At 70.1% G+C, this 115,343-nt stretch carries 90 protein-coding genes and 2 pseudogenes (2 of these 92 only partly in view); 39 read left to right on the top strand and 53 right to left on the bottom strand.

The annotated features are described in order from the left end of the window. The 4 genes from M2165_RS02050 to M2165_RS02035 all read left to right on the top strand — a co-directional run. Positions 1-6,915 carry the 3' portion of a filamentous hemagglutinin N-terminal domain-containing protein gene (locus M2165_RS02050; protein WP_280813000.1) on the top strand. 1,752 nt of this gene lie to the left of the window's left edge, so 6,915 of the gene's 8,667 nt are visible here — the last part of the coding sequence; its start codon lies beyond the left edge, outside the window; its stop codon occupies positions 6,913-6,915. 17 nt (positions 6,916-6,932) lie between these two features. Continuing rightward, complete coding sequence (locus M2165_RS02045) at positions 6,933-7,400, top strand: hypothetical protein (RefSeq protein WP_280812999.1); 468 nt, start codon at positions 6,933-6,935, stop codon at positions 7,398-7,400. 177 nt (positions 7,401-7,577) lie between these two features. Beyond that, the gene (locus M2165_RS02040) at positions 7,578-9,293 is read left to right on the top strand and encodes a ShlB/FhaC/HecB family hemolysin secretion/activation protein (RefSeq protein WP_280812997.1); all 1,716 of its coding nucleotides are present in this window, start codon (positions 7,578-7,580) and stop codon (positions 9,291-9,293) included. A gap of 46 nt (positions 9,294-9,339) precedes the next feature. After that, complete coding sequence (locus M2165_RS02035; RefSeq protein ID WP_280812996.1) at positions 9,340-10,077, top strand: hypothetical protein; 738 nt, start codon at positions 9,340-9,342, stop codon at positions 10,075-10,077. A gap of 28 nt (positions 10,078-10,105) precedes the next feature. On the opposite strand, the gene M2165_RS02030 is transcribed toward M2165_RS02035, so the two are convergent. The 7 genes from M2165_RS02030 to M2165_RS02000 all read right to left on the bottom strand — a co-directional run bounded on the left by M2165_RS02030 (position 10,106) and on the right by M2165_RS02000 (position 15,928). Further along, on the bottom strand, positions 10,106-10,354 hold the full coding sequence (locus M2165_RS02030) for a hypothetical protein (protein WP_280812995.1): 249 nt from the start codon (positions 10,352-10,354) through the stop codon (positions 10,106-10,108). A 250-nt stretch (positions 10,355-10,604) separates the two neighbouring features. Next, entirely contained in the window at positions 10,605-12,656 is a 2,052-nt protein-coding gene (locus tag M2165_RS02025; RefSeq protein ID WP_280812994.1) for a hypothetical protein, read from the bottom strand. Beyond that, positions 12,653-13,462, bottom strand: a complete 810-nt coding sequence (locus tag M2165_RS02020) for a hypothetical protein (RefSeq protein WP_280812993.1) — start codon at positions 13,460-13,462, stop codon at positions 12,653-12,655. Before M2165_RS02020 ends, M2165_RS02025 begins: the two co-directional genes overlap by 4 nt. Beyond that, positions 13,459-13,941: a hypothetical protein gene (locus M2165_RS02015; protein ID WP_280812992.1), complete on the bottom strand. Its 483-nt coding sequence runs from the start codon at positions 13,939-13,941 to the stop codon at positions 13,459-13,461. The genes M2165_RS02020 and M2165_RS02015 overlap by 4 nt, the downstream gene beginning before the upstream one ends. Beyond that, complete coding sequence (locus tag M2165_RS02010) at positions 13,938-14,585, bottom strand: hypothetical protein (protein WP_280812991.1); 648 nt, start codon at positions 14,583-14,585, stop codon at positions 13,938-13,940. Before M2165_RS02010 ends, M2165_RS02015 begins: the two co-directional genes overlap by 4 nt. 108 nt (positions 14,586-14,693) lie before the next feature. After that, the gene (locus M2165_RS02005; RefSeq protein WP_280812990.1) at positions 14,694-15,338 is read right to left on the bottom strand and encodes a hypothetical protein; all 645 of its coding nucleotides are present in this window, start codon (positions 15,336-15,338) and stop codon (positions 14,694-14,696) included. Between the two features lie 260 nt (positions 15,339-15,598). Continuing rightward, positions 15,599-15,928 (bottom strand): hypothetical protein, encoded by a 330-nt coding sequence (locus M2165_RS02000; protein ID WP_280812989.1) that lies wholly within the window; start codon positions 15,926-15,928, stop codon positions 15,599-15,601. Positions 15,929-16,044: 116 nt separating this feature from the next. On the opposite strand from M2165_RS02000, the gene M2165_RS01995 reads away from it, so the two are divergent. Continuing rightward, on the top strand, positions 16,045-16,422 hold the full coding sequence (locus M2165_RS01995) for a YbaN family protein (RefSeq protein WP_280812988.1): 378 nt from the start codon (positions 16,045-16,047) through the stop codon (positions 16,420-16,422). Here M2165_RS01995 and M2165_RS01990 read toward each other — a convergent pair whose 3' ends face one another. The 4 genes from M2165_RS01990 to M2165_RS01975 all read right to left on the bottom strand — a co-directional run bounded on the left by M2165_RS01990 (position 16,423) and on the right by M2165_RS01975 (position 20,108). Further along, on the bottom strand, positions 16,423-17,442 hold the full coding sequence (locus M2165_RS01990) for a site-specific integrase (RefSeq protein ID WP_280812987.1): 1,020 nt from the start codon (positions 17,440-17,442) through the stop codon (positions 16,423-16,425). It lies immediately after the preceding gene. A 241-nt stretch (positions 17,443-17,683) separates the two neighbouring features. Next, positions 17,684-18,058, bottom strand: a complete 375-nt coding sequence (locus tag M2165_RS01985) for a TraR/DksA family transcriptional regulator (RefSeq protein ID WP_280812986.1) — start codon at positions 18,056-18,058, stop codon at positions 17,684-17,686. Beyond that, on the bottom strand, positions 18,055-19,584 hold the full coding sequence (locus M2165_RS01980; RefSeq protein ID WP_280812985.1) for a trypsin-like peptidase domain-containing protein: 1,530 nt from the start codon (positions 19,582-19,584) through the stop codon (positions 18,055-18,057). Before M2165_RS01980 ends, M2165_RS01985 begins: the two co-directional genes overlap by 4 nt. Next, positions 19,581-20,108, bottom strand: a complete 528-nt coding sequence (locus M2165_RS01975; RefSeq protein ID WP_280812984.1) for a flavodoxin — start codon at positions 20,106-20,108, stop codon at positions 19,581-19,583. Before M2165_RS01975 ends, M2165_RS01980 begins: the two co-directional genes overlap by 4 nt. A 191-nt stretch (positions 20,109-20,299) precedes the next feature. Between M2165_RS01975 and M2165_RS01970 the strand changes: the two genes are divergently transcribed. From M2165_RS01970 to M2165_RS01960, 3 genes are all read left to right on the top strand, one after another. Then, entirely contained in the window at positions 20,300-20,722 is a 423-nt protein-coding gene (locus tag M2165_RS01970; RefSeq protein WP_280812983.1) for a universal stress protein, read from the top strand. A 28-nt stretch (positions 20,723-20,750) separates the two neighbouring features. Beyond that, the gene (locus M2165_RS01965; protein ID WP_280812982.1) at positions 20,751-21,575 is read left to right on the top strand and encodes a universal stress protein; all 825 of its coding nucleotides are present in this window, start codon (positions 20,751-20,753) and stop codon (positions 21,573-21,575) included. 138 nt (positions 21,576-21,713) lie between these two features. Continuing rightward, positions 21,714-22,697: an AraC family transcriptional regulator gene (locus tag M2165_RS01960; RefSeq protein ID WP_280812981.1), complete on the top strand. Its 984-nt coding sequence runs from the start codon at positions 21,714-21,716 to the stop codon at positions 22,695-22,697. Between the two features lie 23 nt (positions 22,698-22,720). Here M2165_RS01960 and M2165_RS01955 read toward each other — a convergent pair whose 3' ends face one another. Beyond that, the gene (locus tag M2165_RS01955; RefSeq protein WP_280812980.1) at positions 22,721-23,587 is read right to left on the bottom strand and encodes an NmrA/HSCARG family protein; all 867 of its coding nucleotides are present in this window, start codon (positions 23,585-23,587) and stop codon (positions 22,721-22,723) included. Between the two features lie 99 nt (positions 23,588-23,686). On the opposite strand from M2165_RS01955, the gene M2165_RS01950 reads away from it, so the two are divergent. Continuing rightward, on the top strand, positions 23,687-24,586 hold the full coding sequence (locus M2165_RS01950) for a LysR family transcriptional regulator (RefSeq protein WP_280813161.1): 900 nt from the start codon (positions 23,687-23,689) through the stop codon (positions 24,584-24,586). Positions 24,587-24,701: 115 nt separating this feature from the next. Beyond that, positions 24,702-25,250 (top strand): ATP-binding protein, encoded by a 549-nt coding sequence (locus tag M2165_RS01945; RefSeq protein ID WP_280812979.1) that lies wholly within the window; start codon positions 24,702-24,704, stop codon positions 25,248-25,250. A gap of 125 nt (positions 25,251-25,375) precedes the next feature. On the opposite strand, the gene M2165_RS01940 is transcribed toward M2165_RS01945, so the two are convergent. Next, positions 25,376-25,915 (bottom strand): GNAT family N-acetyltransferase, encoded by a 540-nt coding sequence (locus tag M2165_RS01940; RefSeq protein ID WP_280812978.1) that lies wholly within the window; start codon positions 25,913-25,915, stop codon positions 25,376-25,378. Continuing rightward, positions 25,912-26,535 (bottom strand): XRE family transcriptional regulator, encoded by a 624-nt coding sequence (locus tag M2165_RS01935; RefSeq protein WP_280812977.1) that lies wholly within the window; start codon positions 26,533-26,535, stop codon positions 25,912-25,914. Before M2165_RS01935 ends, M2165_RS01940 begins: the two co-directional genes overlap by 4 nt. A 109-nt stretch (positions 26,536-26,644) precedes the next feature. On the opposite strand from M2165_RS01935, the gene M2165_RS01930 reads away from it, so the two are divergent. The 4 genes from M2165_RS01930 to M2165_RS01915 all read left to right on the top strand — a co-directional run bounded on the left by M2165_RS01930 (position 26,645) and on the right by M2165_RS01915 (position 35,246). Next, positions 26,645-30,547 carry an autotransporter outer membrane beta-barrel domain-containing protein gene (locus M2165_RS01930; RefSeq protein ID WP_280812976.1) on the top strand — a complete coding sequence of 1,301 codons (3,903 nt, stop codon included), beginning with the start codon at positions 26,645-26,647 and terminating at the stop codon, positions 30,545-30,547. Positions 30,548-30,638: 91 nt separating this feature from the next. Next, positions 30,639-33,314, top strand: coding sequence for a cation-translocating P-type ATPase (locus tag M2165_RS01925; protein ID WP_280812975.1), 2,676 nt, complete (start codon positions 30,639-30,641; stop codon positions 33,312-33,314). Further along, the gene (locus M2165_RS01920) at positions 33,311-34,204 is read left to right on the top strand and encodes a universal stress protein (RefSeq protein ID WP_280812974.1); all 894 of its coding nucleotides are present in this window, start codon (positions 33,311-33,313) and stop codon (positions 34,202-34,204) included. Before M2165_RS01925 ends, M2165_RS01920 begins: the two co-directional genes overlap by 4 nt. 16 nt (positions 34,205-34,220) lie before the next feature. Beyond that, complete coding sequence (locus M2165_RS01915; RefSeq protein WP_280812973.1) at positions 34,221-35,246, top strand: sodium:calcium antiporter; 1,026 nt, start codon at positions 34,221-34,223, stop codon at positions 35,244-35,246. 47 nt (positions 35,247-35,293) lie between these two features. On the opposite strand, the gene M2165_RS01910 is transcribed toward M2165_RS01915, so the two are convergent. Then, positions 35,294-36,238, bottom strand: a complete 945-nt coding sequence (locus M2165_RS01910; RefSeq protein ID WP_280812972.1) for an alpha/beta hydrolase — start codon at positions 36,236-36,238, stop codon at positions 35,294-35,296. A 107-nt stretch (positions 36,239-36,345) separates the two neighbouring features. Between M2165_RS01910 and M2165_RS01905 the strand changes: the two genes are divergently transcribed. After that, positions 36,346-37,179 (top strand): AraC family transcriptional regulator, encoded by an 834-nt coding sequence (locus M2165_RS01905; RefSeq protein ID WP_280812971.1) that lies wholly within the window; start codon positions 36,346-36,348, stop codon positions 37,177-37,179. Between the two features lie 95 nt (positions 37,180-37,274). Then, the gene (locus M2165_RS01900; protein WP_280812970.1) at positions 37,275-38,519 is read left to right on the top strand and encodes an MFS transporter; all 1,245 of its coding nucleotides are present in this window, start codon (positions 37,275-37,277) and stop codon (positions 38,517-38,519) included. Here M2165_RS01900 and M2165_RS01895 read toward each other — a convergent pair. From M2165_RS01895 to M2165_RS01880, 4 genes are all read right to left on the bottom strand, one after another. Next, positions 38,464-39,078 carry a hypothetical protein gene (locus M2165_RS01895; RefSeq protein ID WP_280812969.1) on the bottom strand — a complete coding sequence of 205 codons (615 nt, stop codon included), beginning with the start codon at positions 39,076-39,078 and terminating at the stop codon, positions 38,464-38,466. The two genes, M2165_RS01900 and M2165_RS01895, sit on opposite strands and share 56 nt — an antisense overlap. Positions 39,079-39,092: 14 nt before the next feature. Beyond that, positions 39,093-39,884: a DUF899 domain-containing protein gene (locus M2165_RS01890; RefSeq protein ID WP_280812968.1), complete on the bottom strand. Its 792-nt coding sequence runs from the start codon at positions 39,882-39,884 to the stop codon at positions 39,093-39,095. 144 nt (positions 39,885-40,028) lie between these two features. Next, entirely contained in the window at positions 40,029-40,721 is a 693-nt protein-coding gene (locus M2165_RS01885; protein WP_280812967.1) for a hypothetical protein, read from the bottom strand. Between the two features lie 45 nt (positions 40,722-40,766). Continuing rightward, positions 40,767-41,990: a helix-turn-helix domain-containing protein gene (locus tag M2165_RS01880; protein ID WP_280812966.1), complete on the bottom strand. Its 1,224-nt coding sequence runs from the start codon at positions 41,988-41,990 to the stop codon at positions 40,767-40,769. Between the two features lie 146 nt (positions 41,991-42,136). Here M2165_RS01880 and M2165_RS01875 point away from each other — a divergent pair, with 146 nt between their 5' ends. Continuing rightward, entirely contained in the window at positions 42,137-43,018 is an 882-nt protein-coding gene (locus M2165_RS01875) for a LysR family transcriptional regulator (protein WP_280812965.1), read from the top strand. A gap of 9 nt (positions 43,019-43,027) precedes the next feature. Here M2165_RS01875 and M2165_RS01870 read toward each other — a convergent pair whose 3' ends face one another. Further along, positions 43,028-44,038, bottom strand: coding sequence for a tripartite tricarboxylate transporter substrate binding protein (locus M2165_RS01870; RefSeq protein WP_280812964.1), 1,011 nt, complete (start codon positions 44,036-44,038; stop codon positions 43,028-43,030). A gap of 4 nt (positions 44,039-44,042) precedes the next feature. Next, positions 44,043-44,813: an amidohydrolase family protein gene (locus tag M2165_RS01865; protein ID WP_280813160.1), complete on the bottom strand. Its 771-nt coding sequence runs from the start codon at positions 44,811-44,813 to the stop codon at positions 44,043-44,045. On the opposite strand from M2165_RS01865, the gene M2165_RS01860 reads away from it, so the two are divergent. Further along, the gene (locus M2165_RS01860; RefSeq protein WP_280812963.1) at positions 44,733-44,921 is read left to right on the top strand and encodes a hypothetical protein; all 189 of its coding nucleotides are present in this window, start codon (positions 44,733-44,735) and stop codon (positions 44,919-44,921) included. The two genes, M2165_RS01865 and M2165_RS01860, sit on opposite strands and share 81 nt — an antisense overlap. A gap of 72 nt (positions 44,922-44,993) precedes the next feature. Here the strand turns inward: M2165_RS01860 and M2165_RS01855 are convergent, their stop codons facing one another. After that, the gene (locus M2165_RS01855) at positions 44,994-45,902 is read right to left on the bottom strand and encodes a sigma 54-interacting transcriptional regulator (protein WP_280812962.1); all 909 of its coding nucleotides are present in this window, start codon (positions 45,900-45,902) and stop codon (positions 44,994-44,996) included. Between the two features lie 283 nt (positions 45,903-46,185). Beyond that, positions 46,186-46,554, bottom strand: a pseudogene (locus M2165_RS26095) (GAF domain-containing protein); the annotation flags it as partial. 137 nt (positions 46,555-46,691) lie between these two features. On the opposite strand from M2165_RS26095, the gene hmpA reads away from it, so the two are divergent. Beyond that, positions 46,692-47,873: an NO-inducible flavohemoprotein gene (gene hmpA, locus M2165_RS01845; RefSeq protein ID WP_280812960.1), complete on the top strand. Its 1,182-nt coding sequence runs from the start codon at positions 46,692-46,694 to the stop codon at positions 47,871-47,873. 149 nt (positions 47,874-48,022) lie between these two features. On the opposite strand, the gene M2165_RS01840 is transcribed toward hmpA, so the two are convergent. From M2165_RS01840 to M2165_RS01820, 5 genes are all read right to left on the bottom strand, one after another. After that, entirely contained in the window at positions 48,023-48,985 is a 963-nt protein-coding gene (locus M2165_RS01840; RefSeq protein WP_280812959.1) for a hypothetical protein, read from the bottom strand. Beyond that, positions 48,982-50,121 carry a hypothetical protein gene (locus tag M2165_RS01835; RefSeq protein WP_280812958.1) on the bottom strand — a complete coding sequence of 380 codons (1,140 nt, stop codon included), beginning with the start codon at positions 50,119-50,121 and terminating at the stop codon, positions 48,982-48,984. The genes M2165_RS01840 and M2165_RS01835 overlap by 4 nt, the downstream gene beginning before the upstream one ends. Continuing rightward, positions 50,118-51,032 (bottom strand): hypothetical protein, encoded by a 915-nt coding sequence (locus tag M2165_RS01830; RefSeq protein WP_280812957.1) that lies wholly within the window; start codon positions 51,030-51,032, stop codon positions 50,118-50,120. The genes M2165_RS01835 and M2165_RS01830 overlap by 4 nt, the downstream gene beginning before the upstream one ends. Continuing rightward, positions 51,022-54,873 carry a type VI secretion system tip protein TssI/VgrG gene (gene tssI / locus M2165_RS01825; protein WP_280812956.1) on the bottom strand — a complete coding sequence of 1,284 codons (3,852 nt, stop codon included), beginning with the start codon at positions 54,871-54,873 and terminating at the stop codon, positions 51,022-51,024. Before tssI ends, M2165_RS01830 begins: the two co-directional genes overlap by 11 nt. A 411-nt stretch (positions 54,874-55,284) precedes the next feature. Further along, positions 55,285-55,830 carry a peroxiredoxin-like family protein gene (locus M2165_RS01820; protein ID WP_280812955.1) on the bottom strand — a complete coding sequence of 182 codons (546 nt, stop codon included), beginning with the start codon at positions 55,828-55,830 and terminating at the stop codon, positions 55,285-55,287. Between the two features lie 86 nt (positions 55,831-55,916). On the opposite strand from M2165_RS01820, the gene M2165_RS01815 reads away from it, so the two are divergent. The 3 genes from M2165_RS01815 to M2165_RS01805 all read left to right on the top strand — a co-directional run bounded on the left by M2165_RS01815 (position 55,917) and on the right by M2165_RS01805 (position 57,673). Further along, positions 55,917-56,705, top strand: coding sequence for an AraC family transcriptional regulator (locus M2165_RS01815; protein ID WP_280812954.1), 789 nt, complete (start codon positions 55,917-55,919; stop codon positions 56,703-56,705). Positions 56,706-56,745: 40 nt separating this feature from the next. After that, a complete protein-coding gene (locus M2165_RS01810; protein WP_280812953.1) occupies positions 56,746-57,093 on the top strand; it encodes a DUF2200 domain-containing protein in 348 nt (115 codons plus the stop codon). 130 nt (positions 57,094-57,223) lie between these two features. After that, positions 57,224-57,673, top strand: a complete 450-nt coding sequence (locus M2165_RS01805; RefSeq protein WP_280812952.1) for an SRPBCC family protein — start codon at positions 57,224-57,226, stop codon at positions 57,671-57,673. On the opposite strand, the gene M2165_RS01800 is transcribed toward M2165_RS01805, so the two are convergent. The 3 genes from M2165_RS01800 to M2165_RS01790 are packed head-to-tail and all read right to left on the bottom strand — an operon-like array spanning position 57,607 to position 61,894. Beyond that, positions 57,607-58,680 carry an alpha/beta hydrolase gene (locus M2165_RS01800; protein ID WP_280812951.1) on the bottom strand — a complete coding sequence of 358 codons (1,074 nt, stop codon included), beginning with the start codon at positions 58,678-58,680 and terminating at the stop codon, positions 57,607-57,609. The two genes, M2165_RS01805 and M2165_RS01800, sit on opposite strands and share 67 nt — an antisense overlap. Positions 58,681-58,716: 36 nt before the next feature. Then, positions 58,717-61,053, bottom strand: coding sequence for an ATP-binding protein (locus M2165_RS01795; RefSeq protein WP_280812950.1), 2,337 nt, complete (start codon positions 61,051-61,053; stop codon positions 58,717-58,719). Positions 61,054-61,060: 7 nt separating this feature from the next. Further along, entirely contained in the window at positions 61,061-61,894 is an 834-nt protein-coding gene (locus M2165_RS01790; RefSeq protein ID WP_280812949.1) for a helix-turn-helix domain-containing protein, read from the bottom strand. Between the two features lie 323 nt (positions 61,895-62,217). Between M2165_RS01790 and M2165_RS01785 the strand changes: the two genes are divergently transcribed. The 3 genes from M2165_RS01785 (at position 62,218) to M2165_RS01775 (ending at position 74,752) form a co-directional block, all read left to right on the top strand. Further along, positions 62,218-70,164, top strand: a complete 7,947-nt coding sequence (locus M2165_RS01785) for an SdrD B-like domain-containing protein (RefSeq protein WP_280812948.1) — start codon at positions 62,218-62,220, stop codon at positions 70,162-70,164. Positions 70,165-70,232: 68 nt separating this feature from the next. Further along, positions 70,233-74,477 carry an OmpA family protein gene (locus M2165_RS01780; RefSeq protein WP_280812947.1) on the top strand — a complete coding sequence of 1,415 codons (4,245 nt, stop codon included), beginning with the start codon at positions 70,233-70,235 and terminating at the stop codon, positions 74,475-74,477. 17 nt (positions 74,478-74,494) lie between these two features. Next, positions 74,495-74,752 carry a hypothetical protein gene (locus M2165_RS01775; RefSeq protein WP_280812946.1) on the top strand — a complete coding sequence of 86 codons (258 nt, stop codon included), beginning with the start codon at positions 74,495-74,497 and terminating at the stop codon, positions 74,750-74,752. Positions 74,753-74,763: 11 nt separating this feature from the next. Here the strand turns inward: M2165_RS01775 and M2165_RS01770 are convergent, their stop codons facing one another. The 3 genes and pseudogenes from M2165_RS01770 to M2165_RS26090 form a co-directional block, all read right to left on the bottom strand. Then, positions 74,764-75,666: an OmpA family protein gene (locus M2165_RS01770; RefSeq protein WP_280812945.1), complete on the bottom strand. Its 903-nt coding sequence runs from the start codon at positions 75,664-75,666 to the stop codon at positions 74,764-74,766. 20 nt (positions 75,667-75,686) lie between these two features. Beyond that, positions 75,687-78,308 carry a YadA-like family protein gene (locus tag M2165_RS01765; protein ID WP_280812944.1) on the bottom strand — a complete coding sequence of 874 codons (2,622 nt, stop codon included), beginning with the start codon at positions 78,306-78,308 and terminating at the stop codon, positions 75,687-75,689. A 183-nt stretch (positions 78,309-78,491) separates the two neighbouring features. Further along, positions 78,492-78,959: pseudogene (locus M2165_RS26090) on the bottom strand (adhesin); the annotation flags it as partial. An 856-nt stretch (positions 78,960-79,815) separates the two neighbouring features. Here M2165_RS26090 and M2165_RS01760 point away from each other — a divergent pair. Then, the gene (locus M2165_RS01760; RefSeq protein ID WP_280812943.1) at positions 79,816-80,184 is read left to right on the top strand and encodes a GFA family protein; all 369 of its coding nucleotides are present in this window, start codon (positions 79,816-79,818) and stop codon (positions 80,182-80,184) included. A 195-nt stretch (positions 80,185-80,379) separates the two neighbouring features. Here M2165_RS01760 and M2165_RS01755 read toward each other — a convergent pair whose 3' ends face one another. The 4 genes from M2165_RS01755 to M2165_RS01740 all read right to left on the bottom strand — a co-directional run bounded on the left by M2165_RS01755 (position 80,380) and on the right by M2165_RS01740 (position 86,395). Beyond that, positions 80,380-81,324 carry an RNA polymerase sigma factor gene (locus M2165_RS01755; protein ID WP_280812942.1) on the bottom strand — a complete coding sequence of 315 codons (945 nt, stop codon included), beginning with the start codon at positions 81,322-81,324 and terminating at the stop codon, positions 80,380-80,382. Further along, positions 81,305-81,619: a hypothetical protein gene (locus M2165_RS01750; protein WP_280812941.1), complete on the bottom strand. Its 315-nt coding sequence runs from the start codon at positions 81,617-81,619 to the stop codon at positions 81,305-81,307. Before M2165_RS01750 ends, M2165_RS01755 begins: the two co-directional genes overlap by 20 nt. Positions 81,620-81,621: 2 nt before the next feature. Next, positions 81,622-83,046, bottom strand: a complete 1,425-nt coding sequence (locus M2165_RS01745) for an MFS transporter (RefSeq protein WP_280812940.1) — start codon at positions 83,044-83,046, stop codon at positions 81,622-81,624. 91 nt (positions 83,047-83,137) lie between these two features. Next, on the bottom strand, positions 83,138-86,395 hold the full coding sequence (locus tag M2165_RS01740; protein ID WP_280812938.1) for a PAS domain S-box protein: 3,258 nt from the start codon (positions 86,393-86,395) through the stop codon (positions 83,138-83,140). A 346-nt stretch (positions 86,396-86,741) separates the two neighbouring features. Between M2165_RS01740 and M2165_RS01735 the strand changes: the two genes are divergently transcribed. The 3 genes from M2165_RS01735 (at position 86,742) to treF (ending at position 91,498) form a co-directional block, all read left to right on the top strand. Then, a complete protein-coding gene (locus M2165_RS01735) occupies positions 86,742-88,913 on the top strand; it encodes a TonB-dependent siderophore receptor (RefSeq protein ID WP_280812937.1) in 2,172 nt (723 codons plus the stop codon). 210 nt (positions 88,914-89,123) lie between these two features. Next, positions 89,124-89,891 (top strand): glucose 1-dehydrogenase, encoded by a 768-nt coding sequence (locus M2165_RS01730; protein ID WP_280812936.1) that lies wholly within the window; start codon positions 89,124-89,126, stop codon positions 89,889-89,891. Then, positions 89,888-91,498, top strand: a complete 1,611-nt coding sequence (treF, locus tag M2165_RS01725) for an alpha,alpha-trehalase TreF (protein WP_280812935.1) — start codon at positions 89,888-89,890, stop codon at positions 91,496-91,498. Before M2165_RS01730 ends, treF begins: the two co-directional genes overlap by 4 nt. Positions 91,499-91,505: 7 nt before the next feature. Here treF and arsH read toward each other — a convergent pair whose 3' ends face one another. The 5 genes from arsH to M2165_RS01700 form a co-directional block, all read right to left on the bottom strand. Next, positions 91,506-92,261, bottom strand: a complete 756-nt coding sequence (arsH, locus tag M2165_RS01720; RefSeq protein WP_280812934.1) for an arsenical resistance protein ArsH — start codon at positions 92,259-92,261, stop codon at positions 91,506-91,508. Next, the gene (arsC, locus tag M2165_RS01715) at positions 92,221-92,643 is read right to left on the bottom strand and encodes an arsenate reductase (glutaredoxin) (protein WP_280812933.1); all 423 of its coding nucleotides are present in this window, start codon (positions 92,641-92,643) and stop codon (positions 92,221-92,223) included. The genes arsH and arsC overlap by 41 nt, the downstream gene beginning before the upstream one ends. Next, positions 92,636-93,334, bottom strand: coding sequence for an MIP/aquaporin family protein (locus M2165_RS01710; protein ID WP_280812932.1), 699 nt, complete (start codon positions 93,332-93,334; stop codon positions 92,636-92,638). Before M2165_RS01710 ends, arsC begins: the two co-directional genes overlap by 8 nt. Positions 93,335-93,370: 36 nt before the next feature. Further along, on the bottom strand, positions 93,371-93,694 hold the full coding sequence (locus M2165_RS01705; protein WP_280812931.1) for a metalloregulator ArsR/SmtB family transcription factor: 324 nt from the start codon (positions 93,692-93,694) through the stop codon (positions 93,371-93,373). 121 nt (positions 93,695-93,815) lie between these two features. Beyond that, positions 93,816-94,334, bottom strand: coding sequence for a hypothetical protein (locus tag M2165_RS01700; RefSeq protein WP_280812930.1), 519 nt, complete (start codon positions 94,332-94,334; stop codon positions 93,816-93,818). Between the two features lie 287 nt (positions 94,335-94,621). Here M2165_RS01700 and M2165_RS01695 point away from each other — a divergent pair, with 287 nt between their 5' ends. Both M2165_RS01695 and M2165_RS01690 read left to right on the top strand, forming a co-directional pair. Then, positions 94,622-95,620, top strand: a complete 999-nt coding sequence (locus M2165_RS01695; protein ID WP_280812929.1) for a MerR family transcriptional regulator — start codon at positions 94,622-94,624, stop codon at positions 95,618-95,620. A gap of 51 nt (positions 95,621-95,671) precedes the next feature. Next, entirely contained in the window at positions 95,672-96,979 is a 1,308-nt protein-coding gene (locus M2165_RS01690; protein WP_280812928.1) for an MFS transporter, read from the top strand. A 26-nt stretch (positions 96,980-97,005) separates the two neighbouring features. On the opposite strand, the gene M2165_RS01685 is transcribed toward M2165_RS01690, so the two are convergent. Both M2165_RS01685 and M2165_RS01680 read right to left on the bottom strand, forming a co-directional pair. After that, the gene (locus M2165_RS01685) at positions 97,006-97,593 is read right to left on the bottom strand and encodes a YdeI/OmpD-associated family protein (RefSeq protein ID WP_280812927.1); all 588 of its coding nucleotides are present in this window, start codon (positions 97,591-97,593) and stop codon (positions 97,006-97,008) included. Positions 97,594-97,693: 100 nt separating this feature from the next. After that, positions 97,694-98,647 carry an ornithine cyclodeaminase family protein gene (locus M2165_RS01680; protein ID WP_280812926.1) on the bottom strand — a complete coding sequence of 318 codons (954 nt, stop codon included), beginning with the start codon at positions 98,645-98,647 and terminating at the stop codon, positions 97,694-97,696. Between the two features lie 118 nt (positions 98,648-98,765). Here M2165_RS01680 and M2165_RS01675 point away from each other — a divergent pair, with 118 nt between their 5' ends. Then, positions 98,766-100,061 (top strand): flavin-dependent oxidoreductase, encoded by a 1,296-nt coding sequence (locus M2165_RS01675; RefSeq protein WP_280812925.1) that lies wholly within the window; start codon positions 98,766-98,768, stop codon positions 100,059-100,061. Between the two features lie 13 nt (positions 100,062-100,074). On the opposite strand, the gene M2165_RS01670 is transcribed toward M2165_RS01675, so the two are convergent. Beyond that, the gene (locus tag M2165_RS01670) at positions 100,075-100,848 is read right to left on the bottom strand and encodes a helix-turn-helix transcriptional regulator (RefSeq protein ID WP_280812924.1); all 774 of its coding nucleotides are present in this window, start codon (positions 100,846-100,848) and stop codon (positions 100,075-100,077) included. A 70-nt stretch (positions 100,849-100,918) separates the two neighbouring features. On the opposite strand from M2165_RS01670, the gene M2165_RS01665 reads away from it, so the two are divergent. Both M2165_RS01665 and M2165_RS01660 read left to right on the top strand, forming a co-directional pair. Continuing rightward, positions 100,919-101,407 carry a DUF3237 domain-containing protein gene (locus tag M2165_RS01665; protein WP_280812923.1) on the top strand — a complete coding sequence of 163 codons (489 nt, stop codon included), beginning with the start codon at positions 100,919-100,921 and terminating at the stop codon, positions 101,405-101,407. Between the two features lie 56 nt (positions 101,408-101,463). Next, positions 101,464-102,474: a tripartite tricarboxylate transporter substrate binding protein gene (locus tag M2165_RS01660; RefSeq protein WP_280812922.1), complete on the top strand. Its 1,011-nt coding sequence runs from the start codon at positions 101,464-101,466 to the stop codon at positions 102,472-102,474. Between the two features lie 44 nt (positions 102,475-102,518). Here the strand turns inward: M2165_RS01660 and M2165_RS01655 are convergent, their stop codons facing one another. The 3 genes from M2165_RS01655 to M2165_RS01645 form a co-directional block, all read right to left on the bottom strand. Further along, positions 102,519-103,244 (bottom strand): VOC family protein, encoded by a 726-nt coding sequence (locus tag M2165_RS01655; protein WP_280812921.1) that lies wholly within the window; start codon positions 103,242-103,244, stop codon positions 102,519-102,521. Next, positions 103,241-104,209 carry a tripartite tricarboxylate transporter substrate binding protein gene (locus M2165_RS01650; protein ID WP_280813159.1) on the bottom strand — a complete coding sequence of 323 codons (969 nt, stop codon included), beginning with the start codon at positions 104,207-104,209 and terminating at the stop codon, positions 103,241-103,243. The genes M2165_RS01655 and M2165_RS01650 overlap by 4 nt, the downstream gene beginning before the upstream one ends. A gap of 66 nt (positions 104,210-104,275) precedes the next feature. Continuing rightward, a complete protein-coding gene (locus M2165_RS01645; protein WP_280812920.1) occupies positions 104,276-105,970 on the bottom strand; it encodes a thiamine pyrophosphate-binding protein in 1,695 nt (564 codons plus the stop codon). A gap of 59 nt (positions 105,971-106,029) precedes the next feature. On the opposite strand from M2165_RS01645, the gene M2165_RS01640 reads away from it, so the two are divergent. Beyond that, the gene (locus tag M2165_RS01640) at positions 106,030-106,758 is read left to right on the top strand and encodes a GntR family transcriptional regulator (protein ID WP_280812919.1); all 729 of its coding nucleotides are present in this window, start codon (positions 106,030-106,032) and stop codon (positions 106,756-106,758) included. A 133-nt stretch (positions 106,759-106,891) separates the two neighbouring features. Here the strand turns inward: M2165_RS01640 and M2165_RS01635 are convergent, their stop codons facing one another. Then, positions 106,892-107,554 carry a TetR/AcrR family transcriptional regulator gene (locus M2165_RS01635; RefSeq protein WP_280812918.1) on the bottom strand — a complete coding sequence of 221 codons (663 nt, stop codon included), beginning with the start codon at positions 107,552-107,554 and terminating at the stop codon, positions 106,892-106,894. A 125-nt stretch (positions 107,555-107,679) separates the two neighbouring features. Between M2165_RS01635 and M2165_RS01630 the strand changes: the two genes are divergently transcribed. Next, positions 107,680-108,183, top strand: coding sequence for a DinB family protein (locus M2165_RS01630; protein WP_280812917.1), 504 nt, complete (start codon positions 107,680-107,682; stop codon positions 108,181-108,183). Between the two features lie 53 nt (positions 108,184-108,236). On the opposite strand, the gene sulP is transcribed toward M2165_RS01630, so the two are convergent. Both sulP and M2165_RS01620 read right to left on the bottom strand, forming a co-directional pair. Beyond that, on the bottom strand, positions 108,237-109,922 hold the full coding sequence (gene sulP / locus M2165_RS01625) for a sulfate permease (RefSeq protein WP_280813158.1): 1,686 nt from the start codon (positions 109,920-109,922) through the stop codon (positions 108,237-108,239). A 282-nt stretch (positions 109,923-110,204) separates the two neighbouring features. Next, positions 110,205-110,477 carry a hypothetical protein gene (locus tag M2165_RS01620; RefSeq protein WP_280812916.1) on the bottom strand — a complete coding sequence of 91 codons (273 nt, stop codon included), beginning with the start codon at positions 110,475-110,477 and terminating at the stop codon, positions 110,205-110,207. Positions 110,478-110,785: 308 nt separating this feature from the next. On the opposite strand from M2165_RS01620, the gene glgX reads away from it, so the two are divergent. From glgX to M2165_RS01605, 3 genes are read left to right on the top strand one after another with little or no spacing between them, the layout of a single operon-like run. Beyond that, positions 110,786-112,915, top strand: coding sequence for a glycogen debranching protein GlgX (gene glgX, locus M2165_RS01615; protein WP_280812915.1), 2,130 nt, complete (start codon positions 110,786-110,788; stop codon positions 112,913-112,915). A 4-nt stretch (positions 112,916-112,919) separates the two neighbouring features. Continuing rightward, the gene (locus M2165_RS01610; protein ID WP_280812914.1) at positions 112,920-113,549 is read left to right on the top strand and encodes a DNA-3-methyladenine glycosylase; all 630 of its coding nucleotides are present in this window, start codon (positions 112,920-112,922) and stop codon (positions 113,547-113,549) included. A 29-nt stretch (positions 113,550-113,578) separates the two neighbouring features. After that, positions 113,579-114,157 carry a hypothetical protein gene (locus tag M2165_RS01605; RefSeq protein WP_280812913.1) on the top strand — a complete coding sequence of 193 codons (579 nt, stop codon included), beginning with the start codon at positions 113,579-113,581 and terminating at the stop codon, positions 114,155-114,157. 9 nt (positions 114,158-114,166) lie between these two features. Here M2165_RS01605 and M2165_RS01600 read toward each other — a convergent pair whose 3' ends face one another. Beyond that, positions 114,167-115,343, bottom strand: the 3' end of a protein-coding gene (locus M2165_RS01600; RefSeq protein WP_280812912.1) for an autotransporter outer membrane beta-barrel domain-containing protein. 4,499 nt of this gene lie beyond the right edge of the window; only the last 1,177 of its 5,676 coding nucleotides appear in the window; the start codon falls outside the window, past its right edge; the stop codon is at positions 114,167-114,169.

Genomic DNA, 115,343 nt, shown 5'->3' with positions numbered 1-115,343 from the left:
GGCAAGCTCGCGAGCGGCGGCGATGCGAATCTCAGCATCGGCGGGAACGCGGACAACACGCGCGGCACGATCTCGGCCACCGGGGCGCTGAACGCCAGCGTGGCAGGGGCCGCCAACAACGCCGGCGGCACGCTGATCGCGAACCAGGCGCTGACGTTTGGTGCGGGCGCGCTCGACAACACGCAGGGCAGCATCCAGTCGTCACAGGCCGGCGTGCAAGTGACGGTCAGCAACCAGTTGCTCAACGGCACCGGCGGCACCATCGGCGCTGCGACGGACCTGAGCCTGCAGGCGGGGTCGATGCGCAACAGCGGGTCGCTGCGCGCCACCAACGATGCGACGCTCAGTGTCACCGGCGACTTCGCGCACGACGGCAGCCTCACGGCCGGACGCCACGTCACCGTAACTGCCGGCAGCCTGCAAGGCGGCAGCGACAGCGTGCTCGGCGCCGGCGTGCAGAACGACGGCAGCCTCGGAGCGGCCGGTGATCTGCGCGTGACCACCTCCGGCGCGCTCGCGGCGGGCGGCAAGAACCTCGCGGCCGGCGACGCGGTGCTGCAGGGCGCGAGGGTCGATCTCTCAGGCAGCCAGACCAGCGCGGTGAACATCGGAATCACGGCCACGCAGGGCGATGTGGTCACCAGCAAGGCCGCGGTCACCACGCCGGGCACCCTGCACATCACAGCTGCGGGAACAATCTCGAACGTCGGCGGCACGCTGGCCGCCAACGCCGCTTCGGTCATCAATGCCGACCGTGTAGACAATTCCATGGGTACGCTGGCTTCCGTGACCGGTGACTTGCACGTCACCACAACCGGTGCCACAAACAACGCCTCAGGCAGCATGCTGGCCGCTGGCGCCGTCGTGCTTGCGAACAACGGCTTCACCAACACCGACGGTCAAGTCAGCGGCCGCAGCCTCTTCATCGATACGCACAGCGGTGCCATCGGCAATACGCGCGGAACACTGACCGCGGGCAGCACCGTTGATGTGAACTCGGGCGTGCTCACCAACGATGCGGGCCTGATTCAGTCGGGCGGTGCAATGGCCATCGACACCCACGGCCAAGCGCTTGTCAACACTAACGCAGCAGGGTATGCCACTGGGCAGGGCGGTATCGTGAGCGCCGCCACCCTGCGCATCGCCACGGGCGCCACGGGCGGCGCCTGGGGTCGCTTGGAAAACCACGCGGGCTTCATCGGTTCGCGCGAGGCGCTCGTCGTCGAGGCAGGGGGGCTTGTCAACGGCAATGCCGGATTGATCCTTGGCCAGTCGACCGTGGCCATCGACACACACGGTGGCAGCTATGACAACCGAGGGGGTCAGACCCTGGCGATCAATGACCTCACCATCGATGCCGGCAGCATCTTCAACGCGGGCGGGCTGATCCGTTCGACGAGAACGACAACACTGCGTGCAACCACTGTCGACAACACCGCGACATCCGGAGTCGATCAAGGTGTCGAAGGCCAAAATGTTGGGATCACTGCCGTCAATATCAACAACACATCGGGTGCCATTCGTTCCGATGTGAACACCACCTTGACCGGCACCGGTCCAATCGAGAATGGCGCGGGCGGCTTAATCTCCGCAGGCAATTTGCTGACCATCGCCGATTCCAATGCGAATACGGCGGCAGCGAAGACAGCGAGCGTGACCAACGCGGGCACCTTGCTGGCTGGTGAAACGCTTGTCGTCGACACGGCCTCGCTCAACAACACCGGCAGGCTTCTCTCTCAAGGCGACATGCACCTTGCCTTGACGCAGGACGTCGCCATGGCCTCGGGCAGCGAGACCATTGCCAACCGTGATCTGAGCATCACGACCAGCGCCAACATCACCAACAGCGGCCGGATCGCTGCCGGAAGGGACCTGGCACTCTCGGCCGCCAATATCGACAACACCGCGACAGGTGACATACAGGGCACCACCACGCGGCTCAACGTCCTCGGCACGTTGACCAACCGCGGGGTGATCGACGGCATCGTCACGCGTATCGATGCTGGCACCGTCGACAACCTCGGAACGGGCCGGATCTATGGCGACCACGTTTCGATCGGCGCCGGGACATTGAACAATCTCGCTGAAACCGTCAATGGCACTACCAGCGCGGCCACTATCGCCGCACGTCAGCGCCTCGACATCGGCGCGAGCACCGTGAACAACCGGGAGGGGGCTCTGATCTTCAGCGACGGAGATCTCGCCATCGGGGGCGGAATCGATGCCGCTGGCCGTGCCACCGGCTCGGCCGCGGCGGTGAACAACCATGCCGCAACCATCGAGGCGAGTCGCGACGTCGATATCAGAACGGGTGTGCTCAGCAACACCAACGGCGGCGTGACCTGGACTCTGCAGCCTGGTTCGAGTCAGCGCGTCGTCGAATATGCGCTTCCCGGCAGCAGCGTGCGCTATCCGGCGAGCGAAGTGCTCTTCAGCATCGGTGGCTTCCAGCAGTTCCCCGATACCGGCTGGAACGGCTGGGCCGCCGTACCCGCCACCAACCCGCAAGGGCCCGGTAGCAACGCCAACATGCGTCTGCTGATCCCAGCGCCAGAGTATCCGCTGGAGAAGTTCCGCGCTTACTACATGCAAAGCCCGGCCAGCAGCCACGATCGGACCATCCAGGAGTGCACGGTGGGAGAGGACAGCACCTGCACTGCCGTGACTGTTCCAGGGGCTTGGTACCCGCGCACCGATCCGATCTGGTCCACCTTCGGCGTCGCGCCGCCGGCGGAGGATGTGCCCGCGGACTTCATCGGCTGGCGCTACCCCGATGTCACGGTGGGACAGACGGGTATCACCAGTTGGGACGGCAGCGAGCCGCCCCATGAGGTGTTCACACCCTTCGATCACCCGGTCACGCAGGCCGAGTACGACCGGTGGCAGGCCTATCGCGCGGCCCACAAGAAGCTGGATGAGGCCACCCTGGCCTTCATCTACACGATGACCGGGCATATATCGCTCACAGGTTCCGACTACAAGCCCACGCGCATGGCGTCCATCTACGACGCTTACGACTACACCGTGAGCTCGTCCACTCCGGTGCTCCAAAGCTCCAAGCCGGCCAGGATTCTTTCCGGCGGCGCCATGAAGATCGACGTGGGCAGCGGCACCAACGATATGAGCCAGATCCTCGCCGGGGGCGCATTGAGCGTCACCGGCGGCACGATCCAGAACGTCGGCCTGACGGTCGATGCGCCCACAGTACAGACCGGCATCGCCATTCACAGCTACATCAACGAGCACGACTCCGGGAGCGACGAGCGGGTCTATCAGCTCGCCCCGTACAACCTCACCACCAACACCAGCGTCACGCTCGCGGCGGCACGCCAGGAGGGTAATGTGGGGTTCACGGGCAGTGGAGCTGGCACCGGCACCTTAACGCGAGGGCAGACCGGTACCGGTGCGCAGGGCGCCGGCGATGTTTCTGCCGGCGCGCGCGTCAATCCGATCATTCAGGTTCCCGCGGCTGCAGGGCCGAGCGGAACTGCCGGCGCCGCCGGTAACGCGCCCACGGTCGTGCGCACCAGCATGCCCAACCCCGCGGTGCCGACCGCCAGCCTGTTTGCCACGCGTCCTGAATCGTCCAGCCGCCACCTGATCGAGACGGATCCGCGGTTCGCCAACTACCGCGACTGGCTGTCCAGCGACTACCTGCTGAAAAACCTGGGGCTGGATGCCGACAGCACGCTCAAGCGCCTGGGCGACGGCTTCTACGAGCAGCGCCTGATTCGTGAGCAGGTGGCGCAGCTGACCGGTTTTCGCTTGCTGAACGGCTACGGCAGCGACGAGGCTCAGTACGCGGCGTTGATGGATGCGGGAGTGACTTTCGCCAAGGAGTACGGCCTGCGCCCAGGGATCGCACTGACGGACGCACAGATGGCGCAGCTCACCAGCGACATCGTGTGGCTCGTCGAGCAGACCGTCACCCTGGCGGACGGCAGCACCCAGCGCGTGCTGGTGCCGCAGGTCTATGTGCGTGTGAGGGAAGGCGACATCGACGGATCGGGCGCACTCCTTTCGGGCCGCAGTGTGAACCTGCAGTTCGCTGGCGATATCACCAATGATGCGGGCACCATTGCCGGTCGCAACGCGGTGGTGCTCACGGGGCAAAACATCCGCAACTTGGGCGGCCGCATCACCGGCGACGATGTCAGCCTCACCGCGCGCAACGATCTGGACGTCATTGGCGGCATCGTCGATGCCCGCAGCCGTCTGGCAGCGGTGGCCGGACGTGACATCAATGTGGTGACCACCACACGTGACTCGAACAGCACGGTCGGCGCGCTTGCGCGCTCGGACGCCTCGAGCGGCGTCGACCTCTCTGCTGTCACGTTGGATCGGGTCGCTGGCTTGTACGTGACCAATCCGGGCGGCAGCTTGGTGGCCGTGGCCGGGCGTGACATGAACCTCGTCGGTGCTGAAGTGAAGAGCGCCGGCGACACCACGCTGGCCGCCGGGCGAGACGTGAACCTCGACTCCGTTACGACCAGCCGGACCGAAGACATCCGCTGGAGCGGCAGGAACACGCGCAACGAGGAGCGCAGCCAGGAAACCGGCACCACCGTCAGTGGCGCAGGCAATGTGAGCATCAGTGCCGGTCGCGATCTCACGGGCCGGGCCGCTACCTTGAGCGCGGGCCAGACCCTCAGCCTTGACGCGGGCGACAAGCTCACCCTGTACGCGGGCGAGAACCAGGCGTCGGCCGAGACAACCCATTCCACCCGAAAAGGCATGAGCCACTACAGCCTGGATGCAGATAGCCAGCAAACCACGCTGGCACGCACCACGCTGGCTGGCAAGGACATCCAGCTGCGAAGCGGCGGCGACATGACGCTCAGCGCTGTCCAAGCCGATGCCGAGAACCTCGACATCCAGTCCGGCGGCAAGCTCAGTCTGCTCACGCAGAGCACTACCAGTGCCGCCAGCCGCAAGGAGAACGACGGCGATGCGGCCTGGGTCTCGGCCAAGGGCAGCGGGCGTAAGGACGAGACCAGCCAGTACAACCTGTTCAACGTCCAGAACCTGCACATTCAGGCCGCGGGCGGCGTGTTGGCGCAGGTGGGGCAGAACGACATCAATAACCTGACCGCACTGGGCCAGCAACCTGGCATGGCCTGGGTGAACCAGCTCACGTCTGATCCCGCTCTCGCCAACAGTGTCGAATGGCAGCGCGTCCAGGAGGCGCACGAGAAGTGGGCCTACAGCCAGACCAGCCTCGGGCCGGTGAGCTCGCTCGTTGTGAGCCTGGTGGTGGGTGTGGCGACCGCAGGGGCCGGCACGGGGGTGATGGGGGCCAGCGCAGCGACCTACCCCGCCACGACGGTGGCCCTCCAAGCGGGCATCACCGCGATGACCAGCCAGGCGACGATCTCGCTGGTCAACAACAATGGGGATCTCGGCAAGGTATTCGACGAACTGGGCAGCAGCGAGAGCATCAAGAATATCGCGACTGCCATGCTCACGGCGGGGGTTGTCCAGGGCATCAGCAATGTGCTGCCGGCCAATCTGGCCAATGCGACGAATGGCTCGGCATTGTTGACCGATCAGCTGCAACGCCAACTGATCGACGGGGCGGCCAGTGCAGTGGTGCGCAGTGCCATCAATGGCACCAGCCTGGAAGACGAACTGCGCTCGGGGCTGACGAATGCGTTGTTGAATACTGCCGCGGCGCAGGGGGCGAACTGGATCGGACAGAACGGACCGCAGGGCAATGGCAGCCTCAATGCATTCACCGCGGAAGTCGCCCATGCGGTCGCGGGGTGTGCGGTGGGGGCCGCAAGGGCCGGCAACGGTGACGGTTGTGCACCGGGCGCCATCGGTGCCGTGATCGGACACCTGACGGCACAGTTCATCAATCCTACAAGCGATCCAAGCCGCACGTCAGAGACCATCGCGTTCTCGCAGATCATCGGCAGCATTGCCGCGACGATGGCGGGTGGGGACGCACAGGCGGTGTACATCGCCGCAGGCGCGGCGGGAAATGCGGTGGAGAACAACTGGCTGAGCCAGAAGCGGCCCAATTTGTTGAATCCATCGGAACAGGAGAGATATGACGCGGCTGTCGCTGCATGCGGCGGCGGCGACAGGGCGGCGTGCAACACGCGGGACCAACTGGCCCAGATCTCAGCGGCGCGCGATGCTCCGTTGCGTGATGCCTGCATTAATGGTGGGGGGGCGCCAGGCTGTCAGACGGAGGTCCAGCGTGCCCAAGCGGCGGGAAACAGAGTCTTCGTCGACGGCCAGGGGAACATTACGGTCAACGGCGTTGCGTTCGCTTCCGCGGGGCCGGTTGTGTCGCCTTTCACGACCTCTACCGCCGGCCAGATCGCTCAAAGCACCGCGGATGGGCTCATCCTCGAAGCTGGAAATCAGTTGATTGGAGCCGGTCTTGGCTTGCTCGTTCGTGGCACTCGAACTGTCTCTCAGGTAGGGCGCGCAGGCAACGGGGAAGGCCTGTTCACAGATGTGGCGCGAGTTCCCTACACGCCGGCAAATTCAACGTTTGGACAGGCATTTGACTTTTCATGCGTCGCAGCGAGTTGCAGGATGGCAGCGAACCTTACCGATACTCCTGAAGCATACGTTCGGCAAGCGATATTGACCGATTCGTCAGGGACGGCACTGTCAAATGTTCCGAATGGACTTCAGCGGTTAGGATTTACCGGAACCGCCCGATACTCGACAACGATGACAGCCGAATCGATAACCACAGCTACCAATAATGGTGCCTCAGTCATCGTCAATGTAACTACTGAAGCGGGCGGCACTCACGCGATTGTTGTTGATTCTATAAAAGGGGGGATGGCGTATATTCGAGACCCTTGGCCGTTAGGAATTGGTTCGAGTTACGCGGTCCCTGTAAACTCTCTTGGCTCTGTTCTTACAGGCAGGGGCGTAATTGTGCGTCCGTAATGATATTAGGAGTCGCCATGCAAAAACAAGCCGATCTATATATCTGCGAGCCAGTGCGGTCAGAGCGGCTAAAATTTATAGCTCTCTTTGACGGGAGTTTTTCCTATGACGCTGAGAAATGCTATTCTGGATATCTGGGGCTTAACGCGGGGAGAGTTAAGCTGATATCGATAGTCTCTGATTTGAGGGCGCACAATGTTGACTGCTTTGGTGTTCCGATTGAATATCGAGATCTGGAAAATATTCCCATGTCCCAGGCGCTCGAGTTTGCGAAAGAACATGCCGCTGGAGTTGGTGCCTCAGTTTTTGAGATCTCGAAATTTCAGTCAAGAGATCCCCCTGTCTATTGGAAATTTGGTTTGAACCAGATTAATGGATTCGAGGAAAAAGCTGGCGGCATAGTGATGATTGATCGACTCGACGGGCATGTTTGGACGAATGACGAAAACGAGGAATATATGTATGACTATAACAACATCTTCTAATTTAATATTCGTTACGAGTATGGATTTCTTCAACTCTGCGGCGGTGGCCATGGGAGAGTCAAAAAACGCTTTGGCGTGCTTGGGGAAGCACTGAGGTAATTGTGAATTTGCAGATCTTACGCGTAACGATGCAAATTGAGAATTTCAGGGAGAGAAGTGAGAAATAATTCGCGCGCCATGTTGGCCGGCGTGCTCTTGGGCGGTCCCATGCTGGCCACAGCCCAGGTGCCCAGCACGCCTCCATTCATCGTCGAACAACAACGCCAACAAGAGCGCGAACGCGCGCTGCGCGAGCAGAACGAACGCACCGTCGACGAACGCCTGCAGACGGCGCCACCCGCCCCAGCCGCACGCATCCCCGAATCCGAGGCCCCCTGCTTCCGCATCGACCGCGTGCTGCTGTCCGGCGAGCAGTCGGACGCTTTCCAGTGGGCCATTGCCGACCTGTCCGGTCCTGATGGCAACGACTCCCCTCTAGGCAAATGCCTCGGCACGGCCGGTGTCAACGTCGTCCTCGCCCGCGCCCAGCAAGCGGTGATTGCCCGCGGCTTCGTCACCACCCGCGTGCTGGCCGCCCCACAGGACCTCGCCACCGGCACCCTGACCCTCTCGCTCGTGCCCGGCCGCATCGCCGCGATCCGCACGACGGCTGACTCGACCTCGACCTTGTTCGGCAGCGGCGCCTTGCTGAGCACCGCCATCCCCGCCCGCGTCGGCGACCTGCTCAACCTGCGCGACATCGAACAAGGCCTCGAGAACCTCAAGCGCGCGCCCACCGCCGAAGCCGACATCCAGATCGAGCCTTCTTCCGCCCCCAACGCCAAGCCCGGCGACAGCGACCTCGTCGTCAAGTACGTGCAGCCCCGCAAGCTGCGCTTCACGCTGAGCCTGGACGACAGCGGCACCAAGGCGACCGGGCGCAACCAGCTCGGCGCCACGGTGTCGGTGGACAACCCCTTCGGCCTGAACGACCTCTTCTACCTGAGCGCGAACCACAGCCTCAACAGCCATTTCCTCTCGGAGCCGAGCTATGGCACCGAGGGGCAGACGGTGCATTACTCGCTGCCCTACGGCTATTGGCTGCTGGGCTTCACGGCCTCGAACAGCCAGTACCACCAGAGCGTGGCGGGTCTGAGCCAGGACTATGTCTATGCGGGCAAGAGCAACAACGCGGAGGTCAAGCTCTCCCGCCTGGTCTATCGCGACCAGCACCGCAAGACCACGCTGGCACTCAAGGGCTGGCGGCGCGAGTCGCGCAACTTCGTGGACGACACGGAGGTCGACGTGCAGCACCGGGTGGTGGGCGGCTGGGAATTGAGCCTGAGCCACAAGGAGTTCATCGGTGAGGCCACGCTCGAGGGCACGCTGGCCCACAAGCGCGGCACGGGGGCCTTCGGTTCACGGGCCGCACCGGAAGAGCAGTTCGGCGAAGGCACATCGCGGCTGCGGCTCTACACGGCCGAGGTCAGCCTGAATGCGCCCTTCAAACTCGGCGAGCAGAAGCTGCGCTATTCGGGCCTGATCCGCGCGCAGTGGAACCGCACGCCGCTGGTGCCGCAGGACCGCTTCTCGATCGGCGGCCGCTACACGGTGCGCGGCTTCGATGGCGAGACGAGCCTGATGGGTGAGCGGGGCTGGCTGATGCGCAACGACATCGGTTGGCCGATGGGTCAGAGCGGGGCTGAGCTGTACGTCGGGGCGGACTACGGCCGCGTGGGCGGGCGTTCGACGGCGGGCTTGCTTGGAAACGAGCTGGCCGGTGCGGTGATCGGCGTGCGCGGCCAATGGACCAAGCTGAGCTACGACTTCTTCGTCGGCGCGCCGATCCGCAAGCCGGAAGGCTACCGCACGGCCGATGTCACGCTGGGGTTCAACCTCAACGCGAGCTTCTGAAGCCGAGCCACATTTCTTTTCTCATCTTCGTGCCAACAGCTTCGTCATGATCAAGCGAGTCTTTTCCGTTCTCACCGCCACTGCCCTGCTCGCCGCCTGCGCCAGCCAGCCCCGACAAACGGCCGCCGAAGCCGCAGAACCCGAGCGGCTCTCGCATCCGCGCGTCGAGATCGTCTACAACGCCAAGCCGGAGCTGGTGGTGCTGGACACGGGCGCGACGCCGACGGCCGGCTTCGGCGGCCTGCTGGGGCCGGTCGGTGCATTGGTGGCGATCGGTGTCGATGCGGCGAGCCGCAACAACTCGATCAACCAGGTCTCGAGCCGAAGCAAGCGCTTCCAGGATGCGGTGGAAGAGAGCAGCGGCGGCGACCTGGCGCTGCACCGCGAGTACGCCGAGCGCCTGGCGGCGGCGATGCGTGCCACGGGTCGCGAGGTCAAGCTCACGCCCGGCGGGCGCGCCGTCGGCCCGGCCCGGAAGATGGACCTCGGGGGCCTGAATCCCGCGCCGGGCTACGAGGTGATGCTGCTTCGCATCAGCACGAGCTATGTGGCGCCCGGCCTGGCCTCGGATTTCCGGCCGACGGTGGTGGTCGACTACGCACTGCGCGACGACCAGCTGAAGCCCATCACGTGGAACTCCGTGGTCTCGAACGGCGGCAGCCCGAGCTACTTCACCTACGACGATCTGCTGAAGGAGCACAAGACCGCTTACGCGGGCCTGCGCGAGAAGCTGTTCGCCACGGTGGGGCGTGTGATGAGCAACGATTTTCCGAAGCAGGAATAGGTCCGCAGCACGGGCTGGCGCGGCTTTCTCAAAGCCCATGCACCAGAACCACCCCCTGCGCCGCCCCCGGCACCTGCAGCGTGTGCTCGCCCACGCGATCGAACCGGTACTCGCGCCCGTTGATCGATGCCGACTTGGTGTTGGTCCAGATCCTGTACTCGTACCCGTCCTTCACCGGCGTGATCTGCAGCACCTGCAGCACGGGCGGCACGACGACGCGGATGCTCAGCTGGCTCGAGGCCCTGGTCGCGCCGATGGTGGATTCTGCAAGGCCCATCGGCGGGACAACAACAAGAAGCAACGCAAGCGGGGCGTGCTTGATGCAGCGCCCCCGGGGCAGTCTGCTTCGGGACATAAGGCGTTCCCCCAAGATAAACCGGGTTGGAGGCGTCTCCCTGACGCCTGACTCCCTTATATCGGCAGGCCGCTGAAATTGTGTAGGCCTGCGGGGTCGGCAATGACTTTTGTCTGTCTAACGGTCCTTTTGGACAGAAAAGTTCACGATCGTGGCATCTCGCACAAAAACGTTAACTCGCTGCGACGCGGCGCCGGTGCGGCTGCTCCATGGCAGGGGCAGGTTGTCCTGGACGAGTTCGATCTCGTGGCTGCCGGTGGCGACGGCCGGGAAGCTGTAGAAGCCCTGCGCGTCGGTGCGTGCCACGTAGGCGCGGTCGAGCATCACGGTCACGCCGCCGACGCCGCCTTCGCTCGCTTCGCGCAGGCCGTTGTCGTTCTGGTCGAAGAAGACATAGCCCTCGAGGCGCCCGGCACCGGCGCCGGGTGTGCCGCCGATGGGTGCGCTGGCGCGGCCCGCGTGGCCTTCGTAGCGGATCGCGATCATGAAGGAGCGGGTTCGAGGGCAGCACGCGCACGGGCTGCTGCATGGCCGTGGTCAGCGCCGACACCACGGCGGGGTTCAGCGACTCCTGGCCGCGCGACGCGGCGTACTGCGCAATCAGCGACCAGCCGAGGCCGAGCGGCCAGCTCAGGCGCGCGTTGGCGCTCAGAAAGCGCGCGTCGCCATCGCCGCCGATGCCGCTGCTGCCGCGCACGCTGAGGTCGAGCCGCGCACCGGCCGCGAGCGGCGTGGTGCCGAGCACGCCCCAGTGCAGCGTGCGCGCCTCGACACCGGCCTGGCGCGAATGCTCGAAAGCCAAGGAGGTCGAGAGCGTCTGCGTCTCGCCGACGCGCCAGGCGTGGTCGATGCCGGTGCGCAGCACGCGCAGGTCGAGGCCGTGGGCGAGGTCGGTGCGCCACTGCGTGTAGCCCCATTCGGACTGGTGCTCCCAGGTGATCTGCGCCGATTGGGCGGCGAAGCTGCCGCTGCGTGCCGCGACATTGCCCGAGATCGCGTCGCGCGAGTCGAATCGGTAGCGGCCGAACAGGCTGGCGTAGAGCGATCGGCGCTGCAGGCCGCTCACGCTGTCGCTCGCCTCCACGTTCGCGCCGAGCTGCCACTGGCGCGTGCCGATGTCGCCGCGCCATGCGGCGCCGCGCAGGTCGCTCGGCAGCGCATCGCCGCCCCAGCGCAGCGAAGGCTGGAAGTAGAAGACCGAGGCGCTCTGCTGCATCAGCGCGGTGCGCCAGCTCGCGTCGATCCAGCCGCCGGTGGCCGAATCGGTCGGCGCCCTCGACGATGAATCCGTCGGCCGTCCGCTGCTGTGCGCGAGGTTGGCCTGCACGCGCAGGCCGCCCACGCGTTCGCCCACGCCGCCGTAGCCGCCGCCCGCGACCGCGTCGGCCCACGGCGCCTGGCCCTGCCAGGAAACGGCGGTCCACAGCGCGCGCGTGTCCTGCGCGTAGCCGGGCACGCCGTTGGCGTTGAAGTTGCGCGTCTCGACCATCTGCACGGCCGCATCGGTGCGGCCGAGCGCGGTCGCCTCGGGGCCGCCGCTCCACTGCGTCTGGCCGCCGACGCTTACCGCGGTACCGCGCCCCGCGGAGAAGCCCTGGAACGAGATGCCGTCGAAGTAGCCGAGCCGGCCCGCCGAGGCATTGAGCGTGGTGCGCCCGGGCTGCTCCACGCTCAGCGCCACGCCTTCGATCGGCAGGCTCGGCAGGTAGACGCGGCCGACGCCGCGCGCGAGCGGCGTGCTCGCCATGTTGATGTTGCCGATGCTGTTGTTGCCGAACCAGCCGCCGTCGAAGGGCATGGCGCGCTGGTCGATGCGCCAGGTGCTGCCGCTGCGATAGCTGTAGGGCACCTGCGTGATCGGCATGCCGGTGGTGCCGTAGAGGCCGATGCCGCTCAGCGGCACCGTGTCGCGGTTGAGGTTCAGGTTGGCCGAGAAGGTGCCGTGGTCGGGCGTGTCGAGATGGCCCGAGAAGAGCAGCGAATGGCTGCGCGCGCGCACGACGCCGCTTTGCTGCGTGCTCTGGCCTTCGATGCGCCAGCCGCGCGACCAGCCGCTGGTCGGCTCGGCCGCGGGCTCATCGGCCGGTGCGGGCTGCGGGCTGTCGTCGAGCACCCGGTCGACGTACTCGGCCTGGTCGGCCTGCGCCCAGGCCGTGGTGCCGCCCAACAGCGGGCCCGCGCCGCACAGGGCGAGGGCGCCGCATCGAAGAAGCCGTCGCCTCATGGCGCGAAGCGCTGGTCGATCGGCATCGAGCCGCTGCGGCCCCACTCGAGCTTGCCCTTGATGGTGATCGGAAAGCGCACCGCGACGCTGGTCTCGGTGTCGCCGGGCTTGTTGGCGAGCAGGGCGATCTCGCGCGTCTCGCCGGGCAGGATCGGCGTGGTGCCCGGCTGCAGCTCGAGCGCGGTGCCGCTCGCATCGGTGCCCGAGAGGAAGCCCGCCAGCCGCCCGTGCGCATTGCCGGTGTTGCGCACGCGGATCACCGGCGTGGGCCGGCCGTCGACGGTCTGGATCGCGCTGCCCGCGAGTTCGAGCACCGGCGCCACGTCGCCCACGGCCACGTAGACGATCACGCCGATGCGCGCGCCGAGCGCCACCGGCACGCCCGGTGCGGTCGCGGCTTCCTTGCCTTCGATCATCACGGCGAAGCGGCATTCCACCGGCGGCGTGTCGGGCGGCGGGGTCACTTCGAAGCGGAAGCGATAGGGCCGCCCCGAAGTGATGCTGAGCTCGCGGCGCTCGATGGCGACCCAGGGCCGGCAGCTGCCGGGCAGCAGCTCGTCGCTGAACTCGACCGAGGCGTCGGGCTTGAAGATCCAGTCGGCCGTCTTGAGCTTGTACGAACCGGTGGCGCTTTCGCGGTGCGTGAGCTCGATCACGTCGCGCACGCGCTCGCCGGGCCGGGTCGAGAGCTCGAAGCGCGGCGGCGAGACCGCGAGCGAGAACTGCGCCTGCGCGGGCCTGCCGCCCGTCAGCAGGAAGAAGGCAACGACGACAGCCACGACGGCAAGGGCGGAACGGCGCATCACGGCGCGACCTCGATCTCGAAGAAGAATTGCAGGGACTGCGCCCGCTCAAGCCGTCGGCCGTCGGCCGTGAGGTCGAGCACGATGCTTTCCTGCAGGAAGGGCTCGCGCACCACGCCTTCGAACACCAGCGCGCGGTCTCCGCCGCGCACCGTGCCGCCCAGCAGCCGGCCCTGGGTGCGCCAGCTGGCCACGAGCTGTTCGCCGTCGGTCGGCGCGAGTGCCAGGTAGATGCGGGCCGGCCGATGGAGCCACGGCGAAAGATGGAGCCGCAGCGCCACCGAGAGCCGGCCTTCGACCGTGTGGTCGCCTGCGCGGCCCGGCGCCAGCTGGCGCCAGCGCATCGGCGTGACGGGCTGGCTCACGAAGGTGCCGGTGTCGTCCACGCGGAAGGTCGCGGCGCCCGCAGGCAGTGCCGCGGCGGCCGCGGCCAGCAACAGGCCCGCGCGCAGGGCGGTGGTGGTGGCGCGGTGCGTGCTCATGGCGCGCTGAGCGTGTAGGTCGCGCGGCCGCTGAAGCTGCCGGCGGGCACCAGCTGCGTGTTGAGGTAGCGGAACGCGAGGCAGCTTTCGAACCAGGTGTTCCGCCCCACCGACAACAGCGTCTGCGCGCCGCCGGTGAAGGCGCCGGCCGGGATCGTCGGTGTCGCGTCGCCGTTGCCGGTCGAGGTCCATGCGATGCGGTGGAACGGGATCGTGTCGCCGCCGTTGCTGATGAGGTTCGGCGGCGTGCTGACCGTCAGCGTGGCCGTGTTGCTGTTGCCGCCGGGCGCGCGGTAGAAGCCGCCCACGTACACCTCGCCCGTGGTCGCCGGCGAATCGCAGAACGCATAGCCCTCCCAGGGGCTGCGCGTCACGGTGCTGTCCGTCGTCATCGGCAGCGCGGCGCCCGAGCCCAGCTGCGTGGCCGGCACCGTCACCGACACCGTGTTGATGGTGGCGTTGTTACCGGGCGTGCCGCCGTTGCTGAAATAGCCGCCGGTCATCGTGCCGGCGCCCACCTGCAGGAAGAGCGCACGGCTGCCGCTGCTGATCGCGACCGTGAAGCCGTGCGCGGCGGGCAGCCACGCGCCGCCCAGCACCGCGAGCGCCAGCAGCGCGCGCCCGCGGCGGGAAAGGGAAGACAACGCAGTTTCCATGCGGCTCTCTGGGGCGGAACGAGAAAGACAGGACAGCCCTGCCTTCGCGCACTGCCCGTGTCGAAAGCCGCGTGTCCCGGGACGTCGGGTGCGCGATCAGGGCGCGGTCGCGGTGTAGGTCACGCGGCCGTTGTTGACCGCGGAGTCGCCGTAGGTGCCCGCCGGCAGCGTGGCCGTGTTGGCATATGCAAAGGTCCAGCTGCCCTCGCGGCGCACCAGTCCGGCGGTCGCGGTGAGCGTGGTGGCGGTGGCCGATGCACCGCCGGCGGCGGCGTTGTTGAACGGCGGGTGCGCGATGGCTGCGTTCGTGTAGCCGGTCGTGGTGCTCGGCAGGGCGGCGGCCGTCACGGCAATGTCGGTCCACGGCACCGTCGGGTTGCCGGCCACGCCGCTGCTGAGCTGGCCGGTGGTGGCGTTGGTCAGCGTGACATTGCCGCTGTTGCCGAGCACGCGCACGGTCACACCGCCGCTGGCAAGGTCGCCACCGGTGCCTGCCACCGGGGTGCCGTTGCCGATGCCGCCGGCGGGCACATCGAAGCTGAGCTCGTTCACCGTCGCGTTGTTCGCGAGGTTGGTGCCGGTACCCACCTGGAGAAAAAGAACCTTCGGAACCACGATCTTGAAGTCCAGCTTGGCGTTGGCGCTCTGGGCCCCTGAACTTGTAACGAAATTTGACTCGGCTTGCGCGAAAATCGGAGCCAAGGTCAGCGCCACGGCGGCGGTCAGAAGGATCTTTTTCATGAAGTTGGAAACTTTAGAGTTAGTAAAAGAAGAATCCGCCACAAGTGTAAGCAATTCCGTGCGCTGGAATGATTCTTAAGTACTCACAAAAAAGCCGGGAGCTACAAACTGTGGCTTTCCGTAAAAAAGTCACAATTTTCCCTGCATGCTGTTGTTAGAAAACAACTTTCAGACTTGCAAGATGGGAAATATTCACAGCGAAACTCGAGAAAAGGTCGCGCAGCCCCGCATGGGACGCCGCGCCGGCCCGTGCGCTTTGCTCAGCTGCGATGACGCTCGAGCACCCGCCGGACCGCGGAATCGAGCACGCGCAACTGGAAGGCGATGTCCTGCAGTTGCTGCGCAAGACTGACGAAGCCGGTCCGCTCCGCTGCCGTGCCTGGGGCCTGGCGCGCGGGCCGCAGGCGCGCGTCCGGGCTCGCGATGCACATCAATGTGTCGACGTTGATCGCGGCCGAGTCCGCGGCAGCACGCAGGGCAGCCACCGCTTCCTCGAGCTGCGTGTCGCGCCTTGCCATGGCGTCCGCCAGCGAGCCCTGCCAACGAGGGGTGCCCGGCTCCTGATCGTGCAGAGGGTCGATCTCCTTCATGGCTTGATTGTGTCGGAGAACCTCCGCACCACGCCACCACCTGGCCGGCGCGAGATTTACCATGCACCTATGTTTGTTTCGCGAATATTGCCGGGGTTCTGGGGGCGGGGGCACGCTTGAGGCCGCCCGGCGGACCCGTCGCGCGGCTGCTCTGGCGTGCTCTGGCGCTCGTGCTCGTCGCGCTCGGCGTGATCGGTGCCTTCCTGCCGGTGCTGCCGACGGTGCCGTTCCTGCTCGCCGCCGCGTGGGCCGCGGGCCACGGCTGGCCTGCGCTCGAACAGCGGCTGCTGGCACATCCGCGCTACGGCGAGTACATCCTGCGCTGGCGGCAATCGGGCGCGGTGCCGCGCCGCGCGAAATGGGCCGCGACCGTGATGATGATGCTCAGCACCGTCGTGCTGCTGACGACCGGTGCGCCGATGGCGGTGAAGATCGGCGCGCCGCTTTTCATGGCGGCCGTGGCGGTCTGGCTCTGGCGGCGGCCCGAGCCCTGATCAGACGACGTCGGCCGGGCCGGTCAGCACGCGCTGGTATTTGCCCATCGCCTCGAGCGCGACGCCGAGCCAGCGCGCCACCTCGTCGATGCGCGCGCCACGGCGCAACTGGCGCAGCGCGAAGGTGTGGCGCAGCACGAAGGAGCCGCCGCTGCTGGCTTCGATGCCTGCTTCCTCCAGCACCTGCTTGGCGGCGACGTACTGCGCCTCCTTGCTCCAGGGCTTGCCGGTGCGCGTGGCCGGGAACAGGAAGTCGCCCGCGATCTGTAGCTCGGCCCGCACCTTGAGCCAGTGCTGCAGCAGCTCGCCCGCCCATGGCGCGACCGGCGCCTCGCGCGCCGGCGAGTTGCCGTTGCCGGGGACCGCGAGTTTCCACGGCCGGTCCCGGCGGCCGGCGATCTGCGAGGTCGGGGCATCGAGCCGCAGCACCCGGACGTCGCCGGGCGCAAGCCCCGCGCCCAGTTGCAGCGCCACGGCCACGCGATTGCGCAGCGCCTGCCAGCTCAAGGCACTCCAGCCCTGGCTCGCGGCGCCGGGCCGCGGCCGCGCGCTCGAAAGGTAGGCGATGAGGTGCTTCGCCTCCGAGACGGAGAGGAACTCCGGCAGCGGATCGGCCCGCGCCGAGTCTGCATAGCGAACCGCCGGCTGTTCCGCGAGCCAGTCGGCGGCCGCGGTGTTGGCGGGTTCTCCGAGGGTCTCGGCATGGTGACGGAGCACCCGGTCGATCAGCCGCAGCAGGCGAAGCGCGTAGCGTGGCGACAGCGACAGGTCGGCGCTCTTCATGCCGAAGCGTGCCTGCTGAAAGGCCGACAGGTCGCTGCGGCCGAGCGACGCGAGCGTCACCGCGGGCGACTGGCCCAGACACCAGGCCGTGAAGCTGCCCCACATGTCGCGGTAGACCGCGACCGAAGAAGGAAGCCGCAGCGCGCCGTTGTCCTGCTGCGCCGCCAGCCAGGCATCGAACGCGGCCTGGTGCGACGTGGCGGAGGGCTCGGCGAAGAGGGGAAGGGATGCGGCCATGAAAATACGCTAACGGCGGGCGGTTGTGGTTCTGGATGGCGGTCTGTCCAGACATTGAATCGCCAGCCGTTAGTGTATTTTAGGAGGTTCGGTCCATGTACTTCGCCCTGTTCACCGACTGCTTGATCCCGGCGTGAGGCCGGCGCTGTTGATGACGCGGCAGAGGTCGTCGAACTCACTCGGCCCTGAGCCGCGCATACGACTTCATTGGAATGCCTCGGCCGATTCGTGGCGCACCAGGTCAACGGCGCGGTCGAGACTCCGCGACCACCTGGCAGGCGGCACAGCGCATGGCGGTCGGCCGCACGAGCAGCCGCTCATAGGGAATCTCCTCGCCGCAATCGGCGCAGATGCCGTAGCTGCCCTCGGCCACCCGCTGCAGCGCCCGTTCGATCTCGTGCAACCTGCGCCGGTCGATTTCGATCTCCGCTTCGCGCAGCTCTTCGATCCGCGCCGCTTCGGCGTCGTCGGTGCGCCCATGCACCTCCCGCATGCCGGCGCCTGAACCCTCGAACGCGAGCGCAGCGGCTGTGCGCAGCTCCTCCAGCACATCCTCCTTCATGGACTCCAGTTGGTGGACGAGCAGATGTCGATCGGTGGCATTCAGGTGCTTCATGGTCTTGTCGTTGCGGGGAGTTGAAAAATGGAAGTCGATGCCGCGGCGGGCGACGCCGGCCGTCGCACGGCGACATAGGCGAGGCGCCTGTCGCGCATGACCAGCAGCGCCACCGGCCGATCGCCGGGCCGCACGCGCGCCAGCGCCTGCGTGAACTGATCGACGCGGTCGAGGCGCTGGTCGTTGATGGCCACGATGAGGTCGCCGGCGCGAATGCCTTCGCTGCGCGCGGCGCCCGCGGCCTCGCGCACCAGCAGGCCGCCGTCGATGCCGCGCTGCGCCAACTGCGCGGCGGAGAGCTCGCCGAGCCGCAGCCCGAGGCCGTCGTTCCATTCGGGCGCGGCGTTGTCGGGCGGCGGCGCTTTCGCGGCGCGTTCCTCCGAGGGCGTGACCCAGAGGGTCCGCTGCACACCCTGGCGCCAGACCTCCACGCGGCTGCGCTCGCCCGGCACGCGGTCGCCGATCTGCCGCAGCAGGTCGGTCAGCCGCGAGACGGCCAGGCCGTCGAAAGCGGTGACGATGTCGCCCGGCAGCAGGCCCGCCGCATGCGCCGGACCCTGGGAATCGACGCGGACCACCAGCGCACCGGCGCCCGAAGGCAGCGCGAAGGACTGGGCCAGCGCCGGCGTCAGCGCCTGGAACTCGGCGCCCAGATGCGCGCGCCGCACGGTGCCGGCGGCGCGCAGCTGGGTCGCGATGCGCATCGCCAGGTTGATCGGCACCGCGAACGAAAGCCCCATGTAGCCGCCGTTGCCGCTGTAGATCATCGCGTTGATGCCGACCACTTCGCCGCGGCTGTTGAAGAGCGGGCTGCCCGAGCTGCCGGGGTTGATGGCTACGTCGGTCTGGATGTAGGGCACGTCGCCACCGCCGCCGACGAAGCGATCGACCGCGCTGACCACGCCGGCGGTGACGCTGCCGTGGAATCCGAACGGCGCGCTGATCGCCGCCACCCAGTCGCCGGGCGCGAGGCGCGAGGAGTCGCCGATCACCGCAGTGGGAAGGCCGGTGACGTCGATCTTGAGCAGGCCGACGTCGGTCCGCCTGTCGAGCCCCACCACCCGGGCCGCGAAGCGCCGCCCGTCGTCGAGCCGGACCTGGGCTTCGTCGATGTTCGCGACCACGTGCGCACTGGTCAGGATCAGCCCGTCGCCGCTCACGATGAGGCCGGAGGCGAGATCGCGGATCTGGCTGATGCGCACCCCGGTGCGCAGCGGCCAGGCCAGGCGGTCGGCGAAGTCGTGCTCCGGCGCGATCTCGAGGTCGATGTCCTCGGGACTCTGGTCGCGTCCGATCCGCAGCGTGCTGATGTCGACGACCGCCGCGCCTCGGCTGGCGGCCAGCGGGGCGAACTGCGTCGAGGGTGCGGCAACGTCGCCATCGTTACGCATCACGGCCGCGGGCGCGGCAGCGGGCGGCGACGCCGCGGCGCAGGCCGCCAGCAACGCGGCCAGGCCGGCCGCGAACGCTATCGCGAAGATGCGCCGGCGCGGTGATTGAAGCGCTGCTGCGGATTCTTTGCTCATGCGGCCTGCGGCGAAAGCGCCATCGGGCGCACCGCGTCCTGCATGTCGCCGGCGCCGCGCACGGCGTTGCCGAAGGCCTGCAGCCGCGCGGCCAGGCTGCCGCTGTCGACCTCGCGCATGGTGAATGCGGTGTCGAGGACCGGCGCCCGCCCGAGGATCCGCGCGATCTCGGCCGCCGCGTTGGGTGCCCCGCGCCCGCCCATGACCGAGACGACGGCGACTTCGGGCAGCTGCGTACACCGCTGGCCCACGAAGCTGCGCATCGGTCCCGCCAGGCGTTCGGCCCAGATCGGCGACACCAGCACCACCGTGTCGAAGTCCGCCGTCCTCGGCCCCTCGTAACGAATCCGCGGGTGCCGGCGGAAGAAGGAATCGAGCAGGCAGCGCCAGTTGCCGAGCACCCCCGCGCGCGGGCGGATGTCGGTGATCTCGCCCATGGGCCAGCCCTGCTGGCTGCACAGCAGTTGCGCCAGCTTGCGAGAGGTTCCGGTGCAGGAGTAGACGACCACGAGGATCCTGTTCATTGCCGCTGTCCTTGATGTCTGAATGGAAATTCAATGTAGGCCGCGAAAGCGGCGCCGGGCTTGCGCTGCATCAAACAAAACCGCGCATGGCGGCCGGCGTTCGGGTGCTCGCCGCTTTGATCTGGCGCAAGGGCGGTCGCGGAACGGCACGTCAACATGCGCCATCGGACATCCACAACCAAGGAGCACCCATGAAGATCCTTCTCGCCGTCGACGGCAGCGCCTACACCGGCCGCATGCTCGACTACCTCGCCACGCACAAGGAGTGGTCGAACGCCGGCCACGCCTTCACGGTGTTCAATGCGGTGCTGCCGGTGCCGCATCGCGCGGCGGCCTTCGCCGGGCCCGAGCTCGTGCACGGCTACTACGAAGAGGAAGCGCGCGCGGTGCTGGACCCCGTGCGCGCCGCGCTCGCCGGGCACGGCATCGAAGCCGCATCCGCCCACAAGGTGGGTCATCCGGCGGACGAGATCGCCACCTTCGCCGAATCCGGCAAGTTCGACCTGCTGGTGATGGGATCGCGCGGGCACGGGGCGCTGGCGAACCTGGTCGTCGGTTCCGTGGCCATGAAGGTGCTGGCGCGCTGTTCGGTGCCGGTGCTGCTGGTGCGCTGAGACGCGGGGGCCGCTGAAGGAGCTTTCGATGCAGAACCCCAGATCCATCCTCCTGCACCTCGACGGATCGGCGCGTACCGGCGATCGCATCGCGCTCGCCCGCCGCGTCGCCGAGGCCTTCGATGCCGAAGTGACCGGTGCGCCCTGCACCCTGCCTGCGCTGATGCGCTATCCCTTCGCGCTCGCGGGTGCAGCCGAAGCCGTGGCGGTGATGCGCGAGACCGACAGGATCGCGCGCGACCGGATGCGCGCCACCTTCGCCGCGCAGGCCGCCGGCTCGCCGCGCATGCACTGGACCGAGCCGGAGAGCGATGGCCCGTGGCAGTTCGCGCGCCGCGCGCTGTACGCCGACCTGCTGATCCTGGGACAGCATGACGCCGAGGATCCGCTGGCGTCCGAGCTGCCGGACGACTTTCTGTCCAGCCTGCTGGTGGAGAGCGGACGGCCCGCGCTGATCGTGCCGTATGCCGGATCCTTCGGCCTGCCGGGCCGCACCGTGCTGCTGGCCTGGAAGGAGACGCCCGAAGCCGCACGCGCCATGTCGGCGGCGCTGCCATGGCTGCGCCGGGCGCAGCGTGTGCATGCGGTCGGCTATGGAGAAGAAGCCGCGGCGTCGCTGCCGAAGTTGCAGGCCTGCCTCCAGGCGCACGGCATCGCCGAGGTCTCGCTGCACGCGGGCGGCGCGGAGGAGGGCGATGCCGGCGGCCGGCTGCTGTCGCTGGCGGCCGACGTGGACGCGGACCTGCTCGTGATGGGCTGCTATGGCCACAGCCGGGCGCGCGAATGGATCCTCGGCGGCGCCACGCGGACCATCCTCCAGGCCATGACCGTGCCGGTGCTCATGTCGCACTGACGGCGCGCTACCCACCGGCATCGGAACGCGCCACGCGCGCACAGGCCGGCGCCGCGGCCGGCCTCGGATAATCCGCGCTCCTCCACGCCGAGCGGCGCCGGGCATCACCCGGCAGCCGCACCACAGCGCCCCCACGCAGTGCCACACCGATCCGCCGAACCCGTCCTCGTCGAGCGCGCCGAGCCGAGCGCCACCGCACCGGCCCTCTCCGACCTCGACCGCCTGCGCTTCGACCGTCCGCCCGCGGGTCCGCGCGGCGGTGCGGCGCGTCTGCGCGGCCATCCGCCGTTCCTGCTCGACGAGCCGCGCATCCTCGCCGCGCTGCACCGCATGGAGGCCGACCTGATGCAGCCGCCATCGCTCGACGAACTGGCCGCCGGCTGCGGACTCGGCCGGTCGCACTTCCACCGGCTGTTCAGCGAAACCATGGGCGAGACCGTGGTCGCCCTGCGGCGGCGGCGGCAGCTGGAGACGGCGGCGATCCACCTGCTCGCGGGTGCGCAGTCGGTGCTCGACATCGCGGTGGGCGCGGGCTACGGCAGCATCGCAGCCTTCTCGCGCGCCTTCCAGCGCCACTTCGGCCAGCCGCCCACCCTGTACCGCAGCGCCGCGCGACGCGCGACGCCGCCCGTGGAGCCGCGTCACCATGCACTGGCCCGCCGTGCCCGCGTGCAGGTCTGGCCGGCGCCCGCCCTGATCGGGCTTCGCTTCCATGGCGGCTATGCGCGCGTGGAGGCGTTCTGGCAGCGCTTTGCCGACGAGGTGGCGCGCATCGGCCTCGACGCCGAGGCGCTGGAGCTCGTCGCCATCACACGCGACAGCCCCGAGATCACGCCCGAGGCGCTGATCCGCTACGACTGCTGCTTCGTCGACCCAGGGTTGCCCGAGCCGCTGCCCGCGCCGTTCCGCCGCTGCACGGTGCCGGGCGGCCGCTACGTGGCGCTCGAGCACCGTGCGCCTTACCAAGCGATCTTTCCGGCCTATCGCGCGCTCGCCCACGTGTGGCCGCTCGCCCATGGCGAACCGTTGGCCGAGGCGCCCGCGGTGGAGCGCTATCACGCGCCGCCGTGGCGGCACGTGGGGCGGCCGCAGAATCTTTCGATCATGGTGAAGCTGCTGTAGGCAAGTGGCGCCTGCAGCCTCGCTCACGCCGAGGCGGAAAGCTCGGAAGCGAAATCGCGGTACGACCGCAGCGGGCGCCCGAGCAGCGTCGTCAGGCGCGCCACGTCCCCGGGCTCCGGCTCCATTCCTTCCGACAGAAAGCGTTCGCTCATGAGGCGCATGTCGTACGCCATCCAGCTCGGCATGAAGTTCCGCAGGTTCTTCTCGAAGCCGGCGGTGTCGTCGCCGCCGTAGGCGATCGGGCGGCCCAGCGCCGCCGACCAGATGCCTGCGACGTCGTGGCCCCTCAGCGTGTCGGGGCCCACCAGGTTGAGGCGCTTGAGCGGCGATGGCTCGGACCGCGCGCGGTCGAGCAGTTCGACCGCGGCGATCTCCGCGATGTCGCGCGTGTCGATCATCGCGAGCCCCTTGCTGCCGATCGGCATCGGATAGACGCCATGGCCGAGCACCACGTCCTTGACCGTGAGGTCGTTCTGCATGAAGTACGCGGGCCGCAGGATGGTGGCTCCGAAGCCCATCTGCTCGAGCATCCGCTCCACGCCGAACTTGCCCGCGAAATGGGGAACGTTCAGGTATCTGTCGCTGTGGATCACCGAGAGGTAGACGATGCGCTCGATGCCCGCATCGCGCGCCAGGTTGAGCGCGACCAGGGCCTGCGTGAACTCGTCCGGCACCACGCCGTTGAGCAGGAACAGGGTCGAGACGCCCGTCATGGCGTGGCGCAGCGCGTCCACGTCCAGCAGATCGCCCTGGACGATCTCGACGCCCGCAGGAAAGCTGATCTTCGACGGATCGCGCACGAGCGCGCGCACGGCGGCACCGCGGCCGACGAGTTGTTGAACGACTTGGCGGCCGACGTTGCCGCTCGCGCCGGTGATGAGGATGGTCATGGAATTGCTCCGTTTCGTTGAAGGAGCCTCGATCTTCGAAGTTCCATCCATGGACCGATAGCCCTTATATTTGGACACCTCGTCTCACGCATGGAACACATGGACTTCCTGGCACTGGCCGACTTCAACCTCGTCGCGCGCCACGGCGGCTTCGGGCGCGCCGCCCGAGAATCCGGCCGGCCCAAGGCGACGCTGTCCCGCCGCGTCGCCGACCTGGAGAGCGGGCTCGACCTGCGCCTGTTCGAGCGCGGTGCGCGCACCCTCAAGCTCACCGAGGAAGGCCGCGCGCTGCACGAGAGGACCACGGTGCTGCTGACCGAACTCGACGAGACCGCCGCAGCCATCGCATCGGGCGGCGGCGCGCCGCGCGGGCGCTTGCGGGTGAATGCGCCGCTGCTCTTCTCGCAGGCGGCAATGGGCACCCTGGCCGCCCGATTCGCCATGAAGCACCGCGAGGTCCGGCTCGAGGTCACCACGGAGGACCGCACCGTCGACATGGTGGAAGAGGGCTATGACCTCGTGATCCGCGTCAATCCCGACCCCGACGTGCAACTGGTGGGACGGGTCTTCCTGCGGGACCGGCTCGTCGTGGTCGCGAGCCCGCAGCTCGCAAGGCCCAAAGGCACCGCGCCCGTACCGGCCGTGGTTCGCGGCAGCAGCGAAGCAGGAGACCCGCACCCGACATGGGCGGTGACCGCCCGGTCACGCACGAAGCACATCGCCGTGGAACCCGTGCTGCGCCTGTCCTCGCTGTTCATGGTGCGCGATGCGGCCCGGGCGGGCGTCGGGGCCGCGCGGCTGCCTTTGTCGCTCGTGTCTCAGGACCTCGCCGCAGGCAGGCTGGTTCGCTGGGGCGATGTCGGCGGGCCGGAGATCGCGCTCTGGGCGTTGTATCCGTCCCGCAGGCTGCTGAGCCCGCGCGTTTCGGCATTTCTGGACTTTCTGAAAGAGGCATTTCCCACGGGATCGCCGGAGGAGCTGGCGGCGTTCATCGATTGAGCGCCGTGAGAGAGCCGGTCGACGGCAGCGTTCAGCGCGATCGGCCAATCTTCAACGCGCGGTTTTCAGCGCCGGATGCGACGCCGCCAGGACTGCGCCTGTTTGGAAATCACGAATGACCCGAGTTCATCTGATCGAGGGCCCTGTCGGGGCCGGAAAGTCGACCTTCAGCACGGCTCTGGCCGCCAGCATTGACGGCGTGCACATTCCGCTCGACGAATGGTTCGCGGCGCTTTTCAGCCCGGACCGCCCGGACGGCGATTTCGTGCCTTGGTATGTCGAGCGCAAGGAACGGCTGCTGGATCTGATATGGACCCACAGCCGCCGAATACTGGGGTCGGGTCGAGATGTGGTGCTCGAGTTGGGTCTGATCCAGCGGCAGCAGCGGCTTCAGTTCTGTCGAAGGATCAGCAACGAAGGATTCCCTCCTCGCATCCATTTCCTCGACGCTCCGTTGGAAGTTCGTCGAGAGCGTGTTCGATGCAGGAATGAAGAGCGAGGCCCGACGTTTTCGATGGTCGTGCCGGACCATGTCTTCGAGATGGCGAGCAAGCTCTGGGAGCCGCCCGACGAACTGGAATGCGAAGAGTTCGAGATTCACTTCGTGACAGAAGACGCGAAGCGCCGCGCCACGCCTGATGAAGCCGGTCCGCACAAATCTTGAAGACTGGCTGTCGACCGTTGACCTTGTGCGCTTGCAGCCGAGAGCGTCCGCTCTGGCGGTCGACGCGGGCGATCGCTCGCCCGTCCGTACGCGCACACGCCCCCGGACTTCCGGCCGCGCGGTCCTCAAACTTTCTTGCAGAAGAAGGTCGTGCTGCAGAACGCCCCGTCCGGCATCAGCGCGTAGTCGGGCACCACGCCGACCCGGTGCCAGTCCGCGCGCTCGTACAGCCGTTCCGCGTCCCCGCCGGTGGCGGTGTCGAGCACGAGCACGGTCTTGCCTTCGTCGCGGGCGGCGGCTTCGACGGCCGCCATGAGGCGCTGCGCGAGGCCCTGCCGCCGGGCCCGGCGATGCACCAGCAGCTTGGCGACGTCGGCGCGGTGCGGCTGGTTCTCGGGCATGGCGGTGACGAGCTGGACGGTGCCGACGATCGCGCCGTTCGCATCCTCCGCCGCGAGCAGCACGCGCTCGTGGCGGGCCACGCCTTCGGCGACCTGGCGCCAGAAGCCGAGGGCCTTCTCGCGCGGCAGCGGGCCCATGAAGCTGACGGACGCGCCGCCCTCGACGCAGTCGATCAGCACGTCGGCCAGCGCCTCGATGCTGGCGGCGGCCTCGTTGGCGCCGAGGCGGCGGATGGTGAATGGGGCCGGGGCGGCAGCGGTCATGGATTTTTCCTCGCGGGCAGGGTTGGGAATGCAATACGGGCGGGCGGTGCGGCCGGGTTGGTGAGTGCGACCAGGTAGCGCGCGGTCGCGGGGCCGGGGTTGTGGAACACGATGGGCTGGTTGAGCTGCATGCACAGGCAGTCGCCGGTCGCCAGCAGCCAGGGCGTGTCGCCCACGGTCAGCGCCATCTGCCCTTCGATGACCCAGATCTGCTGGTGGATCTCGGCGTCGTGCACCGCGGAGTCCAGGGCGATGCGCTGGCCGGGCGGAAACAGCACCTCCACGAGTTGCAGCGGCGAGGGCGCGGGCGGCGACAGGCGGCGGCGCACGTAGCCGGAGGCGGGGTCCTGCCACAAGGGCTGGTCGGCGAGGCGGATCAGCGGCGAGGGCGGCGTGCCGTCGCTGCCGTCCGCGGTGTCCTCGAAGAAGGCGGCGAGCGCCACGCTGAGTCCGATGGCCAGCTTGTCGAGCACGGCGGCGGTAGGGCTGCTCTGCGCGCGCTCGATCAGCGAAATGTTGGAGCGGCTCACGCCGCTGCGCTCCGCGAGCGTTTCGAGCGAGTAGCCGCGGGCGCTGCGCAGTTCGCGCAGGCGCCGGGCGATGCGGGTGTTGATGTCCATTCCGTCAGTTTAATGGAATTGATTCCATAAAACTGGATTTTCGCCGGCCGCCGCGTGATCGGACGAACGATCAAATGTTTCCGAGTGTTTCTAAAGACACTGGCGCCGCATGAACATCATCCATCGAACCCTCTGGAACCCGACCCTGAACGCCTGGGTGGCCGTGTCGGAACTCGCGCGCTCGCGCGGCGCAAGCAGCGGGGGTGCCACTGCGTCGCGCGCACTGGTCCTGGCCGCGGCGGCTGTGCTCGCGCTTCAAGCCCTGCCCGGCCAGGCTGCCGGGGGCGACGGCGGGCCCGGCGTGCCGGGCTTTCCAGGGTCGAACGGGGCGGTGGGCGGCGCGGGCGGCACGTCGGATCATCCGGACGGCGGAGCCGGCCAGTGGCGCTTCTATGGCGGCACGGGCGGCGGCGGGGGCGGCGTCAGCCTGGTCACGGGCGAAGGCGGCAGCGGTGGCCGCGGGGGCGACACCCAGTACGTCAACGAGGAAGGCGGCGCGGGCGGCATGGCCGGCGCGGCCGCCCCGGGGCAGCGCGACGGCGGTGCCGGCGGCGGCGGTTTCGGCGGCCCGTGCAATTGCGGCGGCGGCGGCGGCGGTGGCGGCGGCGGGGCCTTCGGCCATGTGCTCGCCACCGACGGCGAAGTCGCCGCGAATGCGCTCGGCGGCAAGGGCGGCACCGGGGGCGACGGCAACGTCTACGGCGGCGGCGGCGGGCAGGGCGGCGGCGGAGTGCTGGTGAGGGGCGCCGGCGTGACGATCATCTCCGGGCAGAGCCAAGGCGGCGCGGGCGGCAAGGGCGGCATGGCCACCTACGGCGGCGGCCACGGCGGCGATGGCGGCTGGGGCGTGGTGCAGCGCGACGGCGGCTCGCTCTGGAACCGGGGCATCATCGACGCCGGTGCGGGGGGCGACGGCGGGAGCTCCTGGCGCACGCTGGACGTCGTTCCCACGGCGCCGGGCCTGGGCGGCGAGGGCGGCGTGGGCGTGCTCGGCAGCGATCTGCTCATCGTCAACGAGGGCGGGATCGCGGGCGGCAACGGCGGCCTGCACGGCACCAGCGCGGTGCCCGCGCCCACGGACGGCAGCGGCGCCGCAGGCGGCGTGGGCATCGTGGGCACGCGTGTGCGCATCATCAACCGCGGGGTCATCGCGGGCGGTCTCTCGGGCCACCCGGATGCGGCGCAGCGCGTGCGGGCCAACGCGATCGAGCTGTACGGCGGCGACAACCGGCTCGAACTCGCCGTCGGCTCCGTGCTGCTCGGCAACGTCGTCGCGAGCGGCGCGAACAACACGCTCGCACTGACCGGCTCGGGCGCCGAAGGCAGCAGCTTCACCGGCTTCTCGCGCATCGAGACCGGCGAAGGCGCGATGTGGGCGCTCGGCGGCCCGATCGCGCCGGACGGAAATCTCACGATCGACACCGGCGCGGCGGGGGTGCTCGGCCTCAGCGGCGCCGTGTCGGGCGCCGCCGCGGCGTTGATCAAGGAAGGCGCGGGCACGCTGGTGATGGCCGCGCCGAACAACACCTACGGCGGCGGAACCTTCGTGCGCGCGGGGACGCTGCGCCTCGCCACCGCGAATGCGCTGGGCAGCGGCAGCCTGAGCGTCGATGCGGGCGCCTCGCTGGCCATGGACGGACACGCCCAGACCGTGTCGGCGTTGCAGGGCACGGGCGGCACGATCGATTTCGGCACCAACGGTGCGCTGACGGTGAACCAGGCGACCGCCACGGCCTTCGACGGCGACTTCACCGGCATCGGCCTGCTGACGAAGACGGGCACCGGCGCGCTCACGCTCAACGGCTCGATCACCGGGCGCGGGACCGGCGTGGCGATCAGCGGCGGCACCCTGGTGCTGAACGCGGCCAACACGTACAACTTCGGAGGCGTGGGCGGCGCCACGCTGCTCGGCGATGCGCGCCTGGTGGTCGGCAACAGCCGGGCGCTGGGCGACAGCCGGCTCACCGTGGGCTCGCCGAATTCGGTGCTCGGCGCCAACCGCGACCTCACGCTGGCGAACAACATCGACATCAACCGCAATTGGAACGCCCATCTCACGGTCGACACCGAGGTGGCGTTCACGCTCAGCGGCGTGATCCGCGACTTCCTCGGCACCGGCGGGCGGCTGACGAAGACGGGCAGCGGCAGCCTCACGCTCTCCGGCGCCAATACCTACACCGGCGGCACCGCGCTCAAGCAGGGCCGCCTCAACCTCGGCCACGACCAGGCGCTCGGCACCGGCGCGCTCGCGATGGACGACGGCACCACGCTGGGCTTTAGCGCCGACGGCCTCACCATCGCCAACGCGATCGAACTCACCGGCAGCAACGATCCGGTGATCGACACCGGCGCCTTCGGCGCCACCCTGGCCGGCGCGATCAGCGGCGGTGGCTTCATCACCAAGCAGGGCACGGGCACGCTCACGCTCTCGGGCGCCAACACCTACACCGGCGCGACCGATGTGGCGCAGGGCATCTTGCGTGCGGGTGCGGTCAACAGCTTCAGCGCGGCTTCGGCCCACAACGTGGCTGCCGGTGCGACGCTCGATCTCGCGGGCTTCAGCCAAACGGTCGCCTCGCTCGCCAACAGCGGCACCGTCTCGCTCGCGGGCGCCACGCCGGGCACCACGCTCACGGTGCGCGGCAACTACGTCGGCAGCCACGGCGTGCTGCGCCTGGGCACCGTGCTCGGCGAGGGTGGCACCTCGGACCGCCTCGTGATCGACGGCGGCACGGCGAGCGGGCGCACCACCGTGCAGATCGCCAACCTCGGCGGCCTGGGCGCGCTCACGAGCGGCAACGGCATCGAAGTCGTGACCGCGCAGAACGGCGCGACCACGACGGCACAGACCAGCAAGGACGCCTTCGCGCTTGCGGGCGGCCATGTCGATGCAGGCGCCTACGAATACCGCCTGCATGCGGCCGATGCGAGCGGCGCAGGCGAGAACTGGTACCTGCGCTCGACGGCGGTGGTGGTCCCGCCGGCGATTCCTCCCACCAACCCTGCCGAACCCGCACCAGCGCCGGCACCGGCACCGCCGCCCCTCGTCGTGCCCGCCTACCGCGCCGAAGCCTCGCTCCACGCCGCCTTGCCGAGCCAGCTGCGCGAGGGCAGCCTTGCCATGCTCGGCGACCTGCGCCGACGCGTCGGCGACGACGATGCGAAGGGCGATGCCCGCGGCGCGCGCCGCGCGTGGGCGCGCGTGCTCTCCACCGACCTCGACATCCGGCAGGGCGGCACCGTCTCCCCCACCAGCAGCGGCCGCCTCACGGGCGTACAGGCCGGCACCGACCTCTTCGCCGCGCCGAACTGGCGCGCCGGCCTCTACGTCGGCCAGATCGACGGCGATGCGCACGTGCGCGGCTTCGCAAGCGGCCTGCAGAATCTTTCGGTCGGCCGCAACGACCTGCGCAGCCAGTACCTCGGCGTCTACGGCACGTTCACGAGCGACAGCGGCTTCTACGCCGATGCGGTCGTGCAGTCGGGCCGCCACCGCGCCACGGCCGAGACCATGTTCGGTGCCGGCAGCACGGTCAAGGGCCACAGCCTGCTCGGCTCGCTGGAAATTGGCCAGGCCTTCGCGCTCGGCGCGGGCGGCTGGCAGATCGAGCCGCAGCTGCAATTGATCCACCAGCACATGGACCTCGACAACACGGCCATCGCGGGAGCGGTGGTGCAGCCGCGCGCGGACAGCGGCTGGATCGCGCGCGCGGGCCTGCGCGTGAAGGGCGAGATCGCGACCGGCCTCGGCACGCTACAGCCCTATGGCCGCGTCAATGTCTATCGCAGCTCCAGCGGCATGGACCTCGCGCGTTTCGTGAACGGCGCCACGAGCACCGACATCGTCGCGCCCACGGGCGGCACGAGCACCGAGCTCGCGGGCGGCTTCACGCTGGCACTCGGGCCGACGACCAGCCTCTACGGCGAGATCGGCGGGCGCTGGGCCTCGGGCGGCAAGGCCAGGGTCGGAAGCTCGGTCAACGGATCGTTGGGCATGCGGGTGAAGTGGTAGGACCATCGCCGCCCTGCGGCTGCAGCGCGCCGCCTGAGCGAGCTTGCGCTAGCGCAAGGCGCCGGCCGATCGCGGCACGCACGATCGGGGGATGAACGATCCAGCCGCTCCGGGCGCCGCCATCCGCGATGCGCACCTGCATCCCGCCGAATCCCTGGCGGCCCGCCTCGGCGTGGACCCTCGCGAGGGCCTGAACGCCGACAGGGTGCGCGAACACCGTGCGCAGTTCGGCCACAACAGCCTGCCCGAACCGCCGCCCCGAAGCCTGCTGCGCCGCATCGCCGACCAGTTCCGCGACTTCATGGTGCTGGTGCTGATCGCGGCGGCACTGCTGTCGGGCTTCATCGGCGACGTGGCGGACACGGTGGCGATCGCCGTGATCGTGCTGCTCAACGCCGCGATCGGCCTTGTCCAGGAGTGGCGGGCGGAGCGCGCCCTGGAGGCGCTCAAGCGCCTTGCGAGCCCGCATGCGACCGTGCGCCGCGAGGGCCGGGCCCAGGTGCTCGAGACCAGCCAGCTGGTGCCCGGCGACGTGGTGCTGCTCGAGGCAGGTAATCTGGTGCCGGCCGATCTCCGGCTGAACCACGCGGCCCAGTTGCGCATCGATGAATCGACGCTGACCGGCGAATCGGTCACGGTCGAGAAGCACACCGCCCATCTGCCCGAGGGCGATCACGCGCTGGGCGATCGCTTCAACATGGCATTCAAGGGCACGCTGGTCACCCATGGCCGCGCCGAAGGCCTGGTGACCGCCATCGGGCCCGGCACGGAGCTGGGCCGGGTGGCCGGACTGCTGCGCGACACCGCGGAGCGCAGCACCCCGCTGCAGCTGCGGCTCGCGTCGTTCGGCAAGCGGCTGTCGCTGGTGGTCCTGTTCATCTGCGCGCTGATCTTCGGCATCGGCGTGTTGCGGGGCGAGCCGCTGCTTCTCATGGCCCTCACCGCCATCAGCCTGGCGGTGGCCGCGATCCCTGAAGCGCTGCCCGCGGTGGTCACCGTGCTGCTCGCGCTGGGTGCGCGCCGCATGGTGAAGGTGAACGCGCTCGTCCGCCGGCTGCCGTCGGTGGAGACGCTCGGCTCGGTCAGCGTGATCTGCTCCGACAAGACCGGCACGCTGACGCAGAACCGCATGCAGGTCCAGCGCGTGGATCTGCCCGCCGGCGGCTCGCAAGACGCGGTGTGGCGCGCGGCGCTGCTGTGCACCGACGCGAGCCTCGACGCCGAAGGCCGGTGGGTCGGCGACCCCACGGAGACCGCGCTCGCCGAGGCGGCCCAGGCCGCGGGTTTCGACGCGGCGGCCGTGCGTTCGGCCCATCCGCGGCGGCACGAGTGGCCTTTCGACGCCGAGCGCAAGCGCATGAGCACGCTGCACCGCGACGAAGCTGGATGGACCCTGGTGACCAAGGGCGCGCCCGAATCGGTCCTGCCGCGCTGCATCCGCGCAGCCTCGGCCGAGGGCGACGGCACGCTCGACACGGCCCAAGCGCTGGCGACCGCGGCGGCGATGGCTGCGGAGGGCCTGCGCGTGCTCGCGCTGGCGCGCCGTGCCTGCGCCGACGATCCGGCCGCGGATACCGCGGACGCAGTGGAGTCCGGCCTGGTCCTGCTCGGGCTGGTCGGCCTCGCCGATCCTCCGCGGCCGCAGGCCAGGGCCGCGGTGGCGGACTGCCGCAGCGCGGGGATCACGCCGGTGATGATCACCGGCGACCATCCGGCCACGGCCTTGGCGATTGCACGCGAACTCGGCATCGCGGACACGGGCGCCGTCGTGCTCACCGGCAGTGCGCTCTCGGCGATGGACGACGACGCGCTGCGCCGCGCGGTGCAGGACGTGCGCGTGTACGCGCGGGTCGATCCGGCGCAGAAGATCCGCATCGTGCAGGCGCTGCAGTCCCTTGGGCGTTTCGTCGCGATGACCGGCGACGGCGTCAACGACGCGCCGGCGCTCAGGCAGGCCGACATCGGCGTGGCCATGGGCCTGGGCGGGACCGACGTGGCCCGCGAGGCAGCGAGCCTCGTGCTGCTGGACGACAACTTCGCGAGCATCGTGGCAGCGGTGCGCGAGGGCCGGCGCATCTTCGACAACATCCGCAAGTTCGTGCGCTATGCGATGACCGGAAACTCCGGCGAGATCTGGACGCTCTTCCTCGCGCCGCTGATGGGCATGCCGATTCCGCTGCTGCCGCTGCACATCCTCTGGGTGAACCTGGTGACCGACGGCCTGCCGGGCCTGGCGCTGGCCGCCGAGCCTGCCGAACGAGGCATCATGCGTCGGCCGCCGCGCGCCCCCGGCGAGAGCGTGTTCGCGGGCGGGCTGTGGCAGCACACGCTGTGGGTCGGGCTGCTGATCGCCGGGCTGTGCCTCGGCGTGCAGGCCCTGGCGCTGAAGACCGGGATGCACTGGCAGACCATGGTGTTCACGGTGCTCACGCTGTCGCAGATGGCGCATGTGCTGGCCATCCGCTCGGAAGTCGATTCGCTCTTCACGCAGGGCCTGCGAAGCAACCTTCCGCTGGCAGGAGCCGTCCTCTCGACCTTCGCGCTTCAGCTCGCGGTGATCTACGTGCCCGCGCTGCAGCCCCTGTTCCACACCGAGGCCCTCTCGGTAGGCGAGTTCGCGCTGTGCATGGCATGCGCCGCCCTGGTCTTCGCGGCGGTCGAGCTCGAGAAGTGGATCCGCCGGCGCGGCGCCACTGCCGCCGCGGATCATGCGGAAGGCGCCGCATCCGCGGGTGGACGGCGCGACGGACAGGCCAGCTCGACATGAACCACGCAGCCTCGATCCTGGCGGCCACCGACCTGTCCGCGCCGGCGCGGCATGCAGCCGGGCGCGCCGCACGCGTGGCCCACGAGGCGGGCAGGGCGCTCACGCTGATGCACGTGCTGCCGGCCGATCCGATCGATTCGCTGCGTCGATGGCTCGGCGATGCCGCGGTGGCCGACGTGGAGCGTCAATCGCTGCGGCAGCTGAACATGCTGGCCGCCGGCCTGCGCCAGCAGGAAGGCCCACACGTGCCAGTGGAGGTGCTGTGCGCCAGCGGCAACGTGCTCGACGAGATCGGCCGCGCAGCCGACGCCCGCGATTCGGCGCTTCTGGTGCTGGGCGCGCGCGGGGAAGGGTTCCTGCGGCACCTCGTGCCGGGCACCACCTCGGAGCGGTTGCTGCGGCGCACGACCCGCCCGGTGCTGTTGGTGCGCCAGGCCGCGCATGCAAATTACCAGAGCGTGCTGTGCGCAGTCGATTTCTCCCCCTGGTCGATCCACGCCGTGGCCGCGGCACGGGCGACCGCGCCGCGTGCCCGGCTGCTGCTCTTCCACGCATGGCAGGTACCTTTCGAGGAAAAACTCCGCTTCGCCGGTGTCGACGCCGGTACCTTCGCGCAGTATCGCTGCCATACGCGTGCCGAGGCAGCGCGGCAGTTGCAGACACTGGCGGAAAGTGCCGGCCTGCAGCCGGGCGGGTGGGCGCCCTGCGTGGTGGAGGGCGACCCTTCGCAGTGCCTGGTCGAGCAGGAGCAGCGCCACGACTGCGACCTGGTCGTGCTCGGCAAGCACGGCCGTTCGGCGGCCGAAGACCTGCTGCTCGGCAGCGTCACCAGGCACGTCCTGGCCGAAGGCAGCGCGGACGTGCTCGTGTCGACGAGGCACGCAGCATGAGGCGGGAGGACACGACATGGGCGCCGTGAGCGACCTCGGGCTGATCTGGGCCAGCCTCGTCCTGTGCGGCGGCATGATCGCGGTGGCGGGCACGCTGCTGACGCGCTATGCCGACGTGATCGCCGACAAGACCGGATGCTCGGGCGCCTGGATCGGATTGGTGCTGCTCGCCACCGTCACCTCGCTGCCCGAGCTGACCACCGGCATCAGTTCGGTCACGCTCGCCGGCGCACCCGACGTCGCCGTCGGCAACGTGCTCGGCGCCTGCGTGCTCAACCTCTCGTACCTGGCCGTGCTGGACCTGCTCAAGCGCGACGAGCCGCTGTTCCAGCGCGCGGGACTGGAGCACGTGGGACTGGCGGCGTTCGGCATCGTCATGCTGGGCCTGGCCGGGCTGGGCCTGGCGATCGTGCAGTTTCCGCTCGCGCAGGCGCTCGGGCACGTGGGCTGGTACACGCCGGCCCTGCTGCTGCTCTACCTGCTCGCCGTGCGCAGCACCTTCGCGCACGAACGCGCACGGCTCGCGGTGGAGGCCGGGCGCACCGTCAGCCGCTACCCCGACATGTCGCTGCGCCAGGCGGCGCTGCGCTGTCTCGCGGCAGCGGCCGTGGTGGTGGCGGCCGGCATCTGGCTGCCGTTCATCGCCACCGAGCTCGCGACGTCGATGCAATGGAGCCGGAGCTTCGTCGGCACGCTCCTGGTGGCCTTCGTGACATCGATGCCGGAACTGGTGGTGACGCTGTCGGCGCTGCGCCTGGGCGCCATCGACATGGCCGTGGCCAACCTGCTGGGCAGCAACCTGTTCAATGTGGCGATCCTCGCGATCGACGACATCTTCTACGCGCGGGACCCGATCCTGGCGGCGGTCTCGCCGATCCATCTGGTCTCGGTGATGTCGGCCGCGGCCATGAGCGGCGTGGTGGTGATCGCGCTGCACACCCGGCCGGCAGGCCGCGTGCTGCGGCTGGCGAGCTGGAGCGGCCTCGCGCTCGCGGGCGCGTACCTGTTCAACGCCTACGTGCTGTTCCGCCACGGCGCCTGAAGCGGAAGCGCCGGGGCGGCCCTGCCGGCCGCCCCGGCGCGCAGCTGCTACTCCTTGATGAAGTTCAACAGGTCGTTGTTGAGCCGGTCCTTGTGCGTGTCGGCGAGCCCGTGCGGCGCGCCCGCATAGACGATCAGCTTGGCGTTCTTGATGAGCCTGGCCGAGGCGCGGCCCGATGCGTCGATCGGCACGATCTGGTCGTCGTCGCCGTGGATCACGAGCGTCGGCACGTCGAAGCGCTTCAGGTCCTCGGTGAAGTCGGTGGCCGAGAACGCCGCGATCGAGTCGTAGGTGTTCTTGTGACCGCCCTGCATGCCCTGGGCCCAGAACGACTGGATCGAGCCCTGCGAGACCTTCGCGCCCGGCCGGTTGAAGCCGAAGAACGGACCCGAGGCGATGTCGAGGTAGAGCTGCGAACGGTTCTCCAGCTCGGCCTTGCGGATGCCGTCGAACACCTCGATCGGCAGGCCGCCCGGGTTCTTCTCGGTCTTGAGCATCTGCGGCGGCACGGCACTCACGAGCGCGGCCTTCTTCACGCGGCTCGTTCCGTGGCGGCCGATGTAGCGCGCCACCTCGCCGCCGCCGGTGGAGAAGCCGACCAGCGTCACGTCCTTGAGCCCGAGCGTTTCGATCACGGTCGCGAGGTCGTCGGCATAGTGGTCCATGTCGTTGCCGTCCCACGGCTGGCTCGAACGGCCGTGGCCGCGGCGGTCATGCGCAACCACGCGGTAGCCCTTCGAGGCCAGGAAGATCATCTGCGACTCCCAGCTGTCCGAACTCAGCGGCCAGCCGTGGCTGAACGTGACCACCGGGCCGTTGCGCGGGCCCCAGTCCTTGTAGTAGAGCTGCACGCCGTCGCGGGTAGTGATGTAGCTCGCGCTCTTGGCGACGGCAGGCGCCGGCTGGCGCACGGGCGTCTTGTCGGCGGCGAAGGCGGCGTTGGCGGCCAGCGCGAGGGCGGCGACGGTGAAGAGGCGGGTCACTGCGTTCATGGTTTCTTTCCTTTTGAATATTGGCGTCGGAAGCGACAGAACGAACTTTAGGCGTCTGGCAAAACGATTGGTGATAAAACGTCCGCCAAACTTGACTTGGAGTATTCATGACCGATCGGCTCGAAGCCTTGCTGGCGCACTTCTCCGTCACCGCGCGGATGTTCCATGCGGGTGCGCTGTGCGGCATCAACGACCTGGACGGCAGCGGCGGGACCGGCCAGCTGCACCTCGTGCGCCGCGGCGAGGCGGGCGTGAGCCACGGCGGGGCCGAAGTGCTGCGCATCACCCGCCCGAGCCTGCTGCTGTATCCGCGGCCGATGGCGCACCGCTTCATCACCGACCCGGCGCAGGGCGCCGATTTCGCCTGCGCCAACCTGCATTTCGAGGGCGGGGCGGCCAATCCCATCGCCGCCGCGCTGCCGCCCTTCGTCTGCGTGCCGCTCGACGAGATCGACGGCGCGCACGGCATCCTGGCGCTGCTGTTCGAGGAAGCCTTCGAGCAGCGCTGCGGCCGGCAGGCGCTGCTGAACCGGCTGTTCGAGGTGGTGCTGATCCAGGTGCTACGTCACCTGATGGAGCGCGGGCAGACCCGCTCGGGCATGCTCGCCGGGCTCGCGCATCCGCGGCTGCGCCATGCGGTCGTCGCCATGCACGAGCGGCCGGCGCACGACTGGACGCTCGACGCCCTGGCCGGCGAGGCGGGCATGTCGCGCAGCGTCTTCGCGATGCAGTTCCGCGATGCCGTGGGCTGCACGCCGGGCACCTACCTGCAGCAGTGGCGCGTGGGTCTCGCGCAGCGCGCGCTGCGCGCCGGACGCCCGCTCAAGCTCATCGCGCAGGAAGTGGGCTACGGCAGCGAGGCCGCGCTGTCGCGCGCCTTCAAGGCGCAGAGCGGCCATTCGCCGCGCGAGTGGAAGCTGGCGCAGCAGCCGGCCGCCTGAGCGCCGGCCGCCGGGGCGGGGGATGCGCCGGGCGCGAAATGCGTCTATAGTCAACCAAGCAGTTCACTTTGTTCAACGACTTCGGGACGCGCGCCATGAACCCTTCCGCATCCGCCCGGCCTCTGCCCGCCGGCATCGATTCCAACTGGTCCATCGTCGCCGCGGGCGCGCTGATGACCTGCGTCGCGATCGGCGTGGTGTTCTCGCTGGCGGTCTTCCTGGAGCCCATGAGCGCCGCGACCGGCTGGTCGCGCGCGGGCATCTCCAGCGCCATGACCTTTGCCTTCCTGAGCATGGGCGTGGCCGGCTTCGGCTGGGGCGCGCTGAGCGACCGCTACGGGCCGCGCGTGGTGGTGCTCGCGGGCACGGTGCTGCTCGGGCTCGCGACGGTGCTGGCGAGCCGCGCCAGTTCGCTGCTCGCGTTCCAGCTGCTGTTCGGCGTGCTCATGGGCGTCGCGGCGGGCAGCTTCTTCGCGCCCGTGATCTCGACCACCGCCTCCTGGTTCGACCGGCACCGCAGCCTTGCGGTCTCGCTGGTCTCGGCCGGCATGGGCGTGGCGCCGATGACCATCGCGCCGCTCGCGGCCTGGCTGGTCACCCGCTACGACTGGCGCATGGCGCAGCTGATCATCGGCATCGGTGCCTGGGTGCTGCTGCTGCCCGCGGTGTGGTTCATCCGCGCGGCGCCTGGCAGCGGCGCGGCGGCCGCGGCGGGCGGTCCGGCCGAAGGTCCCGCCATGCCTGTCGGGCAAGCCCTGCGTTCGCGCGCCTTCCTCGTGCTCGGCATCACCTTCTTCGCCTGCTGCGCGGCGCATTCGGGGCCGATCTTCCACACCGTGAGCTATGCGATCGGCTGCGGCCTGCCGACCTTCGCGGCGGTCACGATCTACAGCATGGAAGGGGCGGCCGGGCTCGGCGGGCGGCTGGTCTTCGGCGTGCTGGCCGACCGGCTCGGCGCCAAGCGCGTGCTCGTGGCCGGGCTGCTGATCCAGGCCTTCGCGGCCGCGAGCTACCTGCTCGTCAACCGGCTCGGCGGCTTCTACGCGGTGGCGATCGTCTTTGGCATGGCCTACGGCGGCGTGATGCCGCTCTATGCGGTGCTGGCGCGGGACTACTTCGGGCCGCGCATCCTCGGCACGGTGCTGGGCGCCGCGACCATGCTGTCGAGCCTGGGCATGGCGCTCGGCCCGGTGCTCGGCGGATGGCTGTTCGACCGCTACGGCAGCTACACCTGGATGTACCTCGGATCGATGGCCGTCGGGCTCGGCGCGGTCGCCATCGCGCTCAGCTTTCCGCGGACGGCGCCGCAGGGCGCCGCGCGCCTGCAGCCGGCGGGTTGATGCCGCCGCCGCAGCCCGCCCACCAGCGGCTGCCGAAGGCGAACCCGCGGCAGACGCCCGCCGCGACGAGGCCGGTGACGGCGAGCATCGCCGCGGTATGGACAGCGACCGCCGCCAACGCAAGTCCCAGCGAGCCGACGGTGCCGCCGCCCGCAGCGCCCATGCACAGCGGCACCAGCGCCGGCACCAGCATCAGCCCGGCGCCATGGGCGGTCGCCATCACGAAGGACCCGAGCGCGAGCCCCGCGTGTCCGGCCGGCACGCGTGCCGCCGTCGGCGTGCGGCGCCACAGATGAAGCAGCGCCGCCAGCACGCACAGCGCGCCGGCGAACCACTGCACCATGGTGCGGTCCAGCGACACGCCGAAGGCCACCGCCGCGGCGACCAGCGCCACCGACGCGGCATGCCCGAGCGCGATCGGCACCAGCGCCCGCAGCGCCTGCCCGCGGTCGCGCGCACGCACGCCCCAGGCGGCCGCGAGCATCCAGCCGCTGGCGGGATGGAGCCCGTGCAGCGCGCCGATGCCCGCCACCGCCAGCCACGGCCAGAGGCTCGCCATGGTGCAGGCGCCGCTCAGGCGTGCGCGGCGCAGCAGGGCGCGGCGGCGGGTGTGGCGACGGACGCGGGGGCGGGCTCGTAGCGGTCGTGGTGCCGCACCCACTCCATCTTGTAGGGCACGTCGCGCTCGTCGCGGCCCTTGGGCGTGAGGTCCATCATCTGGTAGGCGCCCATCATCACTTCCACGCCCCGCTCGTAGGTCGAGTAGGTGTGGAAGACCTCGCCCGCGTCGTCGCGGTAGAACACGCTGAGGCCCGGCGCCTCCTCCGCGGGGAAGGGCCGCACGGCGTAGTTGTAGTAGACCTCGCCCTTGTCCATCTCCTCGGGCGTGAAGCTCACGTGGAAGTCGTGGTTGAAGTCGCTGCCGTACGACGACACCCACTTGAACTGCCAGCCCATGCGCTCGCGGAAGCGCGCGATCTCGGCCAGCGGCGCGCGCGAGATCGCCACGAAGCTGATGTCGCGCTGCGCGAGATGCACGTTCATGCCGTCGGTGTGGTCGGCCATGAAGGAGCAGCTCGGGCAACCCTGCGCCCAGCCCGGGCCGAGCATGAAGTGCTGCACCAGCAGCTGGCGCCGGCCCTCGAACAGGTCCGCGAGGCGGCGCGGGCCCTCGGGCGTGTCGAAGACGTAGGCCTTCTCGACGCGCTTCCACGGCAGCGCGCGGCGCTCGCGCGCGATCTGGTCGCGCAGGTGGGTGAGTTCGCGCTCGCGCGCCATGAGCTTCTTGCGCTCGGCCAGCCACTGCTCGCCGGTGACGACGGGATGGTTGGCGATGGCGGTGCCGGAGATGACTTCGCTGTGCATGGTGGTGTGCTCCTTGGATGGATGGCGGGTGAAGAAAGGCGCGGCGCGACCCGCCGGCGGCCGGCGCGCTCGTCGAGAAACCGAAAGTCGAGAAGGGGCGGCAGGCAGGCCGTGCGGCCTCCGCTGCCCGAGGGCCGAGCGCCCTCAGGCGCGCGCGGCGCGCGGCCGGCGCACGGCGCGGACCTTGCCGCTGCCGCCACCGCCGCAGTAGAAGAGGTCGGCGCCGTCGGACTCGAGCCCGCTCACGCCGACGTCGCGCGGCATCTCGAGCCGCTCGAGCAGGGCGCCGCTCTGCGGATCGATGCGGCGCAGGTCGCTTTCGTCGCCTTCCCAGGTGCCGTGCCACAGCTCGCCGTCGACCCAGGTGACGCCGGTGACGAAGCGGGTGCATTCGATGGTGCGGCGGATCGCCCCCGTGGCCGGATCGATCTGGTGGATCTTGCGGTCGCGGTATTGACCGACCCAGAGGCTGCCCTCGGCCCAGGTGAGCCCCGAATCGCTGCCGCCGCCGGGCGAGGGGATCGAGGCCAGCACCTGGCCGGTGGCCGGATCGATCTTGTCGATGCGCGCCTCGGCGATCTGGTAGAGGTGCGTGCCGTCGAAGGCGGTGCCGGCGTCCGCGGCGCGCTCGAACACCCGCTCGGGCTCGCCGCTCGCGGGATCGAAGGCCAGCAGCTTCGCGCCGCCCGCGGCCCACACGCGCCGGCCGTCGTGCGTCACGCCGCCCACGGAGGTGGCGCCTTCGAAGGGCCCGTACTCGCGCACGATCTCGGCGGGTCGCGTCGTGGCGCGGGCGGTGTCGCTGCTGTTCGCTGTCGTGGTCTTGCTGCTGCTCATCGTGGCTCCTGGTGGCGCGCCTCGGACCGGCGCATGGGAGTCACTCTATTCAATCGGCAGCGCCGCGGGGAGTAACAAGATCGTCGTGAATCCCCCGAGCGGCGGTGCCAGCCAGCGGCGCGAACGCGCCTGGCCGATGGCGCGCACCCGCGCCTCGGCCTCGAGTTCGGCCAGCGCGCGCTGCACCGTGCGCTGGCTGGCGCCGAGCGCCAGCGCGAGCGCCGAGGTCGACCACGGCGCGCCGTCGGACAGCAGCGCCACCAGCGCGCCCTGATCGCCGTCGATCGGCGGCGCGAGCACCGCCACCGGCCGATCGTCGTGCGGCCGCAGCACGAAGCCGCGCGCGGTCGCCTCGATGGCGGCCATCGACGCGACGAGCGCGCGCAGCCGCCCGATCTCGACGCGCAGCCGCGCGCGATGCGTCTCGTCGGGGCGCTGCGTGCGGAAGGCGCCGGCGATCAGCGCCTCGCGGTCGACGTCGCCGGGCCAGGCTTCGGCCAGCGCACGCACCAGCGTGAACAGCACCGGCCGGCGCGCGAGCGGACGCCATGTGCCGCCGACGCCCACGCCGCGGCGGCAGGCATCGACCACGAGCGCGTCCGAGGCGAGGAGCGCCGCGACCTCGTCGAGGCGCAGCGCCTGTTCGGCGCCCGCCATCCGGCGGCGCGCGGCGGGCCGTGCGAGCGCCGTCCGCGCTTCGGCCACCTCGGCACGCAGCGCCGGCACGCGCGAACGCTCGGCCGCATCGTGCGCGCGCAGCAGCGCCGCCTCTGCCGCATCCACCTGCAGCGAGCGCAGCGCCAGCTCGGCCTGCGCCAGCGCGACCACCGCCGCGAGCGAGGCGGAGAGGCCGCTCGCCCCGTCGAGCCGCGCGAGCGCGGAGCGGGCCTGGTCGAGCCGCCCGAGCAGCAACAGGCGGCGCGCCGCGATCAGCCGCGCCTGCAGCGCATTGGCCGGGTCGCCATGGGCCTCCAGCGTGGCCGCGGCGAGCGCGAGCGCGCGCGGCGAATCGCCGATGTCGCGCGTGGCCAGCGCCACCTCGGCCTCGGCCACCACGCAGCGGGCGCGTGCGAGTTCCTCGTGACTGCCGAAGCCGCGCGCGGCACGCCGCAGCAGCTCGCGGGCGCGCGACAGCTCCCCGAGCTGCGCCATCGCGATGCCGCGCAGCGCGAGCGCCGGCGGATCGTCGCGCAGCGCCACGCGCTTGAGCGCGCCGAGCGCATCGCCCGCCGCCAGCGCGCGCGCGGAAGCGGCGATCAGCGAGTCCATGCCGGCCGGGCGGTCGTGGTCGTCGTCCGGTGTTCGATCTTCATTGGCCTTCCGTTCGCATCGGTGCGCGGCGGCCGGTGTGCCGGCGCGCGTGCCCGGACTGTAATGGCAGCCGGGACGCGCGCACCCCGTCCCTAGAATGCCGCATGGAAACCCGGCAGATGCGCTGTGTCCTGGCCATCGCCGAGGCCGGCAGCCTCACGCGCGCGGCCGAAGCCCTCGGCCTCGCGCAGCCGGCGCTCACGCAGACGCTCAACCGCCTCGAGCGCGAGATGGGCGTCAAGCTCTTCATGCGCACGCGCCGCGGCGCCGCGCTCACGGACGCCGGACTCGCGGTGCTCGACGACGTGCGCGCGAGCCTCGCGCATGCCGACGCGGCCGCGGACCGCATCCGCGCCATGGGCGCGGGCCGCGCGGGCCGGCTGACGATCGGCTTCGTCACCCACGCCGTCTACGAGGTGCTGCCGCGCGCGCTGCGGCGGCTGCGGGCCTCGCATCCGCAGCTCGACATCGCGCTGCGCGAGATGAGCAACGCCGAGCAGGTCGAGGCGCTCGAAGGCGGCCGCATCGACGTCGCGCTGCTGCATCCGCCGGTGGCCGTGAACGCGCGCGTGCACGAGAAGCGGCTCGGCGAGGAACGGCTGGTCGCGGCGCTGCCGGCCGGCCACGCGCTACCGCCCGACGGTTGCGTGGCGCTCGCCGACATCGCCGCGCACGGGCTCGTGTGGTTTCCGAGCGAGCAGATGGCGGCGCTGCGCACGCAGATGCTCGCGGCCTTTCGCGCGGCGGGCCACGACGTGCGCATCGTGCAGGACGCCAACCGCACGCTCACCGTGCTGTCGTGCGTGGCCGCGGGCCTGGGCTGGTCGCTGCTGCCGAGTTCGGTGCGCGCGCTGCGCCACGAGGGCGTGCGCTATGCCGAGGTGCGCGACGGCGCGGGCCTGCCGCCGTTCGAGTTGTCGGCGATGTGGCTCGCGAGATCGCGGCCGACCTTCGCGGATGCGTTCGCGGCCCTGCTCGACGCCTGACGCCGCGGATCAGTCCAGTTCGATCCTGTTGCTCTTCGCCACCTGCGTCCACTTGGCGATCTCCGCCTTGCGGAAGGCATCGAGCTCGGCCGGGGTCGAGCCGATGACCTCGGCGCCCATGCCTTCGAGGCGCGTGCGCACCTCCGGGTCGCGCACCACCGCCGCGAGTTCCCGGGCGAGGCGGTCGGCAATGGGCGCGGGCGTGCCGGCCGGCACGAACACGCCGTTCCATTCGTAGACCTCGTAGCCCGCGAGTCCCGATTCGGCCACGGTCGGGATCTGCGACAGCACCGGCGCGCGGGCCTTCCCGGTGACGGCGAGGGCGCGCAGCTTGCCGCTCTGGATGTAGGGCAGGCTCGATGCGAGGCTCGCGAAGAACACCGGCACCTGGCCCGCCATCACGTCGGTCAGCGCGGGACCGCCGCCCTTGTAGGCGACGTGCGTCATGCGCACGCCGGCCATGGCGCTGAAGAGTTCGGCCGCGAGGTGCTGCGCCGAGCCGTTGCCCGACGAGGCGTAGTTGATCTGCTCGGGCCTGGCCTTGGCCTGCGCCACGAGGTCCTTCACGCTCGCGATCGGCGCGGCCGGGTTGGCGACCAGCACGTTGGGCACGCGCACCAGCAGCGAGACCGGCGCGAGATCGCGCAAGGTGTCGAAGGGCATCTTGCTGCGCAGCGCGGGGTTCTGCGCGTGGTTCGAGGCGTCGAGCATGATCGTGTAGCCGTCCGCCGCGCTCTTGGCGACGAGGTCGCCGCCGATCGCGCCGCCTGCACCCGCGCGGTTGTCGATCACCACCGGCTGGCCAAGCCGCGCCGAGAGCTTGGGCGCGATGACGCGCGCCACCGCATCCACCGTGCCGCCGGGCGGGTAGGTCACGACCATCCGGACCGGCTTGGCGGGCCAGGCCGGCTGGGCCGCGGCGCTCAGGGCCGCGAGCCCGAACGCGGCACCGATCAGGGCCGCGGGAATCCACGTGCGCAGCCGCGCCTTCGGGATGTGTGGGGGGATGGTTGGGTTCATGGTGTCATGCCTCCTTGGAAGAATCGAAAAAGAGCGCGGCCGGCGTGTCGACGAGGATGCGGCGCCGCGCCGCAGGGTCGGGAATCCATCGGTCGAGCGCGGCGCGCGACTGCGCATAGCTCGCGAGCGCGCGGTGCTGGGTGTGCGGCCAGTCGCTGCCCCACAGCAGCCGCTGGGGCCCGCAGGCATCGAGCAGCGACTGCGCGGCGCGGCAGGCCTCGGCGCCCAGCGGATCGGGCCAGTTGCGGTAGGCGGCCGAGAGCTTGATCCAGGTGCGGCCCTGCGCCGCCGCGCGCAGCAGCCAGGCGAAGCCGGCGTCGGCCGCGGTGTCGCCGCGGGGCCGGCCGAAATGGTCGACGACGAGCCGGCAGCCCGCATCGAGCACGGCCTGGCCCACCACCGGCAGGTCGCCTGATTCGCGATGCACTTCGACATGCCAGCCGAGACGCCGCGCATCCGCGAGCAGTGCCTGCCACGCGGGCTGCGACAGGTCCGGCAGCGGCAGGCCCACGAGGTTGAGCCGCAGGCCGCAGACGCCCGCGGCGGCGAGCTCGCGCAGGGACTCGAACGGCGTGCCGGGCGCCACCACCGCCACGCCGCACAGGCGCTGCGGATGGGCGCGCAGCGCCGCGCACATGAAGCTGTTGTCGGTGCCCAGGAAGCTCGGCTGGACCAGCACCGCATGCGAGACGCCGTGCGCATCGAGCAGGCCGAGGAACTCGGCCGTCGTCGCGTCGTAGTCGGGCGCATGCCGCGCGTTCGGCGCGAAGGGCAGGCCGGCGAGGAAGACATGCGCATGGCTGTCGATCGCGCGCGGTTCGCCGTCGAGCGATGGTGCCGGTGGCGCGGAAGTCGGGAAGGGAAACAGGGCGTGCCTCTCTGAAGGAGGCCGAAGTATCGACAGTGCCGCGCCGATGCGGAATCAGCGCGGCCGTTCGATTTTCATAAGCGCGGCTTATGGCGCGTCGGCGCGCGCGATGCCGAGCTTGCGCAGCATGCGGTGGAAGTTGCTGCGGTCCATGCCGGCCTCGCGCGCCGCGTTGGCCACATGGCCGCGGTGCCGTGCGAGCGCGTCGGCCAGCCATGCGCGCTGGAAGGCGGCCGTGGCCTCGCGCAGCGTGACGCCGGGCGGGGGGAGGGCGGGCTGCGCGGCCGGTGCCACCGGTGCCGCATCGGCCGGCGCCGCGGGAACGGAGGCTGCGCCGGCCGCGGCCGCCTCGAGCGCGAGATGGTGCGGCTCGATGGCGGTCCAGCGCGCACCGCGCCGCTGCTCGGTGAAGGCGCGCAGCGAGGCGCGGCTGATCACATGCTCCAGTTCGCGCACGTTGCCCGGCCAGCGGTGCGCGAGCAGCGCCGACTTCGCGGCCGGCGACAGCCGCAGGTTGCGCGCGCCCAGCCGGTGCTGGTTCTCTTCGAGGAAGCCGCCGGCCAGCGCCACCACGTCGCGGCCGCGCGCGCGCAGCGGCGGCACAACGAGCGGATAGACCGAGAGCCGGTGGTAGAGGTCGGCGCGGAAGCGGCCCTGCGCGATGGCCGCGGGCAGGTCGCGGTTGGTCGCGGCGATCACGCGCACGTCGACCTTGAGCATGCGGTCGCTGCCGGGGCGCTGCACCTCGCCGCTCTGCAGCACGCGCAAGAGCTTGGCCTGCACGCCGAGCGGCAGCTCGCCGACCTCGTCGAGGAACAGCGTGCCGCCGTCGGCGATCTCGAACTTGCCGGTGCGGTCCTGCACCGCGCCGGTGAAGGCGCCGCGCTTGTGGCCGAAGAGTTCGCTGTCGGCCAGCGACTCGGGCAGCGCCGCGCAGTTGACCTGCACCAGCGGCTGGTCGCTGCGCCGCGAGCGCGCGTGCAGGCGCTGCGCCACCAGGTCCTTGCCGACGCCGGTCTCGGCCGAGCAGCAGCACGGTCAGGTCCGAGGCAGCCACGGTGTCGACCTCGCCCAGGAGCTGCCTCATCGCCTGGCTGCTGCCGAGCAGTTCGCGCGGCGCGCCGCGGCCCGCGCGCAGCGCCTGCGCCACCGCCTGCTCGCGCGTCGCGCGCGCCGCCATCTCCTGGATCGTCTGCGCGGCCTCGATGCCGGTCTCGACCACCGCGACCAGCGCATCGAGCTGCTGCGGGCTCACGGCCTCGAAGCTGCCGGGGTCGAGCGCGTCGAGCGTCAGCAGCCCCCAGAGCCGGCCGCGCAGCCGCAGCGGCGCGCCCATGCAGTCGTGCACCGGCAGCAGCGTGGGCTGGCCGGCTACGAGGCCGTCGTAGGGATCGGGCAGGCCGCAGTCGTGGGCGAAGCGCAGGCCGCGTTCGCTCTCGAGCAGGCGCGCGAAGCGCGGATGCGCGGCCACCGGGAATTGGCGCCCCAGCGTCTCGTCGCTCAGGCCGTCCACCGCCAGGGGCCGCAGCACCTCGCCGTCGAGCCGCAGCAGCGCGGCCGCGTCGCAGTGCACCAGGCCGCGCGCGGCGGTCAGCAGGGCGCGGAAGCGCTGGGTATCGGTGGTCGATTCGACACTTTGCGTGGTCATAAATACAACGTCTGGGGTGTTGCGGATTTGACCACGCCGGAAAAATCCCCAACGGCGGCAGGCACTTGGCGCGGGGGCACGGGCTGGCACGGAACGTGAAGAGCAAGGCGCATCCATTCACAGCCCAAGGACCCCCCATGAATCCGCAGACCATTGCCATCGTCAAGGCCACCGTGCCCGCGCTGCAGGCGCACGGCGAGGCGATCACCCGCCACTTCTACCGGACCATGTTCGAGCGCCACCCCGAGGTGAAGGCCTTCTTCAACGAAGCGCACCAGGCCGAGGGCAGCCAGGCGCGCGCGCTCGCGGGTGCGGTGCTGGCGTATGCGCAGCACATCGACCGGCTCGACGCGATCGCGGGCGCGCTGCCGCGCATCATCCAGAAGCATGCCGCGCTCGGCGTGCTGCCCGAGCACTATCCGATCGTCGGCGCCTGCCTGCTGGCCGCGATCAAGGACGTGCTCGGCGATGCCGCCACCGACGAGGTCATCGCGGCCTGGGGCGAGGCCTACCAGTCGCTCGCGGCGCTGCTGATCGGCGCGGAGGAAGAGGTCTACCGCGCCAACGCCGCGCAGCCCGGCGGCTGGCGCGGCACGCGCGCGTTCCGCGTCGCGCGGCGCGAGGACGAGAGCGAGATCATCACCTCGTTCTACCTCGAGCCCGTCGACGGCGGACCGCTGCTCGCGTTCTCGCCCGGGCAGTACCTCACGCTGGTGCTCGAGATCGACGGCGAGCCGCTGCGCCGCAACTACTCGCTGTCGGATGCGCCGGGCAAGCCGTGGTACCGCATCAGCGTGAAGAAGGAGGAGGGCGGCCGCGCCTCGAACTGGCTGCATGCCTCGGCACCGGTCGGCACGCTGCTGCAGGTGCAGGCGCCCTGCGGCGACTTCGTGCTGCAGCCCGCCGAGGGCGGGCGCCCGCTGGTGCTCGTGACCGGCGGCGTGGGCATCACGCCCGCGATGAGCATGCTCGAATCGGTGGCGCACACCGGCCGGTCGGTGCATTTCATCCACGCCGCGCGGCACGGCGGCGCGCATGCCTTCCGCGCCCGCGTGGACGCGCTGGCCGCGCGGCACCGCAACGTGAAGCCGCTCTACGTGTACGACGCGCCGCGCGCCGCCGACCGGCCGCACGCCACCGGCTTCGTCACGCGCGAACTGCTCGCCGAGGCGCTGCCCGCCGACCGCGACGTCGACCTCTACTTCCTCGGCCCGAAGCCGTTCATGAAGGCGGTCTACGCGCACGGGCTCGCGCTCGGCGTGCCGAAGCAGCAGCTGCGCTACGAGTTCTTCGGGCCGCTGGAGGCGCTGGAAGGCTGAAGCTCGCGCGAACAGCGCCTCTGCTGAGGCCAGGCTCCGCAGCAGGCCGCGAGCACCGCTGCTCCGAGGCGGTAGGCGGTAGCTGCCGGCTTCGCGTTGTCCGCCGGTTTGGAAGTGAAGGTCGTCGGTCTGTCCGGTGGTTGAGTCACTCAGATGCACTGGTCCGACCCATTGGCTCTTGTCATAAGTGCAGGTGCGGCGCTCCGGCGGCACCGAGGCAGGTGGCCGAGCTTCTTGTCGTCGCGTTGCTTGATCTGCTCAGGAGTGAGGTAGTTGCGGCTGATCGCAATATCGCTCAGCTGCGTGGCCTTGTAAGGATTCTTGTCCGGCCCGTTCAGGAAGGTGAAGACCACCTCGATCTCGAAATCATCCTGCGGCTGCTTGAGCGGTGAATAGTGGAACACGCCGCCGTTGAAAGGTCTCCGCCCATGAAGTTGGGGGAACTCGTATTGGAGATTGCCACCCTCCGATCGCCAGCCATGCACGACCTTGAGTTCGAGCAGATTCTCCAGGCGCTCGCGCTGCATGTCGATTTCGGGTTTGAACTCGATTTGGAAATGCGCCGGCTCGAAGCCCGGCTTGCCGTCGCGCCGCGGGATGGTGTTCACGTAGATGCTGGTCCACTCGTTCAGGAATTTGGCATTTAGCAGATGCAGGGTGCTTGGATTGGGTTGCTGGCCCTTACCGACATAGATGACGGGCATCCTCTGTGTGAGGCTGTCGAAGCTGGCCTCGCCGCGAATCACCTTCATAGCCTTCGCAATGAGCTCGATCACCTGCTCACGCTGCGCGTCGGTGTAGCGGAAGCTGTCGTAGATGGCCTGGTTTGCCTTCAACTCCGCTTGGAACGCTTCGGAGGCGGCCCTCTTTTCCGCCTCAGTTCGCATGCTTTGCTTCTCCTGGCGTGCCACCGCCTTGGCGGGCTCTGAGGGCGAACTCCAGGGCTCTTGTGCAGAAGCCGGGCTCAGGCAGCAGGCTGCCCACATGACCACTCCAAAGCCGCTTGACCACTTCTTCGCACGCGAAGCTGTCTTCCTCCCAGGGGCGCATGCGACAGCCGGTGCTGCCATCTTTGGGTTGGGCCTGTGGGCCTCGCGTTCGGCGAACGTCATGACCGGCGAGGGAACAGCTTCTCGATCTCAGCCGCCAGCGGATCAGGACCCATCCATTGCCACCATGCATGCACAGCGTCGGTCTGTCCGGTGGCGGAGTCATTTAGGTGCACTGGTCCGAGCCACTGTCCCTTGTCATAAGTGCAGGTGCGGCGCTCCGGTGGCACCGAGGCAGTGAGCGCGTCATTGGCGAACAGGGCCAAGTAGCGGCCGTCCTTCGGTGCGCGCTCGCCCGTCTGGGGCAGGTGGCCGAGCTTCTTGTCGTTGCGTTGCTTGATCTGCTCGGGGGTGAGGTAGTTGCGGCTGATCGAGATGTCGCTCAGTCGCGTCGCTGTGTAGGGGTTCTTGTCCGGACCATTCAGGTACGTGAAGACCACCTTAATCTCGAAATCACCCTGCGGCTGCTTGAGCGGCGAGTAATAGAACACGCCGCCGTTGAAGGGCGGCAGTCCATGGAGCTGTGGCATTTCGTACTGGAGGTTGCCGCCCTCCGAACGCCAGCCATGCACGACCTTGAGTTCGAGCAGCCTTTCGAGGCGCTCTCGTTGAATATGAATAATGGGACCGAACTCGATCTGGAAATGCGCCGGCTCATCGCCCGGCTTTCCATCGCGGCGCGGAATGGTGTTGACGTAGATGCTGGTCCACTCGTTCAGGACTCGAGCATCGAATGAGTTTCGCGTACTTGGATTGGGTTGCCAGCCTTTTCCAACGCGAGCCACAGGCAACAACCTCTTTAGGCTCGCGAACTCTGTTTCGCCACGAATCACTTTCATGGCCGCGCCAATGAATTCGATGACCAGTTCACGCTGTGCCTCGGTGTAGCGGAAGTTGTCATATGCCGCTTGCGCAGCTTTCGCGCGTTCCTTGTAGGCCTCGTAGCGGGCCTTCTTCTCCGCCTCATTGGGCATGTCCTGCCTTTCCCTGAGCGCTGCCACCACCGCGCGCTCTAAGAGCGAACTCAAGGGCTCTTGTGCAAAAGCCGGGCTCAGGCAGCAGGCCGCCAGCATCACCGCTCCAAAGCCGCTTGACCACTTCCTCGCAGGCGAAGCTGTCTTCCTCCCAGGGGCGCATGCGACAGCCGGTGCTGCCATCTTTGGATTGGGCCTGTGGGCCTCGCGTTCGGCGAACGTCATGACCGGCGAGGGAACAGCTTCTCGATCTCAGCCGCCAGCGGATCGGGACCGATCCATTGCCACCATGCATGCACAGCGTCGGTCTGTCCGGTGGCGGAGTCATTTAGGTGCACTGGTCCGAGCCACTGCCCCTTGTCGTAAGTACAGGTGCGGCGCTCCGGTGGCACCGAGGCCGTGAGTGCGTCATTGGCGAACAGGGCCAGGTAGCGGCCGTCCTTCGGTGCGCGCTCGCCCGTCTGGGGCAGGTGGCCGAACTTCTTGTCGTCGCGTTGCTTGATCTGCTCGGGAGTGAGGTAGTTGCGGCTGATCTGCAGGCGGACGAGTTGGGTAGCTGCATAAGGATTGTGATCCGGACCATTCAGATAGGTAAAGACGACCTCGATCTCAAAATTCTCCTGCGGCTGCTTGAGGGGCGAGTAACGGAACACGCCACCATCGAAAGCTGCCCGTCCGTGGAGCTGTGGGATTTCGTACTGGAGATTGCCGCCGTCCGAGGTCCATCCAGGGACGATCTTGAGCCCGAGCAGGCCTTCAAGGCGTTCCCGCTGCATCTTAATTGCAGGTTTAAATTCGATCTGGAAATGCGCCGGCTCGAAGCCCGGCTTGCCGTCGCGCCGCGGGATGGTGTTCACGTAGATGCTGGTCCACTTGTTCAGGAACCTGGCATCGAATGCGTGTTGTGTGCTGGGGTTCGGTTGCTGGCCCTTGCCGATGTCGATGACGTGCAATAGTCGCTCGAGGCTGTCGAACGCCGCCTCACCCCGAATCACTTTCATAGCCTGCGCGACCAAGTCGAGCACCTGCTCGCGCTGCACATCGGTGTAGCGGAAGTTGTCATACGCCGCTTGCGCTGCCTTCGCTCGTTCTTTGTAGGCCTCGTAGCGGGCCTTCTTCTCCGCCTCATTGGGCATGTCCTGCCTTTCCCTGAGCGCTGCCATCACCGCGTGCTCTGAGAGCGAACTCAAGAGCCCTTGTGCAGAAGCCAGGCTCAGGCAGCAGGCCACCCACATCACCACTCCAAAGGCGCTTGACCACTTCCTCGCACGCGAAGCTGTCTTCCTCCCACGGGCGCATGCGGTAGCCGGTGCTGCCATCCGGGCCCTTGGCCATGGCGTCCACGTCGATGGAGAGGCCACCCAGGCCCACTTCTTGAAGGAGGTCATACGCAGCCTTTCGTGCCAAAGAAATTTCGGTGGGAAGAATGTCTGTGAAGTTACCGAGCTGCGGGGGGGTGAGCGCGAGCCTGCGCTTGTTCTCCTTCTCTGCAATACACAGCAGCCAGTAGTACATGCCGATTACCATGCGATGCAGACCGACACGGGCGCTGGGCTCGGCGGGCACGGGAGTGGCGGCAGCGACTTGCATCATTCGGGCCGCAAAACAGCCCTTCCAAACACGCTGCAGGCCCGGCAAATGGGCATAGTCGTTCGGAAACTGTTGCACCATGGCGGCGAGCCAGAAGTACTGCTGCGCGTGCCGCGCCTCATGGAATAGCGTGCTTGCCAGCTCGCGCAGGCTGTCCGAGGTGTCTTCGCCGCGCTGGGCGGCCTCGATGATGGGCAGGATGCCGCCCTTGGCAACGACCAGCAGCCAGTCGTGCCCGCGCATCAAGCCTTTGAGGTCCAGGTCGTTGGGATCGATGTCGAGCTTTCGAGCCTCTTCATCGTCCGGAATTACGGTCTGCGGCATGGCGTGCTCGGGCAGCTTGAAGGCGGTTTTGCCCAGCGCACCTTCGATGCTGGCTTTAAGAACAGCTTGGAGCTGCCTGCTGAAAGCATCCTCCAGCGGCCATTCCAGTTTGATTTTCTGCCACGCCACCCCCATCAACGCCGCCCTGACCTCCTGCACAAACCCCTCCGCCACCGGATACGCCCACTGCCCCGAACTCCCCGCCGTCGGCACACTCATGCGCAGCCCCCAGTTGTGCGGATCGCAGCTCGTGTGCACCGGCGCCTTGTCCTCGCTGGTGGCCTTGTCCGCATTCACCTCATGCGGCTTGCCACTCACCTGCTTCGTCTTCCTGGTGTTCTTGGCCGCCGCCACCGCCGGACCGTCGTAACCCTGCTCGGCCGGCGTGCGCACGAAAGACGCGTAACTCGCCAGCACCCCGTCCTCCGCATGGCGCAGCAGCTCCACCGTGGCGATCTGGTGCACCATGCTCTGCACCACCGCGGTCTCGCCCTGGTCGTTGGTCTGGCCTTCCACGGTGCGTCCACCGTCGAACGTGATCCGGTACTTCTGCCCCGGCAGCCGCAGGCCGCCGGCATGCTCCATCAGCACGAAATGCTCTTCGAGCACCTGCCCATGCGTCTCGAACGCGTCGGGATCGGGCAGCACCGGGTACAGCGTCTCCAGCCCCCTCGGCCCCGTCATGCTGTGCGTTGCCGCATGCTGGCGCCAGATGCCGCGGGTGCCGTGCACGATCCCCGAGGCGTTCCAGCGCGAGTAGCTCCCCGCGCCGTTGACCAGGATCTCCTCCTTGGCCGTGATGCTGATGCGTTCGGCCTCCAGCCTGATGTCGAGCCTGGCGAGCAGCCGGATGCCCTGCTGCAGCGCCACCACGTCGATGCCCGCCGTCGCCGCCGTCAGCCGGATCGCCTTGTACGCGAACAGGCGCACCGCCTCCTTCACGCTCGCCAGCAGGCTCCCGCCCGCACCGATGCTCGTGTGCCCCCCGCTCGTCCAGGCGTTGTGCTGCGTGCTCGCCACGTGCGTCGAGCCGCCCGTGCTCGCATGGATCCCGCACGGGCTCGCCAGCACCAGATGCGGTTCCTCGAACTCCGCGAATTCGCCCGCACCTCGTGCACCGCTTGCACCGCCTGCGCCGGACTTGCCCTCGATCGCCGCGTTCTGGCGCGCCACCACCTTCATCACCGCATCCTGGTCGCCCGCCTCGTGCGCCCCGGCCTGGAGCGCCAGGCCGCTGGTCGCCTCATGCAGCGCCTGCGCCTGGCCCAGCCGGAAGACCGTCTCGCCCATGTCCGTGATGTGCGCCCGGGCATCGGCCCGCGCCTCGGTGCTCACGAGCAGCCCGCGCGCCGCGCGCACCGCCCCGTGGCCGTCCGTGCGCAGCTCCGCGCCCTGGCCCCGGTCGTCCTTGCGCCCCGCCGTGTCCTCGATGCGCCCGATGTGCCCCAGGCTCAGGCTGCTGCTCAGGTGGTCGCTCTTGAGCTGCGCCTGGATCTTGCCCGGGTGGTCGTCCAGCGTCATGTGGTTGCCCCGGGCCCCCGCGCCGGTCCCCGCGTGCAGCTCGCTGCTGCGAAACCCCGACAGCCCCGCCTGCCCGGGCAGCTCCCGCGGCGGCATGTTCAGCCGGTTGTAGACCCGCCCCGTCACGATCGGGCGGTCCGGATCGCCGTTCTCGAAGTCGACGATCACCTCCTGGCCGATGCGCGGCACGTGCATGCCGCCGAACTGCGTGCCCGCCCACGTCGAAGCCACCCGGATCCAGCAGGAGGCGTTCTCGTCCCGGGTGCAGTAGCGGTTCCAGTGGAAGCTCAGCTTGACGCGCCCGTACTCGTCGGTCCAGAGGTCTTCGCCCGCCGGGCCGGTGACGATGGCGGTCTGGGGGCCCATGGTGCGCGGCTTGGGCTGCGTCTGCGGCGAGCGGAACACGGTCTCGGCGGGCTGGACCTCGAAGTCGCAGCGGCACAGGTAGGCATCCTCGCCGCCGCTCGCGTGCGCGTTCTCGTGGAGCCGCAGGCTGCTGGCGATGACGAGGTAGTCCCGGTTGGCGCTGTCCTGCGGGTGGCCGGCGAGCGCGAAGGTGCAGCCGGTGACCACCCCGCGCAGGCTGCCGCCGCCCTGGCCGCGGCTCGCGGGCGCGCCGGTGGCTTCCATGCGGGTGCGCGCCAGGTCGCGGCCTTCCTCGGGCTCGCTGTAGTCGCCCGGCCAGCGGTAGAGCTCCTGCGCGTTGTGGCCGGTGTCGCGCGGCATCCTGCAGACCTGCTCCAGCCGCGCGCGCGGGCGGGTGAAGTCGAAGTCGCTGGTCGTCCATTGGCCGGAGGCGAGGCTCTCGGTGCTGTGGAAGCTGTCGCAGTATTCCTCGTCGATCTTGTGGCCCGGCGGGTGGTGGCGGATGGTGTGGTAGGCCTCGCTCCGGAAGCGCCGGTGGGCGCCGGCGTCGTCCACGAGCACCAGGCGGTGGGTGCCGTCCCCGTGCTCGAAGAAGTAGTAGAGGCCGAACTCCTGCATCAGCCGCGTGATGAACTCGAAGTCGGTCTCGCCGTACTGGACCTGGAAGGTCCGCACGGGGTAGGTGCGGGTGGTTCTCTTCTCGGTGGGGAAGCTGTAGTCGGCCAGCACCTCCTCGACGATCTGCAGCGCGGTCTTGTTCTGGAAGATCCGGTGGTCGCTGGTGTGGCAGGCCAGCACGAGCCAGGGCCGCAGGGTGATCTCGTAGATGCTGCGGCGGTTCTCGTGCTGCACGAAGCGGGTGCGGGTGACGAGGCCGTTGATCTCGCGCGTGCCGGCGCCGGTGCGTGCGTGCAGGCCGGAGCCCGCGCCGTCCAGCGCGATGCGGATGCCGAACTCCTTGCCCAGCAGCTGCTTCACGGGCACGTTGCCGCTGAGGTATTCGGTGAGCAGGGGGTTGTCGGGGGTCTGCAGCCGCACGGTGTACTCGAAGAGCTCGCCGAGCGCCTCGGTGCCTTGGAGCGACTTGAATTCGAGCGCCGGTACGCCGAGCAGCGAGGGCATGGCGGCGCTGTCGACGCTGATGGTTCGCGAACCGGTTGAGAAAATGGAAGACACGCGCCAGACCTCGATGAGCGAATCGAGCCGCGAGTCTGGCTTGGGCCAGCGGGGCGCAGTTGCAAACTATTGTTGCCCGAGGCGCCGTGCGAAAAAATCCTGGGCGACTTGCGCAATAGTTCGCGTCCTGCTCAGGCGGCCTCCGACGCCGTCGGAGGGCGTGAATTCCTACAACGCTTCCGCATCCCGCTGACACGACGCGCCGCGCGCGCGTTGCAGTCTGCTCTCCGATGTGGCGCGCTCCTCGGGGCGGATGCCGAACGGTGCTTCAAGGTAGCAACAGCGAACGAGCACGATGCGCATGGCACCCGACACACCGGCAGACAGACCCAACGAGCCAGTCTCCTGGGCGAGCGCATGGTGTGAAAAGCGCGCCACATCCCCTCTTGTCGCGCGCCCGGCGCCGGCGCTTCAGTTTGGCGCGGTGTCGGGCGGCTGTTCGCCGCGCGCCGGATAGTCGTGCTGGATCACGAAGTCGAGCGCCTGCACCATCTCGGCGAAGTGGGGCCGCACGAAGGGCATCGACTGCACCGACAGGTAGTAGATGCTGTTGTCCGGCCGCACGAGGAAGAGCCCCGGCTCCGAGAACAGCGCCGGCTCCTCGATGCCGATCGAGGTCTTGCCGCGCGAGGCCGAGACGTACAGCCCCCAGCGGCGCGCATCTGCGAGCGACAGGCCCCAGCCGATGCGCAGCTGTGCGGCGCCGATCTTCTTGGCCATGGCGCGGGCACGGTCCTCGGTGTCGGAACTGATCGCGATGGTGCGCACGCCGCGTTCGGCGAAGGCGGGCGTGAGCCGCTCGAGCTCCTTCAGGTAATTGGCGCAGATCGGGCAGTGCAGCCCGCGGTAGAAGCACACCAGCGTCATGCGCTCGGGTGTTTCGTCGGCGAGCCGGAAGCGGCCTGCATCCAGGGTGTCGACGGCGAGTTCGGGGGCCTGCTGGCGGGGCAACAGCATGATCGGAGTCCTTGGTCGGATGGCCGGCGGGATTGCCAGCGAGTGCCAAAGATCGCATGCTCCGCGACATGGAACGTCCGCCTTTCATGACTCAGAGTCCAAACCTGCCCAAGATGGACCGCCTCGCGGCCTTCGTCGAGGTGTTCAAGCTGCGTGTGGCGGTGCTGTCGCCCGGCGAAGCCGGCATGCCCGCGCTGGTGCTGGCGGGCGACGGTGCGGGCGGCGCCGGGCGCGTGGTCTTCCGCCCCGGCGGCTTCGCGCGGCTGCCGCCCGATGCGCGCGTCGCGGCGGCGGTGGACTTCGACAACGAAGCCAACCCGCTGATGAGTGCGATGCCCGAGGAAGTCGCGGTCGCGCTCGACGGTTCGCCCTCGCTGCAGGCGACGGCCGCCGCCTTCATGGCCGAGGCCTCGGAGAGCCGCTGCGGCCGCAGCGCCGCGATCAACCGGCTCGGCGAGGTGCTGGTGCTGATGGCGCTGCGCGGCGCGATCGACGCGGGCACGCAGAAGCCGGGCCTGTTCGCCGCGCTCGCGCATCCGGCGCTGCACCGCGCCGTGGTCTCGATCCACGACATGCCGCAGCGGCGCTGGACGGTGGACGAACTCGCCGAACGCTCGGCGATGTCGCGCAGCAGCTTCATGGCCACCTTCCGCACGGTCGTGGGCACCACGCCGATGGCCTACCTCAGCGCCTGGCGGCTCACGCTCGCGCGGCGCCATCTGCTGGCGGGCGATCCGGTCAAGCTCGCGGCGCGGCGCACGGGCTTCGGCAGCGCCGAGGCGTTCTCGCGCGCGTTCTCCAAGGCCTATGGCCATGCACCCGCGGCCGTGAAGCCCTTGCGCGCGGCGGCCTCGCAGGGACGGCACGCCGCGTGAACCGCGCACGGCGATCTTCAACCCGAGCAAGGAGCCGACCATGCCGAAGCCATCCCTCTTCACCATGCCGTTCGCCAAGGTCTATCCGCTGTACGTGCAGAAGGCCGAGCGCAAGAACCGCACGAAGGACGAAGTCGACCAGCTGATCCGGTGGCTCACGGGCTACGACGCGGCGGGGCTGCAGCGGCAGATCGCGCAGGCGAACGACTTCCGGACCTTCTTCGACGAGGCGCCGGCGATCCATCCGCACAGCGCGCTGGTGACCGGCGTGGTCTGCGGCGTGCGCGTGGAGGAGATCGAGGACCCGCTGATGCGGAAGATCCGCTGCCTGGACAAGCTGATCGACGAGCTGGCCAAGGGCAAGGCGATCGAGAAGATCATGCGGTGAACGCCAGGGGCCTGCGCCCGCCGCTGCCGGCGGATACGGGTTTTCCCCAGTCTTGGGCCTGTCGATTCCCGCCAGCCTCGATCGACGTGTCCATAGAGGGTCGTCCTCTGCACATCAGGAGAAAGCAACCATGGCTACCACGAACACCGTCCGTCTTCACCGCGTGCTGCGCGCCCCGCCGGAGCGGCTCTACCGCGCCTTCGTCGAACCGGGCGCCTTCGAACGCTGGCTGCCGCCCTTCGGCTTCGTCGGCAAGGTCCATGCGATGGAGCCGGTGGTGGGCGGCGCATGGCGCATGTCCTTCACCAACTTCGGCAGCGGCCAGAGCCATTCCTTCGGCGGCAACTACCTCGAACTGGTACCGGGCCAGCGCATCGCCTACGACGCGCGCTTCGACGACCCGGGCCTGCCGGGCACGATGAAGACCACCGTGAACCTGGTCGCGGTGTCCTGCGGCACCGAGATCTCGATCGTGCAGGAGGGCATTCCCGAGGTGATCCCGGCCGAGATGTGCTACCTGGGCTGGCAGGAGTCGCTGGTCGCGCTGGCGCAACTGGTCGAGCCCGACATCCCGGGCTGATCGGTTCCGCGCACCGCCTGCACCACCCACAGCACCGCGGCGGCCACGGCTTCCGGATCGTCGAACTGGATGTCGTGCCCCGCCTGCGCCAGCAGCAGATGGCGGCTGCGCGAGGACCAGCGCGCCATCTCCGCGTGCATGCCCTGCCAGAGCCGCTGCACCTCGCGCCCCTGGGCCGGCGTGATCTTCATGCCGCGCAGTTCGGCGGCGGTGTAGGGCGCCATCGCGGTCAGCACCACGAGCGGGCGGTCGCCGAGCGCGGTGAAGCCCTTCGCCTCGGCCAGCACCGCATCGGTCGCATCGCCTTCGATCAGCTGCGTGCGCAGCGACACGGGCGCGTAGGCGCGCACGGCGTCGCGCTCGCGCAGGCTCTGGTTCGGCGCCTGCGGCACCAGCGCCGGCGCCGCCGCGCGCAACAGGCCCGACCACGCGAGCGCCACGGCGATGCGCGAACGCAGCGAGCGCGTCTCGGTCATGTAGGCGGCCACGCGTTCGACCTGTTCGGGATGCGAGGGGTCCACGAGCACCAGCCCCGCCACCTGGTCGCCGAACGCGCGCACGAAGCCCAGGCTGTAGAGGCCGCCGAGCGACTGGCCGACCAGCACGAAGGGACCGGTCTCGCCCGCGCCGGCCAGCGCGGCGCGCAGGTCGTGCGTCACCCGCGCGAGCGTCGGCGCTGCGTCCGCGGGATCGCTCCACATCCAGCCGGCGCGGCTGTAGGCGCAGGCGCGGGTGTGCGCGGCGACCTTCGGCTGCACCGCCGACCAGCTCAGCGCGCCGTCGATGCTGAGCCCGGCCTCGAACACGACCGTGGGCGAGCCGGTGCCGCGGCAGTCGATCTGGATGCGCCGTCCGCCCACGTCGACCATCTTCCCGGGCGGCGGAAACTCGCGCGCCGCGCGATGGCGGCCGGCGCGCTCGTACGCGGTGCCGGCCAGCAGCGCCAGCGCAGCCAGCGCCGCGGCCCCCAGGGCGATGCGGCGGCGTCGGCGCGCGGGAGCTTTCATGCGCGCTTTATGGCATGCGCAGGGCCGGCGCGCCAGTCACTCGCTCGGCGTCACGCGCGCGAGATGGCCGATGTGGTCGAAGTCCAGGTTCTCGAGCGCCTGCCGCACCGCCTTCACGAGCGCGCCATGGTGGGGGTCGGCGGCGAGCCGGTCGGCCCATTCGTGCAGGTCGGACCAGCGCCCGTCGCGCGCGAGCGCCTCGAGTTCCTCGCGCAGGGGCGCGGGCAGCGGTGCGATGGCCGGGGCGGGCTGTGCATGCCGCCGCGGCGAAGCGGGCGGCGCGGGCGGCGGCGCTGCCGCGGGTGCGCTCGGCGCGGCGGGGGCGTCGTCCTCGGCGGCGGCCGCCACCAGGACCGAGAAGCTCAGCCGCGTGCCCAGATGCCGGTGGCTGTCGAGCCGCAGCTCGCCGCCCATGCGCTCGACGATGCGCCGCGCGATCGCCAGCCCGAGCCCGACGCCCGCGGAGGCCGGATCGGCCTGCGTGAAGGCGCGGAACACGCGCCGCTGGTCCTTCTTGTCGATGCCGATGCCGCTGTCCCAGACCTCGACGTCCAGCTTCCACTGGCTGCCCGCGGGCCGCGGCGTCACGCGCAGGCCCATCTGGCCGTCGCGCGTGAACTTGGCCGCGTTCGACAGCAGGTTCAGCAGCAGTTGCTGGAAGCGCTTGCTGTCCAGCTGCACGGCCGGCGGCAGCGCGCCGCGCACTTCGAGCAGGAAGCGGTTGTTCTGCCGCTGCGCGAGCGCGGCGGCGTACTGCGCGATGTCCTCGATCAGCGCGGGCAGCCGCACCGGCCGGGGATCGAGGGCCAGCGGCAGCAGCTCGCCCCTGGCGTATTCGAGCAGGTCGTCGACCAGCGCGAGCTGGTAGCGCGCGCTGCGCTCGATGGACCCGAGCCGCGCCGGCGCGGCGCCCAGCTCGGCGCGCAGCAGGCGTGCGTGGCCCATGATGGTGGCGAGCGGCGCGCGCAGGTCGTGGCTGATGTAGGCCATGAGCCGGGTCTGCTCGCGCGCGCGGTGCTCGGCCTGTTCCAGCGCCGCATTCAGCGCGCGCGTCTTGCGCTTCACCTCGTCCTGCAGCCGCTGCTGCTCGTGCGCCTGCCACTGCACCAGCTTGCGCTGGGCCTCCAGGCGCTGGCGCGAGAGATGGTGCGTCCACGCGGCCAGCGCCACCAGCCCCACCAGCAGGCCCGGAAAGCCCAGCACGTAGGCGTCGAACCCCGGCGGCATGCGTTCCGGCGTCGCGAGCTCGGTCAGCCGCAGGCCCACGCCCAGGGCCACGATCACCATGACCGGGTAGGCCAGCCGGCCGCCCGGCCCCGCGCTGCGCATGTAGAAGAAGCTGCTGACCGTGAGCGCCAGCACCAGCGCCAGTGCGCTGAAGATCCCGGCCTGCGCGAAGGCGCCATAGGGCCCGACGAGCGCGCCGACGACCACGAGCGCCTGCACCGCGGTCAGCGCCACCAGGCCGCGGAAGCCCGGCGGCCGCACCGGCCCGCCGTGCGAGAGCGCATGCAGGTACAGCACCAGGTTGAGCAGGCAGCAGCCGGCGATCACGCCGGCCGCGCGATAGCTCCACTCGGGGCTGTCGGGCCAGAGCCAGAGCCGCGCGTAGCCGCGGTAGCTGGCTTCGTAGAGCGCCACCAGCACGAAGCCGAGCCCCTGCGACGCCAGCACGCCGCTGCGCGTGACCGCCCAGACCGACAGCGAGTAGGCCGCGAGCACGAGCAGTCCGCCGATCAGCAGGCCGTCGAGCAGCGCGTGCGCGCTTTCGCTGGCCTGCCAGGAATCGGCGCTGTGCAGCAGCGGGGCCAGGCGCACGCTGCTGCGGCTCTGCACGCGCACCAGCACGCGCGCCTGCTCGCCCGGCTCGAGCGCGAGCGCGATGCCCGGCACGCGGTCCGGCGCGCTGCCCGCGGGCGTCGGTCGCGCGACGCCGGCGAACGCCTGCGTCCACGGCCCGGCGGGCACCGCGCCCGCGCCGCTGCGCTGGACGTGGAAATCGACGGACTGGAGCCAGGGGGTGTTCAGCACCAGCCGCAGGGGCCGCACGGCATCGCCGTCGTTGGCCAGCGAGAGCCGCAGCCAGAACACCGAATCCGAGAAGCCCCGGCGCATCCGCGCCGCGCTGCCGGGCGCGAAGCCGTCGGATGTGCCGCTAGCGAGCCGCGCCACCGCCTCGAAGGGCATCCGGCCGCTGCGGTCCTCCAGAACCTCGACGTGATCGTCGAGCGCGATCGGCAGCGGCCCGGCCTGCTCCAGCCGCAGCACCTCGGCCCGCGCGGCGGGCGCCGCCAGGCAGCATGCCGCCCACAGCAGCACCGTGCCAAGACAGGACACCGCCCGGCAGGCGGCGCGGCCGCGGGGCGTGTTCACCTGGGCGTCAGGCTTCGGAGATGGGCAGGCAGTCGGCCCGGCCCGCACCCGCCTGCCGGAAGCCCGTGGGCGTGCGGCCGAAGCGCTCGCGGAAGGCGGTCGAGAAATTGGCCTGGCTCGAGAAGCCGACCGCCAGCGCGACTTCCTCCACGCTGAGCGCCGATTCGGCCAGCAGCCGGCGCGCCTCCGCGAGCCGCGTCGCGCGCACGAACTCGAACACCGTGCAGCCCTTCTGCTCGCGGAAGACGCGCGACAGCCGCTTCTCGTGCGTGCCCACGCGCACGGCCAGCGCCGGCAGCGGCGGCACGTTCGCGAGGTCCGCGCGCACGAGGCGCTCGACGGCCAGCACCAGCGCCCGGTCCGGGCCCGGCTCAGGGACGGCGCCGTCCTCCGCCTGCGGCCCGCCCGTGCAGGCGGCGCTGCGCCATGCGCCGCCCTTGCTGGCGGCCAGCACCAGGTGCACGGTCACGCGCGCCAGCACCTCGGCCGGCTCGTAGGGCTTGAGGATGTAGTCCACCGCGCCCTCGCGCAGCCCGGTGAGCCGCTCCTCCACCGAGCCGGAGGCGGTGAGGAAGATCACCGGGATGTGCGCCGTCGCCGGGTCGGCCTTGAGCAGCCGGCAGGCGGCGAAGCCGTCGGGCCCGCCCATGCGCACGTCCATCAGGATCAGGTCCGGCTGCAGCGCCGTGGCGCGCCGGTAGCCCTCCATCGCACCGAAGGCAAGACTGATCCGGTGCTCCTCGCCCTTCAGCGCGGCAATCAGCAACTGCAGTTCGTCGACGTTGTCGTCGACCAGAAGGATGTGCGAGCGCCGCAATGGCGTGTGGGACCAGTAGGACATGGGGGCGAAGCGTAGGCGGAGCGGGCACGAAACGCATGTGAAGGAATTCACGTTTCGTTGCAATCGTAAACAAATGTCTTCTTTTTCAAAAGTTTCGTCCCGTCCGGCAAAAGGCCGCCGCCCCGCCCCCACGAAGAATCGCGCCCTTTCCCGGGACCGCCGCGCCGCACTTGGATGTGGCGCTTCCACCACAGGGCCACCGGGCCACCAGAGCCATCACGAGGGACGGGATGTTCATCACCCCATTGAGCTTGTCGGGCGCGCGAGCGCGACGCGACTTCTTCGAAACCGCCGCGCGCACGCTGCGCCGGCGCACGGCGCGGATGTCCGCGCTCCTTGGCGGCCTGCTGCTCGCGACCGCGGCGCAGGCGGTGCCGCAGGTCTCGAGCCTGGTCCACGCGCCGGACATCCTGCCGGCCGGCGGCACGGTCACGAGCACGGTGACGATCGCCGAGTCGGACAGCCTGCCCATCGGAGCGCCCGGCACCTCGTTCACCTACAGCATCCCGGCCAACAGCATCTACATGGGCACCGGTCCCGTGCCGGTGGGCAGCTGCAGTTCCACGGTGCCGGTGGGATCGGCCGGTCCCGGGACGGTGACCTGCTCGGGCATCACCCTGGCCGCCGGGCAGACGCAGGAATTCCAGCTGCGGCTGCGCACGGTCACGCAGGGAACGCTGAGCGTGACGGCGACCCCGGCGGGCGGCGGCGCCAGCGAGACCAAGACGATCACGGTGAACCAGGGCGCCGACGTGGCGGTCGCGATCGCGGCCCCGGCGAGCGCCTCGAGCGGCGCAACGGTGCCGATCACCTTCACGCTGACCAACAACGGACCCGACGCCAGCACCGGCTCGACGCTGACCTACGCCATCCCGACCGGCCTCTCGGTCTCCGCGAGCGGCCTGCCTGCGGGCTGTTCGATCAGCGGCGGCACGCTGACCTGCAACGTGGGCTCGCTTGCGCTCAACGGCACGCGCACGATCACGGTCAACGGCGTGGTCACCGCGGCCGCGGGCTCGACCATCACGCACCAGCCCGCGATCACCGCGGCCGGCGCGATCGGCGACGGCGTGTCCGAGAACAACGGCGCGACCGCCAACACCACCGTGACCGCGGGCACGGTGCTCGCGCTGAACAAGTCCCACAACGGCGGCCAGCTGCTCGTGGGCCAGCGCTTCAACTTCACGCTGCAGCCGAGCTTCAGCGGCAGCGCGCCCACGGGCGTGACGCTGAGCGACACGCTGCCGGGCAACTTCCAGATCGACGGCGCGGTCAGCGCCGCCGCGGGCTGGAACTGCAGCACCAGCGGCCAGACCGTCAACTGCACGCGCAGCAACATCGGCGGCGCGGGCGGCGCCAACCAGCCGCTCGGCAACATCGTCATTCCGGTGATCGCGATGACCGCCGGGACCGGCGTGGTCAACGAAGCGACCGTGAGCGCCACGGGCCCGGTGGCGACCTCGGCCACGGGCAGCGCGCCGGCCGACGTGGCGGTCTCCGCCACCGACTTCCGCGCCGACAAGCGCCGCGGCTGGCCGCAGAACAACGTGCCGATCGGTCAGGCCTTCGACTACCAGGTCGGCGCCACCAACCTCGGCGGCACGCGCCTGCTGGCGGGCAGCACGATCAACCTCGTCGACGACCTGCCGGCCGGCGTGCACATCAACAGCGTCACGCAGCGCGACGGCTACACCTGTTCGGTCACCAAGGGCGGCGCGCCCGTGGCGACGCCGGTCGACGGCCCCGCCACGGTGAACTGCACACGCACGCTCGCGAGCGACATCGGCGTGGACACCTCGAGCGGCAACAGCGCACGCAACGCCGGCTACGTGATCGTCAACGTCACGATCCCCGCGCTGCCCGCGGGCGGCGGACCGATCGTCAACAGCATGTGCGTGAACGTGGCGCTGCCCGCGAGCGCGCCGACCTCGGGCGCCGATCCGGACGCCAACACCGGCAACGACTGCGTGAGCCTGGGCACCGGCGTGGACGACAGCGCCAACTACGCCGACATCCGCGTGCTGAAGCGTGTGGTGGGCATCGGCAGCAGCACCGCGAACCGGCAGACCGCGGGCCAGGCCATCACCTGGGAGATCGAGATCGTCAACGACGGCCCGTCGCCGGCGCAGAACGTCGCGGTCACCGACACCTTCGTGCAGGTGCTGCAGCCGACCGGTTCGCCCTCGGTGTCGGTGAACCCCAATGGCGCCACCTTCCCGGCCTGCTCCCTGCCTGCGCCCTCGGGCGGCGCGGGCAGCACCTCTTTCACGGGCTGCAACATCACGCAGCTACCCAAGTGCCGTGCGAGCACCGCGCCAGTGACGGCGGAGCCGCTGTGCCCGGTGATCACGGTCTCGGCGCGGCACTACGGCGACGGCGCTTCGGCGTCGGACCACACCTTCGATATCAACAACAAGGCCAGCGCCATCGCGGCCACGCCGGCCGATCCGACGCTCGACGACAACGGCCTGACCAACAGCGGCACCGCCACCGGCCACTTCGTCGCCCAGACCGACGTGATGGTGACCAAGACCGCGAGCCCGGGCAGCGTGCCCGTCGGCCAGATGCTCACCTACACCTTGACGGCGCGCAACCAGAGCGTGCAAGAGGGCAGCTACAGCCGCGCCTACGAGGTGCGCGCGACCGACACCCTGCCTGACGGGCTGATGTTCATCTCTGCCACCGCCTCGGGCGGCGGCACCTGCCCGACACAGCCCAGCACCACCGCACCGACCGGCGCCGGCAACAACCAGCTCGCATGCCGCTGGGATTCGCTCGCGCGCAACCAGCAGCAGACGGTCACGGTGCGCGTGCGCCCGCTCTACGCGATCAACGGCACGACCATCACCAACAACGTCGCGATCACGACGCCCACGCCGGAAGTCCTCACCACCAACAACCAGGCCAGCGCCGGCACGCCCGTCACCGGACCGAGCTACGACCTGGTGGTGACCAAGAACGACGACGTCGATCCGGTCAACGTCGGCGACAACGTCACCTACACGATCACCGTCTCGAACAACAGCGGCTCCACGGCCGAGAACGTGCGCCTGATCGACACGCTGCCGCCCGCGGGCCCCGGCGGCGAAGCGGCGCCCACCTTCGTCTCGGCCAGTGCGCCGGCGGGCAGCGGCGTCACGATCACCACGCCGGCCGTGGACTCGGCGAGCGGACAGATCGAATTCTCGATCCCGGTGCTCGGCGGCACCGGCTCCGCCGCGACGGGCGAGCCGAGCACGCTGCAGTTCCAGGTGGTGCTGCGCGGCGCCTCGCGCGGCACCTTCCAGAACCGCGCCAAGGTGGACTTCTACGACGCCGCGCGCAATGCCTTCGACGTCAATCCCGCCAACAACGAGGTGGGCGAGAACACCACCTACCGCTTCAAGGCCGACGTGCAGGTGGTCTCGAAGACCGCCGTCTCGAGCGGCACCTCCACGCCGCTCGCGACCGTGGCCATCGGCCAGACCTTCGACTGGCTGGTGCAGCTGCGCAACAACGGCCCCGACAGCGCCGAGACCACCAGCTTCACCGACGCGCTGCCCGCCGGGCTCGCCTCGGCCGGGGCGCCGGTCTTCACCGTGACCAGCGGCAGCTTCACCCCCGCCGCGCCCACCTGCTCGGTCAGCGGGCAGAACGTGAGCTGCGCCATCACCTCGATGCCGGCCAACGGCACGGCCACAGTGCGCATTCCGGTGCGCACCACCACCGGCACCACGCCCGCCAACGGCACGCAGTTCACCAACCGCGCGCACCTGATCACCACCGGCTCGGGCGACACCAACGGCGGTGCCGATCCGAACGCGGGCAACAACTTCAACGAGGGCAGCATCACGGTGCAGAGCAGCGCCGTCAGCGGGCGCGTCTACGAAGACCTGAACGGCAGCGGCCAGCCCGACAGCGGCGAACCCGGCATCGCCGGCGTGACGATGCGCCTGACCGGCACCGACAGCCTCGGCAACGCCGTCTCGCTGACGACCACCACCGACGCCAACGGCAACTGGGGCTTCACCGTGCCCGCCGGCAGCTACAACGTGGCCGAGGACCAGCCCGCGGCCTACCAGCCGGGCATCACGCGCGCCGGCACCGTCGCGGGTGCGGGCAGCACTCCGGGCACGGTGCCCGCGGGCACCGTCAACGGGCCCAACGGCTCCAATGCCAACAGCATCGGTTCCATCGTGCTCGGCGCGGGCGGCAGCTCGGTCGACAACAACTTCGGCGAAGTGCGTCCCGCGAGCATCGCCGGCCGCGTGTACCGCGACGCCGACTACAGCAACAGCGCGAGCGCGGGCGACCCCGGCATCGCGGGCGTGACCGTCACGCTGACCGGCACCGACATGTTCGGCAACCCGGTCTCGACCACGGCCAACACGGTCGCGGGCAGCGGCAGCTACGCCTTCAACAACCTCACGCCCGGCAGCTACACCGTGACCGAGACCCAGCCCGCCGCCTTCGCGGACGGCAGCGACGCGGCCGGCACCGCCGGCGGCACCGCGGGCAACGACGTGGTGAGCGCGATCGCGCTGCGCTCGAACGTCAGCGCCACCGGCTACGACTTCGGCGAACTGCTGACGCGCATTCCGGTGCGTGTCTTCGTCGACGCCAACAACGACGGCGTGCCGCAGGCCGGCGACACCGGCATCCCGAACGTGGAACTGCGCCTCACCGGCACCGATGCCGCGGGCAACCCGGTGAACATCGTCGCCACGCCCACCGGCGTCGACGGCGCCTACGAGTTCCGCAACGTGCCACCCTCGGCCGCGGGCGGCTACACCATCACCGAGACGCAGCCGACCAACTACGCGCCGGGCAAGGCCAATGCCAACGGCCATCCGGGCACCGCGCAGGCCGGCGGCAACGTGATCAGCGGCGTGACCGTGGCCGGCACCAATCCGCCGCTCACGCAGGGCGACTACTACTTCGGCGAACTGCTGCCCGCGGGCATCTCGGGCCGCGTGTACTACGACCGCGACGGCAGCGGCGCGCAGGGCGCACCTGCCACCGAGCCGGGCATCGCGGGCGTGACCCTCACGCTCACCGGCACCGACGTCAACGGCAACCCCGTCTCGCGCACCACCACCACCGACGCGAGCGGCGACTACAGCTTCCCCAACCTCGCGCCCGGCAGCTACACCGTGACCGAAACGCGGCCCGCGGGCTACGAGCCCGGCATCACGCGCGCCGGCACGGTGAGCGGCAACGGCAGCACCGCGGGCAGCGTGCCCACCGCCGGCAGCGGCGTGACCAACGGCCCCAACGGCTCGACCGCCAACGTGATCCAGAACATCGTGCTCGGTTCGGCCGGCGCAGGCTCGGCCGGCAACAACTTCTCGGCCGTGCGGCCGGCGAGCGTGTCGGGCTACGTCTATGCGGACGTCGCACCGTCCAACGGCACGCGCGACAGCGCCGAGCCCGGCATCGCGGGCACCACGGTGCGCGTGAGCGGCACCGACTTCCTCGGCAACCCGGTCACGCAGACCGTGCAGGCCGGCGCCGACGGCCGCTACATCGTCGACAAGCTGCTGCCCGGCAGCTACCAGATCGACGAGACGCAGCCCGACGGCGTGGCCGACGGCCCCGAGTCGCTCGGCACCGTGGGCGGCGCGCCGCGCGGCAGCGTCAACCCGGGCAGCGTGAACGACCGCTTCGGCGGACTCGTGCTCGCCTCCGAAGAAGCCGGCATCGACTACAACTTCGGCGAGCGCGGCGGCCAGATCGCCGGCTGGGTCTACGTCGACAGCAACAACGACGGCATCCGCCAGCCCGGCGAGCCCGGCATTCCGGGCGTGACGGTCACGCTCACCGGCCGCTCGGCCAGCGGGCTCACGGTGAATACCACCGCGACCACGGACGCCAACGGCCGCTATGTCTTCACCGGCCTGCTGCCGGCCGACGCGAGCGGCTACACGCTGCGCGAGACGCAGCCCGTGACCTACGCCGACGGCCTCGACGCCGTGGGCACGCTCGACGGCACGCGGAGCGGCACGCTCGGCAACGACGTGCTCTCGGCCATCGCCTACCGCGGCGGCAACGGCGAGGACTACAACTTCGGCGAACGCGGCGCATCGCTCGCGGGCAGCGTCTACAACGACGCCAACCGCAACGGCACGCGCGAACCGCAGGACCTGCCGATCGCGGGCGTGACCCTCACGCTCACCGGCACCGACGCCGCGGGCAACCCGGTCACGCGCACCGCCGTGACCGGCCCCGACGGCCGCTACGAGCTGCCCGGCCTGCCGCTGCCCGACAGCAACGGCTACACGATCACCGAGACGCAGCCGAGCGGCTACGACGAAGGCATCGCGATCCCCGGCACGCTCGGCGGCACCGCGCAGGGCACGAACCAGATCCGCGTGAACTTCACCGGGCTCAACACCAGCGGCACCGGCTACGACTTCAACGAGCACAACAACCTGCCGGCGTCGCTCACGGGCACCGTGTGGTTCGACCAGAACCACAACCGCAGCCGCGAATCGGGCGAAGGCCAGGGCGAAGGCTGGACGGTGGAGCTGCTGCGCTGCGCCGACGGCGGCAACGCCTGTTCGGAGACCGCGGCCACCGTGCTCTACACCGTGACCACCAATGCCGACGGCAGCTATCGCTTCGGCGACCTCACGCCGGGCGAGTACCGCGTGCGCTTCCGCTCGCCCGACGGCCGCACCGTCGGCGGCGTGTGGCCCACCGACCCGGCGCAGAACGGCAGCGGCGGCCCGTACCCGACGCCGGCCGCGAGCGACCCGCGCTTCTCGATCAAGGTGCGCGTGACGCCGGGCGCCAACGTGCAGCGCCAGGACCTGCCCTACGACCCGGGCGGCGTGGTCTACGACAGCGTGAGCGGGACGCCGGTGCCCGGCGCCGTGGTGCGCCTCGTGGGCCCGCCCGGCTTCGACCCGGCCGAGCACCTGCTCGACCGGCGCGACAGCTACACCACCGGCCCCGCCGGCTACTACGACTTCTTCGTGCTGCCGGGCGCACCGGCGGGCGAGTACCGCATCGTCGTCACGCCGCCGGGCAGCTACCTGCCCTCGTCGATGTACCCGGCCGCGGCCGGTGCCCTCGGCACGCAGGCCTGCTCGGCGCCGCCCAGCGGCCCGGCGCCCGCGCAGACCAACCCCTGCGTGGTGAGCCCCGGTGCGGGCCTGGTGCCCGGCGCCGGCTACTACCTGGCGTTCCAGATGCCGGGCGGCGGCGGCCAGCACGTGGTGGCGAACAACATCCCGCTCGACCCCGCGGACGCCACGCTGATCGAGCTGCGCAAGACCACCTCGAAGCTCACCGTGAAGAAGGGCGAGCTGCTGCCGTACCGCATCACGGCGCGCAACACGCGCGGCAACACGGTGCCGGGCGTGGCCGTGGTCGACACGCTGCCGCCGGGCTTCCGCTACGTGCAGGGCTCGCTCACGGTGCGCACGCTGCCCGGCGGCGTCGCGCTGCCGGTGGTGCCGCAGGTCAACGGGCGCCAGCTCGTGGTGCCGGGCCAGAACTTCGCGCCCAACGAGACCAAGGAATACCTGATGGTCGCGGGCGTGGGCGTCGGCGTGGGCGAGGGCGAGTTCGTCAACCAGGTCATCGCCACGCAGGGCGTGGGCGGCCGCGTGCTGTCGAACCTCGCCACCGCCACGGTGCGCGTGGTGCCCGATGCGCTGTTCGACTGCACCGATGTGATCGGCAAGGTCTACGACGACAGGAACGCCAACGGCTACCAGGACGAGGGCGAGCCCGGCCTCGCGAACGTGCGCATCGCCACGGTCAACGGCGTGCTGGTCACGACCGATGCCGAGGGCCGCTACCACATCGCCTGCGCCGCGATCCCGAAGGAGGGCACGGGCAGCAACCTGGTGCTCAAGCTCGACGAGCGCACGCTGCCCTCGGGCTACCGCACCACCAGCGAGAACCCGGCGGCCGAGCGCGCCACGCGCGGCAAGGTGCTGAAGATGAACTTCGGCGCCACGGTGCACCGCGTGGTGCGGCTCGCGCTGCAGGGCGCGGCCTTCGAGGACGGCAGCGCCCAGCTGCGCGCCGGCTTCGTGCCCGAACTCGACCGCACGGTCGCGGTGCTGGCCGAGAAGACCTCGGTGCTGCGCCTGGCCTACCGCGCCGCGCCCGGCGAGCCTGAAGCGCTCGCCGGCCAGCGCACCGACGCGGTGAAGCAGGCGGTGCTCGCGCGCTGGAAGCAGCTCGGCGCGCAGCGCGCGCAGCAGAAGGAGCCGCCGCTCTTCAACCTCGACATCGAGGTCGAGCAGGTGCCCGCCCACGCGGAGGTGAAGCCATGACGCGCGCACGAGTGAACGCCATGCCCCATCCCCCGACCACGAAGAAGAAGACCTTCCTGCGAGCCGACATGAGAAAGCTACCGAAGCGCATTGCCCTCGCGGGCGCGGTCACCGCCGCCTGCATGACCATGGGCCTTGCAGCCGCCCAGGAGAGTGCCGTTCGCGGCCGCATGCTCGACCGCGCCGCGGCCGACCCGCGCGCCGTCGAGCCCGGCGGCGTGCAGCAGCAGTTGCCGCGCAGCAGCGAGCGCGAGCTGCCGAAGGCGACCTTCGTGCTCGGCGATGCCCGCCAGAGCGCGACCGCCGCGCCGCTGCCGGCCGCTGCGCCATCGGCGCCCGTGGAGCGCAGCGCCAGCGAGACGCCGCAGTTCGCCTCCGGCTCGGACCTGCTCGGGCAGGCCGACCGCGCGCAGCTCGACCGCATCGCCGAACAGGTCCGCGGGCGCAGCCATCTGCGCTTCGAGATCGTCGGCCACACCGACATGCAGCCGCTGAGCGCGAAGTCGCGCGAGCGCTTCGCCGACAACCATGCGCTCGGCCTCGCGCGTGCGCAGCAGGTGGCGCGCTACCTCACGCAGCGCCTGGGCCTGCCAGCATCGGCCGCCGCGGCCAGCTCGCGCGGCCCCGACGCGCCGGTGGCCACGCCGGCCACCGATCCGATCAACTGGCCCGCGAACCGCCGCGTCGAGGTGCGCGTGTACTGGACCGATGCGGCGCCCGCCGTGGCGGCCGGCGCACCCGCGCCTGCCGACCCCGGCATCTGCCGCAGCTTCACCGCCTTCGGCACCGACGACGCGCCGCTGCGCCTGAGCGTGGACGGCCAGCTGCTCGATGCCAAGGGCGGCGCCGCGGGCGAGGGCGCCACCAGCGCCGACCGCCAGCGCTGCGTGGACGTGCAGCTCGAACGCAACCAGCTGCGCCTGCAGTACGACAACCTCTCGGCGCCGCGGCGCCTTTCCGCCTCGGCCTGGCCCACCACCGTGGTGCCCGGCGACACGGTGCGCTTCGCGGGCTACAGCAACTACCTGCTGTTCACCGCCAAGGCCGAGCTGCGCATCTACAGCGCCAACGACGTGATGCAGCGCCGCCTGCTCGCCACGCTGCCGCTCGACACCGAACTGCGCGGCGACTGGCAGGTGCCCGCCGGGCTGCTCGAGCGCCTGGGGGACGGCATGGGCGGCAAGCTCTACTGGCGCCTGCGCGTCTACGACCGCCAGGGCCGCTTCGACGAGACCGACGACTTCTCGCTGAGCCTCGCCGAACGCCATGCGCCCGAGAAGGGCACGCCGCCCGACCCGGCGCGCGAGCTGCTGCGCGGCTACGGCCAGAACAACGTCGCGATCGCGAACATTCCACTGCCGGCCGGCACGGTCACCGCGAGCGGCGCGGCGATCCGCCCCGGCGAGAAGGTGCGCGCGCTCGGCTTCGCGGTGCCGGTGGACGACAACGGCCGCTTCGTGTTCCAGCAGCTCGTGCCGCGCCGCGTGCAGACCGGCGAGATCGCGGTCACCGACGCGCAGGGCGCCACGCGCGCCTACCGGCGCGACTTCGACCTGCCGACCAGCGACTGGTTCTTCGTCGGCCAGGCCGACCTCACGGTGGGCAGCAACAGCGTGAGCGGCCCGGCCGCGATCATGACCAACGACAAGAACCGCTACGGCGGCGGCGGCTGGAGCGAAGGCCGCATCGCGGGCTATGCCAAGGGCCAGCTCGACGACCGCTGGACCCTGACCGCGAGCGTGGACACCGAGGAACGCCCGCTCAAGGACCTGTTCCGCAACCTCGACCGCAAGGACCCGACCTCGCTGTTCCGCCGCTTCGATCCCGAGGATTCGTGGAGCACCTTCGGCGACGACTCCACCACCATCGAGGACGCACCCACGCAGGGCCGCTTCTACCTGCGCGTGGACGACGGCCGCTCGCATGCGATGTGGGGCAACTTCAAGCTCAACTTCGGCGACACCGAGCTCACGCGCGTGAGCCGCGGGCTCTACGGCTTCCACGGCCGCTACCTCGGCGACGAATCGACCGCCTTCGGCGAGGCGCGCCTGAAGATCGACGCCTTCGCGGCCGAGCCGGGCACGCTCGCGGCGCGCGAGGAATTCCGCGGCACCGGCGGCTCGCTCTACTACCTGCGCAACCAGGACATCACGCGCGGCGCCGAGCGCGTCTCGATCGAGATCCGCGACCGCGACTCCGGCTTCGTGCTCAAGCGCACGCAGCTCGTGCCGAGCTCCGACTACGAGATCGACTACCTGCAGGGCCGGATGCTGCTGTCGGCGCCGCTGCCCAGCCTCTCGGACGACGGCTCGCTGGTGCGCGCGGGCGGCTTCACCGGCATGCCGACCTACCTGGTGGTCGACTACGAGTACACGCCGATCGCGAGCTCGCTCGACACGCTGGCCGTGGGCGGCCGCGTCTCTTGGTGGGCCAACGACCACGTCGGCGTGGGCGTGACCGCCTCGCGCCAGGACCAGATCGGCGGCGACCAGCGGCTCGCGGGCGTGGACCTCACGCTGCGCAAGACCGAGACCACCTACCTCAAGGGCGAGTTCGCGCGCAGCAAGGGGCCGGGCACGGGCCAGTACGACTCGCTCGACGGCGGCTTCAGCTTCACCGGACGCAGCAGCGGCCTCGGCAACGGCGGGCTGCTCGGCAACGGGCCCACCGGCAACGCCAACGCCTGGCGGCTCGAAGGCCAGGTGGACCTGGCCGACTACGAGATCCGCGGCGGCGGTCGCGTCAGCGCCTATGCGCAGTCGCGCGATGCGGGCTTCTCGGCGCCCGGACAGTACGCGAGCAATGCCACGCGGCAGGCCGGCGTCTCCGCCGCCGTGCCCTTCGGCGAGAAGGGCGAGAACGGCGAGCTGCGCCTGAAGGCCGACCGGCGCGACGAGCAGGACGGCTACAACAGCAGCGTGCTCGATGCGCAGTACAGCCTTGCGCTGTCGCCCGACTGGAAGCTGGGCCTCGGGGTCCGCTACGACGACAAGACCGGCGACCGGCTCATCACCAGCCCCTCGCTGCCGACCACGCAGGCGGTCTCGGGCGAGCGCGCCGATGCCGCGGTGCAGCTGGAATACACCGGCAGCGACCGCTGGAGCCTCTACGGCTTCGCGCAGAAGACGCTGCGGCGCACCGGCACGCGGCTCGACAACGACCGGCTCGGCTTCGGCGGCAAGTACCGCGTGAACGACAAGCTCGCGCTGCGCGGCGAACTCTCGACCGGCGACGGCGGGCTCGCGGGCAAGGCCGGCGTCGACTACCAGTACGACGACCGTTCGAACCTCTACCTGACCTACGTGGCTGACACAGGCCGCACCGACGAGAACCTGATCGGCCGCGGCGGCAGCCTCGTGACCGGCGTGCGCTCGCGCGTGGGCGACGGGCTCACGCTGTTCACCGAGCACCGCCATGCCACCGGCACGCAGCCGGGCCTCACGCATGCCTACGGCGTGCAGTACGCGCCCGATGCGCACTGGACCTTCGGCGTCAACTTCGAGAACGGCTGGGTCGGTGCCGAAACCCTGGGCGCCACGCGGCGCGAGGCCGTGGCCTTGAGCGCGGGCTATTCGAGCGAGCGCCTCAAGTACAGCGGCGGCCTCGAATACCGCCGCGACCGCACCGCGGCCGAGTCGCGCAAGAGCTGGCTGGTGAAGAACTCGTTCAGCTGGAAGGTGAACGACGACGCGCGCTGGATCGGCAAGTTCAACTGGGCCGACAGCGACAGCACGAGCGGCGCGCTCGCCGCGGCCAAGTACACCGAGGCGATGATCGGCTACGCGCTGCGCCCGGCGCTCGACGACAGGCTCAACCTGCTGTTCAAGTACACCTATCTCTACGACCTCTCGTCGCCGGGGCAGGTGGTCTCGGCCGGCGCGCTCGACTCGGGCCTCGGCACCGTCTCGACCACCGGCATCGACTACCAGCAGCGCAGCCACGTGTTCGCGATCGACGCCACCTACGACATCAACGAGCGCTGGACCGTCGGCGGCAAGTACGCCTGGCGCCGCGGCGAGCTGCGGCCCAGCCGCGACAACTCGGCGCCCTGGTTCAAGAGCTCGGCCGAGCTCGCGGTGCTGCGCGTCGACTGGAAGCTGGTGCGCAACTGGGACTGGATGGTCGAGTGGCGCTCCCTGCGCGCCCGGGAGCTCAAGGACCGCAAGAGCGGCTTCCTGACCGCGGCGTACTACCACGTCAACGAGAACCTGAAGGTCGGCGTCGGCTACAACTTCACCGACTACTCCGACAACCTCACCGACATGAGCTACCGCAGCAAGGGCTGGTTCCTCAACGTGCTCGGCAAGTTCTGAACGACGGAGCAGGGCACGTGAAGGAAGAAGCAATGCAGTCGCGGCATGAGTTCGACCTGATCGTGCCGCTCGTCGACATCACCGAAGCGCTGGTGCGCCGGCGCTACCCCGGCGACAGCCAGCAGCGCTACCGGCTCTACGAGGAGTGGGCGCGCGATTTCCTGGTCGACTTCAACGCGCGCGCCGCCGCGGGGCGCAGGCCGGAGCAGACCTACTACCGCGACATCGCCGAGTTCGCGCTGCGGCGGGCGGCGGCCTACGGCTTCGCGACGTAGGCCGCGCGCGCTCAGGAGCCCGCGACCACCTCGATCTCGACCCGGCGGTTCGGCGCCAGGCATTCGATCAGTTCGGCACGCCGCGACTGGCTGCACTGGACCTTGGGTTCGGTCTCGCCCTTGCCCTCGACCTGCAGCGCCTGCGCTGGCACGCCGTTGCGCACGAGGTGGTCGCGCACGGTCTCGGCGCGCGCGAGCGACAGCGCGCGGTTGTAGTCCGCGCTGCCGAGCCGGTCGGTGTGGCCCGTGATGCGGACGGCGCTCACCGGCCGCGCGCTGCGCTGGATCTGATCGGCGAGCGCATCGAGGCGGCGCCGGCCTTCGGGCAGCAGGTCGGCCAGCGTGCGGCCGTCGAAGCGGAACAGGCCGTCCGCGCCGAGGGTGGTGCGCTCGGGCACCGCGGCAGGCGCCGCGGGCGGCACCTGCCGTGCTGCGACGGCCGCCGGCCGCAGCAGCTCCGCGCAGCCCGGTCCCTTCCAGTACATCCCGTTCGTCAGCACGTCGGCGTTGAAGCGCACCATGTACTGGCAGGTGAGGTAAGCGGGGCCGGCGCCGGTGCGGAAGTGGAAGATGTAGTTCCACTCGCGCACGCCGCCGAGCCCTTCGCTGAAATGCGGAAAGCCCAGCAGCTGGCGCACCTGGTCCTTGCCCATGCCGGTGCGCATGCTGCGCAGCGCCTCGAGGCTCGGGAACGCGCCCTGTTGCCACTTGGCGGTGTCCGGTGCGGGAAAGTCCTCGTCCTTCGGCGGCGCCGGGTTCTCGGCGGCGGCCCGCGCCTGCATCTCCGGCGTGATGGTGTGGCTCGGCGCGGCGCAGCCCGCGGCCAGCAGCGCCGCGAGGCACAGCGTGGCGAGCGGGGCGGCGCGAAGCGCGGTGCGGGCCGGGACCTGTGGAAGCTTGTCGTCGTTCGTCATGATGTTCGTCCCTCTCGCGCTCAGTTGAAGACCCATTCGGCGCCGACGGTGGCGCCCACGCCCGCGCGGCTGGTGGCCACGCCGCCCGTGATGCTCCAGGCGTTGTTCTCGGACGTGCGGCGGAAGCTGATGCCCACCGCCGTCTGGCCCTTGAACGAGCCCGCGCCGATGCGCATCACCGTCTTGCCCGGCACGTAGCTGCCCGGCATCTGCAGCGCCATGGCCGCGGCCACGCCCGCATAGGCGTTCTTCTCGACGCTGTCGATGCGGCTGTTCACCGCGTCGATGCGGTTGTTGAGGTTGCCGCCGAGCGCATTGAGCTGGTTGACGTTCACCGCGTCGGTGCCCGCCACGCCGGGCGCCACGTTGTGCACGGCGACCGGGCCGGTGGCATTGCCGCCGCCCATCGTCACGCTGTTGTAGTTGACCGTGCCGTCCGGGTTGCTGTCGTACTTGATGGTCGACTGGTCGATCACCGCCACCACGCCCTGCACGCCGCGCAGCTGCGACACGTTGACCGCATCGCTGTCGGCCGTGCCGGCGGCCAGGCCCGTGATCTGGCGGAACTGGCCATTGGCTGCGTCGCCCACCGACACCGCCGCCAGCGTGCTGGTGGTGGCGCCGATCGCGATGCGCTGCGCCTCGGTCGCGGTCGGCGGCACGTAGCCCGCCACGCCGGCGGCCGTGGAGGCCACCGAGCCCGCGCCGAGCGCCACGCCGCCGGCCTGCGTCACGCTGGTGCCCGCGCCGAGGGCCACGCCCTGCACCGCGGCAGCGGAAGACTGCGTGCCGAGCGCGATGGCATCCGCCAGGTGCGAGGTCGCGCCCTGGCCGATCGCCACGCCGCCGGGCGCGCTCTGCTGCACGATCGCGCCGTTGCCGATGCCCACGCCGTTGTTGCCGTTGACCACCGTCTGCGGGCCCACCGCCACCGACTCCGCGCCGATCGCGAGCGAATCGGCCGCGGCCGAGTTGGCATGGAAGTACAGCGTCGGCGTGACCGCGAACGAGGTCAGCGCGCCCGAGAGCTGCCGCACCGTCACCGCGTCCTGCGCCTGCGTGCCGTCGGCCACGTTGGTGATCTGCCGGTAGGTGGTCGCGCTGCCGACGGACAGCGCGCCGAGCAGCGTGCGGTCCGTGGTGTTGTAGCTGATCATCGAGCTGCCGGCCGGGATGTTGCCCGTGGAGGGCGCGATCGCGCGGTCGGACACCGCGCCCGCGCCGATGGCCACGGCGCCGTCGATGGTGGCGCTGGCGTTCTTGCCCGAGGCGATCGCGTCGAGACCGGTCGCGCCCTTGTTGTCCTCGTTCGTGCCGCCGGTGGAGTTGACGCTGTAGTAGTTGACCCGGTTCGCGGCGACCGTGGAGCTGAGGTTCTCGATCGACTGGTTGGTGGCGAACAGCTGGGAGCCGTTGATCGCGTCGGTCGAGCTGCCCGAGATCTGGCCGGCCGCCACGTTCGTGATGGTGCGCTCCGCGCCCACGGTGCCGACGCTGACCGTGCCCACCGCCGCGGCGCCCGCGAAGTTGTAGACCTTGCCGTCGATCGTGGCGCTCGGCGTGTTCACGACGGCGCCCGTGGCCGAGCCCGCGCCGAGCGCCACGCTGTTGGCCGTCGCGGCCGTGGCCCCGAGGCCGACCGCCACCGAAGCCGCGCCGCTCGCGCCCGCGTTCTTGCCGAGCGCGATGGCATCGGCACCGATCGCGCCTTCGTTGTTCTCGTTGGTTCCGCCCGTGGAGGCGACGCTGTAGTAGCTGATCTTGTTGGCGTCGACGACGGTGCTGAGGTTCTCGATCGCGCTCGTGGCCGCGAACAGCTGCGAGCCGTTGATCGCATCGGTCGAGTCGCCCGCAATGCGGCCCGCCGCCACGTTGGTGATGGTGCGCTCGGCGCCCGGCGCGCCGACGCTGATGGTGCTCGTCGGCGCGGTCCCCTGAAACACGAAGTTCTTGCCGTTGATCGTGATGCCGGGCGTCCCCACGGCCGCCGCCGTGACGGAGCCCGAGCCCAGTGCCACGTCGCCCGCGCTCGCGGTCGCCGTCGCGCCGTCGCCGATCGCCACGTTGCCGGCCTTGCCCACGGCACCCGCGACCGAGCCGTTGCCCAGCGCCACGCTGCCCTGGCCGATCGCGCTGTTGCCGTTGCCGATCGCCACCGCGCCGTTGGCCTGGTTGGCGGCCGTGGCGCTCGCGGTCCCGTCGCTGTTGGCGATGTTGTTCGCACCGCCGACGAAGGCGCCGGTGCCGCTCGCGAAGCTCGGGTCGCCGATCGCGACCGCGCCATCGCCGTAGGCCGTGTTGCCCGAGCCGATGGAGACGGCCTTGCCGCCGGTCGCGACGGCGTTGGTGCCCACGGCGACCGCTTCGGCGGAATCGGCGACCGCGAAGCTTCCGAGCGCCAGCGCATTGGCGGCACTGGCCTTCGCGCTGAGACCGATCGACGTCGTTCCGCTGGCGGCAATGCCGATGCCGGCGTTCGTGCCGATGGCGATGTTGTCGTTGCCGCTGACGAGGCTGCCTGCTGCAGCCTTCAAGGTGCCGTCGTAGGCGACCGTGCCGTCGCCCGTGCCGAAGGCCAGGTTGCGCGTTCCGCTCACGCCCGAGCCCGCGCCCCGCATCACGCTCGCTATGCCTCCGCCCATGGCGGTGTTCTGCGCGCCGCTGACCAAAGTTCCGGTTGCAATGCCCACTGCGGTCGAGCCGGTGTTGGCAACCGTCGAGCCCGCACCCGCCCCCTGGCCCACCGACACCGTACTGGCCCCGATGGCGAGTGCTTCTGCACCCAGTGCCAGCGAACTGTTCCCCAGCGCCCGGGCGCTGTTGCCCACGGCTGTGGCGGCGGCGTCGAGTGCCTTTGACTCGTTTCCTAGCGCGACGGACCGCGTTCCGCCGGCCTGGGATCCCCAGCCACCCGCGAGCGCATAGCCGGCACCGGTCCAGGAACTGACACCCAGTGCCGTGGAATTTCCGCCTGCGGCATTGGCGAAGGTGCCCAGGGCGCTGGCACCTGCTGAGGTGGCCCTGGCATCGACGCCGATCGCCACAGAATTGACGTTGTTGGAGACAGTGTTGCTACCTATCGCGATTGCGCCTCCCGTACCTGATGCCGCTGCGTTCAGACCAATGGCCACCGAATACTGCGCGGCCGAGACGGTGTTCGCGCCCAGGGCAACGGCGTTCTGCACGGAACTGTGGGCGTTGAACCCGACAGCCAGCGCGCCGTCGAGATCGGCTCGGGCGTTGTAACCGAGCGCGGTTGCGCCCGGCCCTGTCGCAGTCGCCAAGTAGCCCATGCACGAAACCGAGCCGCTGTAAAAGTTGTACGGCGACGGGGTGCAGTTCACGGATTGCGCCTGCGCCACGGCGGACCAGCCTCCGCCGATTGCCAGCAGAGCACCCATGAGGCTCGCACGAAGGTATCTCGAAGGCGGCATTCGCAGCGCCTCCGGCGCGCGCGCCGCGTCAGCGCTGGAACCGCCGCGCCGTCCACCGGCGCGCGCGAGTTCCGACGCCGCCACCCAAGCCCCAAGGGATTCGTTCCAGATCGAGCGATAAGTTGTATTCATGTGCCTCATCCACCGTTGTAAGACCGCTAAACCGCTTATGTAAGCAATTTGAATTGCATGCAATTTCTAGAAACTGCTGCAAATAAATCTTAATAGTGGACGGACTCATTTCAACTTGGCCTGTCTCTTTTTGGAGTCAGCGCGACGGACTCTTAATCAATAAATTCATATCGATAGTAATGCGAAAATACAAATTGTTTCCGCGCGAATAACACACCACCAATCTCCTTTTATTCGTACGGATTAGCACTTAATAATCAGTAACTTACGATCTTTTCTTTAAGTGCGCCGCATTCCAGTTCCGCGTGAATCGTGCTGGCACCAGTTCTCGAGAAGCCGATTCAACAATCCATGTCCATTTATGTATGGCTCCATATCAATACCTGCATGCTTCAAACGTGGAAATATCTACTTTCCACTGCAATTCAAAGAAATAAGCACGTTGCTCTCGTCGGTTCAAGAAATCCGCCCATTCCATTGCAATAACCGGACAAGCGCTGTATTGCGTTCACCCGGCACACGCTTGACATCACGGCGGCCGAGCCACATACTCAACCCATCAGTTCAGTATCGAGGAGCACCCATGGATCAGGCCCCTGCCGCCCAGAAGCACGTTGGAAGCTGCCACTGCGGCCGCGTGAAATACGAAGTCGAGGGCGAGATCAACTCGGCCATGGCATGCAACTGCTCGATCTGCCAGCGCAAGGGTTCGCTGCTGTGGTTCGTGCCGCGCAGTGCCTTCCGGCTGCTCACGCCCGACGAGAACGCCGGCACCTACCTTTTCAACAAGCATGCGATCGCGCACCGCTTCTGCCTGCACTGCGGCATCCATCCCTATGCCCTCGGCAAGACGCCCAAGGGCGAGGAGATGGCGGCGATCAACGTCCGCTGCATCGAGGGCATCGACCTGCAGGCGGTGCCCGTCACGCACTTCGACGGCCGCTCGGCCTGAGCGGCGGCTGCGGCGGCAGCTGCAGCAGAAAAAAAGAAGGCTCGCCTTCCTTGCGGAGGGCGAGCCCAATGAAAGCACCCGGCGACCGGTGCCTTCACCCCACGATGCCGTCGAAACGGGTTCGTCGACCAGGCCAATGTAGCGACGCATCAGGCCCGCGCCTTGATGCAGCGCAAGAAGATGGCGTGGGGCGATCTACGCGGCGGTGCCGCGGAAGAGCTCGATCTGCGCGTCCTCTGCGATGTAGCGCACGTAGCGGTAGTCGCGGATCGCCTGCACGCGGCCCTGCGGGTCCCATGCCAGCTCGATGAAGGACTGCGGCCGCGCCGCGCCGGGTGCGGGCAGCACCGCGAGCACCTCGCGGCCGTCGAGCCAGGCGGGCACCAGATGCCAGTCGTGGAGCGCGGCATAGTTGGTGAAGTAGACCGACACGTCGCGCCGTCCCGCGGCCTTGCGCCGCGAGACCAGGTCGAGCCGCACTTCGTCGGCCAGCATCGCGCGCACGCCGTCCCAGTCGCGCGCGTTGAAGAGGGCGGTGTAGCGCAGCAGCGCCGGGGAGAAGGCGGGCCGTGCGGGCGAGGGCGGCGACGGCGCTTCGGAACCCGCGCGCAGCAGCGCCCGGCCGCGGTGCAGCGCGGCCTTGACCGCGGGCACGCTCAGGTCGAGCTCGGCGGCGATCTCCTCGAGCGAATGGTCGAGCACGTCCTTGAGGATCACGCAGCCGCGCTGCGCGGGCGCCAGCTGCAGGAAGCACGACAGCGCGAGCTTCATCGTCTGCTGCCGGTCCAGCGCCTGCTCGGGTTCGCTTTCGGCGTCGTCGGCGATGTCCGCGGCGGCATCGAGCGGCTCGGTGCGCAGGAAGGCGTCGTGGCGCCAGCGATCGACGGCACGGTTGTGGGCGATGCGGAACAGCCAGGGGCGCAGCGGCGGCAGCGTCTTGAACTCCGACAGCTGGTAGTACGCCCGCGCGAGCGTGTCCTGCACCACGTCCTCGCCATCGGCGACCGAACCGGTCATGCGCGTGCAGTAGCGGTGCAGCTCGGGCCGCGCGTCGTCCACCAGCGCCAGGAACTGGCGGCGCGCTTCTTCCAGCGTGCCGAGGATCGCGCCCGCTTCGGGCCTAGGCTGCGGTGAATCCATGGTTGCCGATCTCCTCGAGCTCGGTGGTGACGGGGGGTGTTTCGCAGCGCGACCGGATCTCGGCGACGAAGGCCTGGAATTCGGGCAGCGAAGTCAGCGCGGAAGTATCGCCGCCGGCCGGCTGCGAGACGAGATGCATGAAGCTCACGCCGTCCGCCTGCTTGAAGGTGGCGTAGCGCAGGCCGGCCGGCGCGGCCGCCTGCAGTGCCTGGAACACCGCGCGCACCAGGCGCTCGTTCTCCGCGACGCGATCGGCCTTGAGGGTGTATCGCACCATGCGTGTGGTCGTTGCCATGATCAGAGTCCTTTCTCCGGCACGGGCCGGAACGTGGGTTGGTTGCGCTTGTGGATCGACGGGAGCCGCGCGGCCGCGAACGCGGCGAGCAGCGAGAGCAGGGCGCCGGCGCCCATCGCCTGCGCGAAGCCGCGGCTGAAGGCCTCGGGTGCGCCCAGGGTGCCGGTGCGCGCGAAGACCTCCACCAGCAGTGCGATGCCGAACATGCCGCCCAGGTAGCGGAACATGTTGAAGGTGCCGGAGGCCTGGCCCATCTGCGCGGGCGCCACGGCGCCGAGCACCGCGTTCTGCGCCGCCGGCATGGCCATCGACACGCCGGCACCGGCCATCACCAGCGGCGGCACGAGCTGCAGGTAGGCCAGGCCCGGCGCGGCGATCAGCGCGATCCACGCGCTGCCGGCGGCCTGCAGCAGCACGCCGCACACGACCAGCGGGCGCTCGCCGACGCGGCCGACCATGCGGCCTGCGATCGGCGCCACCACGAACAGCGTGGCGGTCCATGGCAGCAGCCGCAGGCCGGCGCCGAGCGGGCCGGCGCCCAGCACCTGCTGCAGGAACTGCGGCAGGAAGAACACCGTGCCGTACATCGGCGCATACAGCAGGAAGGTCGCCGCGATGCCCGAGGAGAAGGCCGGCGAGCGGAACAGCGCCAGCGGCATCATCGGCGCGCTGGCGCGCCGCTCCCAGGCGACGAAGCCGAGCGCGAGCAGCAGGCCCGCGGCCAGCGCGCCGGCCACTTCGAGGCTGCCCCAGCCGCGGGCGTGTCCGCGCGCCAGCGCCCACACCACGCCGAGGATCGCGGCGGTCACCAGCACCACGCCGGGCAGATCGATCGCGGCCGCGGGTCCGCGGCTCTCGGGGATGCGGCGCATCGCGAGCGCGCCCACCGCCACGCCGATCGGCAGGTTGATCCAGAAGATCCAGCGCCAGTCCAGGCCTTCGGCCACCGCGCCGCCCACGGCCGGCCCGACGATCAGCGCGAGCCCCGTGACGCTGCCGAAGATGCCGAGTGCCCGCGCCCGCAATGCGCGCGGGAAGGCCTCGCCGAGCAGCGCCATCGCGAGCGGCATGGCCAGCGCGGCGCCGCTGCCCTGCACGGCGCGGGCGGCGATGAGCCAGGGCACGGTCGGCGCCAGCGCGCACGCGAGCGAGGCGGCGACGAAGATCGCGAGCCCCGCCACGAGCATGCGCCGGCGGCCGAAGCGGTCGCCCAGCGCCGCGCCGGTCATGAGCAGCACCGCAAAGCTCAGGTTGTAGGCATTGACCGTCCATTCGAGCGCCTGGATCGAGGCGCCGAAGCTCTGCCCCATCGCGCTCAGCGCGGTGGTGACGACCAGCGCGTCGAGGGCGATGATGAAGGAGGTGAGCGCCGCGAGCGCGAGCACCCAACGGGACTGCGGGGAGGGGAGGGAGGTGTCGTTCGCCACGGATGTTCCTTGCTGTTCGCTGCGGGTCGTGCAGCAAGGACGAACGGGCGCGGCAAAAGGATGCGGGCCGCTTCTTCTTTTTTTTCTTTCTTCAGGTGGCGCGCGCGGCGATGAGCCCGCGCACCTGCGCGGCCGGCAGCGGCTTCGCGAACAGGAAACCCTGCGCCTCGTCGAAGCCTTCCTCGCGCACCACCTGCAGCTGCGCCTCGGTCTCGACGCCCTCGACGGTGGTGGCGATGCCCAGGCTGCGGCCGATGCCGGCCACGGCCCGGATGATGGCCAGCGACTTGCTGTCCGGCAGGTCGGCGATGAAGCTGCGGTCCACCTTGATCTTGTCGAACGGGAAGCTGCGCAGATAGCCGAGCGACGAATAGCCGGTGCCGAAATCGTCCATCGCGATCTTCACGCCCAGTTGCCGGATCTGCTCCAGCGTGCGCAGGTTGGTGTCGTCGTTGCCGAGCAGCACCGACTCGGTGATCTCGAGCTGCAGCCGCGAGGGGCACAGGCCCGAGGCTTTCAGCGCATCCCCGATCAGCTCGACCAGGTTGTCGGCGCGGAACTGGACCGGCGAGAGGTTCACCGCCACGCCGATCTCGCCGGGCCAGGCGGTGGCCTCGCGGCAGGCCTCGCGCAGCACCCACTCGCCGATGTCGACGATCAGCCCGGTCTCCTCGGCGATCGGAACGAAGTCGGCCGGCGAGATCATGCCCTGCTCCGGATGGCGCCAGCGCACCAGGGCCTCGAAGGTGGTGTAGCGGCCGGAGGCGACGCTCACCTGCGCCTGGTAGTGCACCTCGAACTCGCCGCGCGCGAGCGCTTCGTGCATCGACAGCTTCAGCGCCTGGCGGGCCTGCAGGTGGGCATCCATGCTCTTGGCATACCGGTGGAAGCTTCTTCCGCCCGCGGCCTTGGCCCGATGGAGCGCCACCGCGGAAGCGCGCTTGATCTCGTCGACGCTGCTGCCGTCGTCCGGCGCCACCGCCACGCCGACGCTGGCCCCGATGCTCACCTTGTGGCCGTCGAGGTCGAAGGGCGCGAGCAGAATCGCCATCAGGCGGCGCGCGACGTCGATGGCGGCATCCGCATGCGGCAGCCCGAAGCAGCCGATCGCGAATTCGTCCGCGCCGAGGCGCGCGAGCGCGTGCCCGTCGCCGGAAAGGCACAGCCGCAGCCGCTGCGTCACCTCGCGCAGCAGGATGTCGCCCGCCGGATGGCCGTAGGCGTCGTTCACCGCCTTGAAGCCGTCGAGGTCCAGGGTCAGCACCGCCACCACGCCCTGGCGCCCGTCCGCCTCGTCCAGCTGCTGCTGCAGCACTTCGCGAAAGGCCAGGCGGTTGGGCAGGCCGGTGAGCACGTCGTGCCGGGCCATGTGCGAGACCTGGTTCTGCGCCTGGAAGCGCTCCTGCTCGGCCTTGCGCCGCGCGCTGGTGTCGCGGAAGAAGATCGACAGGCCGTCCTCGGTGGCCGAGGCATGGACCTCGAGCCACACCTGGGTGGCGGGCACGAATTCCTCGAACGAGACCGCCTGCTCGCCGGCCATGGCCCGGCGGAAGTAGTCGCCGAACAGGCTCTCCATGTCGGCGGGGTAGAGGTCCCACAGCGTGCCCTTGAAGGCGTCGTCGCCGAGCCGCAGGAAGCGCCGGGCATTCTGGTTCACGTAGGTGATGCGCCATGCGCGGTCGACCACCAGCACGCAGTCCATGGTGTTCTCGAGCACCGCCGACAGCCGCGCCGCCGCATGCTCGGCCTGGCGCTGCGCGATCACCGCGTCGTTGCGCGCCGCCTTGGCCTCGCTGACGTCGCGCCACATGCTCACCATCCGGCTCGGCTGCCCGGCGGCGTCGAGCACGGGTGCGCCGATGACGTCGAGCCAGCGGTGCACGCCGTGCGCATCGACCGCATCGACCTCGAGCCGCGAGGTGCCGCCGGCGCGCACCACGTCGAACATGGCGCTGAGCTTGCGCAGCCGGCCGTCGGGAAAGATCCGCTCGAGCGCCGCGCGGTCTTCCAGCTCGGCGACGTCGAGGCCGATCATCTCCCGCGCCGCCTTGTTCATCATCAGCGTCCTGCCCGCGAGGTCGAGCATGCTGATGCAGTCGGGGCTGCTGTCGAACAGGCTGCGGATCGAGGCCTCGCTCTCGCGCAGCGCGGCCTCGGCGGCCCGCCGTTCGGTGATGTCGAGGATGGAGCCGGCAAAGCCCAGGAACTCGCCTTCGGGCGACAGCCGCGGCGTGCCGGTGTCGATGACCCAGGCCCAGGTGCCGTCGGCGCGGCGCAGCCTGTATTCGAGCTGGACCGGCTGCCGCTTCGCGCTCGCCGCGCCGAACTGCGCCAGCGCCGAGGCGCGGTCGTCGGGATGGACGGCCCGGCTCCAGCCCTGGCCCAGCGATTCGCTCTCGCTCTGGCCGGTCGCCTCGAGCCAGAGCCGGCTGTGGTAGGTGGCATGGCCGTTCGCGTCGGTCAGCCACATCATCACGGGCACGCTGTCGGCGATCAGGCGGAAGAGCGACTCGCTCTCGCGCAGCGCATCGATCGCGATGCGCTGCTGATGCACGTCCTCGAGCAGACCGTACCAGCGCACGATGGCCTGGTTCTCGTCGCGCCGCGGCGCGGCACGGGCCCTGAACCACCGGTAGCTGCCGTCGGCGGCGCTGCGCACCCGGTATTCGGCATCGAAGGGCACGCCGCGGGCCACCGAGTCCATCCACTGCGCGCGAACGCGCCCCAGGTCGTCGGGATGCAGGGCGCTTTCCCAGCCGGAGCCCAGCGAGTTCTCGATCGAGTTGCCGGTAAGGGCGGGCCAGCCCGGTCCCGCCTCGGTCACCGCGCCGGTGGCGTCGGCGGTCCAGGTGATCTGCGGATGCAGCTCGACGAACGACCGGTAGTGCGCCTCGCTCGCCCGGAGCACCCGCTCGGTGGTGCGCAGTTCGGTGACGTCGGCGATCACCACCACGAGCAGCCGGCCGGCGCCCCCCGCGAGATCCACGGGCTGCTTGCGCGTGACCAGGGTCCGGGTCGATCCGTCGCCTGCCGTGATCTCCTCCTCGAAGCTGCGGCCCTTGCCGCTCGCGAGGATCTCGCGGTCGACGGCGCGAATGCGATCGGCCTGCGCAGGAGGGAGGAAGTCGTGGTCCGTCTTGCCGCGCGCGGCTTCGAGCGCCACGCCGAGCAGCTCGCAGGCGCGCTGGTTGAGATGCACGAATCGCGATGCCTCGTCCTTGACGATGACCGCCTGTCCCACCACGTCGAGGATCGCGGCCACGGGCACCGCAGGGTCCAGCAGGCTGGCGGGCCGGTGCCGGGGCTGATGCTGCTGCTGTTTCTGCTGCGCTGCGCGGAACTCACCCATGTCGTTGTCCTTCCTGTCATCCCGTCCGATGCTCGATCCAGACTGACATGGTAGTAAGACCCGTCCGGCAGGACATATTCGGGCCGCGCCGTCAGCCGCGAGACACCGCCTCCACGTCGCCGCGTCGCCACGTCGCTCCTTGCCAAAGAATGCGAAGGATTCCCATTTACAATCCTTCGCGCCGCGCTCAGCGGCCGTCCTCCGCGCTGCGACCCCCCGGTTCGCATGCGCCAACGCCCCACCCAGAACTTCAAGGCAGGGCATGCCGGACACGCGCGCCGCCGGGCGCGCGGCCGGCATGTGCGGCCATTTCCTGCGCGGCTTCACCCAACGAGAACCGCACAGAATGAAGTCTTCACAGAACAACCAGCGGCCCCTGTGGCCCCTCTCCCTCCTGGCCGGCGCGGCCATCGCGTCGCTCGGCGGCGCCGCCATGGCGCAGGACGCCGCGGCCGACGGCCGGTCGACGCTGAAGGAGGTGAGCGTCAGCGCCGAGCAGGACAAGGGCTATTCGCCGGCCGCCGCCAGCACTGCCACGAAGAGCAGCGCGCCGCTGCGCGACGTGCCGCAGGCGATCAACGTGCTGCCCGAGCAGCTGCTGCGCGACCAGGGCGTCAACTCGATGCAGGACGCGCTGCGCAATGCGCCCGGCGTGAGCTTCAATCATGGCGACGGGCAGCGCGATCAGGTGGTGATCCGCGGCTTCAGCGCGATCTCCGACTGGTTCGTCGACGGCGTGCGCGACGACGGGCTGTACTTCCGCGACCTCTCCGACACCGAACGCATCGAGGTGCTCAAGGGACCGGCCGCCGTGCTCTACGGCCGCGGCTCCTCGGGCGGGCTCATCAATCGCGTGACCAAGAAGCCGGTCTTCGGCACGCAGTTCGGCGAAGTCTCGCTGGGCCTGGGAACCGACCGCTACCAGCGCGCCACGGCCGACCTGAACACGCCGATCGGCGAGGCGATGGCGTTCCGCCTCAACGTCGCGCGCGAGAGATCGGACAGCTACCGCGACCAGCAGTTCACCGACCGCTACAACATCGCGCCTTCGCTCGCGATCAAGTTCAGCCCGCAGACCGAGCTGCTGCTGCAGTACACGAACCTGCGCGACCAGCGGCTGACCGACTTCGGCGTGCCGGCGCTGAACGGCCGCCCGGTGGACGTGCCGATCGGCACCTACTACGGCTCGGCGCATGCGCGGCGCGACGACACGGTGACCAGCCGGGTCCAGACCTTCACCGCCACGCTGAACCACCGCTTCAACGATGCGCTGAGCCTGCGCAACACCACGCGCTACGCCAGCTTCCACCTGGACCGCTTCAACACGCTGCCCAGCGGCACGACCGACCCCGTGGGCCTGACGGTGGGCCGAACCCGCGGCATCGTCGACCGCGACGAGAGCGGCTGGTTCAACCAGACCGACCTGAGCTGGCGCAACCAGCTCGGCGGATTGCAGCAGGAGTGGCTGATCGGCACCGAGTTCGGCGTGCAGCGCAAGCGCCTCTTCAGCGTCTCGTCGGCCGTCGGGTATCAGCGCGTGAACATCTTCAACCCGGTGGCGGACCCGCTGCCGATCCCGGCCGCGAGCTTCCTCGCCGACGGTGCGATCCCGAGCGACAGCGAGTTCAAGACCGCCGCGCTCTACCTGCAGGACCAGATCACGCTGGCACCGCAGTGGAAGGCGCTCGTGGGCGCGCGCTACGACACCTTCAAGCAGGAGACCCGCTTCGAGCGCAAGCTCTCGCCGCTGGAACGCACCGACCGCAAGTTCAGCCCGCGCGCGGGCCTGGTGTGGCAGCCGGATGCGGCGCAGTCCTACTACGTCTCGTACAGCCGTTCCTTCCAGCCCTCGGGCGAGAACTTCGCACTCTCCGCGAGCAACATCGACAACGATCCGGAGATCACGGTCAACAAGGAGATCGGCGCCAAGTTCGACCTGCTGGACGGCACGTTGAATCTGACGACCGCGCTCTTCGACCTCGAGCGCACCGGCATCAAGAACACCGATCCCAACAACGCGCGCCGCCAGATCAACGTGGGCACGCAGCGCACCCGGGGGCTGGAGCTGGCACTCAACGGCCGGCTGCCGGGCCGCTGGGACGTGAGCGCCGGCTATGCCTACCTCGACGCCAGGATGACCCGCTCGCTGGCGACCGTCAGCTCGCTGCAGTTGCCGGTGGGCGCGGCGATTCCCGTGCAGGGCAAGACCGCAGCGCTCACGCCGCGCCACTCCGCCTTCGTCTGGGCCATGAAGGACCTGGGCAACGGCTTCAGTGCCGGCGGCGGCTTGAACTACGTCGGCGCACGCTATGCCTCGCTGAGCAACCTCGTCACGCTGCCTTCCTATCTGACCGCCGACCTCGCGGCCAGCTACAGGACCGCGCGCTACGAGATCGCACTGAACCTGAAGAACATCGCCAACCGCAAGTACTACGTCTCGGCGCACGGGGCCGTCGACAACCTGATCCTGCCAGGTCCGGGGCGCGAGGTGCAGCTGACCCTGCGGGCGAAGTTCTGAACCGCCGCGGGTCGGCTCGCGCAGGGCGGGGCGCTTGAACAATTGTTTCCGAATGCTGCGGACTGGCGGCGAGACTCAAGCGCGTGACGGGCCTGCAGCGGAGGAGGTCCGGCGTTCATGCGCGCGTGCGGAAAAATGCCGTAACCAGCCGCGCGTCGATCGCCGTCCATGGCTGCGGGAACTCGACGCGGACGGGTTGCTCCATCGGCCATGAAGCTTGCAAACACCGCCGCGCTGGTGACCGGCGCCGGCCAGGGCATCGGCCAGGCCATCGCGCTCCAGCTTGCCGCCGAGGGGGCCGACATCGCCCTCAACGTGCGCGCCGACGACGAACGGGCACGCGCCGTGCGGGACGAGATCGTGGCCCTCGGACGCCGCTGCACGATCTATCCGGCCGACGTTTCCCGCGTGGCCGGGACGCGCGCCATGGTGCAGCAGGCCGGCGCGGATTTTCCGCAGCTCTGCATCCTGGTGAACAACGCCGGCGTCGAGCGCCATGCGCCGCTGCTGGAAGTGAGCGAGGACGACTACGACCTCGTGCTCGACGTCAACCTCAAGGGGCCGTTCTTCCTGATCCAGCATTTCGCGCGGTGGCTGCGCGCGGCCGGCAGGCCGGGGCGCATCGTCAACATCAGCTCGGTGCACGAGGAGCTGCCGTTCCCCAACTTCGCGCCCTACTGCGCGAGCAAGGGCGGGCTCAAGATGCTCATGCGCGACGCGGCCGTCGAGCTCGCGCCCTTCGGCATCACGGTCAACAACGTGGCGCCGGGGGCCATCCGCACGCCGATCAACGACGCGCTGCTGGCCAACGAGGCGCAACTGAAGGCGCTGACCGCGCAGATCCCGCTCGGCCGGCTGGGCACGCCGCCCGACGTAGCGAAGCTCGTGGCCTTTCTTGCGAGCGAGGACGCCCGCTACATCACCGGCACCACGAGCGTGGTCGATGGAGGCCTGCTCTGGAACTACACCGAACAATGAACGGCCGCGACCGCCAGGCCGAAGCCAGCCTGGCACCGCCGTGCGACCGTCTCACGCCCGCGGACCGCTACGAAGAGCTGTTCGTGGCCGTGCAGAGCGGCGGCGTCTTCGATGACAGCAAGACCTTCGTCGACTGCGCGCCGCTGCACGAACCCGAGACCATCCTGGCGCGCTACCGCGATGCGCGCAGGCGCGCCGGCTTCGACCTCGCCGCCTTCGTGCACGCGCATTTCCGCATCCCGAGCGCGCACCGCAGCGAGTACGAATCGGTGCCGGGGCAGGCGCTCGGCGCGCACATCGACGGTCTCTGGCCGGTGCTCACGCGACATCCGGTCGAGCATCCGCGCGGCGGCTCCGCGCTGCAGCTGCCGCACGCCTATGTGGTGCCCGGCGGGCGCTTCCGCGAGCTCTACTACTGGGACTCGTACTTCACGATGCTCGGGCTGGCGGAGAGCGGGCAGCACGCGCTGCTGCATGCGATGACCGACAACTTCGCCTACCTGATCGAGACCTTCGGCCATGTGCCGAACGGCACGCGCACCTACTACCTCAGCCGCTCGCAGCCGCCGGTCTTCGCATGGATGGCCGAGCTGTGCGAAGCGCATGGCGGACGGCCCGCCGGGGCCTACCTGGCCCAGATGCGGCAGGAGCATGCGTACTGGATGGCGGACGAGCAGCGGCTCGCGCGCGGCGAGGCGTCGCGGCGCGTGGTGCGGCTGCCCGACGGCAGCCTGCTCAACCGCTACTGGGACGACCGCGACACGCCGCGGGAGGAATCCTGGCTCGAGGACGTCGCCACGGCCGAGGGCGCGGACCGCCCCGCGAACGAGGTCTACCGCGACCTGCGCGCCGCCGCCGAGTCGGGCTGGGACTTCAGCACCCGGTGGCTGCGCGCGCCCGATCCCGCAGTGCCCGAGAGTCTGTCGCTCTCGCAGATCGACACGACGAGCATCCTGCCGGTCGACCTGAATGCCTTTCTCCACAAGCTGGAGCGCACCATCGCGCGCCTGAGCCAGGAGGCCGGCGATGCAGCCGCCGGCAAGGAATTCGAGCAGCGCGCCCAGGCCCGGCGCGATGCGATGGACCGCACGCTGTGGAACGGCATCGAAGGCGCCTACTTCGACCACGACTGGCGGCGCGGGCAGCAGCGCCGCTGCCTGACCGCGGCCACGGTGGCGCCGCTGTTCGCGCGCGCCTGCAGTTCACGCCAGGCGAGGGCGGTGGCCGCCACGGTGCAGCAGCGCCTTCTCGCGCCCGGCGGCTTTGCCACCACCGAATGCCGCAGCGGCCAGCAGTGGGACCGGCCCAACGGCTGGGCGCCGCTGCAGTGGATGGCCGTCGAAGGCCTGAGCGCATTCGGCCACAACGAGCTCGCCCAGGAGATCCGCAGGCGCTGGCTGCGCACCGTGTGCACGCTCTACCGCCGGGAAGGCAAGCTGGTCGAGAAGTACCGGCTGCGCGAGGTGCCCAGCGAGCACACGGCCGGCGGCGGGGGCGGCGAATACCCGCTGCAGGACGGCTTCGGCTGGACCAACGGCGTGACGCGCATGTGGGCCGGCCAGCGGGCGGACGGGCGCTGGGGCGACGTGGAGCGGTGCGGCCAGTAGCCGCGATTCAGAGCGCCCGCTGATTGACCCGCCTGGAAAGCGCCACCGCGCTCTCCTTGCGCTCGCTGTACCGGTCGACCAGGTACGCACTGACGTCACGCGTGAGCAGCGTGAACTTGAACAGTTCCTCCATCACGTCGACCACGCGGTCGTAGTAGCTCGAAGGCTTCATGCGCCCGTCCTCGTCGAATTCGAGAAAGGCCTTGGCGACCGACGATTGGTTGGGGATGGTGAGCATGCGCATCCAGCGGCCGAGCACGCGCATCTGATTGACCGCATTGAAGGACTGCGAGCCGCCCGAGACCTCCATCACCGCGAGTGTCTTGCCTTGGGTGGGCCGAACCGCGCCGACCGAGAGCGGGATCCAGTCGATCTGGGCCTTCATGATGCCGGTCATCGCACCGTGCCGTTCCGGCGAGGTCCAGACCATGCCCTCGGACCAGGCGGCGAGCGTGCGCAGTTCCTGGACCTTCGGATGCGTGTCCGGGGCACTGTCGGGCAGCGGCAAGCCCGTCGGATCGAACAGCTTCACCTCGCCGCCCATGGCTTCGAGCAGGCGGGCTGCCTCCAGCGTCAGCAGGCGGCTGTAGGAGCGTTCCCGAAGGGAACCGTAGAGCATCAGGAAGCGCGGGCGGTGCTGCGACGGCGAACGCGCGTTCAGTCGCTCCTGCGTCGGTACTTCGAAGAACTGGGTGTCGAGTGCCGGCAGGGCCGCATGGCCCTCAAGCACGGCGCGCCCCGGTGTCCACGACGAGTTCGCCATCTTCCTTGGTGAAGGGCGCCAGCTTGGGCACGGGCAGGATCTCGAGCACGGCTTCGGAGGGCCGGCTGAGCACCGTGCCGAGCGGTGTCGTCACGATCGGGCGGTTGATGAGGATCGGGTGCTGCTGCATGAAGTCGAGCAGTTGCTCGTCGCTCCACTTCGGGTCGTCGAGCTGAAGCTCTTCGTAAGGCGTTCCCTTCTTGCGCAGCAGCGCGCGCACGGTCGTTCCCATCGCGGCGACGAGTTCGCGCAGCTTGTCCTTGGAAGGGGGCGTCTTCAGGTACTCGATGACGGTCGGCTCGATGCCGGCATGCCGGATGAGCGCCAGCGTGTTGCGCGAGGTGCCGCAGGCAGGGTTGTGATAGATCGTGACGTCAGGCATTTTTGGATGGAGAAGTGGATGAGATGGCATCGGGTGCGACCGGTGCGCCGCTGAACATCCTGTGCACGGCCGCCGCCATGCCGGCGCCAACCAGTTCGGCCAGCACGAAGCCCGGCACGCTCGACGGCGCGATGCCGGCGAAGCTGTCGCTGAACATCCGACCGAAGGCCGCGGCCGGGTTGGCGAACGAAGTCGATGCGGTGAACCAGTAGGCGGCCCCGATGTAAGCCGCGACCATCGCGGCCACACGCGCTGCCGGCGCGCGCAGGATGACGAGCACGAGCCCGAAGGTGGCGACGGCCTCGGCGATCCACTGGCCGGTTCCGCCGCGCATCTTGGCCGAGAACTGCACGATGCCCATGTCGAACATCGCATGCGCGAGCCAGGCCCCGAGCATCGCGCCGACGAGCTGTACGCCGATGTAGGGCGCGAGCAGCGGCAGCGGCAGTTCGCCCCTGCCGGCCATCACCAGCGAAACCGCCGGATTGAAGTGCGCACCGCCGATGGGGCCGAACACTTCGATGAGGACATACAGCCCGCCGACGGTCGCGAGGGTGTTTGCCAGCAGCGCGACGGCGACGTTCCCGCCCGCCAGGCGTTCCGCCATGATGCCGGAGCCGATGACGACGGTCAGCAGCAGCGCGGTGCCGAGCGCTTCGCTGAGCAGCTTCTGTGGAATGGATGCAGCCATGTTCGGATCTTCGGGGCGGCCGTCACTTCGAAGGGGTCAGCACTTGCAGGACGCTGCGGATTCGGCGAGACACGCCTCGCCCTGGCAGCAGTTTTCGGTGAGGTATCCCAACACGCCGTTCATCTGGTCGTAGACGGCGCGATAGATGATGTTCCGGCTGGCGCGCTCCTGCGTCACCAGTCCGGCGCTCGTGAGCTCCTTGAGGTGGAAGGACAGGGTGGTCGCCGGCACGTTCAGCGCTTCTTGCATCACGCCGGGCGTCAGGCCTCTCTGGCCTGTGACGACGAGCGCACGAAATATCTGAAGCCGCAAGGGGTGGGCCAGTGCTGCAAGCGCGCGGATGACTTCGGTGGGGTCCATAGTTCGAGAATACTCGCACTATCGCATCAAATCAAAGATTCATCTTCGACACACAATGTGTGTTATGTCAAATGCAATGAAGGCAAGAAGGCGCCCCCGGTCGGAGGCGCCCCTCAGCCCCTCACGCGTAGCAAACAGCGCCAGCGCGCGCGGTCGGATCGGACGGCGTCCATTCGCCCGAGATCCAATCCAACCCGTCGATGCCCGCATCGCTCGCCTGCGCGATGCGCTCGTGCACGTCAGCGCCGACCGCGGCGGCGAACAGTTCGGCGACGTAGTCGGTGCAGTTGGGGGCGCCCGGCTCACCGAACAGCTTTGCCTCGACCCAGTCGAGCGGCGACAGCCCGCCAGCCGCATGCCCCGGCTGGACCCGCACGCGGGGATGCTGCTGCTCGAGGTACGCGACCAGGTAGCCGCCCAGCAGCGTGCAAAGATTGCGCGCATCGGGCCGCTCGAGGAAGGACGCGCGCTCGGGATTCAGCTGCGCCCTGATCTCGTCGAGCAGCAGGTTCACGCGCCGCAGGCTCGCGGGCCTGTGGTCGAGCTGCGCCTGGTGCAGCGCCCTCGGAAAGATCCAGCCCCCGTCGGGCTCGATACCGAAGGTGTAGCAGTCCAGCAGGTGGCGGGCTTTTTCGTTCATGGTTGCGTCTCGGTCGTTGGAAGAGACCTTGGACGGGGCAACATGCGTGCCGGCCGGCGGTGCGCGCTTGCGCCGACGGTTTTTAACACTTAGGTTTTACTTTTCAGTCATAAAACCGCGCCAGAGCGCGCTGGAAGACCATGGCGTCCCTTGGCGTTACGTTCGAACGTTACGGTTCTCGCCGTAACACGCCAGATCGCCTGAGCGTCTCGCTCGGCGTTTCGCCGAACATGCGACGTCCGCCGCATGAAAAAACAAACGGTAGCCCGCAACGCCACAATCCTCGCATGCGCATCAAAGTCGGCGACCTCGCCCGCTCCACCGGACTGACCGTCCGCACCCTGCACCATTACGACGAGATTGGCCTGCTCAAGCCGTCCGGCCGGTCCGACGCCGGCTATCGTCTCTATGCGGAGGGCGACGTCGCCCGCCTGCACGCCATCCAGGCGCTGCGGCATCTGGGCCTGGCGCTCACGGAGATCGGTCCGCTGCTCGATGGCAGCGAAGCGGCCCCCGAGCGCGTCATCGAGCAGCAGATGCATGCGCTGGACCATCAGATCCGTCAGGCCACCGAACTGCGCGAGCGGCTGGCGCTGATGCACGGCATGCTGCGCAAGGGCGGCAGCCCCAGCATGGACGACTGGGTGCAGACGCTGTCGATGATGACCACCTTCGGCCGCTACTTCGAGGCGGGCGAGCTGAAGCGCATTCTCGGCGCCTACGTCGACATCGAGCAGGATTGGCTGCAGCTGCAGGCGGAGGTCCGGCGCTACATGGACACGGGCCGCGGCGTCGATACTTGGGAATGCCAGGTGCTCACCCGACGTTGGACCATGCTGATGGTGCGCTGGATGGGCGGCAACTACGCGCTGATGGAGCGCTGGGGCGCCATGTTCCGCCAAGAGTCGGCGGTGCACGGGCAAGGCGGGGCGCCGCCCACGGACATGATGGCGTTCATGGAATCGGCCATCAAGCTGCGCATGCGGCTGATGCAGGCGCACTGCGGCGAGGTGGAATTCCGCTTGCCGCCCATGCCGGACGCCGAGGCGCAGAAGATCGAGGCCGCGGGCCAGGCCCTGCTCCGCGCGGGCGAGCGGCGCGATGGCGCGAAGGCGCGGGCGCTGCGCAAGCGCTGGGCGGCGCTGCTGCACAAGACCTGCGGCGCCAACACCGCGCTGCGCGACAAGCTCGCCACCCTGCATCTCGCCCATCCTCTGCTGCTGGCAGGCCTGCCGCTCGGTCGGGAAGTGCGCGAATTCCTTTCGCCCCTCGACGAAAGTGCTTGACCCTCACGTAGCGTGAGCCCGCACAGTCGGCCCCTGTTCCAGAGGACCGACATGACGACGAAAAAAACAGATCCGGCCGCACGCGCGGCCCTTTTTCAGGACCGCAATTTCCGCTGGCTGATGACCGGCAGCGCCATCTCGCTCATGGGCGACCAGTTCACCCTGCTCGCGCTGCCCTGGCTGGTGCTGCGCCTGACCGGCGACACCGTGGCGCTGGGCACCGTGCTGGCGCTGGTGGGCATTCCGCGCGCCGTGTTCATCCTGGTGGGTGGCGCCGTGGTCGACCGCTTCTCGCCGCAGCGCGTGTTGATGCTCACCAAGCACGTCAACTTGGTGCTGCTGGCGTTGCTGGCGCTGGGTGTGTGGCAGGGCGCGCTGACGCTGCCGGCGATCTACGCGCTGTCGCTCGCGCTGGGCATCAGCAGCGCCTTCAGCATCCCGTCCGGCACGTCGATCCTGCCGCATGCGCTGGCGCCCGCGCAGCTGGGCGCCGCCAACAGCGTGATGATGGGCCTGCGCCAGTTGAGCATGTTCCTCGGGCCGCTTGCGGCGGGCGTGCTGATCGCGCTGTTCGGCGACGGCTCGGGCGGCGCGCAGGACGCAGGCGGCATCGCCGCCGCCCTCGCGCTCGACGCACTCAGCTTCGGCCTCTCCGCCTGGACCCTGGCCCAGGTGAAGCTGCGCGCCCTGCCGGCGGACCCCGCGCGGCATGCGCCGATCTGGACTTCCGTGGTCAGCGGCGTGCGGCACGTCTGGGACGATGCGCAGCTGCGCACGCTCTACATCTACTGGGGCGCGGTCGCAGTGCTGGTGCTGGGCCCGTTGCACATCGCGCTGCCGGTGCTGGCGGAAAGCCGGCCCGGGCTGGGCGCCCAGGCCCTCGGGCTGATGGTGGGCGCGCACGGTGCCGGCACCTTGCTCGGCATGGTGATCTCAGGGCTGCGGCCGGGACTGCGCATCGGCACGCTGGGCACCAGCGTGCTGCTGGCCGACATCGTCATCGGGCTGCTGTTCGTGCCCCTGGGTGGCATCACCGCCGCCTGGCAGGGCGCCCTGCTGATGGTGCTGGTGGGGGTGCTCGGCGGCTTCATGCAGGTGTCGGTATTCACCTGGGTGCAGAAGCGCGTGCCGCCCGCCATGCTGGGCCGCTCGATGAGCCTGTTCATGTTCATCTTCATGGGGCTCTTGCCCGTGGCTTCGGCGGCTGCGGGGTGGCTGTTGCAGGTCGTGTCGTTGCCGCAGTTGTTCGCCGGGGCGGGATTGCTGTTGGTGGCGGCTGCGGTTCTGGCCTGGGTGGGAACGGCGATCCGCGGGGTCGACGATGCGGTGGTGGGCGGGAGCCTCGTGGGTCGGGAGTGAGCCCGCCATCGCAGGCGAAGCGCGTGTCATCCCGAAGTCGAGATGTGCACCGTCTCCCCGCGCGCCAGCATTCCCACCAGCTGCTCGATGCGCCTGGCGCGCGTCTCGGCCCTGACGGCCGTCTGGATGCGCCACAGCACGGCGTAGCGATTGGACGCGTTGATCGTTGCGAAGAAGGCCTTGGCCTTCGGCTCGGCTTCGAGCGCCACCAACAGATCCTCGGGCACGGCGGAGGTGCGCGCGCCGTCGTAGGCCCGCGCCCAGCGTCCGTCGGCCTTCGCAGCCTCGATCTGCGCAAGGCCCGGCGCCTGCATGCGGCCGGCCTCGATCAGCGCGTCGGCCTTGTCGACGTTGATCTTCGACCAGATGCTGCGCGCGCGCCGCGGCGTGAAACGCTGGAGAAAGTGCTGGTCGTCGAGGCCTTTCTTCTGGCCGTCGATCCAACCCCAGCAGAGCGCGATCTCCACCGCCTCAGGGTAGGTCACGCTGGGCGCATCGGCACCCCGCTTGGCGATCTTGAGCCAGAGGCCGTCGGAGCTGGCGTGGTTCTTCTTCAGCCAGGCCTCGAAAGCCTTGGCGCTCTTGAACAAGGTCGGGGATGGGGTCGCGCACATCGCGTGGAGTGTGCCGCAAGAGAGCCGGCGGCGGCGCCGCAGCCGGAGACAAGGAACACGCGACCTTGTCAGGCCGCTGGCCGCCGATTTCTCTCCGAAGTCATGCCTCCCCCGTGGCACGCACCGGCAGCCGCGTGTGGATCAGCTGCGCCAGCGCCACGTCCTCCAGCCCCACGCCGACGGACTTGTAGAGCACGATGTCGCCACCGCCCTGCCCTTGCCGCGCACGCGCACCGGCCGTGTCCGCCAGCAGCGGTCCGAGTTCCACGAGCTTGGCCGCGAGCGCCTCGGGACGCGCGGCCATGACGAGTTCGCCGGCCTCGCGCAGCGCCTGCGAGGCGGACTCCACGATCACCATCGACGCGCGCGCCAGCACGTGGTCGTCGACCTCGCGCGCCTGCGGCTTCGACGAGCCGATCGCCGCCACGAACGCGCCGGGCTTGAGCAGCGCGACGTCGACGAGCGGCGCGGTGGCGCGCGTCGCGGTGATCACGATGTCGGCATCGCGCACCGCCTGGGCCGCGTCCGTGGCGCGCGCGGGCACGCCGTACAGGCGCTCGATGTCGGCCGCGAACGCGTCGGCGCCGTCGATGGCGCACACCGCCACCTGCGAGATGCGCTCACGGTCGCAGAAGGCCTCGGCGTGGGCGCGCGCCTGCACGCCCGAACCGAAGATCGCCAGGCGCCGCGGCGGCCCCGCCGGCAGCACCGCATCGGCGACGACGCGGGTCACGGCCGCGGTGCGCAGCCGCGTGAGCTGGTTGCCCTGCACGACGCGCAGCAGCTTGCCCGTCGTGGTGGAGAACAGCGGAATGACGAAGTCGAACTGCCCGTCGAGCGTGGGATAGACCTTGGCGCCCGCGACCTGCGCCGCGCCGTAGATGCCGCCCATCATCGAGAGCGAAATGCCGCTGCCGTGGATGCGCACGCGGTCCTGGACCGACGACGCGCCGCGGCCCAGGTCGAGGAAGGCGGCCCGCATGGCCTCGATGGCCTCGTGCATGGTGATGGCGCTCGCCACCTCGGCGTCGCTGACGAAGATGCTGTGGTGCATGCTGATGAAAAGGAAGTGACGCTTTTCAGTCTAGGCGCGATGCGCGTGCCGGGGTCATTGCTTTTGAGGCATGGGTCATAGCGGCAGTGCATACCCTGCCTTCTAGGACAATCGCCCGATGACCCCTGCGTTCCACTCCCGCCCCGTCCTGATCGCCGGCGGCGGCATCGGCGGCCTTTCGCTCGCACTCACGCTGCATCAGATCGGCGTGCCCTGCATCGTCTTCGAGGCCGTGCCCGCCCTGCGTCCGCTCGGCGTGGGCATCAACCTGCAGCCGAACGCGGTGCGCGAGCTCTACGACCTCGGCATCGACCACGAGCTGCTCGACACCATCGGCATCCAGGCGCGCGAATGGGCGCTGGTCGGCCGCAACGGCAACCCGATCTACGCCGAGCCGCGCGGGCTGCTCGCGGGCTACCGCTGGCCGCAGTACTCGGTGCATCGCGGGCAGCTGCAGATGCTGCTCTATGCGCAAGCGCTGGAGCGGCTGGGCCCGGCGGCGATCCGCCTCGGGCAGCGCGTCGCCGGCTATGCCAACCACGCCGGCGGCGTGACCGCGACGGTCGAAGCGGCCGACGGCACGCGCAGCGAGATCGAGGGCGCGCTGCTCGTCGGTGCCGACGGCCTGCATTCGGCGATCCGCGCGCAGATGCATCCGGCGCAGCCGCCGATCCAGTGGGGCGGCGCGATCATGTGGCGCGGCACCACGCCGGGCGTGCCGGTGCGCACCGGTGCGTCCTTCGTCGGCGTGGGCTCGCTGAGGCACCGCGTGGTGCTCTATCCGATCTCGCCGCCCGACCCGGCCACCGGCCTCGCGACCATCAACTGGATCGCCGAGATCACGGTCGACAACGCCGACGGCTGGACCCAGGGCGACTGGAACCGGCGCGTGGCCATCGACGACTTCATCCACCACTTCGAGGGCTGGGACTACGGCTGGCTCGACGTGCCCGCGATGCTGCGCGGCGCAAGCGAGGTGTTCGAGTACCCGATGATCGACCGCGACCCGGTGCCCACCTGGGTCGACGGCAACGTGGCGCTGCTCGGCGACGCGGCGCACGTGATGTACCCCGTGGGATCGAACGGCGCGAGCCAGGCGATCGTCGATGCGCGCGTGCTCGGCGCGGCGATGCTCGCGCACGGCGTGAACGCGGCCGCGCTCCGGGCCTACGACGAGCGCCTCTGCGCCGACATCTCGGCGCTGGTGCTGCGCAACCGCGGCGCCGGGCCCTTCGGCATCCTGGGGTTGGTGGACGAGCGCTGCGGCGGCGTGTTCGACGACATCGATACGGTCGTACCGCCCGACGAGCGCGAGGCCTTCATGGCGCGCTACAAGGCGGCGGCGGGCTTCGCGATCGACACCCTCAACGCCGCGCCGCCGACCATCGCGCCCGGCGCACGCATCGGCGGCTGAACGCCGTCCACGCTCAGGCCGGCAGCATGAGCGCGAACAGCTCGCTGCGGAAGTGGATGCCGAGCCGCGCGAACGCGCGGTTGCGGTAGGTCTTGACGGTGGGCAGCGCGAGGCCCATGTCGGCCGCGATGCCTTCCTGCGTCATGCCGCGCAAGAGCCGCAGGCAGACCGCGAGCTCTCGCGGCGTGAGCGACGGGCAGCGCGCGAGCAGGCGCGCCTGCATCGCATCCGCGGCATCGATGCGTGCCAATGCGATGTGCTTGCGCGTCAGGGCCATCAGCAGCCGGCCCGCGGCGCCGAAGTCGGCCAGCTGTGCATCGCCGAGCGCGCGCTGGTGCGTGTGGCGGTAGAAGTTGACCGCGAACAGCGCGTCCTCGCCGGCCGGCTCGTCCTCGACCACCGACACGCGCTCCACCACGCCGTGCGCCTCGTAGACCTTGGCGCGGTGTTCCGCGGGCACCTCGCGCGCCGTGATGTGGCACACGCGCAGCAGCCGCGGCGTGCTGGCTTCGCGCAGCGTGCGGTCGCTGCGGATCGGGCCCGAGAGGTAGGCGCGCCAGCAGTCGCGCGTGGTGTCGGGCATGCCGCGGCTGCCGCTCAGGAAGATCGCGGGCCGCGCGCCGGTGCGGTAGACCGAGAACGATCCCACGGGCAGCGCCGAAGCCATCGCTTCGAGCAGCCGCGCGCCGAAGGCGGGTTCGCCGAGCGCGGGCACCACCGCCGGCAGGCACTGCGCCAGCGAGGCCGTGACGCCGTCGGCGGGGAGATCGGGAATCCAGGTGCGCATGGGCAATACGGGCAATCCCGTCATCTTCGGGGATGACAGCGCGGCCGGGCCACCGGGCTTACGCTAGGGCATGACTTCCGCCGCCCCACCCGCCGATCCCCTCGCCGCGCCTACGCTCGCGTGGTTCGCGGACGTTTCCGTCGACGTCGGCGAGCCGCTGGTGCTCGGCGACGGTCCCGCGGGGCTGCGCCGCGTGGTGCCGATCCTCGGCGGCCAGGCGCGCGGCGAAGGCTGGAGCGCGCGCGTGCTGCAAGGCGGCGCCGACTTCCAGCGCATTGCGAGCGAGACCGTCTCGGAGCTCGATGCGCGCTACGGGCTCGAAACCGATGCCGGCGATCGCATCTACGTGCAGAACCGCGCGCTGCGCACCGCGCCGGCCGAGGTGATGGCACGGCTGCTGCGTGGCGAGCCGGTCGATCCGGCCGAGGTCTATTTCCGCTGCACGCCCTCGTTCGAGACGACGAGCCGCGCGCTGCGGTGGATCACCGAGCGCCTGTTCGTCGGCGTGGGCATGCGCCATCCGGCGCGCGTGGAGATGCGCTTCTTCGTCCTGCAATGACCGGCGGCGCCCGCACCGGGCGCCCTCCCCGCTTTCACATCCAGAGGAGACTTCCCATGACGACCGCCCCTCGCTCGGCCGCGCGCCGCCGCGCGCTCATCGCCGCCGCCCTGATCGGCGCCACGGCCCTGCCCTTCGCCGCGCCGGCCTTCGCGCAGGCGGGTGCCTATCCGAGCCGGCCCGTGCGCTTGGTGGTCGGCTTCCCCGCCGGCAGCGGCCCCGACATCGTCGCGCGCCTGTTGGCGCAGAAGCTGTCCGAAGGCTGGGGCAACCTCGGCGTGGTCGTCGACAACAAGCCGGGCGCCGGCGGGCTGATCGCGGCCGCCGAGGTGGCGCGCGCGCAGCCCGACGGCTACACGCTGCTGCTCGGCGAGACCGGCCAGCTCGCGATCGCGCCGAGCAGCTACGGCAAGCTGCCCTACGACCCGAAGAAGGACTTCGTGCCCGTGAGCCAGGTCGCGACCTCGAACTTCATGCTGGTGGTCAATCCCGCCAAGGTGCCGGCGCGCAACATGCAGCAGTTCGTGGCCTGGAGCCGCGAACAGAAGGGGCTGTTCATGGGCACCTTCGGCGCCGGCACGCCGGGCCACTTCGGCGCCTACCTGTTCGGCGACGCGACCGGCCTCAAGCCCGAGCCGGTGCACTACAAGACCACCGGCGATGCGCTCGGCGGCCTCTTCAGCGGCGACGTGGCGGCCGCGTTCGCGAGCGTGGGCCTCTCGGCAGCGAACGTGAAGGCGGGCAAGCTGCTCGCGCTGGCCTCGAGCGGCGAGGCGCGCAGCGCCAGCCTGCCCGATGTGCCGACGCTGCGCGAGCAGGGCTATCCGCAGCTCGCGTTCAATGCCTGGTTCGGCGTGGTCGCACCGGCGCGCACGCCGCCCGAGGTGGTCGCGCAGCTCGAAACCGCGCTGCGCAAGGCGGTGCAGTCGCCCGACGGCAAGGCCCGGCTGGAGGAAGCGGGCTTCGGCGTGACGGGCACCAGCGCGCAGGACTTCGCACAAGTGATCGCGGCCGACACCGTACGCTGGGGCAAGGTGGTCGCGGCCACGGGCTTCAAGGCGGACTGACCCTCCGCTCCGTGGCGATTCCGGCGCGCCGATCGGCGCGCGCCTCAGGCGCGAACGACGGCCCCGTGCAGCAGCGCCGGATCGAAGGTCGAGCGCCCCTGCCCCGCATCGACCGCAAGCGTGATCGCGCAGGGCCCTTCGCCGCGCGCCCTGCCCGGCTCGACCTGCAGCACGACCTCGAAGCCCTGCAGCGTCACGCGCTCGCCGCGCACGGCATCGTCGCCGAGCAGCATGCGGTAGCGCGCAAGGCTGGCCGCCACGTCCTCGACCGCGACCTGCACGGCCGCGATGCCGCGCGCGCCGTTGGCATGGCGGCGCGGCTCGCCTTCGGGCACGCGCAGCTCGCGCGGCGTGATGTCGGCGCAGAGGAACGGCAGGTCGTGCCGCTGCTGGCGCGCCGAACTCCATGCGATGCGCACGCCGTCGGGCCGGTTGCGCGCGCCGGGCACGGCCGTGAGCTCGGACAGGCCGCGCGCGCGCGCGGCGGCCACGGCCGCATCGATGTCGGAAGGCAGCAGCGCGAAGTCGACCAGGCCCTCGCCCGCCGCGTCGAGCACGCGCCACCAGCGCTCCTCGGGCGACGGCGCCGAGTACGCGATCAGCTCGAGGTAGCTGCCGTCGTCGAACACGATCAGCGCATTGGCGGTGTTGCGGCCCGGATGCCGGCCGCCGGCGATCACGGTGAAGCCCGCGCGCCGGTAGTCGGCCACGGCCTCGTCGAGCGAGGCCACGACGATCACCACATGGTCGAGCGCCATCGGCATCTTCATTCCTCGAGCTTGAGCTTGGTCTCGCGCACGAAGGCGCCCCAGCGCTCGTACTCGGTGCGTGCATGGCGGTCGACGCCGGGCCCGTCGGTGGCCATGACCTCGAAGCCGGCCTGCGTGAGCTTGCTCTTGACCTCGTTCGACTGCAGCGCGGCGCGGAAGCCTTCGGTCAGCGCACCCAGCCGGTCGGCCGGCGTGCCCGCGGGCGCGAAGATGCCGATCCACGAATAGGCCTCGAAGCCCGGGAAGCCCGACTCGGCCACCGTGGGCACGTCGGGCAGCTCGGGCAGGCGCTTCGCGCCGGTGACGGCCAGCGGCTTGATCTTGCCGGCCGCGATCTGGCCCTTGAGCGCGGCGTAGCTCAGCAGCGTGAGCTGCGAGACGTCGCCGAGCACGGCCTGCACCGCGGGCCCGCCGCCGCCATAGGGCACGTGCAGCACGTAGATGCCGGCGCGGCGCTTGATGTCCTCCATCACGAGGTGGTTCATCGAGCCCACGCCGGTCGAGGCGTAGCTGTAGCGCGCGGGCTCCTTGCGAGCGCTCGCGATGAAGCCGCGCAGGTCCTTGGCGGGCACCGAGGCCGAGGCGCCGATCACCAGCGGAAAGCGCACCGCGAGCGTGACGCCCGCGAAGTCCTTGAAGGTGTCGTACGGCAGCCGCGGCTTGGCGATCGGGTTGATCGCATGGGTGTCGAAGCTCACCAGCACCGTGTTGCCGTTGGGCGCCGACTTGGCGACGTAGCTGGTGGCGAGCTGGCTCGCGGCGCCGGGCTTGTTCTCGACCACCACCGGGCGGCCCAGCCGCTTCTCGAGTTCGGGCTGCATGATGCGCGCCGCGATGTCCGTGCTGCCGCCCGGCGGGAAGGTCACGACCATGTGCAGCGGCGCGTCCGCAGGCTGCGCCGCCGCCCCGCGGGCCAGGCCCAGCATGGCCGCGGCCGCGAGGACCCGGCGTCGGTTGAATTGCATCTGCATCGTCTGTTTCCCTTTCATCAAAGCTGCGCGTGAAACCCCGGATGTTGCAGGAAGCGTGCCTCAGCCCATCCACTGGCTGACCGGCACCGCCGTGTCCTGCAGCGGCTGCGAGAGCACGTCGACCAGCGCGGGGCCGTCGTGCGCGAGCGCGGCCTTCAGCGCGCCTTCGAGCTCGGACGGGTCCTCGACGCGCCAGGCCTTCACGCCGAAGGCCTCGGCCACGCGCGCATGGTTGGTGCGGTCGAAGTCGACCGAGAAGTAGCGCTCGTCGTAGCCCGTCTTCTGGCTCGCCTTGATCCAGCCGAACACCGAGTTGGAGAACACGATCATCTTCAGCGGCACGCGGCGGCGCACGATGGTCTCCAGTTCGCCGCAGGTGAAGCCGAAGCTGCCGTCGCCCATGACCGAGACCACCACCGCATCGGGCCGGCCGAAGGCGGCACCGACGCCGGCGGCCATCGAAAAGCCGAGCGCACCGTGCGCGCGGTTGGTGATGAAGTGGCGGCCCGACTGCGGCGCATCGAAGTAGGCCGCGAAGTACGGGCACGGCGTGCCGGGGTCGGCCACCACCACGGCCTGGGCGGGCAGCAGGCGGTTGAGCGCATCGACCACGCGCTCGGGCTTGATCGGGCGCTCGCCCGAGCGCGCGAGCTCGGCGAAGAAGGCGCGCTTCTGCGCCTGGCTGCGCGCCACGATCGCGCGGCCGTCGGCCGCGTCGGCCGGTCGCGCGGCGATGCGTTCGCGCACCGCGGCCGCGAGTGCCGCGAGGCCGAGGCGCGCGTCGCCCACCAGCGCCACGTCGGTGCGGTAGTTGGTGGCGATGGTGCCGGGGTCGATGTCGAGGTGCAGGATCGCGACTTCGCGCGCCGGCATCTTCCAGTGCTCGGTGGTGGTGGAGCCCGCGCGCGCGCCGACGAAGAGCACCAGGTCGGCCTGCGCGATCACGTCGCGCGTGGCCTCGACGCCGCCGTTGGTGCCGATCACGCCGGCATTGAGCGCGTGGCCGCTCGGCAGGCTGCCGCTGCCGCTGATCGTGAGGCACACCGGCGCGTTGAGCTGCGTGGCGAGCGATTCGAGCTCGGCATGCGCACCCGAGATGACCACGCCGCCGCCGCAGACGATGACCGGGCAGCGCGCCGCCGCCAGCATGGCCGCCGCGCGCTCCACCTCGGCCGGGTCGGGCGCGAAGCGGTAGGCCGGGTAGCGGTCGTGACCGGGCTGGGCCCAGATGTCGGCCGGATCGATGGCGTGCTTCTGCACGTCGTAAGGCAGGCAGATGTGGGTGGCGCCGGGGCGGCCCGTGACCATCGCGCGGAAGGCGCTGCGCACCGCATGCGGGATCTGGTCGACGCGGTCGATGGTGGTGTTCCACTTCGTGAGCGGCTGGTAGAGCGCCTGCTGGTCGAGCTCGGTCAGCGGGAACTTGCCGCGCGCGCCGACCGACACGTCGGAGGTGATGCCGAGCACGGGAATGGCCGACTCGTTGGCCTCCACCAGGCCCGGCAGCAGGTAGGTCGCGCCGCCGCCGCTCGGGCCCTCGCACACGCCGGGCTTGCCGGTGACGCGCGCATAGGCGTCGGCCATGTAGGCGGCGCTGCGCTCGTCGCGCGTGAGCACGTGGTCCATGCCGTGGTCGAGGCGCGCGAGCGCATCGTAGAAAGGAAGGCTGGTGTCGCCGCACAATCCGAAGATGTGCTTGACGCCGTTGAGCTGCAGCATGCGCACCATCGCGTCGGCGCCGTTCATGGAAGACATTGTCGGGAAGCTCCGGCAGTTGAAATCGGTTGAAAATTCATTTCAGTATACTTAAAAGCATGCAGAGCACAAGCAGCCGCGGCGCGCGCCCCTCCAGGCCGGCGCCCATTTCCAAGACGCGCCGCGAGCGCGGCTCGGGTGTTTTCGAGGCGCTGCGCGACATGGCGATCTCCTACCAGCTCAAGCCCGGCGAGCGCCTGAGCGAGATCGAACTGGCCCAGCGCCTGGGCGTGAGCCGCACGCCGGTGCGCGAGGCGCTGACGCGGCTCGTCAACGACGGCTTCCTGCTGCCCGCGACGCGCGGCTTCGTGCGCCGCCCGCTCGACGTGCAGGAGACGCTCGATCTCTACGAGGCGCGCGTGGCGGTCGAGAGCGCCTGCCTGTCGCTCGCGATCGAACGCGCCACCGACGCGCAGATCGCCGAGGCCCGGGCCTGGCTGGCCGCGAGCCAGAAGGCCGCGCCCGACACGCCGGTCGAGCAGTTGGTGGAGCTCGACGAAGGCTTCCACCTGCGCATCGCGGACATGGCACGCAACCAGGAGCTGCGCCGCATGCTCGGCGTGCTCAACGCGCGCATCCGCTTCATCCGCTGGATCGACATGGAGAACGTGGGCCGCAGCGCCACGCAGAAGGAGCACCAGCAGATCCTCAAGGCCCTGCAGGCGCGCGACGAGGTGGCGGCGCAGCAGGCACTCAAGTCCCACATCGGGCTGCGCAAGGAGCAGATCGTGGAGGCGATCGCGAAGGGGCTGGCACGCATCTACCTGCCGCCGGACGCGTTGGGCTGAGGGCCGGTCGGCCTGGTCTTTGGAGAACGCGATTCGCGCGCTGCCGCTGCCGAGCGCCTCTGCCAGCGCGGCGGGGTCGTCCACATGGCCCAGGCGCGTGTATGCGTAGGGCGAGAAGACGCTATCAGTCGGTCTAATCAACGCGCGCCCGGCGGCGACGGCTTCCGCGCTGGCCCTGCAGGTAACCGGTCACGAGGCGCGCGCCGTCCTCGATGAGCGCGGCCATCCGGTCTTCGGTCAGCACCTTGGCATGGTGCAGCACCGCGTTGTGCGTCAGCGCCTCGATCGTGGTGACGCACACGAACGAAGCGAGTTCGAGGTCATCGACGCCGAGCTCGTCGCGGGTACCTTCGAGAAAGGCCCGGAACAGCGTGAAGTTCTCACGGCTGAAGGTCTCCAGCTTCTCGAGCGGACCGACCCGCGGGATCTGCTCGGCGAGCACGTGATGCAGCCGGGGATCGAGACGGTGCGCCTGGACCGCGGCCGCGACGAAGCTGCGCACCGCCTGGCCCAGCGGCTGGCCCGAGGCCCGGTCCAGCGCGCTTCGCACCGTCTGCATGAGCTGCTGCTGGTGGCGCTCGATCACGGCCGCGACGAGCGCCTCCTTGCTCGGGAAATACTGATAGAGCGAGCCGATGCTCACCCCCGCGACTTCGGCGATGCGGTTGGTGCTCGCCTTGTCGAAGCCCTCCTTCACCAGAATGCGAGCAGTGGCTTCGATCAGGTGGTCCACGGTCGCGCGCGAGCGCGCCTGCGTGGCGATTTTCCTGGGGCGGGTGACTGGTTTTCGCGCCATCTTCCGGTGCCGGCAATGCGAGTGGAAAAAGCGAATGATCGCTCATATTCTGGAAGGACGCGCACGGTCGGCACAGCCTTCCGCATGCAAGAGCCGGTGCGCGCAAATTCCAGGAGACCCACCCCATGAACGGCACATTGCAGCACCTCTTCGGCTTCAAGGCCTGGGCGAACGATCAGCTGTTGACAGCGCTCGCCGGGCTTCCACACGGCTCGCCCATCACGCCGCTGGCCATCAAGGCCCTGAGCCACACCTACGTGGTCGACCGGATCTTCGCCGCGCACATGCGGGGCGAAGCCCATGCGTACACATCGGCCAACCTGAGCGAGATGCCGATGCTCGAAGCACTGTCCGCCGACCTCCGGCGCAGCGATCAGGAATACATCGCCTATGCGGCGACGCTCGACGCCCACCGATTGGCCGAGCGGATCGACTTCGCGTTCACCGACGGCGCGCCGGGCTGCATGACGCGCGAGGAGATGCTCATGCACGTGGTGACGCACGGCGCAGGCCATCGCGGGCAGATCAGCGCGGTGATGTTGCTGCACGCGGCGGCGCCGGCCAAGGACGGCTTCGCCACCTACCTGCACGAGGTGGAGGCGGCGACGAGGAGACGGGTTCCGGCTTGAAGCGCGGCCACAGCTCGCGCGTGAAGGCTCCGGCTGCCTCGGCCGGAACCGCTTCAGCGCCCTTCAGCATCCTCCCAGTCCACCCACTCCACCGCATGCGCGTCGAGGTAGCCGCTGACCGCCGCGCCGAGCGTCGGAAAGAACGCCGCCTCGCCAAGCCGCGCACGCAGTCCGAACCGATCCAGCTTGTCCTTGACCGGGTCCTTCATCTCCGCGAAGCGCAGCGCGATGCCGGCCGCATGCAGGCTCTCGATCAGCTCGGCCAGCATGTCGGCCGCGGTCACGTCGACGCTGGTCATGGGTTCCGCCGCGACCACCAGCCAGCGCACCGGCGTGGGCGATTCGGCCACCGCGTCGAGCACGCGCTCGTGGAACTGCTCGGCATTGGCGAAGAACAGCGGCGCATCCCAGCGGAACAGCACCAGGCCGGGGACCAGGCGCGCGTGCGGGTAGCGCGTGATGTCGTGATAGCCCTTCACGCCGTCGGCGCGGCCCAGCACGGTGGAGTAGGGGCGCCAGGCGTCCCAGAGGAATTCGATCACCGCGATCACCACCGCGAGGCCGATGCCCTCGACCGCACCCAGCAGCACCACGCCGGCGGTGCAGGCGATCGAGAGCCAGCACTCCCAGCGCTGGACGCGGTAGATGCGCCGCAGGTCGGCGATCTCGATCAGGCCGATCGCCGATGCGATCACCACCGCGGCCAGCGCGCTGGTCGGCAGGTTCTTCAGCAGGTCCTGCGCCGCCACCAGCAGCAGCGCCACCGCGAGCGCACCGACCACGCCGGCCAGTTGGGTCCGCGCGCCCGCGGCCTCCGCCACCGGCGTGCGCGACGAACTGCCGCTGACCGGAATGCCCTGGAACAGCCCGGCCGCGAGGTTGCAGGCGCCGAGCGCCACCATCTCCTGGTTCGGATCGACCGGGCTGCGCGTGCGCCCGGCATAGACGCGCGACAGCACGCTGGTGTCGGCGAACGAGACCAGCGCGACGGCGCAGCCGCCGACCAGCACGGGAACGATGTCGGCGGCGGTGATCCACGGCAGGTTGAAGGCCGGCAGGCCGCGCGGAAGCCCGCCCAGCACCGCGACCCCGCCGCGCGCCGCGAGGTCCAGCGCGCCGACGACCACGGTCGCGCCCACCACCGCGATCAGCATGCCCGGTACGCGCCGGCGGCCCTTGAGCAGCAGGATCACCGCGAGCGTGCCCACGCCGATCGTGAGCGTGACGCCGTGGGTCTTGCCGTCCATCACCGCCACGGCGAAGGACCGGAGCTGCGCCAGCGGCGCCTCGCCCTCGACCGAGAACCCGAAGAGTTTGGGCAACTGGCTGATCAGCACCGTGAGCGCGATGCCGTTCATGTAGCCGTAGCGGATCGGCTTGGACAGCAGCTCGGTGACGAAGCCCAGGCGTGCGATGCCGGCAAGGATGCACGCGGCGCCCGAGACCAGCGCCACCATGCCGGCCAGCGCGATCGCGCGCTGCGGATCACCGCCCGAGAGCGGCAGCACCACGGCCAGGATGAGCGCGGCGAGCGACGAATCCGGCCCCATCACCAGGATGCGGCTGGGCCCGAACAAGGCATAGACGAGCAGCGGCACGATCGTCGCGTAGAGCCCGTGGATGCCCGGCACGCCCGAGGCCTGCGCGTAGGCGATGCCCACGGGCACCAGCATCGTCGTCAGCACCAGGCCGGCGAGGATGTCGTGGCGCAGCCAGGCCATGCGGTAGCCGCGCAGCATGCGCAGGCCCGGCAGCCAGCGGCCCCAGCCGTGCGCGTCGGCGGCTTTCGTCCGGCGCGTGATGCGGCCTGGTTCCGGGGCGGGCGGTGAAGGTTCCGATGGGCTCATGCGGCGCGGGGCTCGTCGCGTGCGGAACGACGCCGCCGGTGGTTGGCAGACGCCGAGAATACCCAAAGGCTGAGTTCAGTCCGCGCCCTCGCGTGCCACGCAGGAGCAAGCCGACCGGGCGCTGAAGCGAGCGCCCCACCGGCGTCCCGAGACCGCCCCGGCTTGACCGCGGCCCTAGTTGGCCCGCGACGAAGACGACGGCGTACCCGCCGCCGCGCGGGGCACCGCGAACACGCCGCGCACCGGTTCCTTGCGCGCACGCGCCGGCGCGATCGGCACGACCGCGGGCGCCACGGCAGCCGGCGTCGGAACGCCGCCCAGGTCGAGCTGAAGCGCCGCGAAGCGCGCCTCCGCTTCCTTGCGCAGGCGCCGGATCTGCTCGATGTCCGACAGCGCGAAGGCCTTGCGCCCGCCGTGCGAGCGCTGATGGAGGGTGTGGATGGCCATGTATGCCGCACTTTCCGCGGCCATCCATGCCAGGAAATGGGTGTTTCGGTCTTCTCCTGGCTGCATGGCTGTGGTCCCTCCGGTGATGTCGGTCGTTGCGTCGGCACCGACTTTGGCAGCGCGCCCGGCGCGGCTTGTAGGCCGCCGCCATCACCGGGCGCCGGCCAATGGCGTATCAGCGCCGCGGCGTGTTTCCGCGCCGCCGCGCTCGGGTCGAGGCAAATGCCTACGCAAGTTCGCAGGCCGGCGGCCCGACACTCTTGCCACGCCGCTTCCCACCCCTTCCGTTCCTCTTGAGCACCCACGCCATGCCCGCTGCACGCCCCGCCCATCCGCCGCTCACGGTCCTCGAAGGTTCTCCCCATCCGCTGGGCGCCACGTTCACCGGCGACGGCGTGAACTTCGCCGTGTTCTCGGCCCACGCCACCCGGGTCGAGGTCTGCATCTTCGACGACGCAGGCACCACGCAGACCGGCTGCGTGACGCTGCCCGAGTACACCGACGAGATCTGGCACGGCTTCGTGCCCGGCCTGCAGCCCGGCGCGCGCTACGGCCTGCGCGTGCACGGGCCCTACGAACCCGAGAAGGGCCATCGCTTCAACCATCACAAGCTGCTGATGGACCCCTACGCCAAGGCCTACATGGGCGAGCTCAAGTGGGGTCCCGAGGTGTTCGGCTACACGCTCGGCCATCCCGACGGCGACCTGAGCTTCGACGAACGCGACAGCGCGCCCTTCGTGCCCAAGTGCGTGGTGGTCGATTCGCGCTTCGAATGGACCCAGACCGACGCGATGCGGGTGCCGTGGAAGGAAACCGTCTTCTACGAGGCGCACGTGCGCGGCTTCACGATGAAGCATCCGGACGTGCCCGAGCAGTTCCGCGGCACCTTCGCCGGCATGGCGCGCGACGAGGTGCTGGCGCCGATCCGCGCGCTGGGCGTGACCAGCGTCGAGCTGCTGCCGGTGCAGATGTTCCTCAACCAGTCGTACCTGCTCGACAAGGGCCTGACCAACTTCTGGGGCTACGACACCATCGGCTTCTTCGCGCTCGATCCGCGCTACATGGACGGCCCGCACATCGACGAGTTCAAGCACATGGTCGACCGCTTCCATGCGCACGGGCTCGAGGTGATCCTCGACGTGGTCTACAACCACACGCCCGAGGGCAACGAGCTCGGCCCCACGCTCTCGTTCAAGGGCATCGACAACGCGAGCTACTACCGCCTGCTGCCCGACCAGCCGCGCTACTACATCAACGACACGGGCACCGGCAACACCGTGAACCTGAGCCATCCGCGCGTGCTGCAGATGGTGATGGACAGCCTGCGCTACTGGGTCACCGAGATGCACGTGGACGGCTTCCGCTTCGACCTCGCGACCATCCTCGCGCGCGAGCCGCACGGCTTCGACGACGGCAGCGGCTTTCTCAAGAGCTGCCGGCAGGACCCGGTGCTCTCCAGCGTCAAGCTCGTCGCCGAGCCCTGGGACATCGGCCCCGGCGGCTACCAGGTCGGCAGCTTCCCGCCCGGCTGGGCCGAGTGGAACGACCAGTTCCGCGACACGGTGCGCGCCTACTGGAAGGGCGACGAAGGCATGGCGGGCAAGCTCGCGCAGTGCCTGACCGCGAGCGCCGACCGCTTCAACCAGCGCGGGCGCCGGCCCTGGGCCAGCGTGAACTTCGTCAGCGCGCACGACGGCTTCACGCTCGCCGACACCGTGAGCTACAACGAGAAGCACAACGAGGCCAACGGCGAGGACAACCGCGACGGCCACTCCGACAACCGCTCGTGGAACTGCGGCGTCGAGGGCCCGACCGACGACGAGGCCGTGCGTGCGCTGCGCGCGCGCCAGCAGCGCAACATGCTCGCGACGCTGCTGCTCTCGCAGGGCACGCCGATGCTGCTGGCCGGCGACGAGTTCGGCCGCACGCAGCAGGGCAACAACAACGCCTACTGCCAGGACAACGAGATCTCCTGGGTCGACTGGGCGCTGGCGCGCAGCGAGGACGGGCGCGCGCTGACCGCCTTCGCGACGCGGCTGCTCGAACTGCGCCGCGAACTGCCCGCGCTGCGGCGCAACCGCTTCCTGGTCGGCGCCTGGTACGAGCGCATCGGCGCCAAGGACGCCACCTGGCTCACGCCCACGGGCGCGGAGATGCAGGCGCCGCAGTGGGAGGACGCGCGCACGCGCTCCTTCGCGCTCATGCTGCACGGCCGCGCGCCAGCCTCGGCGATCCCGGTCGAGGCGCACGATGCCAGCGTGCTGCTGCTGTTCAACGCCTGGCAGGACCCGGTGCCGTTCGTGTTGCCGAAGCCGCCCGCGGGCGCCTGGCAACTCGCGCTCGACACCGCCGACCCGGCGCTGCGCGACGTCGCGCATGCCGGCACCGACCCCTACCTCGTGACCGGCCGCTCGGTGCTGGTGTTCACGAGCCGCTAGGGCGATGCCGGACCGGAGCGACGCCGCACGCATCGCCGAATTCTTCGCCGCGCCCGCACCGGAGGTGGCGCGGCGGCTCATCGGCGCCCGGCTGCTGATCGGCGGCGTCGGCGGCCGCATCGTCGAGACCGAGGCCTACGACGGCGAGGACCCGGCCTCGCACAGCTTCGGCGGCAGGACCCGACGCAACGGGGCCATGTTCGGTCCGCCCGGCCATGCCTACGTCTACCGCTCGTACGGGCTGCACTGGTGCCTCAATTTCGTCTGCAGCGAGGAAGGCCACGGCGCGGCCGTGCTGATCCGCGCGCTGGAGCCGACCCACGGCCTGGCGCGCATGCGGCAGCGCCGCGGCCTCGAGGACATCCGGCTGCTGTGCGCCGGCCCGGGGCGGCTCGCGCAGGCGCTCGCGATCGACCTGCGGCTGAACGGCGCCTTCCTCGGCGCGGCGCCGTTCGCGCTTTCGCTGCCGGCGCCGGACGCGCCCCCGCCCGAGGTCGATGCGGGACCGCGCATCGGCATCTCGAAAGCCGTGGACCGACCCTGGCGCTTCGCGGCGCGCGGCTCACGCTTCCTGAGCCGGCCGATGCGCGCGGCCGGCACGCTGGCAGAATCCGCGGCGCCGCGAGAGAGATGACAAGCGGCTTCGCCATCGCCTTCCCGCCCATGCCCGCGCCTCGCCGTCCTCACGCGCTGTACCGCAGCGCCCTGCTCGCCCTGCTGTTCATGTCCGCTTCGACCGCCTTGACCGCCGCCCCTGCCGACCGCCCGCCGGCCGGCACCGACGTGGACCAGACGCGCACCGTCGCGCAGTGGCAGCAGCCGGCCGCCGACTGCCTCGCCGTCGCGTTCGAGGGCGTGACCGTGCGGCTCGACCGGCAGGCCCTCGCGCGCCAGGCCGCGGCCCGGCCCGCGCGATGGCGCACCGAGGCCGAGCGGCTCGCACTGATCGAGGCCGACCGCGCCGCCGCCCTGCTCTCGGCCGCGGCCGACGCCACCGACGCGCACGGCTGCGCGCAGCGGGTCGAGGCACCGCTCGGCGCTGCGGCGCAGGCCGTGGTGCTCGCGGCGCTCGAGAACGGCAACGCGGCCGTGTATGTGAAGGAGGCGGCCGAGCCGGTGCCGGCCGTCGCGATCCGCTATCTCGGCAGCCGCTGCGGCCCGACCTGCGGGCGCGGGCACATCATGGTCTCGGTGCCCGGTGCGCAGGCACCGTTCCTGGTGCAGGAATGGTGGGTGGCGTGAGCCGGCCGTTCACCAGCGCACCCGCACGCCCACCGCGCCGCTGACCGAGCTCCCGACCCTGGCCTTGCCGCCCGAGGCCCAGAGCTTGCCGAGCTCGCCGTAGAGGCTGGTCGTCGGGCCGAGCGCGAGCGTGAAGCCGCCCGCGAGTTCGGTGCTCGTGCCCCCCGTGGGCGCGACGATGTCGGTGGTCGTGGCGCCGTTCACGAAACGCGCGAGGTCCATGCCGCTGGAGCTGCGATAGACATTGACGCGGCCATAGGGCTGCAGCGTGCCGAGGCCGGTCGCGATCTCGCCCTTCACGCGCAGGCCCGCGCGCGCGATCCAGCCGCTGTCCGCGCGCGGCTGCACCACCGCGCCGGCGATGGCCGTGTTGTCGAGGTCCATGTGCTGGTGGATCAATTGCAGCTGCGGCTCGATCTGCCAGCCGCCCGCGCCGAGCGCGAAGGCCTGGCCAATTTCCAGCGAGCCGAGCAGGCTGTGGCCCTTGACCATGCTGCCGGCGCCGAACATGGTCTCGGCCGTCGCGCGGTGCCGGCCGGACTGCACGACCGCATCGGCGTAGAAGCCGCTGTCGCTCGTGAACGTGCCGTAGACGCCGAAGTACTGGCTGCGCAGGTCGTTGCGGCCCACCGAAAGATTCTGCAGGCCGCTTGCGAAGCCGCGCACGCGCACATCGCCGTCGAGCTGGCCGACGTAGAGGCCGGCGCGCCAGTTCGGCGCGGCGAAGAGGTCGGTGCCGGCCTGCACGCCCGTGAGGCGGCCGCTGCTCGTGGGGGAGACGGTGCCGCCCTGCCGGATGTCGAGGTCGGTGGAGAGCACACGGGCCCAGGCGCGGCGCTGCGGGCCGCTCGATGCGGCGGGACTGCCCTTCACCTCGTCGTCGCCCACGCGCTTGCGCAGGTCGCCGAGCATCGCGAGGTTGCCCTGGCGCAACTGGCTCGGCAGCGCCGCATGGAGCGAGGCTTCGGCGCGGTAGGTGATCACGGGGGCCGCCGGCGTGCCCGGGGTGGCGGGGAGCGTCGAGCGCAGGTACCAGTTCTCGCCCGCGCCGCTCGCATCGGCCGCATGCAGGCGGTATTCGTAGGCGCCTGCATCGACATGGCCACCCGCGAGGGTGAAGGCGTCCTTGCTGGTCTGCGCAGTGGTGGTTGCGCCGTTCTGCGCGGTGACGACTTCGATGCCGTTG

It is taken from the genome of Variovorax sp. TBS-050B (genome assembly GCF_029893635.1).
Classification (GTDB): Bacteria; Pseudomonadota; Gammaproteobacteria; order Burkholderiales; family Burkholderiaceae_C; genus Variovorax.
The sequence above is the reverse complement of the archived record's forward strand: the minus strand, read 5'-3'. Positions and strand labels throughout refer to the sequence as shown.

Coding starts and splice junctions, on each gene's coding strand:
- M2165_RS02045 (WP_280812999.1), top strand. CDS start 6,933: ATGCAAAAACAAGCCGATCTATATATCTGCGAGCCAGTGCGGTCAGAG.
- M2165_RS02040 (WP_280812997.1), top strand. CDS start 7,578: ATGTTGGCCGGCGTGCTCTTGGGCGGTCCCATGCTGGCCACAGCCCAG.
- M2165_RS02035 (WP_280812996.1), top strand. CDS start 9,340: ATGATCAAGCGAGTCTTTTCCGTTCTCACCGCCACTGCCCTGCTCGCC.
- M2165_RS02030 (WP_280812995.1), bottom strand. CDS start 10,354: ATGGGCCTTGCAGAATCCACCATCGGCGCGACCAGGGCCTCGAGCCAG.
- M2165_RS02025 (WP_280812994.1), bottom strand. CDS start 12,656: ATGAGGCGACGGCTTCTTCGATGCGGCGCCCTCGCCCTGTGCGGCGCG.
- M2165_RS02015 (WP_280812992.1), bottom strand. CDS start 13,941: ATGAGCACGCACCGCGCCACCACCACCGCCCTGCGCGCGGGCCTGTTG.
- M2165_RS02005 (WP_280812990.1), bottom strand. CDS start 15,338: ATGAAAAAGATCCTTCTGACCGCCGCCGTGGCGCTGACCTTGGCTCCG.
- M2165_RS02000 (WP_280812989.1), bottom strand. CDS start 15,928: ATGAAGGAGATCGACCCTCTGCACGATCAGGAGCCGGGCACCCCTCGT.
- M2165_RS01990 (WP_280812987.1), bottom strand. CDS start 17,442: ATGGCCGCATCCCTTCCCCTCTTCGCCGAGCCCTCCGCCACGTCGCAC.
- M2165_RS01985 (WP_280812986.1), bottom strand. CDS start 18,058: ATGAAGCACCTGAATGCCACCGATCGACATCTGCTCGTCCACCAACTG.
- M2165_RS01980 (WP_280812985.1), bottom strand. CDS start 19,584: ATGAGCAAAGAATCCGCAGCAGCGCTTCAATCACCGCGCCGGCGCATC.
- M2165_RS01975 (WP_280812984.1), bottom strand. CDS start 20,108: ATGAACAGGATCCTCGTGGTCGTCTACTCCTGCACCGGAACCTCTCGC.
- M2165_RS01970 (WP_280812983.1), top strand. CDS start 20,300: ATGAAGATCCTTCTCGCCGTCGACGGCAGCGCCTACACCGGCCGCATG.
- M2165_RS01965 (WP_280812982.1), top strand. CDS start 20,751: ATGCAGAACCCCAGATCCATCCTCCTGCACCTCGACGGATCGGCGCGT.
- M2165_RS01955 (WP_280812980.1), bottom strand. CDS start 23,587: ATGACCATCCTCATCACCGGCGCGAGCGGCAACGTCGGCCGCCAAGTC.
- M2165_RS01950 (WP_280813161.1), top strand. CDS start 23,687: ATGGACTTCCTGGCACTGGCCGACTTCAACCTCGTCGCGCGCCACGGC.
- M2165_RS01945 (WP_280812979.1), top strand. CDS start 24,702: ATGACCCGAGTTCATCTGATCGAGGGCCCTGTCGGGGCCGGAAAGTCG.
- M2165_RS01940 (WP_280812978.1), bottom strand. CDS start 25,915: ATGACCGCTGCCGCCCCGGCCCCATTCACCATCCGCCGCCTCGGCGCC.
- M2165_RS01935 (WP_280812977.1), bottom strand. CDS start 26,535: ATGGACATCAACACCCGCATCGCCCGGCGCCTGCGCGAACTGCGCAGC.
- M2165_RS01930 (WP_280812976.1), top strand. CDS start 26,645: ATGAACATCATCCATCGAACCCTCTGGAACCCGACCCTGAACGCCTGG.
- M2165_RS01925 (WP_280812975.1), top strand. CDS start 30,639: ATGAACGATCCAGCCGCTCCGGGCGCCGCCATCCGCGATGCGCACCTG.
- M2165_RS01920 (WP_280812974.1), top strand. CDS start 33,311: ATGAACCACGCAGCCTCGATCCTGGCGGCCACCGACCTGTCCGCGCCG.
- M2165_RS01915 (WP_280812973.1), top strand. CDS start 34,221: ATGGGCGCCGTGAGCGACCTCGGGCTGATCTGGGCCAGCCTCGTCCTG.
- M2165_RS01910 (WP_280812972.1), bottom strand. CDS start 36,238: ATGAACGCAGTGACCCGCCTCTTCACCGTCGCCGCCCTCGCGCTGGCC.
- M2165_RS01905 (WP_280812971.1), top strand. CDS start 36,346: ATGACCGATCGGCTCGAAGCCTTGCTGGCGCACTTCTCCGTCACCGCG.
- M2165_RS01900 (WP_280812970.1), top strand. CDS start 37,275: ATGAACCCTTCCGCATCCGCCCGGCCTCTGCCCGCCGGCATCGATTCC.
- M2165_RS01895 (WP_280812969.1), bottom strand. CDS start 39,078: ATGGCGAGCCTCTGGCCGTGGCTGGCGGTGGCGGGCATCGGCGCGCTG.
- M2165_RS01890 (WP_280812968.1), bottom strand. CDS start 39,884: ATGCACAGCGAAGTCATCTCCGGCACCGCCATCGCCAACCATCCCGTC.
- M2165_RS01885 (WP_280812967.1), bottom strand. CDS start 40,721: ATGAGCAGCAGCAAGACCACGACAGCGAACAGCAGCGACACCGCCCGC.
- M2165_RS01880 (WP_280812966.1), bottom strand. CDS start 41,990: ATGGACTCGCTGATCGCCGCTTCCGCGCGCGCGCTGGCGGCGGGCGAT.
- M2165_RS01875 (WP_280812965.1), top strand. CDS start 42,137: ATGGAAACCCGGCAGATGCGCTGTGTCCTGGCCATCGCCGAGGCCGGC.
- M2165_RS01870 (WP_280812964.1), bottom strand. CDS start 44,038: ATGAACCCAACCATCCCCCCACACATCCCGAAGGCGCGGCTGCGCACG.
- hmpA (WP_280812960.1), top strand. CDS start 46,692: ATGAATCCGCAGACCATTGCCATCGTCAAGGCCACCGTGCCCGCGCTG.
- M2165_RS01840 (WP_280812959.1), bottom strand. CDS start 48,985: ATGACGTTCGCCGAACGCGAGGCCCACAGGCCCAACCCAAAGATGGCA.
- M2165_RS01835 (WP_280812958.1), bottom strand. CDS start 50,121: ATGACGTTCGCCGAACGCGAGGCCCACAGGCCCAATCCAAAGATGGCA.
- M2165_RS01830 (WP_280812957.1), bottom strand. CDS start 51,032: ATGCCCAATGAGGCGGAGAAGAAGGCCCGCTACGAGGCCTACAAAGAA.
- M2165_RS01820 (WP_280812955.1), bottom strand. CDS start 55,830: ATGCTGTTGCCCCGCCAGCAGGCCCCCGAACTCGCCGTCGACACCCTG.
- M2165_RS01815 (WP_280812954.1), top strand. CDS start 55,917: ATGACTCAGAGTCCAAACCTGCCCAAGATGGACCGCCTCGCGGCCTTC.
- M2165_RS01810 (WP_280812953.1), top strand. CDS start 56,746: ATGCCGAAGCCATCCCTCTTCACCATGCCGTTCGCCAAGGTCTATCCG.
- M2165_RS01805 (WP_280812952.1), top strand. CDS start 57,224: ATGGCTACCACGAACACCGTCCGTCTTCACCGCGTGCTGCGCGCCCCG.
- M2165_RS01800 (WP_280812951.1), bottom strand. CDS start 58,680: ATGAAAGCTCCCGCGCGCCGACGCCGCCGCATCGCCCTGGGGGCCGCG.
- M2165_RS01790 (WP_280812949.1), bottom strand. CDS start 61,894: ATGTCCTACTGGTCCCACACGCCATTGCGGCGCTCGCACATCCTTCTG.
- M2165_RS01785 (WP_280812948.1), top strand. CDS start 62,218: ATGTCCGCGCTCCTTGGCGGCCTGCTGCTCGCGACCGCGGCGCAGGCG.
- M2165_RS01780 (WP_280812947.1), top strand. CDS start 70,233: ATGAGAAAGCTACCGAAGCGCATTGCCCTCGCGGGCGCGGTCACCGCC.
- M2165_RS01770 (WP_280812945.1), bottom strand. CDS start 75,666: ATGACGAACGACGACAAGCTTCCACAGGTCCCGGCCCGCACCGCGCTT.
- M2165_RS01765 (WP_280812944.1), bottom strand. CDS start 78,308: ATGGGCGGAGGCATAGCGAGCGTGATGCGGGGCGCGGGCTCGGGCGTG.
- M2165_RS01760 (WP_280812943.1), top strand. CDS start 79,816: ATGGATCAGGCCCCTGCCGCCCAGAAGCACGTTGGAAGCTGCCACTGC.
- M2165_RS01755 (WP_280812942.1), bottom strand. CDS start 81,324: ATGGATTCACCGCAGCCTAGGCCCGAAGCGGGCGCGATCCTCGGCACG.
- M2165_RS01750 (WP_280812941.1), bottom strand. CDS start 81,619: ATGGCAACGACCACACGCATGGTGCGATACACCCTCAAGGCCGATCGC.
- M2165_RS01740 (WP_280812938.1), bottom strand. CDS start 86,395: ATGGGTGAGTTCCGCGCAGCGCAGCAGAAACAGCAGCAGCATCAGCCC.
- M2165_RS01735 (WP_280812937.1), top strand. CDS start 86,742: ATGAAGTCTTCACAGAACAACCAGCGGCCCCTGTGGCCCCTCTCCCTC.
- M2165_RS01730 (WP_280812936.1), top strand. CDS start 89,124: ATGAAGCTTGCAAACACCGCCGCGCTGGTGACCGGCGCCGGCCAGGGC.
- treF (WP_280812935.1), top strand. CDS start 89,888: ATGAACGGCCGCGACCGCCAGGCCGAAGCCAGCCTGGCACCGCCGTGC.
- arsH (WP_280812934.1), bottom strand. CDS start 92,261: ATGGCGAACTCGTCGTGGACACCGGGGCGCGCCGTGCTTGAGGGCCAT.
- arsC (WP_280812933.1), bottom strand. CDS start 92,643: ATGCCTGACGTCACGATCTATCACAACCCTGCCTGCGGCACCTCGCGC.
- M2165_RS01710 (WP_280812932.1), bottom strand. CDS start 93,334: ATGGCTGCATCCATTCCACAGAAGCTGCTCAGCGAAGCGCTCGGCACC.
- M2165_RS01705 (WP_280812931.1), bottom strand. CDS start 93,694: ATGGACCCCACCGAAGTCATCCGCGCGCTTGCAGCACTGGCCCACCCC.
- M2165_RS01700 (WP_280812930.1), bottom strand. CDS start 94,334: ATGAACGAAAAAGCCCGCCACCTGCTGGACTGCTACACCTTCGGTATC.
- M2165_RS01695 (WP_280812929.1), top strand. CDS start 94,622: ATGCGCATCAAAGTCGGCGACCTCGCCCGCTCCACCGGACTGACCGTC.
- M2165_RS01690 (WP_280812928.1), top strand. CDS start 95,672: ATGACGACGAAAAAAACAGATCCGGCCGCACGCGCGGCCCTTTTTCAG.
- M2165_RS01685 (WP_280812927.1), bottom strand. CDS start 97,593: ATGTGCGCGACCCCATCCCCGACCTTGTTCAAGAGCGCCAAGGCTTTC.
- M2165_RS01680 (WP_280812926.1), bottom strand. CDS start 98,647: ATGCACCACAGCATCTTCGTCAGCGACGCCGAGGTGGCGAGCGCCATC.
- M2165_RS01675 (WP_280812925.1), top strand. CDS start 98,766: ATGACCCCTGCGTTCCACTCCCGCCCCGTCCTGATCGCCGGCGGCGGC.
- M2165_RS01670 (WP_280812924.1), bottom strand. CDS start 100,848: ATGCGCACCTGGATTCCCGATCTCCCCGCCGACGGCGTCACGGCCTCG.
- M2165_RS01665 (WP_280812923.1), top strand. CDS start 100,919: ATGACTTCCGCCGCCCCACCCGCCGATCCCCTCGCCGCGCCTACGCTC.
- M2165_RS01660 (WP_280812922.1), top strand. CDS start 101,464: ATGACGACCGCCCCTCGCTCGGCCGCGCGCCGCCGCGCGCTCATCGCC.
- M2165_RS01655 (WP_280812921.1), bottom strand. CDS start 103,244: ATGAAGATGCCGATGGCGCTCGACCATGTGGTGATCGTCGTGGCCTCG.
- M2165_RS01650 (WP_280813159.1), bottom strand. CDS start 104,209: ATGCAATTCAACCGACGCCGGGTCCTCGCGGCCGCGGCCATGCTGGGC.
- M2165_RS01645 (WP_280812920.1), bottom strand. CDS start 105,970: ATGTCTTCCATGAACGGCGCCGACGCGATGGTGCGCATGCTGCAGCTC.
- M2165_RS01640 (WP_280812919.1), top strand. CDS start 106,030: ATGCAGAGCACAAGCAGCCGCGGCGCGCGCCCCTCCAGGCCGGCGCCC.
- M2165_RS01635 (WP_280812918.1), bottom strand. CDS start 107,554: ATGGCGCGAAAACCAGTCACCCGCCCCAGGAAAATCGCCACGCAGGCG.
- M2165_RS01630 (WP_280812917.1), top strand. CDS start 107,680: ATGAACGGCACATTGCAGCACCTCTTCGGCTTCAAGGCCTGGGCGAAC.
- sulP (WP_280813158.1), bottom strand. CDS start 109,922: ATGCTGCGCGGCTACCGCATGGCCTGGCTGCGCCACGACATCCTCGCC.
- M2165_RS01620 (WP_280812916.1), bottom strand. CDS start 110,477: ATGGCCATCCACACCCTCCATCAGCGCTCGCACGGCGGGCGCAAGGCC.
- glgX (WP_280812915.1), top strand. CDS start 110,786: ATGCCCGCTGCACGCCCCGCCCATCCGCCGCTCACGGTCCTCGAAGGT.
- M2165_RS01610 (WP_280812914.1), top strand. CDS start 112,920: ATGCCGGACCGGAGCGACGCCGCACGCATCGCCGAATTCTTCGCCGCG.
- M2165_RS01605 (WP_280812913.1), top strand. CDS start 113,579: ATGCCCGCGCCTCGCCGTCCTCACGCGCTGTACCGCAGCGCCCTGCTC.